80 protein-coding genes and 2 pseudogenes (2 of these 82 cut by a window edge) are annotated in these 115,343 nt (G+C 66.8%); 45 read left to right on the top strand and 37 right to left on the bottom strand.

The features are described from left to right. The 8 genes in view from DFR72_RS30840 to DFR72_RS30805 are tightly spaced (at most 34 nt apart) and all read right to left on the bottom strand, a layout consistent with a single transcriptional unit that may run on beyond the window. A protein-coding gene (locus tag DFR72_RS30840; RefSeq protein ID WP_090069564.1) for a type I polyketide synthase crosses the window boundary here: on the bottom strand, positions 1 to 2,542 show its beginning. The gene continues 2,834 nt to the left of window position 1, outside the view; the window shows 2,542 of its 5,376 coding nt (coding positions 1-2,542); it begins with the start codon at positions 2,540 to 2,542; the stop codon falls past the left edge of the window. Beyond that, positions 2,539 to 7,458 (bottom strand): non-ribosomal peptide synthetase, encoded by a 4,920-nt coding sequence (locus DFR72_RS30835; RefSeq protein WP_090069563.1) that lies wholly within the window; start codon positions 7,456 to 7,458, stop codon positions 2,539 to 2,541. The genes DFR72_RS30840 and DFR72_RS30835 overlap by 4 nt, the downstream gene beginning before the upstream one ends. 5 nt (positions 7,459 to 7,463) lie before the next feature. Then, positions 7,464 to 9,065, bottom strand: a complete 1,602-nt coding sequence (locus DFR72_RS30830; protein ID WP_177224615.1) for a condensation domain-containing protein — start codon at positions 9,063 to 9,065, stop codon at positions 7,464 to 7,466. After that, positions 9,058 to 10,113, bottom strand: a complete 1,056-nt coding sequence (locus DFR72_RS30825) for a 2-oxo acid dehydrogenase subunit E2 (RefSeq protein ID WP_090069558.1) — start codon at positions 10,111 to 10,113, stop codon at positions 9,058 to 9,060. Before DFR72_RS30825 ends, DFR72_RS30830 begins: the two co-directional genes overlap by 8 nt. A gap of 34 nt (positions 10,114 to 10,147) precedes the next feature. Further along, positions 10,148 to 11,062, bottom strand: coding sequence for a hypothetical protein (locus DFR72_RS30820; RefSeq protein WP_090069556.1), 915 nt, complete (start codon positions 11,060 to 11,062; stop codon positions 10,148 to 10,150). Then, positions 11,043 to 11,423 (bottom strand): hypothetical protein, encoded by a 381-nt coding sequence (locus DFR72_RS30815; protein WP_211335590.1) that lies wholly within the window; start codon positions 11,421 to 11,423, stop codon positions 11,043 to 11,045. Before DFR72_RS30815 ends, DFR72_RS30820 begins: the two co-directional genes overlap by 20 nt. After that, the gene (locus DFR72_RS30810; RefSeq protein ID WP_090069553.1) at positions 11,378 to 12,730 is read right to left on the bottom strand and encodes a hypothetical protein; all 1,353 of its coding nucleotides are present in this window, start codon (positions 12,728 to 12,730) and stop codon (positions 11,378 to 11,380) included. Before DFR72_RS30810 ends, DFR72_RS30815 begins: the two co-directional genes overlap by 46 nt. After that, a complete protein-coding gene (locus tag DFR72_RS30805) occupies positions 12,727 to 14,055 on the bottom strand; it encodes a hypothetical protein (protein ID WP_090069551.1) in 1,329 nt (442 codons plus the stop codon). The genes DFR72_RS30810 and DFR72_RS30805 overlap by 4 nt, the downstream gene beginning before the upstream one ends. Positions 14,056 to 14,327: 272 nt before the next feature. Here DFR72_RS30805 and DFR72_RS30800 point away from each other — a divergent pair, with 272 nt between their 5' ends. Then, a complete protein-coding gene (locus DFR72_RS30800; RefSeq protein WP_170176472.1) occupies positions 14,328 to 14,591 on the top strand; it encodes an acyl carrier protein in 264 nt (87 codons plus the stop codon). Positions 14,592 to 14,638: 47 nt separating this feature from the next. Here the strand turns inward: DFR72_RS30800 and DFR72_RS30795 are convergent, their stop codons facing one another. Genes DFR72_RS30795 through DFR72_RS30780 form a run of 4 tightly spaced genes read right to left on the bottom strand, consistent with a single transcriptional unit; the run spans position 14,639 to position 17,991 of the window. After that, positions 14,639 to 15,463: a hypothetical protein gene (locus DFR72_RS30795; protein WP_090069547.1), complete on the bottom strand. Its 825-nt coding sequence runs from the start codon at positions 15,461 to 15,463 to the stop codon at positions 14,639 to 14,641. Between the two features lie 28 nt (positions 15,464 to 15,491). Continuing rightward, positions 15,492 to 16,286, bottom strand: a complete 795-nt coding sequence (locus DFR72_RS30790; protein ID WP_090069545.1) for an ABC transporter permease — start codon at positions 16,284 to 16,286, stop codon at positions 15,492 to 15,494. Next, positions 16,279 to 17,046: an ABC transporter permease gene (locus DFR72_RS30785; RefSeq protein WP_090069543.1), complete on the bottom strand. Its 768-nt coding sequence runs from the start codon at positions 17,044 to 17,046 to the stop codon at positions 16,279 to 16,281. Before DFR72_RS30785 ends, DFR72_RS30790 begins: the two co-directional genes overlap by 8 nt. A 3-nt stretch (positions 17,047 to 17,049) precedes the next feature. Then, positions 17,050 to 17,991 carry an ABC transporter ATP-binding protein gene (locus tag DFR72_RS30780; RefSeq protein WP_090069542.1) on the bottom strand — a complete coding sequence of 314 codons (942 nt, stop codon included), beginning with the start codon at positions 17,989 to 17,991 and terminating at the stop codon, positions 17,050 to 17,052. A 233-nt stretch (positions 17,992 to 18,224) separates the two neighbouring features. On the opposite strand from DFR72_RS30780, the gene DFR72_RS30775 reads away from it, so the two are divergent. Together DFR72_RS30775 and DFR72_RS30770 are read left to right on the top strand one after the other, a co-directional pair. Continuing rightward, positions 18,225 to 18,662, top strand: coding sequence for a TIGR03618 family F420-dependent PPOX class oxidoreductase (locus tag DFR72_RS30775; protein ID WP_170176471.1), 438 nt, complete (start codon positions 18,225 to 18,227; stop codon positions 18,660 to 18,662). A 27-nt stretch (positions 18,663 to 18,689) separates the two neighbouring features. Then, the gene (locus DFR72_RS30770; RefSeq protein ID WP_090069539.1) at positions 18,690 to 19,592 is read left to right on the top strand and encodes an aminoglycoside phosphotransferase family protein; all 903 of its coding nucleotides are present in this window, start codon (positions 18,690 to 18,692) and stop codon (positions 19,590 to 19,592) included. Between the two features lie 46 nt (positions 19,593 to 19,638). Here DFR72_RS30770 and DFR72_RS30765 read toward each other — a convergent pair whose 3' ends face one another. Then, positions 19,639 to 20,244: a response regulator transcription factor gene (locus DFR72_RS30765; RefSeq protein WP_114773811.1), complete on the bottom strand. Its 606-nt coding sequence runs from the start codon at positions 20,242 to 20,244 to the stop codon at positions 19,639 to 19,641. 605 nt (positions 20,245 to 20,849) lie between these two features. On the opposite strand from DFR72_RS30765, the gene DFR72_RS30760 reads away from it, so the two are divergent. Genes DFR72_RS30760 through DFR72_RS30740 form a run of 5 tightly spaced genes read left to right on the top strand, consistent with a single transcriptional unit; the run spans position 20,850 to position 27,674 of the window. Beyond that, positions 20,850 to 21,836, top strand: coding sequence for an NAD-dependent epimerase/dehydratase family protein (locus tag DFR72_RS30760; protein ID WP_090069536.1), 987 nt, complete (start codon positions 20,850 to 20,852; stop codon positions 21,834 to 21,836). Continuing rightward, positions 21,836 to 22,858, top strand: coding sequence for a radical SAM protein (locus DFR72_RS30755; RefSeq protein ID WP_090069535.1), 1,023 nt, complete (start codon positions 21,836 to 21,838; stop codon positions 22,856 to 22,858). Before DFR72_RS30760 ends, DFR72_RS30755 begins: the two co-directional genes overlap by 1 nt. Continuing rightward, positions 22,858 to 24,228 (top strand): glycosyltransferase family 4 protein, encoded by a 1,371-nt coding sequence (locus DFR72_RS30750; RefSeq protein WP_090069533.1) that lies wholly within the window; start codon positions 22,858 to 22,860, stop codon positions 24,226 to 24,228. Before DFR72_RS30755 ends, DFR72_RS30750 begins: the two co-directional genes overlap by 1 nt. Further along, entirely contained in the window at positions 24,218 to 25,744 is a 1,527-nt protein-coding gene (locus DFR72_RS30745; RefSeq protein WP_090069531.1) for an alkaline phosphatase family protein, read from the top strand. The genes DFR72_RS30750 and DFR72_RS30745 overlap by 11 nt, the downstream gene beginning before the upstream one ends. A gap of 1 nt (position 25,745) precedes the next feature. Then, entirely contained in the window at positions 25,746 to 27,674 is a 1,929-nt protein-coding gene (locus tag DFR72_RS30740) for a S9 family peptidase (protein WP_090069530.1), read from the top strand. A 13-nt stretch (positions 27,675 to 27,687) separates the two neighbouring features. On the opposite strand, the gene DFR72_RS45790 is transcribed toward DFR72_RS30740, so the two are convergent. Together DFR72_RS45790 and DFR72_RS30730 are read right to left on the bottom strand one after the other, a co-directional pair. After that, complete coding sequence (locus DFR72_RS45790; RefSeq protein WP_170176469.1) at positions 27,688 to 28,176, bottom strand: NUDIX hydrolase; 489 nt, start codon at positions 28,174 to 28,176, stop codon at positions 27,688 to 27,690. 50 nt (positions 28,177 to 28,226) lie between these two features. After that, positions 28,227 to 29,240 carry a biotin synthase BioB gene (locus DFR72_RS30730; protein WP_090069528.1) on the bottom strand — a complete coding sequence of 338 codons (1,014 nt, stop codon included), beginning with the start codon at positions 29,238 to 29,240 and terminating at the stop codon, positions 28,227 to 28,229. 164 nt (positions 29,241 to 29,404) lie between these two features. Between DFR72_RS30730 and DFR72_RS30725 the strand changes: the two genes are divergently transcribed. Next, positions 29,405 to 31,012 (top strand): AMP-binding protein, encoded by a 1,608-nt coding sequence (locus DFR72_RS30725; RefSeq protein WP_090069527.1) that lies wholly within the window; start codon positions 29,405 to 29,407, stop codon positions 31,010 to 31,012. 317 nt (positions 31,013 to 31,329) lie between these two features. After that, the gene (locus DFR72_RS30720; protein ID WP_170176468.1) at positions 31,330 to 32,493 is read left to right on the top strand and encodes a serine hydrolase domain-containing protein; all 1,164 of its coding nucleotides are present in this window, start codon (positions 31,330 to 31,332) and stop codon (positions 32,491 to 32,493) included. Positions 32,494 to 32,574: 81 nt separating this feature from the next. On the opposite strand, the gene DFR72_RS30715 is transcribed toward DFR72_RS30720, so the two are convergent. Then, on the bottom strand, positions 32,575 to 33,045 hold the full coding sequence (locus DFR72_RS30715; RefSeq protein WP_143086875.1) for a hypothetical protein: 471 nt from the start codon (positions 33,043 to 33,045) through the stop codon (positions 32,575 to 32,577). Next, positions 33,042 to 34,526 carry an alkaline phosphatase gene (locus DFR72_RS30710; protein ID WP_211335589.1) on the bottom strand — a complete coding sequence of 495 codons (1,485 nt, stop codon included), beginning with the start codon at positions 34,524 to 34,526 and terminating at the stop codon, positions 33,042 to 33,044. Before DFR72_RS30710 ends, DFR72_RS30715 begins: the two co-directional genes overlap by 4 nt. A gap of 173 nt (positions 34,527 to 34,699) precedes the next feature. On the opposite strand from DFR72_RS30710, the gene DFR72_RS30705 reads away from it, so the two are divergent. The 6 genes from DFR72_RS30705 to DFR72_RS45785 all read left to right on the top strand — a co-directional run bounded on the left by DFR72_RS30705 (position 34,700) and on the right by DFR72_RS45785 (position 39,099). Then, positions 34,700 to 35,401 carry a PIG-L deacetylase family protein gene (locus tag DFR72_RS30705; RefSeq protein WP_090069521.1) on the top strand — a complete coding sequence of 234 codons (702 nt, stop codon included), beginning with the start codon at positions 34,700 to 34,702 and terminating at the stop codon, positions 35,399 to 35,401. Beyond that, positions 35,389 to 36,366: a UDP-glucose 4-epimerase GalE gene (galE, locus tag DFR72_RS30700; RefSeq protein WP_090069520.1), complete on the top strand. Its 978-nt coding sequence runs from the start codon at positions 35,389 to 35,391 to the stop codon at positions 36,364 to 36,366. Before DFR72_RS30705 ends, galE begins: the two co-directional genes overlap by 13 nt. Next, the gene (locus DFR72_RS30695; RefSeq protein WP_170176467.1) at positions 36,357 to 36,968 is read left to right on the top strand and encodes a histidine phosphatase family protein; all 612 of its coding nucleotides are present in this window, start codon (positions 36,357 to 36,359) and stop codon (positions 36,966 to 36,968) included. The genes galE and DFR72_RS30695 overlap by 10 nt, the downstream gene beginning before the upstream one ends. Before the next feature lie 340 nt (positions 36,969 to 37,308). Further along, the gene (locus DFR72_RS30690; protein WP_090069517.1) at positions 37,309 to 38,115 is read left to right on the top strand and encodes a class I SAM-dependent methyltransferase; all 807 of its coding nucleotides are present in this window, start codon (positions 37,309 to 37,311) and stop codon (positions 38,113 to 38,115) included. Positions 38,116 to 38,177: 62 nt separating this feature from the next. Next, positions 38,178 to 38,414 carry a hypothetical protein gene (locus DFR72_RS30685; protein ID WP_143086874.1) on the top strand — a complete coding sequence of 79 codons (237 nt, stop codon included), beginning with the start codon at positions 38,178 to 38,180 and terminating at the stop codon, positions 38,412 to 38,414. 532 nt (positions 38,415 to 38,946) lie between these two features. Beyond that, entirely contained in the window at positions 38,947 to 39,099 is a 153-nt protein-coding gene (locus tag DFR72_RS45785; RefSeq protein WP_170176465.1) for a hypothetical protein, read from the top strand. A gap of 188 nt (positions 39,100 to 39,287) precedes the next feature. Here the strand turns inward: DFR72_RS45785 and DFR72_RS30680 are convergent, their stop codons facing one another. The 3 genes from DFR72_RS30680 to DFR72_RS30670 are packed head-to-tail and all read right to left on the bottom strand — an operon-like array spanning position 39,288 to position 50,672. Beyond that, a complete protein-coding gene (locus DFR72_RS30680) occupies positions 39,288 to 39,707 on the bottom strand; it encodes a hypothetical protein (protein ID WP_143086873.1) in 420 nt (139 codons plus the stop codon). Beyond that, positions 39,694 to 45,837: a DUF6973 domain-containing protein gene (locus DFR72_RS30675; protein ID WP_114773809.1), complete on the bottom strand. Its 6,144-nt coding sequence runs from the start codon at positions 45,835 to 45,837 to the stop codon at positions 39,694 to 39,696. The genes DFR72_RS30680 and DFR72_RS30675 overlap by 14 nt, the downstream gene beginning before the upstream one ends. 35 nt (positions 45,838 to 45,872) lie before the next feature. Beyond that, on the bottom strand, positions 45,873 to 50,672 hold the full coding sequence (locus DFR72_RS30670; protein ID WP_170176464.1) for a LamG-like jellyroll fold domain-containing protein: 4,800 nt from the start codon (positions 50,670 to 50,672) through the stop codon (positions 45,873 to 45,875). A 499-nt stretch (positions 50,673 to 51,171) separates the two neighbouring features. On the opposite strand from DFR72_RS30670, the gene DFR72_RS30665 reads away from it, so the two are divergent. Next, on the top strand, positions 51,172 to 51,636 hold the full coding sequence (locus DFR72_RS30665) for a hypothetical protein (protein WP_090069508.1): 465 nt from the start codon (positions 51,172 to 51,174) through the stop codon (positions 51,634 to 51,636). A 126-nt stretch (positions 51,637 to 51,762) separates the two neighbouring features. Here DFR72_RS30665 and DFR72_RS30660 read toward each other — a convergent pair whose 3' ends face one another. Continuing rightward, positions 51,763 to 51,951 carry a hypothetical protein gene (locus tag DFR72_RS30660; protein ID WP_114773807.1) on the bottom strand — a complete coding sequence of 63 codons (189 nt, stop codon included), beginning with the start codon at positions 51,949 to 51,951 and terminating at the stop codon, positions 51,763 to 51,765. Positions 51,952 to 52,081: 130 nt separating this feature from the next. On the opposite strand from DFR72_RS30660, the pseudogene DFR72_RS47980 reads away from it, so the two are divergent. From DFR72_RS47980 to DFR72_RS30635, 4 genes and pseudogenes are all read left to right on the top strand, one after another. After that, positions 52,082 to 52,489: pseudogene (locus DFR72_RS47980) on the top strand (Arm DNA-binding domain-containing protein); the annotation flags it as partial. Between the two features lie 382 nt (positions 52,490 to 52,871). Beyond that, entirely contained in the window at positions 52,872 to 53,315 is a 444-nt protein-coding gene (locus DFR72_RS47185) for a tyrosine-type recombinase/integrase (RefSeq protein WP_245983653.1), read from the top strand. 337 nt (positions 53,316 to 53,652) lie between these two features. Then, positions 53,653 to 55,593 carry an N-6 DNA methylase gene (locus DFR72_RS30645; RefSeq protein WP_170176462.1) on the top strand — a complete coding sequence of 647 codons (1,941 nt, stop codon included), beginning with the start codon at positions 53,653 to 53,655 and terminating at the stop codon, positions 55,591 to 55,593. Positions 55,594 to 55,850: 257 nt separating this feature from the next. Beyond that, positions 55,851 to 57,095: a ScoMcrA-related endonuclease gene (locus DFR72_RS30635; RefSeq protein WP_211335587.1), complete on the top strand. Its 1,245-nt coding sequence runs from the start codon at positions 55,851 to 55,853 to the stop codon at positions 57,093 to 57,095. A 60-nt stretch (positions 57,096 to 57,155) separates the two neighbouring features. Here DFR72_RS30635 and DFR72_RS47180 read toward each other — a convergent pair. The 7 genes and pseudogenes from DFR72_RS47180 to DFR72_RS30600 form a co-directional block, all read right to left on the bottom strand. Beyond that, a pseudogene (locus DFR72_RS47180) lies at positions 57,156 to 58,442 on the bottom strand (DNA/RNA helicase domain-containing protein). 308 nt (positions 58,443 to 58,750) lie between these two features. Further along, entirely contained in the window at positions 58,751 to 59,035 is a 285-nt protein-coding gene (locus tag DFR72_RS30620; RefSeq protein WP_143086869.1) for a hypothetical protein, read from the bottom strand. 85 nt (positions 59,036 to 59,120) lie between these two features. Further along, a complete protein-coding gene (locus DFR72_RS45095; protein ID WP_147290344.1) occupies positions 59,121 to 60,326 on the bottom strand; it encodes a hypothetical protein in 1,206 nt (401 codons plus the stop codon). A 429-nt stretch (positions 60,327 to 60,755) separates the two neighbouring features. Continuing rightward, complete coding sequence (locus DFR72_RS30615; RefSeq protein ID WP_090069498.1) at positions 60,756 to 61,310, bottom strand: 2'-5' RNA ligase family protein; 555 nt, start codon at positions 61,308 to 61,310, stop codon at positions 60,756 to 60,758. 141 nt (positions 61,311 to 61,451) lie between these two features. Beyond that, on the bottom strand, positions 61,452 to 61,985 hold the full coding sequence (locus DFR72_RS30610) for an NUDIX hydrolase (RefSeq protein WP_090069497.1): 534 nt from the start codon (positions 61,983 to 61,985) through the stop codon (positions 61,452 to 61,454). 1,011 nt (positions 61,986 to 62,996) lie between these two features. Continuing rightward, entirely contained in the window at positions 62,997 to 64,229 is a 1,233-nt protein-coding gene (locus tag DFR72_RS30605; RefSeq protein ID WP_177224614.1) for a helix-turn-helix domain-containing protein, read from the bottom strand. A 209-nt stretch (positions 64,230 to 64,438) separates the two neighbouring features. After that, positions 64,439 to 64,780: a GntR family transcriptional regulator gene (locus DFR72_RS30600; protein ID WP_090069495.1), complete on the bottom strand. Its 342-nt coding sequence runs from the start codon at positions 64,778 to 64,780 to the stop codon at positions 64,439 to 64,441. Positions 64,781 to 64,956: 176 nt separating this feature from the next. Here DFR72_RS30600 and DFR72_RS30595 point away from each other — a divergent pair, with 176 nt between their 5' ends. The 6 genes from DFR72_RS30595 (at position 64,957) to DFR72_RS30565 (ending at position 70,060) form a co-directional block, all read left to right on the top strand. After that, a complete protein-coding gene (locus DFR72_RS30595; RefSeq protein ID WP_090069493.1) occupies positions 64,957 to 65,172 on the top strand; it encodes a helix-turn-helix domain-containing protein in 216 nt (71 codons plus the stop codon). A gap of 156 nt (positions 65,173 to 65,328) precedes the next feature. Next, on the top strand, positions 65,329 to 65,676 hold the full coding sequence (locus DFR72_RS30590; protein ID WP_090069491.1) for a hypothetical protein: 348 nt from the start codon (positions 65,329 to 65,331) through the stop codon (positions 65,674 to 65,676). A gap of 5 nt (positions 65,677 to 65,681) precedes the next feature. Continuing rightward, positions 65,682 to 66,152 carry a hypothetical protein gene (locus tag DFR72_RS30585; RefSeq protein ID WP_143086867.1) on the top strand — a complete coding sequence of 157 codons (471 nt, stop codon included), beginning with the start codon at positions 65,682 to 65,684 and terminating at the stop codon, positions 66,150 to 66,152. Continuing rightward, on the top strand, positions 66,152 to 67,096 hold the full coding sequence (locus tag DFR72_RS45090) for an ATP-dependent Clp protease adaptor ClpS (protein ID WP_143086866.1): 945 nt from the start codon (positions 66,152 to 66,154) through the stop codon (positions 67,094 to 67,096). Before DFR72_RS30585 ends, DFR72_RS45090 begins: the two co-directional genes overlap by 1 nt. Positions 67,097 to 67,300: 204 nt before the next feature. After that, complete coding sequence (locus DFR72_RS30570; protein ID WP_090069485.1) at positions 67,301 to 68,698, top strand: DUF3987 domain-containing protein; 1,398 nt, start codon at positions 67,301 to 67,303, stop codon at positions 68,696 to 68,698. 147 nt (positions 68,699 to 68,845) lie between these two features. After that, positions 68,846 to 70,060: a tyrosine-type recombinase/integrase gene (locus tag DFR72_RS30565; RefSeq protein WP_090069484.1), complete on the top strand. Its 1,215-nt coding sequence runs from the start codon at positions 68,846 to 68,848 to the stop codon at positions 70,058 to 70,060. A 54-nt stretch (positions 70,061 to 70,114) separates the two neighbouring features. On the opposite strand, the gene DFR72_RS47975 is transcribed toward DFR72_RS30565, so the two are convergent. Together DFR72_RS47975 and DFR72_RS30555 are read right to left on the bottom strand one after the other, a co-directional pair. After that, entirely contained in the window at positions 70,115 to 70,387 is a 273-nt protein-coding gene (locus tag DFR72_RS47975; RefSeq protein WP_369679978.1) for a plasmid mobilization protein, read from the bottom strand. Positions 70,388 to 70,510: 123 nt separating this feature from the next. Then, positions 70,511 to 70,822, bottom strand: coding sequence for a BrnT family toxin (locus tag DFR72_RS30555; RefSeq protein ID WP_090069480.1), 312 nt, complete (start codon positions 70,820 to 70,822; stop codon positions 70,511 to 70,513). A gap of 89 nt (positions 70,823 to 70,911) precedes the next feature. Here DFR72_RS30555 and DFR72_RS30550 point away from each other — a divergent pair, with 89 nt between their 5' ends. The 10 genes from DFR72_RS30550 (at position 70,912) to DFR72_RS30505 (ending at position 85,081) form a co-directional block, all read left to right on the top strand. Continuing rightward, positions 70,912 to 71,385 (top strand): DUF6941 family protein, encoded by a 474-nt coding sequence (locus DFR72_RS30550; protein ID WP_090069479.1) that lies wholly within the window; start codon positions 70,912 to 70,914, stop codon positions 71,383 to 71,385. A gap of 1,002 nt (positions 71,386 to 72,387) precedes the next feature. After that, complete coding sequence (locus DFR72_RS30545) at positions 72,388 to 74,376, top strand: GmrSD restriction endonuclease domain-containing protein (RefSeq protein ID WP_090069477.1); 1,989 nt, start codon at positions 72,388 to 72,390, stop codon at positions 74,374 to 74,376. 104 nt (positions 74,377 to 74,480) lie between these two features. After that, positions 74,481 to 78,695, top strand: a complete 4,215-nt coding sequence (gene pglW, locus DFR72_RS30540; RefSeq protein WP_090069475.1) for a BREX system serine/threonine kinase PglW — start codon at positions 74,481 to 74,483, stop codon at positions 78,693 to 78,695. A gap of 9 nt (positions 78,696 to 78,704) precedes the next feature. After that, positions 78,705 to 79,061: a Scr1 family TA system antitoxin-like transcriptional regulator gene (locus tag DFR72_RS30535; protein ID WP_342768689.1), complete on the top strand. Its 357-nt coding sequence runs from the start codon at positions 78,705 to 78,707 to the stop codon at positions 79,059 to 79,061. An 86-nt stretch (positions 79,062 to 79,147) separates the two neighbouring features. Continuing rightward, entirely contained in the window at positions 79,148 to 79,261 is a 114-nt protein-coding gene (locus DFR72_RS47970) for a DUF397 domain-containing protein (RefSeq protein WP_369679976.1), read from the top strand. An 11-nt stretch (positions 79,262 to 79,272) separates the two neighbouring features. Further along, on the top strand, positions 79,273 to 83,178 hold the full coding sequence (gene pglX, locus DFR72_RS30525; protein WP_114773804.1) for a BREX-2 system adenine-specific DNA-methyltransferase PglX: 3,906 nt from the start codon (positions 79,273 to 79,275) through the stop codon (positions 83,176 to 83,178). 97 nt (positions 83,179 to 83,275) lie between these two features. Beyond that, positions 83,276 to 83,659 carry a hypothetical protein gene (locus DFR72_RS30520; protein ID WP_090069472.1) on the top strand — a complete coding sequence of 128 codons (384 nt, stop codon included), beginning with the start codon at positions 83,276 to 83,278 and terminating at the stop codon, positions 83,657 to 83,659. Between the two features lie 15 nt (positions 83,660 to 83,674). Beyond that, positions 83,675 to 84,328 (top strand): WXG100 family type VII secretion target, encoded by a 654-nt coding sequence (locus tag DFR72_RS30515; protein WP_143086864.1) that lies wholly within the window; start codon positions 83,675 to 83,677, stop codon positions 84,326 to 84,328. Positions 84,329 to 84,336: 8 nt separating this feature from the next. Beyond that, positions 84,337 to 84,744, top strand: a complete 408-nt coding sequence (locus DFR72_RS30510) for a YbaB/EbfC family nucleoid-associated protein (protein WP_090069469.1) — start codon at positions 84,337 to 84,339, stop codon at positions 84,742 to 84,744. A gap of 1 nt (position 84,745) precedes the next feature. Beyond that, positions 84,746 to 85,081: a hypothetical protein gene (locus DFR72_RS30505; RefSeq protein WP_090069467.1), complete on the top strand. Its 336-nt coding sequence runs from the start codon at positions 84,746 to 84,748 to the stop codon at positions 85,079 to 85,081. A 279-nt stretch (positions 85,082 to 85,360) separates the two neighbouring features. On the opposite strand, the gene DFR72_RS46460 is transcribed toward DFR72_RS30505, so the two are convergent. Then, positions 85,361 to 85,609 carry a hypothetical protein gene (locus tag DFR72_RS46460; RefSeq protein WP_211335586.1) on the bottom strand — a complete coding sequence of 83 codons (249 nt, stop codon included), beginning with the start codon at positions 85,607 to 85,609 and terminating at the stop codon, positions 85,361 to 85,363. A gap of 170 nt (positions 85,610 to 85,779) precedes the next feature. On the opposite strand from DFR72_RS46460, the gene DFR72_RS30495 reads away from it, so the two are divergent. The 5 genes from DFR72_RS30495 (at position 85,780) to DFR72_RS30470 (ending at position 97,129) form a co-directional block, all read left to right on the top strand. Continuing rightward, complete coding sequence (locus DFR72_RS30495) at positions 85,780 to 89,451, top strand: BREX-2 system ATPase PglY family protein (RefSeq protein WP_090069466.1); 3,672 nt, start codon at positions 85,780 to 85,782, stop codon at positions 89,449 to 89,451. Next, positions 89,438 to 92,098, top strand: coding sequence for a BREX-2 system phosphatase PglZ (pglZ, locus tag DFR72_RS30490; protein WP_170176460.1), 2,661 nt, complete (start codon positions 89,438 to 89,440; stop codon positions 92,096 to 92,098). Before DFR72_RS30495 ends, pglZ begins: the two co-directional genes overlap by 14 nt. Beyond that, positions 92,098 to 93,417 carry a BREX system ATP-binding protein BrxD gene (gene brxD / locus DFR72_RS30485; RefSeq protein ID WP_090069463.1) on the top strand — a complete coding sequence of 440 codons (1,320 nt, stop codon included), beginning with the start codon at positions 92,098 to 92,100 and terminating at the stop codon, positions 93,415 to 93,417. The genes pglZ and brxD overlap by 1 nt, the downstream gene beginning before the upstream one ends. Then, positions 93,410 to 95,512, top strand: a complete 2,103-nt coding sequence (locus tag DFR72_RS30480) for a DEAD/DEAH box helicase (RefSeq protein ID WP_090069461.1) — start codon at positions 93,410 to 93,412, stop codon at positions 95,510 to 95,512. The genes brxD and DFR72_RS30480 overlap by 8 nt, the downstream gene beginning before the upstream one ends. 444 nt (positions 95,513 to 95,956) lie before the next feature. Further along, the gene (locus DFR72_RS30470; protein ID WP_211335585.1) at positions 95,957 to 97,129 is read left to right on the top strand and encodes an IS110 family RNA-guided transposase; all 1,173 of its coding nucleotides are present in this window, start codon (positions 95,957 to 95,959) and stop codon (positions 97,127 to 97,129) included. 435 nt (positions 97,130 to 97,564) lie between these two features. Here DFR72_RS30470 and DFR72_RS30465 read toward each other — a convergent pair whose 3' ends face one another. From DFR72_RS30465 to DFR72_RS30450, 4 genes are read right to left on the bottom strand one after another with little or no spacing between them, the layout of a single operon-like run. Further along, positions 97,565 to 100,402 carry a pPIWI_RE module domain-containing protein gene (locus tag DFR72_RS30465; RefSeq protein ID WP_090069458.1) on the bottom strand — a complete coding sequence of 946 codons (2,838 nt, stop codon included), beginning with the start codon at positions 100,400 to 100,402 and terminating at the stop codon, positions 97,565 to 97,567. Between the two features lie 27 nt (positions 100,403 to 100,429). Continuing rightward, the gene (locus tag DFR72_RS30460; protein WP_170176458.1) at positions 100,430 to 103,984 is read right to left on the bottom strand and encodes a pPIWI_RE_Z domain-containing protein; all 3,555 of its coding nucleotides are present in this window, start codon (positions 103,982 to 103,984) and stop codon (positions 100,430 to 100,432) included. Positions 103,985 to 104,006: 22 nt separating this feature from the next. Continuing rightward, complete coding sequence (locus DFR72_RS30455; protein ID WP_143086862.1) at positions 104,007 to 105,155, bottom strand: pPIWI_RE_Y domain-containing protein; 1,149 nt, start codon at positions 105,153 to 105,155, stop codon at positions 104,007 to 104,009. Beyond that, entirely contained in the window at positions 105,152 to 106,810 is a 1,659-nt protein-coding gene (locus DFR72_RS30450; protein ID WP_143086861.1) for a PD-(D/E)XK nuclease family protein, read from the bottom strand. The genes DFR72_RS30455 and DFR72_RS30450 overlap by 4 nt, the downstream gene beginning before the upstream one ends. Positions 106,811 to 106,981: 171 nt before the next feature. On the opposite strand from DFR72_RS30450, the gene DFR72_RS30445 reads away from it, so the two are divergent. Next, positions 106,982 to 108,184: a serine/threonine-protein kinase gene (locus DFR72_RS30445; RefSeq protein ID WP_170176457.1), complete on the top strand. Its 1,203-nt coding sequence runs from the start codon at positions 106,982 to 106,984 to the stop codon at positions 108,182 to 108,184. A gap of 23 nt (positions 108,185 to 108,207) precedes the next feature. Here the strand turns inward: DFR72_RS30445 and DFR72_RS30440 are convergent, their stop codons facing one another. Beyond that, the gene (locus DFR72_RS30440; RefSeq protein ID WP_090069450.1) at positions 108,208 to 110,178 is read right to left on the bottom strand and encodes an N-6 DNA methylase; all 1,971 of its coding nucleotides are present in this window, start codon (positions 110,176 to 110,178) and stop codon (positions 108,208 to 108,210) included. 115 nt (positions 110,179 to 110,293) lie between these two features. Next, the gene (locus DFR72_RS30435; protein ID WP_090069448.1) at positions 110,294 to 113,008 is read right to left on the bottom strand and encodes an AfsR/SARP family transcriptional regulator; all 2,715 of its coding nucleotides are present in this window, start codon (positions 113,006 to 113,008) and stop codon (positions 110,294 to 110,296) included. 152 nt (positions 113,009 to 113,160) lie between these two features. Here DFR72_RS30435 and DFR72_RS30430 point away from each other — a divergent pair, with 152 nt between their 5' ends. Both DFR72_RS30430 and DFR72_RS30425 read left to right on the top strand, forming a co-directional pair. Then, positions 113,161 to 114,258: a hypothetical protein gene (locus DFR72_RS30430; RefSeq protein WP_090069446.1), complete on the top strand. Its 1,098-nt coding sequence runs from the start codon at positions 113,161 to 113,163 to the stop codon at positions 114,256 to 114,258. A gap of 793 nt (positions 114,259 to 115,051) precedes the next feature. After that, positions 115,052 to 115,343 carry the 5' portion of a hypothetical protein gene (locus DFR72_RS30425; protein WP_090069444.1) on the top strand. 14 nt of this gene lie beyond the right edge of the window, so only the first 292 of its 306 coding nucleotides appear in the window; it begins with the start codon at positions 115,052 to 115,054; its stop codon lies off the right edge, out of view.

The raw sequence follows: 115,343 nt of genomic DNA, 5'->3' as shown, positions 1-115,343 counted from the left end.
AGTCGATCTCGTGCCCCTCGACCCAGAGCTGCCCGACCGCCGTCAGCACCGACTTCCACTCGCTCATGCCGGACCCGCGTCGGGGCAACGTCATCGCGACAGCGCTTTCGCCGTCGACCACCTGGGGGTGCTGCTTGGCCACGCTGGAAAGGACGCGCCCAGGGCCCACCTCCAGAAGGACCTGCGGGGCGTCGCCGAGCAGCGCCGACAACGCGTCGCCGAACAGCACGGACGCGGTGAGCTGGCCCGCCCAGAACTCCGGATCGGTCGCCTCGGCGTCGGTGAGCCGCGCACCGGTCGCCGCGGAGAACACCGCGATCTTCGGCGCACGCAGCTCGACACCGGAGAACGCCGCTTCGAACTCGGCGGCCGCCGGTGCCATCGACGGGCTGTGGAACGCGTGGGACGTGCGCACTCGCTGACCTGGCAGGCCGCGCTCGGCCAGCAGCTCGGCGAACCGCGCGATCTCGTCCTCCGCACCCGCCACAACGACCTGCCGCGGCGCGTTCACCGCGGAGACGGTCAGCGTGCCGGGCAGCAACGAGCGCACCTGGTCCTCCGGCGCGGAGACCGCGAGCATCGCACCGGCCGGCATGGCCGCCATCGCCCGTGCCCTCGCCGCCACGAGAAGCACCGCGTCGGGCAACGAGAACACCTCGGCCACCACGGCGGCCGTCAGCTCTCCGACGCTGTGACCGAGCAGGCGAACCGGTTCGACGCCCCAGGACCGCCACATCCGGCTGAGCGCGTACTCGACGGCGAAGAGCAGGGGTTGCGCGAGCGCCGTGTGCTGGAGTTCCTCGTCCGCCGCCGCCGAACGCCACCGCTCGCGTGCGGGAACACCTTGCTGCTCAAAGAGATCAAGGCACTCGTCGAACGCCGCGGCGAACACCGGCTCGGTCGCGTGGAGCTCCACCGCCATCGCCGCGTGCTGAGACCCCTGGCCGGGGAACAGGAAGGTCACCGGACGGCGGCCCCCGGCGGTACCCGACACCACCGCGGCCTGCCCGGTCAGCACGGCACCGGCTTCCCCGGCGTTCGCGACCACGACCGCCGACCTGACCGGATGTGCGGTGCGACCGTGACGCAGTGTCGCCACGGCGTCGGCGAGGAACACGTCGTCCCGCGCCGCGAGAGTCGTGGCGAGCTCGTCGCGCAGAGCGTCACGAGCCTGCTCGGACTTCGCGGACCACACGACGAGCCGAGGCCGTTCCACCGGTGTGGCGGACGGCCGCACCGGTGCCTCCTCGATGATCGCGTGGACGTTGGTGCCGCCGATGCCGAGCGAGTTGATCGCGGCGATGCGCGGCGATCCCTCGGTCCTCGGCCAGGCTCGCGTCGTGTCGTTGACGTGGAAGGGCGACTGCTCGAGACCGAGCTTCGGGTTGGGGTCGCTGAAGTTGATGCTCGCCGGGAGGGTCTCGTTCTCGAGAGCCAGCACGGTCTTGATCAACGACGCAGCACCGGCCGCGTGCCCCAGGTGGCCGATGTTGCCCTTCACCGAGCCCAGAGCGACGCTGCCGGTCTCGACGTCGGCGGCGAGCCTGCGGTAGGCGCTCGTCAGCGCGGCGACCTCGATCGGGTCACCGAGCGGCGTGCCGGTGGCGTGAGCCTCCACATAGGACACCTGGTCCGGCCGCACACCTGCCATGAGCATCGCTTCGACCACTGCGGCGGCCTGACCCGACACGCTCGGTGCGCTGAACCCGACCTTGTCCGATCCGTCGTTGTTGATCGCGGTTCCGCGGATCACCGCCCGGATGTGGTCGCCGTCGGCGATCGCGTCGCCCAGCCGCTTCAGCACGACCACACCGACACCGCTGCCGAAGATGGTCCCGTTGGCGTCGCGGTCGAACGGGCGGCAGTGCCCGTCGCGGCTCAGCGGGCTGCCCGGTGCCCACCAGTGTCCGTGGCCGACGGGGAACTCGACGTCGGCGCCTCCGGCGATCGCCATCGAGCACTCGCCGTTGCGCAGCGCCTGAATCGCCAGGTGAGCGGCGACCAGAGAGCTCGAGCAGGCGGTTTGCACCGTCATGCTCGGCCCTCGGAAGTCGAACTTGTACGACACGAGGGTGGCGATGTAGTCCGAGTTGTTCAGCACACCGAGCGAGATTCCCGAGGCGCTGCGGACCGCGCCACCCGCGGATCCGTGGAGCTCCGCGTACCGGTTGACACCGGCCGAGCCGAAGACGCCGACGTCGGCGATCCGGTGCGGGTCGTAGCCCGCGTTCTCGATGGCGGCGTGCGACGTTTCCAGGAACAGGCGGAGCTGCGGGTCGGCGAGTTTGGCCTCCTTCGGGGTGAACCCGAAGAAGCCGGGGTCGAACTGATCCACACCGGGGGCGAGCGCGACGGCCTTGACGTAGTCCGGGTCGGTCAGCGCGTCATGTGGCACCCCGATCGCGGCAAGCTCGTCGTCGGAGGGGAACGCGATGGTCTCCGTGCCGCGCTCGAGGTTCCGCCAGTACTGCCCGACGTTGCTCGCGCCGGGAAAGCGACCCGCCAGGCCGATGATCGCCACTGGCTCTGCGACGTCGTTCACTTCGTCCCCCAGACTTCTTGGTACAGCTCTTCACGAATTTGCCTGCGGCGCCTGGCCGCGTTCGACAGGTGCGGCACCGCCGGCCTCGCGACCGGCACGACCCGGCCGTCACCCTCGCCGTCGCTCAGGTAGGACGCCAGGGACCGGACGGTGGTGTGGGTGAACAGGGCGAGCACCGGCAGCTCCAGCTCCAGCTCGAGTGCCTGCCGGAGCCGGGCGTGCACCCGCAGCAGGGCGATGGAGTTGATCCCCGCCTCGAAGAAGTTCTCGTCAGGGCCGACTGCCCTGCCCGCGATGTCGTGCAGCACGTCGGTGATCACCGTCGCGGCCGGACGCAGAGCGGGGTCGGGCAGGCTCGCGAGCACGGGTTCGGCGACGATCGACTTGTGGTTGACCGTCGTGGCGATCTCCGCGACGACGTGCACGGCCGAGGGCACGGCCGCGGCCGCCAGCCTGCCGCGGAGGTAACCGCGCAGCTCCTCGGCCTGTACCGGGTCGTGCGCAACCGGCACCACCTGGAGGCTGAGCAGATCGTCTCGCAGTGCGACGACCGCCTGCCGGACGCCGGGGTGGCTCAACGCGACGTGCTCGATCTCGCCGAGCTCGACCCTCGTGCCGTTCACCAGAACCTGCCGGTCGGCACGCCCAGCGATGTGCACGAGCCCTGAAGGATCGAACCGGCCGAGGTCACCCGTGTGGAACAGGCGCACACCGGCGACACCAAGCGGGTCCGGGCCGAACCTCTCCTCCGGTCCGCTGCCCGCGAGATAGCCGCGAGCGAGGTGGCAACCGCGGACGACGATCTCACCGCGCTGGCCGACGCCGGCCGGCCGGCCGGAAGCGTCGAGCACGACGACATCTGTTCCCGGCACAGCGGAACCGATCGGCGCGGTGCCGGTCACCGCCGAGCCGACCACGTGAGCGGCGGCGATCTGCGGTGTCTCGGTGGTGCCGTAGGCGTTGATGAGCAGCGCGTCCGTGCAGGCGCGCAGCCGGCGCCCCAGATCCCCGTCGAGCGGCGCTCCACCGGAGACGACGAGGCGCACCGACGGCAGGAGCGCACCGGTGTGCGCCGCACCCGCCAGCAGCAGCTCCAGCAGGGCAGGGGTGGCGTGCAGGATCGTGATGCCGTTGTCGCGCACGAAGTCGAACACCTGCACGGGAGTCGCGAAGATCTCCAGCGGCGGTATGACGAGCACGCCGCCGCTCAGCAGCGGCACGAGCACATCGCGCAGGACCGGGTCGTGCCCGAGACCGCTCAGCAACGCGACGCGGTCACCCGGCCCAGGCCGGTACGTGTCGAGGTACCAGGTGAGACCGGCCGCCAGCGGACCGCTCTCGACGACGACGGCGGCAGGACGACCCGACGTGCCCGAGGTGAACAGCACGTGGCTCGCGCCAGGGAGGGCACGCGGTGCACCGGTCTCCGTCCGGTGTTCGGTTCCGCCCGCGAGATCGACCACCACGGCGGGGTTCAGGACCTCGTGGCACTCCTGTCGGCGTGCCTCCGGCAGCGTCGAGTCGACCAGCGCCGCGACGGCACCGGCCGACCAGGTGCCGAGCAACGCGACCGGGAGCCGGCCGTTGCGAGCACTCCTGAGCTCGACGACGGTGCCCGGCGACAACCCGGCGGCGAAGTCGGCGACCTGCCCGCGCAGCTCCTGATAGGTGATCACCTCACCGTCCGGCAGAACGACGGCCGGTGCCTCCGCGGTCGCCGCAGCGACCGCGTGGAAGCGCTCGGCCACGTCGAGCACGTGCAGCTCGCCGCCGAGGTCCGCGGTGCTCCGCCAGCCCGGCGCACGGGAGGTGCGCAGGCTCAGCTCCCCCACCGGAACATCCGGTCGTCCGAGGATCTGGTCCAGCACGAGGAGAAACTGGTCGGCGAGCTCTTCCCCGACATCACCGGGAACGCGATCGACGTTGTACACCAGATCGAGCACCAGGCCGTCGTCGCCGCGACGCAGGTACACGTTCAAGTCGAACAGCGCGGGAACCTCGGACGGCTCCACCGGCTCCACGACCAACTCAGGCAGCGACGGCAGTGGCGCCGCCTCACTGAGATCGTTCACCCAGACCTGGAACAGAGGTGACGAGTCCGGTGACGACGGCAGGCGCAACGCCTCCACCACCGCGTCGAAGGACGGCGTGTGATGCTCCATGGCGTCGATCCGCCTGCGCCGCACCTGCGACATCAGCTGGGCGAACGGGACCTCGGCCCGCACGTCCACCCGGATCGGCAACGTGTCGACCAGGAATCCGACGAGCTCCTGCTCCGCCATCGTGCGGCGACGGGACGCCGGCATGCCCAGGACGATCGTCTCCTGGGCCGTCCAGGCCGACAGCACGACCGAGACGCACGAGAGGATCGTCGTCGCGACCGTGTCGCCCTGTCGTTTCGCGAGCTCGCGGATCCGCGCGGTGCGGTTCGCGCCGAACCCGCGACGGTGCCGGCGACCGCGGAAGGCCGGGGTGTGCGGTGACGGAAGTCGAAAGGGCAGACCGAGCTCGGCCGGGCAGCCGTCGAGCGTCGCCTTCCAGTGCGCCAGATCCGCCTGCCACTGCTCATCTCCGACCCGTGCCACGGCGGCGGCGATGTGGTCCCGCAGATCCGGTGCCCGCTCCTGCCCGGACGGGTGCCCGGTGACCAGGGCGCGGTAGGCGTCGGCGACGTCTCGGAGCACCAGATCGACGGCCTGCTGGTCGGAGATCATGTGGTGCAGCGAAAGCACGAGCACCGCGTCCTGCGCCGACCGGAGCACGCCCGCCCGCATCATCGGTGCCTGGCCGGTGTCGATGACCACCTCGGCCACCTCGTCGGCGAACGCCGCCGCCGCATCGTCACCCACCCCCGCAGCCGCTTCCCGCACCAGCCACTCCAGCCGCGCGTCGTCGGCGTAGCGGAGCACCGGCTCAACGCCTGTGTCGTCGACACGGGCGCGCAAGGCGCTGTGCCGGCGCACCACGTCGTCGAGGGCGGCGGAAAGGGCGGCGAGGTCCAGCGCGCCTGTCATCCGCAGCGCGGTCACCACGTTGTACGCGGCCGACCCGGGATGCACCCGGCTCCAGACCCACATCCGGAGCTGCTCCGGGGCGAGCGGCGAACAGCCACCGTCCGCGCGTCCTTCCTGGACGGCCCGCGGGACAACCGGAGTCGTGGTGTCCACGAGCCGCCGCAGACCGGCCAGCGAAAGATCCTCGTCAAGCAACGCGGACAACGGCACCTCGACGCGGAGATGCTCGCGGCACCACGCGACCAGCCGGATCGCGGTCAACGAGTGCCCGCCGAGCCTCAGGAACCCGACGGTCTCAGGTTCGTCGCAGGCGGGTTCGGCCAGAGCCGACCACCACGCACCGGTGAGCTCATCGCCCGCGATGCGACCGGTGCGATCCTCGAAGAGGCCGGCCAGCGCCTTCCGGTCTGCCTTGCCGCTGCGGGTGAGCGGCACGCGGTCGACCCATCGCAGCACGGTCGGCAGGTACGCCCGCGGCAACCGTTCGCGGAGCTGGTCGCGGACTTCCTCGTCGCTCGGCCGGTTCTCCTCTGCGGGCACCAGGACGGCGACAAGCTCCGCGGGTCCTTCCCCAGGCCGCACCGTCAGCGCGACCGCGGAGCCGACCTGTGCGAGCGCGCCGAGCGCTTCCTCGACCTCTCCCAGCTCGATGCGGACGCCGCGGACCTTGACCTGGTCGTCCGCCCTGCCGACGAACTCCAGCACCTCGCCCGCGACGCGAACCAGGTCACCGGTCCGGTAGCAGCGGTCATCTCCGATCATCCGGAACGCCGCCGCGGTCAGCTCCGGCCGGCCGACGTACTCCAGCGCGACCGCGACGCCACCGATCCACAACTCGCCCGCGTCACCCGGCTCCACCTCGCGCTGCTCGGCGTCGAGGACGTACAACCGGACGTTGTCGATGGGAGCACCGATGGGCACCGGGTCGTCCGGCCGCAGCGACGACGGCACCTGCCAGCTCGTCACGTCGATCGCTGCCTCGGTCGGCCCGTAGAGGTTGTGCAGCTCCGCGCCGGAGAGCGAGTGGAAACGCGTGGCGAGGCCCGCTCCCAGTGCCTCCCCGCTGCAGAACACGGCCCGCAGGCTCACGCACTCCCCTGCTCGGGCCGTGTGCAGGAACTCCGCGAGCATCGACGGCACGAAGTGGCAGATCGTCACACCGTGGTCGATGACCAGTTCCGCCACCCTGGCGGGATCGCGGTGCTCGCCCTCTGCGGGGTAGACGCACCGGGCGCCGGACACCAGAGGGAGGAAGAACTCCCACCCGGCTACGTCGAACGTGCTGACGGTCTTCTGGAGGAAGACGTCCCGCGAGGTCACGTCGTACTCGCGACGCATCCACTGGATCCTGTTGCTCAGGGCCGCATTGCCCAGCAGCACGCCTTTGGGTGTGCCGGTGGAGCCGGACGTGAACAAGACGTACACGGGATCGTCCGGTGCGACCGGCGGTAGCGGACGCAGGTCCGCACTCGGAAGTGGCGGTGCGGCGGCAGCCCCGATCCACGGCAGGTCCGCGAACGGCTCAGGTCCGACAACGGCCACCGCCCGCGCCGCACGAACCATCCCGATGGCACGCGACGAGGGTTCGTCCAGCGCTATCGGCAGGTACCAGCAGCCGGCCTTGAGCACCCCGAGGATCGCGACGATGAGATCGACACCGCGCGGCATCCGCAGCACCACGGCGCCGCGGACACCACCGGTGAGCTCGAGCAGCCGCCTGGCGACGTTGTCGCTCGCGAGCTCCAGCTCCAGGTAGCTCAGCTGGTGATCACCGTCGGCACACGCGACGGTGTGGGGCGTCTGAAGCGTCCACGCACGAACGAGTCCGGGGATCCCGTACTCGCAGTCGATCTCCACGTCAGGGCCGGCGAGAGCGGCGGCCGGATGAGTCGTCTCGGCCATCGCGACTACCCGGTCGCCTTGGCGCGGGCGGCGATGATGTGCGAGGCCAGCCCGCGAGGCGTGGGCGCGGCGAACAAACGGCTCAGCTTCACCTTCACGCCGGCGATGCGACCCGCTTCGTTGATCAGTCGCGCCGCGAGCAGCGACCGGCCGCCTTCGGTGAAGAAGTGGGAGTCGGGGGTGAGATCCGATCGCTTGAGCAGACGCTCCCACAGCGCAACCAGCTGGGACAGCAGCAACTCGTCCATCTCGCCCTCCTGAGGGGAGACCTCGGTCGGCGGGGCCGTCACTTCCGCGGGGGCTGGAGCCCTGTCCGGCAACGGCAGCACGTCGTCCAGGCGTCGGTCCGGGCCGTCGGCCGCGGCCACCAGCAGCGCGCCGTACTCCGCGGCCAGCTTTTCCAGGTCGGCGCGGTCGTGCACCTCCCGGCTGAAGGTGATGCGGAGGCTGGCCCCGTTCGTCCCCGGCATGACGAGGAACTCGAAGTCGAACCGGCTGGCCCCGTTGTGCAGGCGGAACGTGCGCACCGGCCTCTCGTCGAGGCTCGCGTCCTCTGGCGTGGCGGCGGGCAGGTAGTTGAACATGTGCCGGAACGGCGTCGTGCGCCACTCGGCGGGATCACCCCTCAGGTGCTCGAGGAAGTCGTCCGCGGGCATCGCGCCGTTCCTCATCACCTCCACGAGCAGGTCGCGGGTTCGGCGGGCGAGCTCCGCGAAGCTCCACTCGCGGTTCACCCTCTGCCGCAGCGCGAAGGTGTTGGCGTGGTTGCCGATCGACGCGGCTCGGCGGACGCCGTGCACGTCGATGGGCACACCGACCACCAGGTCGTCCGCCGCGCCGTTGCGGAGCAGCAACAGGTAGAAGGCTGCGAGGTACACGGCGTTCTCGGTCGTCTTCGCCCGCTTGCTGAGTGAGCGGATCGCCGACACCGTGGTGTCCGGGAGGTCCAGCTGCAGCACATCGCCGTCCAGCGTCGGGCTCGCCGGCTCCGGTCGTCCGATGTGAAGCTTCATGCCCGCGGGACGTGCGCCGTCCAGCAGTTCCGACCAGAACGACCTGGCCTCGGCGGTGGGGGCGAGCTCACCGGGACCGGGCACCTCGTCGCTCCAACCGGGCGGGAGCGGGACGTCGTTCGAGAAGTGCGCGTACGCAGTGAGCAGGTCGTTGATCAGCACTCGGGACGAGCCCGCGTCGAAGACGAGGTGGTGTGCGACCGCGCAGAAGACGTCACCTTCCGCGGAGGGGAAGAGTCCCGCCCGGACGAGCGGGGAACCGTCGAGCGCGAAGGGACGCGCCGCGAACTCGGCGAGGGCATCGTCGAGCCCGTTGGCGGGAACGGCAACCGTCTCGATCTCGACGTCCACATCGGACAAGTACCGGCGCGGCACGTCGCCGTCCGTGCGGTAGACCGTCCGCAACGCCCGGTGCCGCGCGACAACGAGGTTCATCGCCTGCTGCATCGGCCACCACCTCACGTGTCCTTCCACGCGCACGCCGACCGGGATGTTGCTCACCCCGCTCACGGGCACCAACTGCTGCAGCAACCACAGCGACCGTTCCTTCTCGGTCACGTCCTGCACGGAGGCCGCACCTGTCGCGTCAAGCACCGCTGACCCCCAACTCCCGCCTGCACGCGCCCAGGAACTGGCTGACTTCGCGGCCACTCGTCACGCGGTGGTCGAACGTCGCCGTGATGGTGAACGGCTCACCGGGCAGCGACGGGTCGCCACCCACCCCGATCGCGAGCGCCTGCCGGTGGTTCAACAGCGGCTGGAACGACAGCACGCCGTCCATCGAGAGGTCGCTCACCGTGACGGTCGCGCCGGTGACGTCGGACAGTTCGAGGTCCGCGTCGACGTAACGGGCCATCAGATCCGCGACCCGCGCTTCGACGTCGTCGCCGTCCGCCTGGTCCGCGCCGTGCACGACGCCCACCTGAAGCCCGTCACCGAGATCGATCGCGACGCCGACGTTGATCGAGTCGTAGTGGCGGATCCCGTTGTCGTAGAAGGCGTTGAGGTCGGGGAAGTCGCACAGTGCGACCGCCACCGCGCGCACGAACAGAGCCAGTTGCCGCAACGACGGAAGATCCGCGTCCGCGCAGGAGGCGCGCAGCGCGGTTCCGTCGAACTGGACCGACAACGCCGCGTTGAGAACGTTGGCCGCCAGCAACCGCTCGACCTCCACCGTCTTGGCCCGGCTGAGCGGCACGATCCCATCGGTGCGCCCGGCGTGTGCCGAGGCGGACCGGTGCACTCGCTCCGCGTCGTCCAGCGTCACGAGGTCGAACCCGTCGAAGGCCAACAGGTCGATCCCGTGCTCGCGCACGAACGCCAGCGCAGATCTGGAGAAGCGGTCGGTCGAGGTGTCCTCGGCGCCGACGGCCTTCTCACTGCCGCGCAACGAGTCCGCCTCGGCTGCGGAGGAGCAGATCCGCGCCAGCACTCCGCCGACCGCGACGACCTGTCCCGCCGCGGCGACGCGCACCAGGTACCCGTCGCCGGGACTCGGAACCTCGACGGCGACCTTCGAGGTCTCCACCTCGACCAGGGGTGTACCGGCGGTGACCTCGGCGCCGTCGGCGGCCAGCCAGCTCACCACCTGCACGGCGTCGTCGTTCACGCCTTCCTGCTCGACGAGCACTTCAGTCGTCATCGTCTGAAACCTTCTGCCTTGTGTACAAGAGAATTCACGGAGCCGTCAGTGGTGACGCGAACACCAGGTAAGTGCCGACCGAGGCGAGCCCGAACGACGTGAGGCGGGCCGGCAGCAGGAAGCCGAAGCCCACGTGCATCGCCACGCCCATCGCCGCCGCGAACGGCCAGGTGGCAGGGAAGTAGAGCCCGGCAGGAACGAGGACCTCCAGGGAGATCGTGGCGAGCGCGGCAGGTCTCCAACGCGCGCTCAACCGGTCGTGGTCGCCGAGCGCGAAACCGCGGACGAACCAGCGGGGGAACCAGCTCTGCCGCTGGGGCAGCTCGTCCGAGACCAGGGTGAGGTGCTCCGCCACCCGGTGAAGCAGCCTGCCGCTGCGGAAGTCCGCCGAGCGGATCTTCCTCAGTGCGGTCGCCAGGTACATCTGCGTCACCAGGATCACGATCAGCAGTTGGACGAACGGATCCGTCACCGACGCCCGCTCCGCCTCGACGGCGACCGCGAAGCCTTCGCGCGCACCGTTCAGCACCGTCCGCCAGGTGAGGCAGTCGGCGGCACCGGGGCTGAGGGAGAGGAGCAGCGCACAGATCGCCAGCAGCGAGGTGTGGTTCTCCTCGTCGAACGTCAGCTCGAAGAACAACCACAGGGTGACCGCCGCCGCGGCGATCTGCGGCACCACACCGAGCAGCAGGCAGCCCGCCGCGACGAACTTCCCGACGTAGAGCACGCGGTACAGGCCAACGGACGGCGTCACCCTGGGATGTGCGCGCCGGTGCCGATAGCCCACAAATCCGTCCGCCCGCAGGAAAGTCCACGCGCCGTTGCGATGGTCAGCGGTGAACTTCGCCAGCACGGCGACGGCGAGCACCACGCGGAACGCGGACACGGCCATCGACGGGACAGCGCCGCTCAACCCGTTGGCCAGGTAGTCAGAGATCCAGCTCTCCATCGCTCACCTCCAGCCGGTGCACGCCGTCGGTGTCCACATAGGTCACGACACCTTCCGCATAGATCCCGTGGACGCCCCTCAGATAGCCGAGGAACTCGTCCACAGTGCCGATGTCGTGGTAGGAGTCGAACGTAACGAGGTGCCGCCAGTGGTCGATCGGTCCGCCGTCGTCGCCGTCGGAAAGCTGGAAACGCGAAAACGTGATCATCGTGAACATGGGCCACGACAGGAACCTCGGTCGCGCGCATACGGCCGCGTACCCGAGGTAACCGACGAATGCCAGCAGCACGAAGACTTTGAGGACGAACACCGCGGTCATGACACCGCCCCGGTCGCGGTTCTGCGCTCCTCGAACGAGCATCCGAGCAGCGCACCGCTGTCGTAGCTCACGATGCCGGACCGGCCGGAGAGTGCCCCGCGGGCCATGACGCCGGCGTAGCGCTCACCGATGACGTAGACGCCCCAGTTGACCGTGCGTTCGGCGGCGACGGGCGGCCAGCCCTCGACGAAGGGCTCGGCGGGCGCCTCCACGAGCCGCTGCACGACCGACTGCCGGCGAAGACCGTCCAGGACAGCGGCTCGCCACTGCCCGTCGGTCAGGTCGCGGCCCATCACGACATCCTGCCCGGACTGGGACATCCCGCCCTTGAGCACGAGCCTGGGCCGTTCGGCCGCGCAGTGCTCCAGCGCGTCGACCAGCTGTCCGTCCACAGTGGAGATCTGCTCGGTGAGCACGTGCGACCAGGGCGTGAACCGCGCGACCAGCTCGCGCTCCGCAGAGGTGAAGTCGCCGGCGTGCTCCCGGTGCCAGGGCAGTGCAAAAGCGCGCTTGCCTCCGGCCAGGTCGGCGGAGAAAGGCGCGAGCAGCACGACCTGGTCGTGTCGGCACGCGTCGAGGAGTGGCGTGACGAAGCGGTCCCCGGCCTCACCGCCGACGAGGTCGAGCAGGAAGAACCGCAGCACGACATCCACCCGCACGCCGGCCACGTGGACCTCTCCACCTGGGTAAGACAGCTCGTCGAGGCCACCGGCGACCGCGTGGTAGCCGTCCTCCTCCAGCAGCAGCGCCAAAAGCTCGAACACACCACGTGTGCGGGGCGATTCCCCTGGAGCGCACACGACCGCGATCCTCGCGTCCGCGCCCAGGCCGATGCGATCGAGCTCGGCCCTCAACACCTCGCGGAATGCCGAGCCGGGGTCGGTGAAGGTCAGATCGCGAGCGGCGACGAACTCCCCGACGTCGGGGATGGCTGTCATGGCCTGGCACAGCTCACCCGTGTCGACACCACCCACCGCGGCCATGTTCATCTCGATCGCGACGAACCCGTCGCCCGTGTGCAACAGGTCGGCGCGCCCGACCGGCCACCCGGTCGGATGCGCGGTGGCGAGCACCGCGTCGACCTGCGCGGGGGTAGCGCCGCACAACCGGGCGAACGACGCGAGGTCCCCACCGCACAACCGGTCGGGAAGCTCGTCGAGCAGGCGGTACAACGCGGGCAGGTCGCGGTCCAGTTCCTCGACCTGGTGCCGGTCCAAGTACACGGGCCGGGCGAGGTGTTCGACACCGAAGAGCGCACGCAGGCGCTGCGTGGCTCGCCACGAGGCTTCCGCGCGCTGCGGTCCGCCGTTCGCCTGGAACACCAGGTAGTCCTCGGTCAGCTGGTTCATCGCGACCCACCGGGGTCCAGGGGTCCGTGCAGACAGCAGCCGACCCTGGCGCCGGAGGGCATGCTGACCATGCCCTCGGCCGCACCGACCAGTCCCCGCACGGCGAAACCCGCGAGCTTGTCGTCCAGCACGAACGGTGACCACAGCACGGTCAGTCCCCCGTCCGGTCCGGCCTCGAGAGCAGGCCGCACCCGCTGCTGCAGCACATGCGCCTCTCCGCTCGCCACCGCCGCGTCCAGGGCCTGCCGCCAGTCGGCCGGCGAGACGGTGGAACCGATGACGACGCCCTGCCCGCCGTGCCTGCACGCGGGTTTCACCACGAGATCGGCCTGATGGCGTTCGGCATGGCCCAGCACGGCCGCGAGATCCAGGCCCTCCTCCGGCCGGGACCGCAGCATCCTGGTCCACGGCACCAGCCGCGCGACGAGCGCGGTCTCGTCCTCCGTCAGTTCCGCCCGGTCGGCGAGTGAACTCACCAGCGCGAGCGCCCCCTTGCTGCCGTAGATGTCGCCGTCGAACGGGGTGAACATCGCGACCGCGCCGTCGTCGTGCGCGCGGAGCAGCGGTTCGAGCGCAGCCAGGTTGCCGGCTTCGCCGACCTCCTCGATGTTGACGAATCTCCACACGACGTCGACCACCTTGGTGCCGTACCGGAGCTGCCCGTCGCAATAGGACAGATCGGCGGCATCGCAGACGAAAGCGTCGAAACCGCGGTCGGCGAGCAGCACGCAGTAGAACTCGGCGACCACGCGGTCCGCCTCGGACAGGCTCATGCCGCACACGGCGACGACCTTCGTCTCGAGGGCGTCGCGCTCGCGCAGGTGGGCCAGCAGCATGTCGGTGTAGTGGTCGAGCGGGTCCTCGAGGACGAGACCGTGGTCGTGCGCGAACCGCCCGACCACCGGGTCCTCCAGCATGACGGCGCCGATCTCGCCGCTCTCGAACAGGCCGACGGAGCTGGTCATGTTGACCTCGATCACCCGGAAACCGTCCTCTGTGAGGAACATGTCGGGTCGGGCGAACCGCGCAGGCAGGCCTCGGCTCGCCCGCAGCGCGACCTCGGTCTGAACCTCGTCGAGCCCGACGAGCCGGGCGAACTGCCTGAGGTCGCCACCTGCGACGCGTTCCGGTAGAGACCTCAGCAGGGTCAGCAGGGCGACCAGGTCCGCCTCCAGGGTTCGAACCCGGTCGGTGTCGAGGAAGACGGGACGAGGCAGGTAGCGCGCGTCGCGCACGAGCACCCCGAGGGTGTTCGCCACCCTCGAGGACAACGGCCCGGAGGCAGCGCGATCCGCCAGGTACCGCTCGGTCAGCTCAGCGCTCATCGGCGGTCACCGCCACCGGCGTCGCGATTTCGACGCACGGTCGAACCGCACGCGAGAATGCCCCCACCAAATCCCCCAGAAATTCCGGCGCCCATGACGCCCAGGCAAGAAACCCGTGCCGAATCTCTCCCGCACCGTAGCACGGCGACACCACACAAGGAAGGACGTACAACACTTCTCAGCTTGAGACGGCGCTAGCCGTGCAGTACCGTGAGAGCTATCCCGAAACCGCGCACCCTGGGGGCGATCTAATGGCAGGGCAGACTCAGAATGTGCCACCGAAGGCGGATCTCACGGAAACTACGGAGATCATTGTCGAAATATTTCGGGAACTCCTGAAGAGGGACGACGTCGATCACGACAGCAGCCTCGCTGACCTCGGTGCCACCTCGCTGACGGCCGTCCGGATCCGCTCCCGCATCCGGTCGCGCCTCGGCAAGTCGATCGAGCTGATGGACATCATGGAGAACCTGCGTCCACGAGAGCTGGCCGTCGTGACGGCGGGGGCACCCGAATGGCTCGGCAAGCGCCGCTGAGCATGAGCCTCCTGAGCCCGCGGCAACCACGGGCTCAGGACTCACGGTCAGCGACCCGACAGCACAACAGGGCGCCTGAGCTGCCTAAACAAGGCCGAACAGACGTCTGCCACACCGGCGGCGCCGAGCAGATGACCACCGCCGACATCGATGCGGACGCATCTCCGCGCGAACTCGGGCGCCACCTCGTACGCGGTGTCGTACACGACCACGGGCCGGGAGCCTCGCCCCACCAGCGGCACACCGCTCGCCGCCATCAGGTAGTCCAGGTACGAGGCGAAGCGCGACGAGAGCTCGTCGACCACGTCGTCCTCCAGCTCCAGCCGCTCGACCACGACGTCGAGACAGGAACGGTATCGAGCCAGCAGCGCCTCCCCCAGCGCGACAAGTTGCACCTCACCATCCGGGAACAATGCGTCCAGCCATCGGAGCTCGCCTTCGACCTCGAGTTCCGTCAGTCCTTCGTCCAGCGCGCGGACAGCGTCCACGAACTCCCCGCGAATGATTTCCGGACTCACCACGAGAGGGTTCAGAAGAATCAATTTCGGTTCCAGTGAAAATCTCTCAGCCAGCCGGTCGACAAGAGCCACGGCGAATGATGCGCCAGCGCAGTAACCCATCACTCCGACAACAGAGCCGGCACGCGCCGCCACCCCGTCCAGCCAAGTCGAGAGATACCGTTCAGGATCGACCGACAACTTTCCCGACCGCCCGGGGCCGACCACCTCGGTCTCGAGCACGGCCGCGTCCACCTCGAACTCACGGGCGAGATCGGCGAAGGACGCGTCGGGCCGTCCGAGCGTGAAGTCGACCGCCAGGACGATGTCGCCACCGTCGTGCGAAGCCAAGGTCTTCCAGCCGTCGATGTGCACGCATCCCCCAAGAGTTCCAAGACGACCGTCAGCTCGCGTACTCGATCGTTCCGTCGCGGCGACCGCGGGTGACCATCAGCTGGAACCCGATCGCGGCGAGCGCACACCACCCGGCGGCCACGACCAGTTCCAGCGCGAGCTGGCTCACGACGAAGCCCGAGGCGCCGTCCCGCACGTAGGAACGGATGGCCCTCAGGCCATGCGACATCGGAAGCAGGTCGATCAGCCCCTGCAACCAGGGCGGCCAGAATGCCGTGGACACGTTGACCCCGCAGAAGGTCGCCAGGGTCAGGTAGCTGACGTTCAACGCCAGGAAGCGCGCGGACGGGAAGCCCAGCACCACCGAGGCGATGCACGCGCCGTAGCAGTAGCACCCGATGCCGACCACCACGAGCATCAACGGGACGGCCAGGACGTTCGGCCAGGGCAGCCACACGCCGAAGATCGGGGGCAGCAGGAGGAACGCCACCGTGGACGCGGCGACCCCGGAACCCAGGTAGACGACACCGCGTCCCAAGTAGACGGTCAGATGCGTCGCCGGTGCAGCGACCATCAGCGGCAGCGTTCCCGACTGCCGCTCGCCGGTGGCCATCAGGATGATCGCCATCGCGTCCATGGCCAGGATCGAGACCGCGTTGCCGATCAGGAGGTAGTCGACCTGTTCCTGAGAGCCCAGCAGCCTGCCGATCACGGCGTAGAAGCACACCTGGATCAGCAGCCTCGAGACCCAGGTGAACGTCCACGTCTTCCAGGTGTAGAACGCGGTGAAGATCTTCCACGACGCGAGCGTGGAGTGCCGCAGAACCCGCAACTGGTCATGCATAGGTGACCGTCCCGATCTCGCGCGCCCGCCGCAGCGTGGCAGCGAGGAGTGCGCGCCCCGCGACCAGGGCCAGCGCGCCGAGCACGGCGATCGCCAGCAACCGCAAGGCTTCGCCGCTCACCGGCGCGTCCTTCATCGAGTCCCTCATCAGATCGGCGGACCACGACAGGAAGACCAGACGCGACAACGGTTCCACGAAGCCCGGCAGGTAGGAGACGGGCACCATCACGCCGGACAGGAGGTAGATCGGGAAGCTCAGGAAGTTCTGGAAGACGTCACCGTTGCGGCTCAGCAGCAACGCCGCGGCGATCAGCAGGCTGGTGCCCGCCATCGCGAACAGCGAAGCCACCATGGTGAGAGCGAACAACCAGGGATGATGCACCGAGGGAGCGACGTCGAAGAACAGCCACCCCAGCAACCACGTCTCCCCCAGCGGGATCACGCCGAGCGCCATGACCGCGGCGATGCGGCCGAGGAACACCGGATGCAGTTCTCGCGGCGCCGACATGCCGAGCTCCAGGGAGCCGATCCACCGCTCGCCGCTGATGACATCGCTCGCGAGGCTCATCGAGAAGGTCCACAACCCGATGAGAGCCGGCGCGATCATGGCCGCGGCGGCGAGGTCGGGGCGGGCGGCGTGGATGACGATGGACAGCAGCATCACCGTGGTGAACGGGATCGTGCACAGGGTCATGAGGCTGTCGGGCTGCCTGCGGACCAGCCACAGCTGCATCCGCACGCCCGTCAGGAACCCGCGCATCGGCTACACCCCCATCCCGCGCGAGCCGATCACGTCCAGGTAGACGTCCTCGAGCGTCGGCTGCACCACCCTGACCGACCGGATCCCGTTGCTCAGCAGGAAGTCCACCACCGAGCGAGCAGAGTCGTCGCCGTCGGTCTTGACACGCAGCAGACCGTCGCGCTGCACGACGTCGACGACACCGGGCAGACCACCCAGATCGAGATCGGTGTCGTCGGCTTCCACCCACCGGTGCAGCGCCGACATCTTCGCCAGGCCGCGTGGCGTCTCCGTCGCGACGACCTTGCCCTTGTCGACCAGCGTCACGCGGTCGCACACCGCCTCGGCCTCGGCCATGTCGTGCGTCGTGATGAGGATCGTGCGCCCTTCCGCCCGCAGCTCCGCGATCAGATCGCGGAAGTCGTGCGCCGAAACGGGATCCATGCCAGTGGTGGGCTCGTCGAAGAGGACCAGCCGGGGGTCTCCGATCAGGCCACGCGCCAGGTGTACCCGCTGCTTCATGCCGCGCGAGTACGTCTCGACGAGGTCGTCGGCCCTGTCGGCCAGCCCGAGCCGGTCCAGGAGCTCGTCGCAGCGACGCTGCGCCAGCTGATCGGGCAGCTTGTACATCGCCGCCCAGTAACGCAGGTTCTGGCGGGCGGTCAGCTTCCAGTACAGGCCCCGTTCACCGCCGAACACGATCCCGATGAGCTCGCGCACCCGCGGCGCCTCCGCGACCACGTCGTGGCCGAGCACCTCCGCGGTGCCCGCGGTCGGCAGCAGGATCGTCGAGAGGATCTTGCACAGAGTGGTCTTGCCCGCGCCGTTCGGTCCCAGCAGGCCGTGCACCTCACCCTGCTCGACCGCAAGGGAGAGCTGGTCCAGCGCGACGACCTCGGCACCCTTCGGCCGCCAACCCTTGCCATTGCGGTACGACCTCGTCAGGCCGGAGACCCGGACGCTCATCGCACTTCCTTTCCTGAGAGCGCCAAGTCGTTCCTCCCGGCAGCACGTTCGCGGTGGACTGTCCCTTGTGGAACAGCGCGGAGCCGGCGCGGCCGCGGGTTCGTGTCCCAGCGCGCGGACTCCTTGGGTCAACCTGGTCAACGGCGGGCCTCGCGGACAGTCGCCACTTTGGGGGACATGGTGGTGTCCGGACGTCGCGGCAGACTGTGGTCAACCGATCCCGGGAGGACGAGTTGGCACGTCAGTCCACGTGGACGCCCCCGTTGTCCCACCCGCCGGCCGTGCTGCCGCCCGAGGTTTCGGAGTGGCTGGACGCCAACGCGTGCGTGACCCTCGCGACGCTCGAACCCGACGGTCGGCCTCAGCTGTCCGTGCTCTGGGCCAAGCAGGAGAACAACACGATCATGATGGCGACCGTCGCCGGGCGCCGGAAGCACCGCAACCTCCTGCGCGACCCGCGGGCCACCGTGCTCATCACCCCACCTGGCAGTGGCGACCACTACGTCGAGGTGCGCGGGGTCGTTGATATCGTCCTCGACGGCGGACGAGAGCTGATAGACGAACTGCACGAGCGCCAGCGGGGCAAGCGGCCGTACCCGTGGGACGGCGAGGACGACGTGCGCCTGGTGCTGAAGCTCGTCCCGGACCGCGTGCTCGTGTTCCACGGATGAACTGACTGCTGACAACAGGGGAACGCGGTGATCGAGGTTCCGGCCAAGTTCGTGCAAGCCACGGCGCACCGAGAGGGCGAACCGGGTCTCCGGTGGATCGAGTCGCTGCCCGTCGTCGTCGGCGAGCTGCTCGACCGGTGGTCGTGTCACGTGACAGGACCCGCAACGCACGGTTTCGTGGCCGTCATCGTGCCGGTGCGGCGGGCCGACGGCTCCGACGCGGTGATCAAGGTCTCCTGGCCCCACCCCGGCAACGTCGCGGAACCCTTCGCGTTGGCAGCGTGGGCTGGGCGAGGCGCGGTGAGGCTGCTCGAACGCGACGACGAGCGGTTCGCGATGCTGCTCGAGCGGTTGGCACCGGAGTCGCTCGGTTCGGTGGACGACGTCATCCGCGGTGTCGCGGTGGCCGGTGAGCTCGCCCGTCAGCTGGCCGTGCCCGCGCCGCCGAGCGTCCCCGCGCTGGCCGAGGTGACGGCGCACTGGGAGGAGAACCTGGAGGCGGAGTCCGAGCTGCTCGGGCACCCGCATCCGCACCGCGTCCTGGACGCCGCGCTCGCCACGGCACGTGAGCTCGGCCGTGACCAGCCGCGCACCCTGGTGCACGGCGACCTGCACTTCGGCAACATCCTGCGAGGTGACCGCTCGCCGTGGCTCACCATCGACCCCAAGGGGTGGGCAGGCGACCTGTCCTACGACGTGCTGACGTTGCTGCGCGCCCGCTGGGCGGATGCCGTCGCCGAGCCGGACCTCCGGCGGGCGCTGCTGCGGCGTGTCGAGGTCTTCGCCGACGCGGCCGGCGTCGATTCGCAGCGCGTGCGCCGCTGGGCCCAGGCACGGGCCGTGGCCGAGGCACAGGTGAGCAGGAGGTACCGGGAGCCGGCGGAGATCACCGCGGTCTGCGACGAGATCGCGACGTTGCTGGCGGACTGACCTCGGCCGCCTCACCGCCGCCACGCGGGCGGTGAGGCGGCCGAGGTCAGCCGGAAACGCGTTCCAGGTGATCGCTCAGCACCGCGGCGCGGGTGAGCTCCGCCTTGTTGCCGAGGTCGAGCTTGGACCGGATCCGCTTCACGTAGGTGTCCACCGTGTGCCTGCTGATGCCCAGCCTGGTCGCGATCTGGCTGTGCGTGAGACCCCGCGCGATCTGCCGCAGCACCTGCCGTTCCCGCGGCGAGAGGCTGTCGTCCTGCGGACCGGCTGCGACGTCCTGCCGCTTCTGCCGTTCCTGCCAGTACTGCCCGCCGTTGGCGACCGTCCTCGCCGCGTCAACGATGTTCTCTGTGCTGGCCCTGCGATCGACGGCGCCGCGCACCCCGGCGTTCAGGTAGGCCGCGGCCAGCTCGTCGTCGATGTCCTGGGAGAGCAAGAGCACAGGCGCGATCCCGGCGGTGCTCGAGACCACCTCGGACAGGCTGGCCCGGCTCAGCGCCTGCGGATCGACGAGGAGCAGGTCAGCGCGCCACGGCACGCCTCCGTCCCAGTCGAGAGCGGTGCCGATGACGTTCAGACCGTTCTCGGTGAGCACAGTGGACAGACCCGCCAGATATACGGGTGAGCTTTCCACGACGTGAACCTTGATCATTTGTGACGTCCCCCCAGACCTCGTGCTACCGGTTTCAAGCGCAGTCGGGTTCGAGGAAGTCGCAAGGAAATTCGCACGCAGTGAGAGCGCGGGAGATGCTGCGGCGGGCATGCCGATTTTCGACCGGAGAATCCAGTGGATTCCGGACAATCATGGATAACGCAGACTCAAGGAGTCAAAACGCCAACGTGCCCCCCAGGACAACCACGACGTGCGCGTTCACTTGCTCCTCGAGACAGCCTCCCAATGCGCTTGTCCACAACAGACAGCAGTTCTAGCAAGCCGTCTGCGCTGTGGTCAAGGACGGTCACGGAGCGCGACAGTGTGACGAAGACGTCGGCTGGATGTGTGCAACTGAAACCGCGCACACATCTCAACACGCCCATCGGCGGGCGCGACGTGGACTGCAGGCAATTTTCGTGCGAGACGGCGTTCTACCGCATGTCCCCCAAAGCCGTGACGACCTGATCGAGCTGTCCCGCGTTTTCGTGACGCGACCGCGTCATTCGGTGATCAGTAGGTTCGGCGGCGACCGCACCCCTTCTCTGGGGACGTGCGGCGGACCTGCTCTGTCCGCTGTGGGCGGCTCGATTCCGGGGGGATGAGTGACTGGCTGCGGTACGACCGAACCACCGCCCGCGCATCATGACGGACGACGGATCCTCGTCACGGGAGGCGCGGGGTTCATCGGCGTCTGGCTGTGCCGCGAGCTCGAGCGACTCGGCTTCGACATAGTCGTCGTCGACGACCTCCGCACGACGCCTCTGCAGCGACACGTAGGAGAGCTGCGGTGCAAGTCGGTCCTCGACATGGACCTCGACGACCTCGACGGGATCTTCGCGGTATACCACCTCGCGTCGCGCAAGAACGTTGCGGAGTCGCACCACCAGCCGCTCGAGTACCTGGAGAACGTCGACGCTGCGGGCCACCTGCTCCGGCTGTGCGCACAGGTGAACATGCCGCGCGTGGTGATGGCCAGCAGCTGTGAGGTCTACGGGATCGCCCCCGCGCTGCCCACAGCGGAGACCGCCCCACTCGCACCGCGTTCGCCCTACGCGCGCACCAAGGTCGCGCTGGAGATGCTGGCGCATGCCCACCACCAGGTGAGGTCCGGCGGATCCGATGTCACGATCGCGCGCTTCTTCAACGTGTACGGGCCGGGTGAGCGACCGGACGCCGTCGTACCGGCGCTGTGCCTGGCCGCAGCGGACGCCGACCGGCTGGTGATCGAGGGGTCGGGCACTCAGCGCAGGGACTTCTCCTACGTCACCGACGTCGTCTCGAAGCTGGTGGCGTTGCTCGACACCACGGAGCTTCCTGTCGTGAACATCGGCTCCGGCGAGTCGGCGTCCGTGCTGGAACTGGTCGAGCTCGTCCGCGGGCTGAAGCCCGGTGTCGAAGTGGAGTGGCTGCAAGGACGCCCGCACGAGATCCCCGAGTTCCTCGCCGACACGGCAGTGGCCACCCGCCATCTCGGCGACCTCGGTCCGGCCGTGGGCCTGCGTGAGGGCGTCGCACGGACCTACGACTGGTGGGTGAAGCAGGTGCGCACTGGTGTGCGCGCCCCTGAACTGGTGGGAGATCCGCACTGATGTCCGGTTACAGCGCACCCGTGCGTGCCAGTGTCGACGTGACGTACGCATGCGACTTGCGGTGCATTCACTGCCGTACCAACACCGGGGAGATCCCCGCGCACATCCGGCGCAAGATGCTGAACATCGAGCAGCTGCAGCAGGTGCTGCTCGAGCTCGACCGGATGGGCACGTTCGAGATCACGCTGACCGGCGGCGAACCCACCATCCGCAAGGGTTTCTGGCGACTGCTGGACGTGGTGCCGAAACTCGAGTACGCGAAGGTCACGCTGATCACCAACGCGGCGAACGTGACCCGTGAGCAGATGGACCGGATCATCGACAGCGGCATCGACTCGATCAGGGTGAGCGTTGACGGCACCCGCGAGACCTTCGAGGCCGTGCGCCTGCTCGACATGTTCGACCAGGTGATGGAGAACTCCGCGTACCTGCGAGAGCGCGTGCGGAGCTTCAAGGTGCTCACGACGGTCATGAAGACCAACCAGCACAACGTCTTCGAGCTCGCGCACCACCTGAGGCGGAACGGGTTCCGCCGGCAGGACCTCATCCTCGTCCGCGCTCACGGACGCGGTGGCCGGAACCGCCTGCTGCTCACCGAAGCCGAGACGATGGACGTCCACCGCAAGGTCACCGAGTTCCGCCGCGAGGTACCGGCGAGCGACTTCGACCTCAACCTCAACGCGCCGTACCTGATCCCCGGCGAGGAGATGCCCGGGTACCAGGACGTCGTGATGTTCCCGTACATGGTCAAGGACAGCAGCGTCGCGATCTCCGCGACCGGCGACGTCACGATGAGCCGGCTCTACAGCGCGCATCCGCTGGGCAGCACCAAAGAGGCCTCGCTCGCCCAGATCTGGGCGGACGGGCAGCAGCAGCTCGTCAGCGAGCAGCAGGAGTTCACCGACGACAAGCTGCGCGAGATCTTCTGGGACTTCGCCGCGGCCGAGCGCGGCACCAGCGAACCGATCATGTTGACCTCTCTGCTCGACAGGCAGATCTTCGAAGGCTACGAGGTGAAGTAGTGCGGATCGTCGTCACGGTTTCCGATCAGGCGTGGGGCGGGAAGCACCGCTACATGTTCGACATCGCGGCTGGGCTCCAGCAGCTCGGGCACGAGGTCGTCGTGGTCGCCGAGTCAGGTGGCCGCATGGCATCCCGGTGCCGCGCCGCCGGGATGCCATGCCTCGAGTCGCCGCCGTTCGCGCAGCAGCCGGATGCTGCCGCCGAGGTGGTGCGGACTGCGTTGTCGTCCGCACCGGCCGGAGTGCTGATCGCGACCGGCCGGCACGACATGGCCGTGGTCCACACCGCGGCGCCCGTCGGCGAGAGTGCCTCGCCCGTGGTGGTCTTCCGTCACTCGGCGTTCGAGCTCGAGCAGGACGGGCCCGCCCGCGCTCTCCTCGACCGCGCGGACCTCGTGTTCGCCACGTCACGGGAGCAGCTGGAACGCCAGTTCCCCGCCGACCCCCGCGCCGAGGTGCTGATGAGCGGCGTGAGCCAGTACTGGCGCGAACGAACCGCCGCGGTGGACCGCGGTGCCGCGAGCGAGAGGCTCGGTGTCGCACCGGACGCGTTCGTGTTCGCGGTGCTGGCACGCCTTTCCTGGGAGAAAGGCGTCGACCGCGTGCTGAGGGCGTTCGCCGCGCTCGGACCGGATGCGGAGGACCCGGTTCTGGTGGTGGCGGGTGACGGTGAAGAGGCCGACGCGATCGCCCGCCTCGCGGGCGAGCTCGGGGTCGCTGACCGGGTCCGTCTGCTCGGCCACGTCGACGACGCGGGTGTCGCCGACGTGATCGTCGCCGCCGACGCCGTCGTGCTGGCGAGCACGGTTGCCGAGACAGGACCGTTGGTGCTGAAGGAAGCCATGGCCGCCGGACGCGCCGTCGTGGCGTCACGCATCGGTGGCATCGGCGAGTTCGTGACCGACGGCGAGAGCGGGCTGCTCGTCGGAGATGACGACGAACTCGTGTCCGCGATGCGCGCACTTACCCTGGACGCCAGTCTCGTGGCACGGCTCGGAAAGCGCGCGCAGGCGGTGATCGAGGAAGGTCATCTCCTCGAACGACGGGTGCGGCACCTCGGCGACCGGCTGAGCGTGCTCGCGATCCGCGCGCTGCCGCTGCACGACGTGCTCGGCGAGCTGTCGTTCGACGAGGTCCGGTGCCGTCCAGAGGCTGCCTCGGGTCTGGTCTTCGTGCCTCACACCTCGCAGCTCACCGAACTCGACAGCCGGACGTTCGACGTGGTCGCGGCTGCGGTGGGCGACGCGGACCCGCGCGCGGTCGCGACACTCGGCGACACCGACGCACGGGCGACCGCCGAACTGCTCTACGACATGGGCGCACTGTCCCACGCCGGCTTGCGGAAGGCCGTGAGCGGCAGTGGGTGGTGAGCGCAGGCCGCTGGTGGTGTTCTGCGTGGACGGCGGTGTACCGGCCACGATTCGCGAGCACGGCTTCTTCGCCTACCAGCGGCGCCTTCGAGGGGTACCGCGATCCGGTCCGGTACCCCTGCGCTCCGTCTTCCCGTCGTCCACTGCACCCGCTCACGCGTCGTTCCTCACCGGTGTCCATCCGGGCGAGCACGGCATCATCGGCAACAGGTTCTTCGGCACGGAGTCCGCGGAGGTGATCCGCGGGCTCGCGGCCAACCCCTACCTCTCCGTGCACCCGTACGAGTCCTCATCGATGACCGCACCGTCCCTCGTGGACTGGTTCGCCGAACGCGACGCCCGGCAGGCCGCAGTGCACTTCCCGCAGACCTTCTCCCGCGACGGCAACGGGATTCCGAGCCTCTACTGCCTGTACGCACCAGCTCGACAGGTCCAGGTGGAGGCAGCGGAAGAGCACGCGGTCCTCACCTACTTCGGACACGACGTCCACATCCGCGTGACTCGGCCGGCGAGCGAACAGGCGCACGTCGAGATCATCGGACCGGGCTCGTCGGGGCGGGCTGTCGTCGGACGTGGCGCACCAGCCAGGGTGGACGTCACGTTGCCGATCGGCGAGCTGTCCGTGCCCGTCTCGCTCGGTGACGTGGCGGGGAACGAGGTTCGCCTGCTGGTAGGCACAGCGGTGCTGGTGATCAAGTCAGGTGGCATCGCGCTCCCGTCGGCGCCGGGCGCCGGTCCGAGCTCGCTGGAGCTCTCCTACCCCGCCAGCACCGGCCACGACTTCCACGAGTCCCCGCGAGCGGAGTGGGTGCGCGACACAGTGCTCCACGCCGTGGACGCGCACCGGCCTCATGTCCTGTTCGCCCGCTTCAACCAGGCCGACCACGCCCAGGAGTTCCTGCACTGGCACGCGGTGCGAGCCGGTAGCGCCGAATCCGCGGCCGCACGGACGCAGATCCTCGACACCTACTCGTTGATCGACAACTGCATCGGCGAGATCATCGGCCACATCGGGGCCGACGCCGACTACGTGTTCTTCTCGGACCACGGCATCGACTACGTCGAAACGCATCTGGCCCCGAACGCGGTCCTCGCCGACCTCGGTCTGGCGGACCGGTTCGTGTTCCAGGGCGACAGCAACGTCGCGTACCTGTACGGCGAACGACCACCGAGCCCCGCGGAGCTGACCGCGGTCGTCCGTGCGGTGTGTGCGGTGGACGACACGATCCAGCCGATGGACCAGGACGCCCTACGCGCACACCTGCTGTGGACCGGCAGTCCGCGAACCGGCCACTTCGCCATCTCGTGCGGCGCCCATCGCGAGTTCGTGTACTCACCGGGAAGCGGGGCGACCGAGCGGGTGCGCTCCGCTTCCCACGGCTACTTCCCCAGCCACCCCGCCATGAGCGGTTTCTTCAACGTCATCGGACCTGGTGCCGACGACGTGGTGGTTCCGACTGGACTCGTGGACACCGCCGCGGTCGTGCGGCGGCTGTGGAGCGCACAGGAGGCTTGACATGGCGAGAGCGTTCGAGCTGTCCGACGCGTTCGGGTTCGTCCTGCCAGGTGACGTGGCACTGCATCCGGACGGCTCGGCGGTCGCGTTCACCCTGCGCACCGCCGACCGCGAGAAGGACGCGTGGGTGCAACGGGTGCACGTCGTGGGAACCAGCGAACACGACGGAGAACCCGTGCTCGTCGGCGACGGACCTGGTGGCTCACCGAAGTGGTCGCCGTGCGGGACCTGGCTCGCCCACAGCGTGAAAGGATCCGCCCCACTGCGGCTGTGGTCGCCCATCGACGGGCGCACGCGCTCACTGCTCGAGGGTTTCCGCGGTGTCGGCAACCTGACGTGGTCGCCTGACGGAGGCCGGATCGCCTTCGTGGCACCAGATCCCGGCGGGCTGGCTCCGGACGCGCTCGCGCCCAGGGTGGTGCGTGAGATGGTCTACAAAGTGGACGGTGCAGGGCTGGTTCCGCCGGCGCGGCGACACCTGTTCATCGTCGAGGTGGCGACCGCAGAGACGCGCAGACTCACCGACATCGCCTCCGACGTGCAGGCTCTCTCCTGGTCACCGGACGGCAGCCGGATCGCCTTCGCGGCGGCTCTCCACGCGGGCCGGGAGTTCGACCGCGTGACGAACGCGTTCGAGCTCGACGTCGCGTCCGCGGAGCTGCGCCAGCTCACCGACTGGAACGGCACGGTCACCTGGACCGCCTGGGACGAGGCGGGAACGAGTCTCTTCCTCGCGGGACAGCACCTGCCAGGCCCCAACCGCAATGCCACCCTCTTCCGCCTGTTCCCGGGCTCGGGGAAGCCTCTGGACCTGCTCCCCGGCTTCGACCGCAGGGTCGTGGTGCCCTCCGGCAACGGCCCTGGCGCAGTGGTGTTCCTCGCTGACGGCAGACTGATGTTCTGCGCACGGGACCGCGGCCGCACGTTGCCCTACACCGTGGATCCGGACGGCGGTGTGCCGGAACCGGTGCTCGACGGCGAGTCGACGGTCGTGACCGGGCTCAGCTGCACACGGGACGGATCCGCCGTCGCCCTGTCGATCAGCGACGGCGACAGCGCTGGCGACCTGTGGCTGTTCGACCCGGCGAACGGCACCATGGAACGCCTCACGCGGTTCGAACAGCCGCGCGGCACCGTTTCCCACGCGCGCGATGTCACGTTCACCGGCCCCGGCGGCGAGCTGCACGGCTACCTGATGGTCGGTGCCAACAACAGCCACGGGTGCCCGCCACCGCTGCTCGTCGACATCCACGGCGGACCGGACAACGCATGGCGGCCCAACCTGTCGCCGTTCTACCTCTACCGTCAGGTGCTGTGCGCTCGTGGGTGGAACGTGCTGCTGCTCAACCCGCGGGGCAGTGACGGGTACGGCGAGGAGTACATGCGCAGTGCGATGCTCCGGCTTGGCCACAGCGAGGAGGAGGACTTCCTCGCCGCGATCGACCAGCTGGTCGATCGCGGTCTGGCCAACCCGCGAAGGCTCGCCGTGATGGGCGTCAGCCACGGTGGGTTCATGGCGAACTGGCTGACCGCGCGCACCACCAGGTTCGCGGCGGCGGTGTCGACCGGCTGCATCGCGAACTGGGTGAGCCTCTACGGAACCTCGTCCACCGCGGCCGGCTTCGTGATCGACCAGATGGGCGGCACGCCGCAGGAAGTGCCGCAGCGGTATTCGGCGAGCACTCCGCTGACGTACGCGCGATCGGTGACCGCGCCCACGCTGCTGGTGCACGGCGAGGACGACATGCTCAACCCCGTCGGGCAGTCCGAGGAGTGGTACACGACGCTGCGGCGGCAGGGGTGCGAGGTCGAGTTCGTCCGGTACCCGACGGCGAGCCACCTGTTCATGTACGTCGGCCACCTGACCCACCAGCTGGACTACACGCGCCGCGCCGTCGAATGGCTCGTCCGCCACGTGGAAGGCCGCTGACGCCTGCCGTCCGTCAGTTGAGCGACGGCAGGCCGTCCAGCACGGCCGTGCCCTCGTGCACGTGCAGCGGCGCCGTGTGGCACAGCGGCATCGCGTCCTCCAGCCGTGGCAGGAACAACGGGTGCAGCCGCTCTCTGGCATCGCGTACCGAGACCCACTCGACCTCCGACGCCTCGTCAGTCGCCACGGGCTCGCCACCGACGGACACGGCGACGAACACCATGGCGACGATCTCGCGGCTCGGGTGTTGGTAGACACCGACGAGGCGGCTCAGCCGGACGTCGACACCGGTCTCCTCACGCACCTCGCGCACGGCCGTGTCGGTGATCGCCTCACCCTTGTCCGCGAGACCGCCCGGAAGCTCCCAGCGCTGTGGACTGCGCCTGCGCACGAGCAGGACGCGGCCGAGCGGGTCGAACACCACGCAGGTCGCGCCAAGCACGTACCCGCGGGAAACCACGCCCGGTTGGGAGTCCTGCGGCAGCCTCGCAGGCGACGCCATGCCATCACGTCCTTTCGGAGTCGTACCCGGATTGTCCCGAGGCCGTCGGGTCAGCTCAGCGCCGGGCAGGCCAACGCCGGCAACGCGCCCTTGCCCGCGAACACGGACCTCGACGGCTGCAGACCTGCCTCCGCGACCAGGCCGTCGGCGTACCCGCTGCGCACGACGAAGCGGTTCTTGCCGTAGATGAGGTAGCGGTCGCTGTGGTCCGCTGCCGTGAAGTTCACGGTCAGGACGTTGGCGCCCGCAGCGAAGCCCCGGTACTGGCCACCGGACTGGGACGCGGCGAGAGCGCTCACCGACGGGATCAGCCAGGACGGCTGCAGCAACCTGCTCGCCGCCAGTGCGTTCAACGTGATCTCGACGTCGCCGGGAGGGCAGTCCGCGAGCGGGGTGGCCGGCGCGGGGATGAACGGGGACACGCTGCACATGTGCGCCCCGATCTCCTGTGCCAGCAGCAGGTCGCGCGCAATGCTGCCCAGCGTCTGCCCCGGCAGGCCGACAATTGCACCTGTGCCTACCTTGAAACCGATGTCCACCAGATCCCGGAGGCATTCGAGACGCGACTCGAGTGTCTCGTGACGCATTTTTTCGTTCAGTTCAACGTCACTGGTCTCGTGCTTGAGGATGTAGCTGGTCGCACCCTGTTCGAACAGGTACGCGAACTCGTCACGACGTTTGTTGCCGAGGTTCAGCAAGATTTCCACGTCACCGTCGAAGAGCTCCCGGATCTTCGGGATCGCCTCGCCGACGAGCCGGGTCGTCTGCGGCACCTCACCACCTTGGAAGAAGACGACGTTGATGCCGCTGTCCCTGATCGTGGTCGCGGCCGCGACCATGTCTTCGCTGCTCAGGCGGAATGAGTGGTTCTCCCGCGTGTTGTCGCGGCGCATCGGGCAGAACTCGCAGTTGACCCGGCAGACGTTGGTGATCTCGGTGACACCACGAACCACCACCCTGGTCCCGAAGACCTTTTCGCGCGCCTCGCGAGCCCGCGCGAACAGCTCTTCCTGCTCCGCTCCGCGCACGTTGAGAAGATCGACGATGTCACGTTCGTCAAGCATTTTCGAGTAGCTCCCTGGTTGTCCTTGTCCACTGGCGCCCGATTGATGCCGGACCGATCACGAACCGACCGGTTCCACCTGTTTCGAACGTGTAGTAGCGTGGCGAGTAGTTTGCTGAGATCAATTCTGGGGGGGATCACGTGCCTTCTTCTGTGCACGCTGAAATGCAGACGACGCAGCAGATCGTGGCGGCGTCGCTCGTGGATCTCGTGAAGGCCCGGGCCGACGAGCGCCCGGACGAGGTCGCTGTCGTGGACCTCGGCACCGCCGCCGAACTGACGTGGCGGGAGCTGGTCGAACGCGCCGACCGGATGGCGGCGTACCTGCACGAGCTCGGCGTCGCACCCGGCGAGGTGGTTGTGATGCAGCTGCCCAACCGCGCCGAGTTCGTCGTCACCGCGCTCGCCGTGCTGCGCATCGGTGCGGTGGTCGCCCCGGTGATGCCGATCTTCCGCGAGCGCGAGCTCGGGTTCGTGCTGCGCCGGGCGAGGGCGCGCGTCCTGGTCGTGCAGCACGCGTTCCGCAACCGGCAGCACGTCGCCGAGGTCGACGGGATGATCGTGAACGGCCTGGCGGACGGGCTCGAGCACGTTGTCGTCGTCGACGGCGAGACCGGTGCGGCACAAGGCGTTCGCTGGCACCGGTTCGAGGACGTGCTGACTGGCGACGGGTCCCTGCACGGCGTGGCGCCCACCGCGGCGGACGGCATCGCGCAGCTGCTCTTCACGTCGGGTACCACCGGGGAGCCCAAAGCCGTGTTGCACCGGATGGGCTCGCTCAGCCGCGCCGCCGTGGTGATGGCCCGACGGCTGGGGCTGACCGGCGCCGACCGGGTTCACATCGCGTCGCCGATGGCCCACCACAGCGGATTCCTCTACGGGATGTGGGTCGCACTCGTGCTCGGCGCCGTGCAGGTGTTGCAACCCGTCTGGCACGCCGGTCGTGCCCTCGAGGCGTTCGCCACGCAGGGCGGCACGTTCATGCAGGCGGCGACGCCGTTCTTGCTCGACCTGGTCGACGCGGTCGAAGGCGGGGCGCGGAAGCCGGAGTCGTTGCGCACCTTCGTGGTGACCGGCGCCGCGGTGCCGCGGGCACTCGCGGAACGCGCTCGAGTCGTGCTGGGCACCGCGGTCTGCGGAGCGTGGGGAAGCACAGAGACGTGCATGGGCACGCTGTCGTCGCCGTTGGACGAACCCGAGAAGGTCTGGGGCACCGACGGCCGACCGCTCGAAGGCGTCGCGATCCGGGTGACCGACGACGACGGACGAGCGCTGGCCGCAGGGCAGGAAGGGCATCTGGAAGTGGTGAGCGCGTGCGGCTTCGACCACTACCTCGACCGTCCTGACTGGACCGCGGAGGCCCACACCGACGACGGCTGGTACCGCACCGGCGACCTCGCGGTGATCGACGAGGCCGGCTACCTGCGGATCGTCGGCAGGGTTCGCGACGTCATCAACCGCGGCGGCGAGAAGGTTCCCGTGGGCGAAGTGGAGCAGCTCATGTACCGGCATCCCGCGGTGGCGGAGGTCGCGATCGTCGCGATGCCGGACCCGCGGCTCGGTGAGCGCGCCTGCGCCTACGTCACGTTGCGTCCGGGCAGCGAGCTCGATCTCGCGGGTCTGCACTCCTATTTGGACGGCGCGCGGCTGGCCAAGCAGTACTGGCCGGAACGGCTCGAGGTAGTCGGCGAACTGCCGCGAAACCCGGCGGGCAAGATCCAGAAGTTCGTGCTGCGGGAGCACGCCCGCGCCATCGTGACGTCGTCGTCCTGAGTTGCTGGTCACCTGTCTCACCTTCGCCTCAGGCGGTCATGCGTCATGGTGCGTCGGGAACTCGCCAGAGGCATGTCCCGGAAAACCAGGACGCCGTGGCCGGACGGGTACCCGTGGGACAGGCCGAAATCGCAGGTCCGACGCGGACTCGGGCGTGCGACCCCGCGGCGGCTCGAAGCGGGCGCGTCCCCCGAACTCGGGACAGGTGCCGGGGCCGCGAGCGCCGCTACGGTCGCCGCACGATCACCGGATGAACCGGAGAGGCGCTTTCTCCCCCGCGGTTGTGCTGATCACCCAGGGAGATGATTAGGAGAACCATGGATTCCACGTCGTCGCATCCCTTGCGCCCGCAGGACGTGGCCGCATTGGACGCGTTGCCCGCGACCGCGGCGTTCCTGGCGGACGACTACGAGAAGGGTTTCCACAAAGGCATCCAGCTCTACCTGTCGGTGGACGGCGAACCGGTTGCCGACCTCGCCTACGGGGCGGTCGGAGAGCAACCGCTTACCACCAACAGCCTGCTGCACTGGGTGTGCGCGTCGAAACCGGTGACGACCGTCGCGATCGGTCTGCTCGCGGAGCAGGGTCTCGTGGACTTCGCCGACCGCGTCACCGACTACGTGCCCGAGTACGGCAAGGGCGGCAAGGAGGAGGCGCGGCTGGAGCACCTGCTGACCCACTCCATGCCGCACCAGGACCGCAGGACTCAGTACAACCTCGGGCTCGGCTGGGAGGAGAACCTCGAGCTGGCGTGCGCGACCGAGGTCGACGCGCCTCCCGGGGCCCACCGCGCCTACGCGACCTGGATCAACGCGCAGGTGCTCGCCGAGGTCGTGGCACGGGTCTCGGGAACGACGTTCGACGACTTCGTCACGCGCAACGTGCTGCACCCGCTGGGCATGCGGGACACCTGGTTCGGCATGACCCGCGAGGATTACGAGAAGGTCGGCGACAGCATCCTCCCGATGACCTTCGCCGACGCGAACATGCGCCACGGGTACGGCGAGCACTCGAAGAACGCCTACGACGGGCTGATCAACGTCTACCCGCAGGTGCGCATGGCGAGCCTGCCCAGCTCAGGCGCCAAGGGGCCGATGCGCGACCTCGCCAAGCTGTACGAGACGCTGGCGGGCACGCGAACGGCGGAAGGATCGGCCGTGGACTGGACGTCCGTGGCGGCCCGGCTCACCGAGCACCACGAGGTCGACGAGCCGATCGCACCGGACGGCGCCTGGTACGGGGACTGGGCGATCAACGACATGGACTGGTCACACGGTTTCCTGCGTGATCGCGGCATGTTCTGCCAGGAGGCGTCGCCGCTGGTCTTCGGCCACCCCGGCGAGAAGGTGATCATGGCTCTCGGCGATCCGGGGCACGGGCTCGCGATGGCGTTCTCGTTCAACAGCATCGTCGATCCCGCGTTCGGCAACCCCAGGATGAACCTGTTGTGCAGGGCGCTCTACCAAGACGCGCTGGGGTGAGTCCGCAGATCCCGCAGAGCGTGGAGGAATGGCCCGCGACAGTCGTCGCGGGCCATTCCTCAATGGACGGTCAGCCCCACGTCACTCGTTAACGAGCACGGGCACGGAGAGCACGGCGGAGCTCACCTGAACCTGTGGTTCGAGCTGCACTCGGAACTCCACCTGTTCGTCGGCACCGTGCTCTTCATGTGCTTCGTGGGACTCGCTGTACTGGAAGGACCCGGTGCCCAGAACGGCGCCGCGCTCGTCGTAGAAGGTGCACCGCAGTTCCACCAGCAGCAGGTCGCTGACGTCCGTGGTGACCCGCAGGCGGCCCGTGACCGCGGCTGATCCCCGGGACAGGGTCAGCTCGCTGATCTCGACCCGATCGGTGAACGGCCCGTTCTCGACGATCACCTGTCCCGGCACCGGCCGCGACACCCCCGCGCCCGCCGCGGCAGGTGCGGTGGGCGCGGGGAATGTCGGTGGTGCGGGCGGGGCGGGTGACGCTTGCACGCAACCCGCCAGGAGCCCGCAGAGCAGGAGCAGAGCCGCCGGCCGGGTGGCCCTCACCTCGATCCCAGCAGGGCGCGGCGCATCTTCTTGTACAGGTCCGTGTTGTCCTGACTCTTCGCGTACTGCTGACCGCCGGGGCCGAACGCGTAGATCGGCACGTCGGCTCCGGTGTGGCCGCCGGAGAGGTATGCGAGCCAGAGGCTCGCGCGCTCGCTGCCATCGGTGACGTCGGCGGGATCGTCGGGCGTGCGGAAGGTCGCGGGGCCGAAGTTGGCCGCGTTCGCCGAACCGGGGGCGTTGACGATTCCGGTCGAGCGGTTCGGGTCCTTGCGGTGGGCCGAGGGCTCGCGAACGGGAACCCCGTTGTTCGCCGGGTTGCTCGAGTCGGTGTTGCCGGGAGGCGCGGCGGCTTCCGCGTTGGTGAACGACCGGTGCTCGATGATGTTGAACCCGGCGCACTCGTGGTCCGACGTGACGATCACCAGCGTTTTGCGGTCGCGTTTGGCGAAGTCCACCGCCGCCGCGACGGCGTCGTCGAACGCCTTCACCTCGGCGAGCGTCTGGTTGGCGTCGTTGGCGTGCGAGCGCTTGTCGATCTGCGCCCCCTCGACCTGCAGGAAGAAACCCTTGGTGTTCCTGCGCCCGGACAACAGGCTCAGCGACTTGCGGGTCATCTCGGCGAGCGTCGGCTCCTGCCGCTGAGGCGGGCTGGTGGCCTCCAGGGTCAGGTTGCCGCGGTTGAACAGTCCGATCACCTTGCCGCCCTTGACGGCGTCGAGGTCCGCTTTCGTGGCGGCGCGCTGGCTCGCCGCGGTCTGCTCGGCCAGTACGGGGTCGCCGAAGCTGCCCAGCACCTCGTAACCACCGTCGCGCAAGGCTTTCTCGTCCTCCGGCTCGAACCTCGCGAGCCCACCGCCCAGGATGACGTCCGCCGTGTGCCTGCGCGCCACCTGCTCGGCGATCGGCGTGACGACCGTCTTGTCCTCCGGGAGCGGGGAGTAGCTGCCGTCGGGCCGCCGCACGACGCAGCTCGCCTCCGTGAAGTCCGGCCCCTGGCACATCCGCAGCCAGGTGTGCGAGTACATCGCCGCCGGCGTCGCGTCGGTGACCTCCGCGGTCGTCACGTTGCCGGTCGCGAACCCGGCCGACTTCGCCTGTTCCATCAGCGTCGGCACCGCATAACCCTCGGCGTCCACCCCGACACCCGCGTTGTAGGTCTTGACCCCGGAAGACCACGCGGTGGCCGCGCTGGAGGAGTCGGTCACCAGCACCGGCTGGTCGCTCACCGGTTCGACGGCGTAGGTCGACACCGAACCCAGGTACGGCAACTGCTCCATGTTCAACCGGCCTCGCGCACCGTAGTAACGCTGCCTGCCCGCGGTGACGTGGGCCCTGCTCATGCCGTCGCCCAGCAGGAAGATGATGTTGCGCGGCTCCTGGTCACCGTGTTCGGCGGCATCGGCGTCGAACACGAGACTGGCCACGAGGGTGGTCGCCGCGACGACGATCACCGTCTTGCGCATGCGGAACCAATGCACAGGTGTACTCCTCGAATCAGTGGTCGGCGACGACCGTCCCGGCGGGGCGCACGCCAATGCCGAAAAATAGCCTGGGGCAACGTTTTCCGGACGTCCCAGCTTCAGGGGACAGGCCGCCTGTCCCGGGAATTCGGGACAGGGAAACGGCCGTCCGATGTGGATACGGTCGCGGCATGAGGGTGCTCGTGATCGCCGCACACCCGGACGACGAGGTGCTCGGAGCAGGGGCGACTATCGCCGCGCTCACGGCCAGAGGCGTCGAGGTGACCGTCCTGATAGTGGCTGAAGGCGTCTCGTTGCGCCACGACGGAGTCACGCTCGCGGAGGCGAGAGCGTTGTGCCACAAGGCTTCCAGCGTGCTCGGCGTGACCGACGTCCGTTTCGGCGGCCTCGCCGTCGACGGCCTGCTCCCCGGCGACGGGCCGCAACGGGTGGTGGTCGGACTCGTCGAGCAGACGATCAGGGACGTGGCGCCGCAGGTGGTCTACAGCCACCATCCCGGCGACGTCCACGTCGACCACCGGATGATCGCGCAGGCCGTCACGTACGCGACCCGCCTCATGGCCATGCGCTCGGTCGTCCAGGTGCTGCACTTCGAGGTGCCGTCCTCGACAGAGCAGCAGACCGGGCTCATCGCACCGTTCGAACCTGATGTCTTCCACGACATCACGCCCTACGTCGACCTGAAGTGCGAGGCGCTCGAAACCTACCGGTACGAGGTGTACGACGCCCCGCATCCCCGCTCGCCGCACGGCGTGCGGGCCCTTGCCGCGTACCGGGGCACCCAGGTCGGCGTGTTCGCGGCGGAAGCTTTCGTGCTCGGCAGGCAATTCACCGACTTCAGCGGACGAGGTGCTGTTTCGTGCGTGTCCTAGTCACCGGCGGCGCCGGGTACATCGGTTCGTTCACTGTCCGCGACCTGGTGGCGCACGGCCACGAACCGCACGTCGTCGACAACCTCTCGACCGGCAGGCGGGAGGCGGTTCCCGGAGTTCCTTTGCACGTGGTGGACGTCAGGCACACCGAACGCCTGCGCGAGGTGTTCGCGGAGGCGGCTGCGGACGCGGTGATCCACTTCGCCGGGCTGAAGTCCGCCGTGGAGTCGCAGCAGGAGATCGCGAAGTACTATGACGTGAACGTGGCGGGTACCGCGTCCCTGTTGGCCGTGGCGGCCGAGCACGGCGTCGAGCGCGTCGTCTTCTCGTCGTCGTGCGCCGTGTACGGGCACGCGCAGGTCTGTCCTGTCGACGAACGCGCCTCGCCGCGTCCGGCGAGTCCATACGGCGAGACCAAGCTCGCCTGCGAGAACATGCTCGGCTGGTACGGCAACCTGCGCGGCATTCGGTTCGCCAGCCTGCGCTACTTCAACGCCGCCGGCGCCGCGGTCGACGGCTCGCTCGGCGAGTTCGTGCATAACGGCACCACCCAGCTGCTGCCGAGGACGATCCTCGCCGCACTGGGCCGCGGTCCCGAGCTGAAGGTGTACGGCAAGGACTTCGGCACGCGAGATGGCACCGCGGTCCGCGACTACATCCACGTCGCCGACCTGGCGCGAGCCCACGTGCAGGTGCTGGAAGGGCTGACCAGGGCAGAGTTCAACGGCAGCTACAACCTGGGCACCGGACGAGGCACTACCGTGCTCGAGCTTGTGCAGGCGGTCGAGCGTGTGAGTGGCAGGACCGTGCCGGCCGAGTTCGTCGAGTCCCGCTCGGTGGAACCCGCGCAGAGCTGGGCGGACACGGCCCACGTGGAACGGACCTTCGGCTGGACCGCGCAGCACGACCTCACCGAGATCGTGCGCACGGCGTGGGAGTGGCACCAGGACCAGCCGTGGACCTGATCCTGGTCCGCCACGGCAACGACGACCGCACGATCCCGGCGCGACCTCTCTCCTCGACCGGCAAGGCACAGGCGGACGCGGCCGGACGCTGGCTGGCCGGGCACCGCCCCACCGAACTGTGGTCGGCGACGCCGTCCCGAGCACGCGAGACGGCGGAGCACATCGCCCAGCACGTGGCGCTCCCGGTGCGCTTCGACGTCCGGCTGGACGAGATCGTCAGCGCGGCCGCCGACCTGCCCCCGCCGCGGGAGCGTTCCCCGTGGCAGCACCACGCCGACGCCGAGAGCTGGACGGCGTTCCGGTGCCGCGTCGCCGCATCGCTGAATGACCTCTGCGCTCAGCGCGGCCCGGCCGTCGTCGTCACTCACAGCGGAGTCTTCGACGCGGTGCACGAAATCGTGTGCGGAGGAGACCGCCGCGTCGAGCTGGACATCGCCCACACCGGCATGACGTGGTGGAAGTACCGCCAAGGCGCGGTGGCGGGCACATGGCTGTTGCGGGCGCACAACATCACTCCGCACCTGGCAACGTCGTTCAGCGCGCCGGGTGCGACCGCCCACTGGCAATCGAACCACGCAGAACCGAGCGCTGGCTCTCTGTGAACCTCTCGTCGACGACAACGCCAGGAGAATCCGGCTCCCACTGCATGTACCCAGGGCAGTACCTGAAGAACGAGCACCCTGCGATCATTGTCACCACATCACCGCTTCGTTCCGTGCGTGACCGCCTCCGTGAAGATGACGGCATCTACAGCATTCACCGAGATCTGCTGAACACACACTGACGTTGGAGTTACGCCCGACCCTCGTGGAGGCTTGACGCCCATCCGGGAAACCTGCGCATGCTCGCGCTACCACACTTCAATGGAAACAACCCCGATACCTTCGCTAGTGCCGTACCGGTGGGGATTTCGGGATCAATTCGCGAGAAGGAAGATTTCATATGACATGCGCTGATACACCACTGGATGCCACGGAAGCCGGGTTGGGCGCGCCTCATGCGCCGCGGGACTTCTTCGACATCAAGGGATGGATCCAAGACGGTGACATTGTCCTTTTCGACTGGTTCCTACGCCGACAGCGCCAGCAGGGTGAACCTGGGGACCTCTTGGAGCTTGGGGCCTTTCTAGGGCAAAGCGCCATCTTGATGGGTTCGTACCTGGCTGACGGTCAGGTCTTCACCGTCTGCGACCTCTTCGAGTCTGCCGCAGCCGACCCGGACAACGCGCGCGAGATGCGAGAGTGTTATCCCACTCTTACACGGGATGCTTTTGAGGTGAACTACCTGTCGTTCCACGACAACTTGCCCCGCATCGTCCAGGCATCGAGCTCAGTGCTCCAGAAGGTGGTGCGAGCTGACAGCTGCCGGTTCGTCCACATCGATGCCTCACACCTGTACAACCAAGTGCGGCGCGACATCCACACTGCACGTGACGTTCTCGGCAACAACGGAGTCGTCGTGTTGGACGACTATCGCTCCGAACACACCCCGGGCGTCGCCTGCGCCACGTGGCAGGCGGTGCTGGAAACCGGACTGAAACCGATCTGCGTCAGCGGGTACAAGTTCTACGGGACCTGGGGTGACGCGGCCGCAGCGCAAGAGAAGTTGGCTGTCGCGCTCGAGCGGCGAGGCGACTTCCGGCTCCAGGTCGAAGATGTGGCGGGACATAAGTTGCTCATGGCGTTCGCCGAGGAGGTGGTACGGCCCGCACTGCCTGTATCCCGCCACCGCGCCGCGCCGCAATCCTGAAGAACACGCGCCCGTGCCGGGTGACCGCCAGACACCGGCAGCGCTCCCAAGTGAAGGCAGTGGTGAAGATCGCAAGGTTCTCGAAATTGTCGGCACACCTCGACCAGATGGGAGTGCTGTGTCGAATTCAGATGACGAACTGGCGTTGGGCGTGGTCGAGCATGGTTCCCAGGAGGCAGATTCGCGACCAACCCGCCTCGTTCTACGAACGCACGGAGGAGATCGTTCAGACCACCAAGGGTCAAGCTCTCGTCATGGTCTACAACGCGGAGCGCGCCCAGAACATGGCCGGCGGATGAGCTCTGGTCCACAAACGATCACCGAAGTGGATCACGGAAAGATCAATCCACTGACAGACGAAAGCCCGTCTGATCAGGCAATCACCATGATCAGACGGGCTTCGTTCGACCGTCGGGACGACAGGATTTGAACCCGCGACCCCTTGACCCCCAGATACGGGTTCACGAGCTGCTGACCTGCATAAACAGGTACGTTGAACGAAGTTCGGCACACTTGACGATTAATCAAGTACGTTCACCGCCGTCGGCCGTAGACCCGAAGAGCGACTCCTCGGCTACTTCGACATCACCTTGAGCTACAACGACCTTGATCAGCCGGACCTGGTGAGCTCGACGTTCACCGCCGCGGTGGCGATCAGCCAAGCCACCATCCCGACGGTCAGCACACGAGCGAGCCGCGAAGACCTCGCTGGCGTACGACGGGCGATCGCAGCCGTCCTGCTCACCACAACGTCAAAGCTGACAACGATTTGCGCGGCCCTCGTCCTGCTCCGGACACTGGCGGCCCCGCTGTTTCACCTCCGCCCCGGCGGTGACCGGAGCCGTCACGGCCCTGCTGACGCTGACGGCGATGGCGATCCTCAGCGACGGCCTGCAAGCGGTCCTGGGCTTCGGCCTGACCACGCTGAAGCGTTCGACGCCGAGCTTCGTGGTGTTCGCGACCTGCTACGGCACTTGGCGCTGACAGCCGTCCCACTGGCCGAACGCACGGGGCCTGACAGGCCTTTGGACGGCACTGGCGATCGCCAATCTGCTCGTCGCGGCCGGCCAGCCCCGCCTTCCGCGGGGAGAGCGCACGTCTGCGCTCCACCCGGAAGAGAGACCAGCGGGCCTGCCTCGAAAGGCAGACCCGCTGAGCAGTGGCACGTCAACTCACTTCGCGCGAAGATCCCGCACCTTCGAGTCTTGCAGCCAGCACGCGAACTTATAGTCGACGACGGCCTCACGGGTGTAGATCCCCGGGCAGAAGGCCCCGTTGTTCATCAGTTCGGCCCGCACCCGCTTGCCGCCCTCGTAGTACAGGAACACGCCGCTCTTGCTGCCCCAGGGCACGTCGAACTTCTCCCCGGTGACCTCCTCGACGTAGCCGGAGTCGGCACCGTCGAGGTCGACGACGTACAGCTCGTCCCAGTTCCACGAGGTGAACTCACTGAACGGACGGGGCTTCTCCGCCTTCTCGCCGACGAACGTGCGCACCGCCGAGTCGAGATCGGCGTTCGTGTCGACGGCGATGCCACCGCCACATCCCGCCAGTAGCAACAAGGTTACGGCCAGCAGACTAACGATCCGCACACGGACCTCCTCCCGACAGGCTGCACGGCAGCTGCGAGGGTGCGACACCGCGTCTCACGGGAGCAGGTTCACCCTTCTCGTCGTACTTGTAACCGTTCGGCACCTCGTTGCTGCGCCGTAGTTTGTAGTCGGGCCCGATGACGAGTGCCTTCCCCGAGTCGACGAGGTCCTTGACGTACTTGATGTCGGACTCGAACTTGCCGTCGTCCTTGAAGTTCACCGCGGCCAGTCTGCCCAGCTCGTTGTTGTAGAGGTCCATCGGTTCCTGGATGTCCGAGTTCGAGGCACCACGTTCGTGCGCCGTGGTGAATTCGGCGGCGAACTCCACGCCGTACTTGCGGGCCATCAACATGTTCCAGTAGGTGTGCCGGAACGCGTCCATTTTACCGCCTGCGAGGTTCTCCCCAGGGTAGAGCCTCTCCGACACGTTCTGCGCGACCTGCTGGTAGGCGAACATCGTCGCAAGGAGGTTGTAGAACTGCGGGGTGTCGTACGGACCGCAGCCCTTGAAGGAGCGAATGGAGATCCGCTCGTCGCACGCACGCACGATCAGCGCGTCCCACTCGGCCTCGGTCAGCGAGGCCCCCTTGAATGCGGGGAACTTGTAAACCCCACGCGGATCCGCCTCGACCTGGTACTCCTCGAAGATCCTCTGCAGATCCCACTCGTCCGTCGGCGCCTGGGGCTGCGACGGCGCGGGATCGCTCCCTGACTCAGGGTAGCCGTGCTCTGCGGGCCAGCCCTTGCCGTCGTTGCAGCCATCGCACCACAACCCGGTCGGGTCGCTGAACGTGACGGGGCTGTTGTTGGAGTACGCGTACCCGTTCCACTGCTGCGGGTCCGCGACGTCCATCACCGGGTCCACTGAGATGAACCTGCCGAGCGCCGGGTCGTACTCGCGGGCACCGACGTGGGTCAGGCCCGTGTTGTCGAGCGTGCCACCGACGAAGCCCTTGTCCAGCCTGGCGGGCCAGGTTCCGGTACCGCCGCGGACCTCACCGAACGGCAGCGTGCGCCGCGTGGTCACGTTCTGGTTCAGCGCGTTGACCGTGATCTGCGTGGTGCCGTGCTGGTCCGACGACATCCACGTCAGGCCCGTCGACGTGCGCATCGCGATGGTCTGACCGCCGTGGGTGTAGTAGCGAGTGCACTGTTTGACACCGGACGTCGTCACACGCAGTTCCTGGCTGGGCAGGTAGAGCGTGCGCCCACCGGGATCCCGCCTGACCAACCGGTTCCCGTCGGCGTCGTACACGTACGACGACTGACCTGACTCGTCGGCCGTGGTCGCGACACGTCCTTCGCGGTCCCAGGTCATCATCTGCGTACCGCCCGCCGGCGACGGACGGGTGAGCGTGTTGCCGAGCTCGTCGTAGGTGTACGCCGCCGTGCGGCTACCAGCGTTGTCGGTGGTCACGGTGGAAGCGAGGCTATGCGCGCCAGGAGTCGGGACGTAGTCGGACGTGCGGTCACCGGCGCTGGTGCCGTGCTCGACCATCTTCTCGCGGTCGCCCGCCAGGTTGTAGGTGAAGGACTGCCAGTACTTCGACGGGCCGCCGAGGCCGGGGACGGACCGTTCGTCGCCGCACTTGCCCGAACCTGGGGTCCAGGCCTCGGTGAGGCGACGGAGGTGATCGATCGTGAAGCACTGCGTGTCACCGCTGACCGAGTCCGCGACGCGAGTGACGTTGCCAGCGTCGTCGTAGCTGTACGACACCTTGGCGATGTCGGTGGGGCCCGCCTGCCTCGACGTGTGGATCTCCTTGAGGCGCCGGGTGTGCTCCTCGTAGCCGCGGACCACGGTGAGGGTGCGGCCGCTGCCCAGCATCGTCGTGCTCGCGAGCTCGCCGAACGAGGTGTAGGCGGTGCCGGACACCAGTTCGGTCTTCTGCGACACCCCGTAGGCCGTCTTCTGCGTGTTGATCTGGTTCAGCGCGTCGTAGGCGTACTCGAGCGTCTCCTTCTTGAGATCACCGGTCGCCGGTAGGTGCGCCACGTTCAGCGAACCGTCGAAGTAGTAGTTGTACTCGTAGCTGTAGGTACCGCCCAGGCCGATTTCCTGGTTCGGGACCGTGAAGTCGGTCGCCAGCGGCTTGTAGTCGAACGTGAGTCTGGTGTGCTCCGTGACGTAGTCGCCGAGCTCACCGTGCCGCACCGACTTCACCAAAGCGCCCTTGGCGATGGTCCCGTCGGAGACCGTGTCGTAGAACCACTCCGATCGAGCTGCTCCGGTCGCCGAGTCGTCTCGCACGCTCGTCTTGCGGCCCAACGCGTCGTAGGTGTAGGCGAGGGTTCGGTTCAGCCCGTCCTTTGTGGATGTCAGCTGGCCGGCGTCGTCGTAGGACGACTCCGTCACGCCCCTGTCCGGGTCGGTCGCGCGGACCTGCCGGCCCCGCAGGTCGTAGGCGTACTGCCACTTCTTGCCGGACGGGTGGCTGACCTCGGTCAGCAGGCCGTTGAGGTCGTAGGTGTACTTGGTGGCGTCGAATCCCGTCGCGCTGCCGGCGACGGCTCCCTTGTGGTACTGCCGCAGTTCGGACTTGCGCCCCAGCACGTCGACCAGCGTGGACGTCACGACGCCCCCGGCGGGCGGGGTCACGTCTGTGCGGTCGCCCGCGTAGTAGGTGGACGTGCGAAACAGCTCGGTACCGCCGGGACTGGCGACCGGCACGTTCGACCGGAGCGCCGTGATGATCTCGCGGCCTGCGCCGTCGTACGTCTTCGTCGCCGCCGACGGGAGGGCGTCGGTCGCCACGAACAGGTCGGTACCGGGAGGCGTGCTCACGCGATAGGCGTTGTTCGTCCGCTTCTCCCGGCCCGCCGAGTCGTAGTGGGTGTCCGTGACGATGGTGGTGGAAGTCCCTCCAGCAGCGTCCGGTGCCTGCGTCTGACGCGGCCGGAGCAGCCCGTCGAACAACTGGTGTGTCGTGACGTACTGCCGGTCCGAGTTCAACGTGCTGGTCGAGACGGCGACGGTCCCGTCCACCCGGTCCCGGTATGCGAACTTCTTGGCCGCCAGGCCTGCCCGGCTGAAGCCGATGGGCCACACTTCGGTCGTGCGACCGAGTCCGTCGTAGCCGTACTCGACTCTCCGCCCGTTCGGGTCCTCGACTGACAGTGGTGAGCCCCAGGCCGGCTGGGAGACGGTCTTCGTCGTCCAGCCCAACGCGTTGGTGGCGAGGAGCTCCGTGACCGGACCTCCAACGGCCGGGGTGAACGCGACGGTCGAGGTGCCCTTGGGATCGGTCGTCTTCGTGATGCGGCCGTAGACGTCCCGCTCGGTCACCTGGTCGGTCACGTAGGCCGGGACACCGCCGACGTACGACTTGAGGCTTTCGATCTTGCTCGGTACGCCCAGCGTCGGAGCGGCGCCGTGGCCCTGGCCGTCGTAGTAGGTCTTGACGTCGCCAGCGATGTCCGCGTCCTTAAGACTCCACTGTGCCTTGGCATGGGCGCAATTGACCACGTAGTCGCGCTTGCGCGACACAGTGCCGATCACCCACGCGGACGTGTTGCGCGCGTAGTCGGTCAGCGTGCACTTCTCGTCGCCGACGACCTTGTCGTCACCGCGGGCCTCGGTCTGCGTCACCATGCCGTAGGTCTGGTCGAAGTCGGTCACCGAACTGGTGGTGCGGTGACCGCGGCCCCCGTCCAGCGCCATGCGGGTGTGCTTACCGGACACACCGACGAAGCGGGAGTGGACGGTGACGTCGTTGATCGTCCGCGACGCGGTCGGGTTCGACTGCCACGGCACGTTGACCGTCGCCGACACCTCGGCCTCGCCGTTGTGAACGATCTCCTCGCGCACCGTGCCCGCGAACGCGTCCTCGTCGGGCGTCGCGGGAACGTCACCGACGGCGATCGCCGGCATCGACGCCGGACGAGTGCCGGACGGCAGCTTGTCGCCGTTCATACCGCGGAAGTAGCGCCGCTCGGTCAGCGTCTGCTCACCCGGATCACCCTTGCGCGCCTTCACCGCGCCATAGCCACGCCAGACCGACCAGGTCATGTTCTCAGCCTTGGTGAGACCGTCGTCGTCCACGTGGCGCCAGGCAGGGGCGCCGACGTACTCGTAGTCGGTGACCACCCGTACCGAGCCGCCGGTGAGATCCGACTCCTGCACGCTCTTCACGACGTACGTGTGGAAGAAGTCCCAGAACGGGTCCTTGTTCCCGTCCGGCTTCCAGCGCACTGGATAGCACCGCAGATCGTTGTCCTGCAGGGCGTTCACATTCGGCACCCGCGTGCCAGCCACGCAGTCCGCATCGGCGTAGGTGACGTCGATGCGGCCCCCGGTGTCGGTGAAGACCGTCTTGAGCCGCCACCACTTCATCGCCGCGAGCTGGTCCGAATGCGTGTCGACGCGGTTGCTGAGCTGGATGCCCTGGAACCGCACGTCCGGCACCGGCGTCTCGCCACCGACGAGGCCAACGTGCGAGATCTTATCCAGCCACAACCCGGCCCGCGTGCCGTCACCGGGGTCCGGGAACGAGTGACCCAGCGTCCACTTCTCCACTGGGCTGCCACCGGTCTTCGTGGTCACCGACACCAGGCGCTTGGTCGTCCAGAACGTGGGCGACCCGACGAGGCACGGGGTCGTGGTGCATTCCATGTCCCACGGCGTGTCCGGCCAGTGCGCCGCATCCTTGGTGCCGCAGTCGGCCAGGCAACGGTCGGCCGGTTCGAAGAGGACCTGCATCGGTGCGGCATAGGCGTTGTCGGAACGCGTGCCGTAGTCGATCTGCCTGAGAACCGACGCACGGTCGTACTCCGACAGTTCAGTCGTACTGTTGCTGCGGGCGTACTTGTTGGTCTCCTTGTCATAGCTGTACGTCATCGTGTTGTCATACAGGTCCACGACGTACTCGAGGTTCCACCGGTAGGGCTGCGAGCAGAACGAGTCCTTGAACAGCGTCGCCGAACACGGTTCGGTCGCGTGGTTTCCCGCGACCGGGACGTTCAGTACCGACTGCGCGCTACGCCCGAACCAGTACTGTGTGCCGTCCGCGGTCGTCACCACCCAGTGCTCACCGTTGCGGGCACCATTGTTCGCGTTGACACGGAACTCCACCCGCGTGCCATCGTCGTTGCGCAGCCGCCAGCGGTTCGACGTCGCGCTCTCCTTGATCAGCTCCCCCGAATGGCCCTGCATCGACAACGTCGCGTTCTCGTTGCGCCAGCAGAGATCGCCGGTCTCCTCGGTGTTGCGCGCGCCGTCCTTCAAGTCGTCGGCACAGCTGACGTACCTGCGTTCGACGAAGTTCGCGCCGGACTCGAAGCCCTCGCCGATCCACGACGGCTGGTTGTTCGACGCGACCATCCGCCCGTCCACGCTCGCCGACGAGTACGCGAACGCCACCGCCGGCGTGGGACCACCGAGCGACGGTGGCATCCGCAGCGGGTAGTTCCACGTGAACGCACCCGTGTTCGACCCGGCCGACCACGTCGACGACGCCGACAGGCTGGTCGCCTTGTAGGTGCCGGAGCCGCTCGACGTGCCCGCGGCGAGCGCCAGGAAGGCGCCGCCGGACGGCGAGGCCTCGACCGCGGTCACGGTGCCCTTCGCCACGTCGTTGCGTGACGCCACGGGCTTGGCCGCGCACTCCGGCTTCTCCGGCGTCCGCAACGCGCACTCAGGCAACTCGACCAACCGCAACCGCGAAGCCCAGTCACCACCGTGAGCCCAGCGGAACGACGAGTAGTTCACCTCGACCTTCGCGGGCCCGCCGGAGACCTTGAACAGGACGCCGTCCACACCGGCCGCCTTCGTCCTGTCCCGGTCGAAGGTCTCGATCCTGATCTTCGGCTTTGCCTTCGCGACGCCCTCGGCGGCGGCGACCGACACGGGGCCGTCCGCCGCGCGCGCCGACCTGTTCACCACCACGGCGGCGAGGTCGACCTCGCCGACCGACGCCTTCGGCCACGTCGGCGCGGCTCCGGCGAAGTCCTTGCCCGTGCGCACATCTTCGGTCGTGCGCACGCCGGCCTTGTCACCAGCGATCACTCGCTGTTGGGCCGGGGTCGGTGGCCGGTACGGAGCGGCCTGCGCAGGCAGGGCCGCGAACATCGTGGACATGAGCGACGCGGTGAGAGCGACGGCCAGTCCACGCTTGGATCGGGCTGTGGGCATGACACAACTCCAGAAGTGAGGTGGAAGACCGCGGACTAGCTGAAGAAGACGCTAGCCGGATCGACCCAACCCGAGCCGATCAGCTTGCGCTCCGCGTAAGGGAAGGAGGTCAAGCCGTGGTAGTTCGTGAACGACCAGACCGAACCGTCCGACCAGACCCCGATGATCTCCGCCTTGCCGTCGCCAGTGATGTCGGCGAAGTGCGTCAGCTGAGGTGCCCAGCCCGAACCGATCTCCTGCGGTGTGTCGTAGGTGCCGAAGCCGAGGCCGCCGAGGTTGCGGTAGGCCCACACGCTCTGGCGTTCGTCGGGGTTCACCGTGATGAACTCGGCTTTCCCGTCACCGTCGATGTCGGCGAACCGGACCGTTTCCGGCGCGGCACCCGTGACCTTCACGATCACCGGGGTGGTCGAGAACGCCGTGGACTGGCCACGGTCGTTCATGCCGTACAGGTTGCGGTACACGCGAACCCGTCCGTCGTCGTCGATCGAGATGCGGTCGTCCCTGCCGTCGCCGTCGATGTCCGCGAACCTGATCCGCTTCGTCTCGCCAGGCGCCGAACCGATGAAGATCTGGTCGGCGTACGGGAAACCGTTCATTCCGTTGACGTTCTTGAACGCCTTGATGCGGCCGTCCGGCTCGACACCGATGATCTCGGACTTGCCGTCACCGTCGATGTCGGCGAACCAGGTGCGGTCCTTCGGCCAGCCGGAGCCGACCAGCTGCCCGTTGTGCGGGTACGCACCGTCAACGTTGAGGTGCGCGTGGACGCGCCCGTCGTTCGACACCGAGATGATCTCGTCGTTGCGATCGCCCGAGATCGACGCACCCTTGAGCGTCGTCGACACCGGCGTCTCGGGCGCGATGACTCCCTGCCATACCTTCAGTTCGTCGATGCTGCCGTTGAAGTACTCGCCCGCGCTGCTGCGGCCGACCGACAACACACCCGTCGAGTTCCAGCCGGCGACACCGGTCACGGTGCTCTTCAGCGCCACAGGGGTGCCGTCGACACCGGTGCTGAGCTTGAGCGTGCGCGCGTTGGCGTCGTAGTTGACCACGAGGCGCGTCCACGTGCCCGCGGTCGCGGAAGCCTTGGCCCGCCACCACGTCGACGGGCTCACCGACGCGTTCGGCATCTCGGCACTCCACTGTGAACCGTCGTACCTCAACAGGAACGGATCCACAGTGGACGGACCATGCTGGACGACGACCGTGCGAGCGGTACCGATGCCGCTGAGCTTGGCCCACACGTCGACTGTGAACGACTGGTCGGTGTTGAGCACCTGCTCGTTTGTGCTGGCGAAACCACCGCCACCGTTGAGCTCCAGGCTGTGGCGGCCGCCGTAGCCGTCACCCCACTTGGCGCCCGCGGCGAGGTTGAGCTTCAGCGCCCTGCGGAACGGCGTGTAGTCGCCAGCGATCGATCCCGTGCCCTCGTCGAACATCCAGCGCCCGACCTCGTAGGCGTTGGCCATCAGCTCGATCTCCTGTGGGGTGATCGTGCGGTTCCATGCGCGCATCTCCGCCAGGTCGCCCAGCCACGGCTCGGCGGCCACTCCGTTGCGCAGCGCCTTGCCGATCCACACCTGACCGGCGGCGTTGAACGCCCCGCCGACCGCGATCTGCCGCTGCAACGCACCGTCGACGTACAGCCGGACCTCGCGGGCGGAGTCGTCGTAGGTGCCGGTCAGGTGCGTCCACACGCCCTGGACCGCCGGAGCGTCGGAGATAGCTGTCTTCTGCACTGCGTTCACGGCGTCGTTCTCCGCCAACGAGAAGGTCCACTTGTGCGACACCAAGTCGTAGCCGAGCCGGAACGCCGAGCTCGTGGCGCCCTGCTGGCTCACGACAGTGCGGTTCGCCGTGTCGTTGCCCAGGCGAACCCACGCGGAGACGGAGAAGCCCCTGCTCGTGTCGAGCACCTTGCCGGTCGTCGCGCCGGCCGCGGTCGATCCGGTGAACCCGACGGACGTCTGCCCGCCGACCGCGCGGCCGCCACGAGCGGGGTCGAGCCCGGTCAGCGCCAGGACGTGACCGTTGTCAGTGGTGTCGAGGGCCGGGTCATCACCGGCGAACCACTCGGCGTCGTGGGGCTTGGGGCCCGCCACGGTGAACTGGAAGGTGCTGCGGGTGGCGAGACCCGCCTTGTCGACGGCGTAGACGAACAGCGTCTTCGGACCTCCCGATGGAGGTGTCCAGCGCGCCGACTTGTCCGCGACGATCTCCTCTACGGGCGGATCGGTGAAGCCCCAGCGGTACTTCACGACGTCCGCCGACGTGCTGGAGAACGTGAAGGTGTCCGCGACACCGAGCGAACCACAGCCCTCGGGCGCGCAACCCGTCGTCTTGTAAACAGACGAGCTGAACGTCGGAGCATCGGGCGCGACGGTGTCGACCGAGAACTCACACCAGCCCGATGCCGGGCCCCACAACGAATGGTCCCCGGCTGTCACTCGGTAGGCGTAGTCGCCGGTGGTGATGCCGCGGGCCGCGATGGTCCACGGTTCACCGCCGTTGGTGGTGCCGATGACACCGGGGTAGAGGTACCAGTTGTCCGACCAGCGGACCTTGGCGACGATGTCGGGTGCGCCGTCGGAGTTGAAGTCGGCGATCGTCCTGGCCGTGGCGCCCTGCCAGCCGGCGCCGATCTGCCAGCGCACGTAACTGCCTGACTGAGGCGTCCGCGCACCAATGCCCTTGTACAGCCAAAGAACGTCGCCCCACTCGGCGATGACGTCGGGTGCGCCGTCACCGGTGCGGTCGATGACACCGTAGTAGGTGAAGTTGTCCCAGCCGGCGCCCAGCGACACCCGATCCGCGGTGGGTTGCGCGCGGTTGCCGTCGCCTGGGTACAGCCAGAGGACGTTCGCTGAATCCCTGGTGATCACGTCCTGCTTGCTGTCGCGGTCGTAATCGGCGACGCCCGCGAAGGTGAAGCCGCCCCAGCCGCCGCCGATCGGCACGGGCGGGATGGCCGACGGGCCGCGCTTGCCCTCACCGGGATACAGCAGGAGCCTGCCGGTGGCGTCCTCCCGCGCGACAATGTCGGTCTTGCCGTCCTTGTCCCAGTCGGCGAGGCCCGCGATCGTGTAGCCGCTCCATCCGGTGCCGATCAGCACGCGGTCACCGGACCGCCAGCCGGCAGGCGTTTCCGCAGTCGGCATCATGTAGAGATAGCCGTCGAGGTCGCGGTAGATCAGGTCCGGCTTGCCATCGTTGTCCCAGTCACCGGTGCCGACCAGTGTGTCCGTCCCCTCGACCACACCCGTGGTCACAGTGCTGTCCGACTTGGGAATCGTCTGCTCGGCGGTCGTGCCGTTCCCCCACGGCGTATTTTCAAGGCTCGTGATCGGGCCGTGCGTGCCGTTCGGGCGGATGCGCCGCCACTCAAAGCGGGCTTTCATCGTGTCCGAGCCGTCTGGATCACTCACCCGGCCGCGAATCGTCGGCGTCGCGGTCGGCACGGCAGGGCGGCCGGCGCCGGTCGCGCACGCCTTGCCGTCCACGGTTACCGGGTCCGGCGTGTGCGGGATGGAGTTGTAGTCGATGGCCAGCACTGCGGACCCTGGGTTGAAGCGCTTCCAGGACTTGACGGTGCCCTCGTTGACGTGCAGCACGACGTTGACCCAGTCCCAGTTCTGGCTCGCGCCATGGGCCACCGCGCCAGTGAGAGGGAACTCGACGTCTCCTGGCCCAGCGCAGCCGTGCTCCGCGCCGTGCTTGCGGTTGGCGGGCTTCGTCGAGGCCCACGGATCACCCCACAACCAGCCCGGCTGGTTGTTCCAGGTGGTGGTGCCGTCGAACCAGTTCGTCACGCGCACCGTCGCGTCGGAATTGGGGCTGCAGGTGAACGACCACTTCTGCTCGATGCGGAATGACGCGCCAGTGATGCTCTTGCCCTTGACCGCGCTGAGATCCATGCGGAAGTACGAGCGGACGTTGTAGGTAGGGCTCAGGCACGTGCCGGTCTGCGAGACCGAGTCACAGGTGAGGCCAGTACCTGCGGCACCGATGACGCCGGAGTTGTACAGGTAGTCGGAGCCCTGCCTGTTGCGCCCCTGCCAGAACGCATCGCCCGGTTCCTTGCTGGACACCAGCGTCCACTCGTTGCCCCGCACATGGCCGGTCCACGAAGGGTCGATCATCACCGGGTACCGGGTAGCCGTGTGCTTGAGCATCGCGGCGTCCGGAACAACAGAGATCTCACCATTCGCCACACTGACCGGCATCGCCGCCGTCCGGCGCGGCTCGTCGAACACCGCCTTCGCCGAGACCCCAGGTACTCCCTGGCCGCTCGAGTCCCACATCATCGGCGTCGGCGACGCGAACATGACGCGACCCGACGCGTCCTTCGCCTCCAGCCCACCACCAGCCGCATGCGTGGTGACACCGCTCGCCGCGAACCCGAACGTGACCCTGGCCAGGTTCTCGTTGTCCGCGGCCTCCCTGTTCTTCACCACCAAGGTCTCCGAAAACCCCTTCGGCGAAGCAGTGAGCTTCAAGTCCACGCCTGGCAGCACTTCGGCATAGGTCGCCGACGAACCAGACAGCGCCGGCTCCGGCAACGGCCCGAGCGGCCACGTGATCGACAACTCACGATCACCATCACGCAACCGCGCCGCAGGTCCCGTTCCCCCAGCCGAGAACTCCACAGGCAACACGGCCGCCACAGGTCTCACCGCCGTGCCCGTCAGACGCAGCTCGGTGTCGACCCGCGCCCACGAACCGTCGTCCTTGCGCGCCCACCGCGGCTCCACCGACTGCTCAGTCGTGTATCCACCACCGGGCTTCGCGAACGTCTGCTCCGACTCCGACCGCGACGCGAGAATCTCCACACGGCGACCACAACGCGACGCCATCTCCACCGCCGCCGGCTCCGTCGGCTGTACGTCCACGCACTCCGGCTCAGCCGCACCAACCCGCGCGGGCACCGCCAACACCGCAACCACAACCGCGAACGACAAGAACACGCGCAGGACAAAGCCCTGCGCCACCCCGACGCGTGTCAAGTAAAGCCCCCCGCTACCCGCGCATGTCCCCCGACAACACGCGAACCCCACCCAGCCGAACGGCAGTCTGCCTGCTCAGATAGCAAATGACAATGAGGTCGAACGGGTGAGAGCGAGTACAGGGCGCTACCTGAGGAAGAAGAGCATGACAGCGAACGTCCCCTCCAGTCTCAAGGGGTCCTGATGCCACACCCGTGTGGCACCAGGCGGGCCTACAGCACGTGGCAGCCCCCACCCGCACTGACACAGCGCGCGACCATGTCACGCCGCGCCGCACAATGAGGCCCCAGAAGTGAGGGAACAATTGAAAATCAGATTCCCAGGCGTGCTGGCTGTACTCGCGCTCGTGACCGCGTGCGGCACCGGCGTGCCCGCCGGCCTGCCCGACAAGGTCGAATCGGGCTGCCCCGGCCTGCTGAAGCCCGAACCACTAGCGGTCATCACCAAGGGCTTCGAGGTCTCGCAGGTGAACTCCGAGGAGGCTGACAGCTGCCAGGTCTTCGTCTCGACCGGGAAAAAGGTACTCAGCCCCGGGCTCGTCGCCTATGCAAGCCAAGAGGAGTCCGAGCGACTCACCCCAATGCTCTGCACCAGCGGATTGCTGGACTCCGCGACCAAGTCGTGCGAAGTCAGCCGGTCAAAAGACCAGGAACTGTCGGTGCACGCCGTCGCAGGGCGGTGGAATGTGCGGGTGTCGGTGTACGACGTTCCCGTGAACGACGGAATCAAAGAAGCTGTGCAGCAGATCGTTGAAGATCTAAGAAACTCCGACAAGACCAGAAACACCTAAACGAACGATCTTGCGTTGGAGACTACGATCAAGACTGGGACGGACTCTGCGCGCCTGCGCCACCTTCTGAAAACCGGCCACGAGACCCGCAGCTCTGGCCGAAACCCCGTCCCGCCAATCCGCGACTCAAAGCCCGACCAGGCCGCAACATCGGCGGCCGGGGTCGAGGCTCTGGAAGTACGTGATGCCGACGCCCATGATCAGCGAGATCACGGTGGCGTGCAGCAACTGCGCGGCCATCACCTGCCAGACGCGGAGTTCCCGTGCCCACCCGACGCTGTCGCGTCTGCTGGGTTGTACGAAGGCATTGTTCACGCTTGTCGATGGGAAATAGGCACGCTGCTGCTGGGCACTACAGGCGCGCCACACCTGTCATGGTCACAAGTGACATCAGCCTGACCAGCAACGACGCAACCTGTGGTCGCACAGTGGTCGCATCCGGCCCATGCTCCGGTCTTGCGCTGCTCACCAGGAGCAGATGAGCAGGGAACCGGAGGAACTCGTCATGAAGAATCCGAACCGTGGCCGCGTCTATCGCCGTTGCGCTTGCCGCGACGCTGACGGCCGCCAGTTTGGCGCTCGCTGCCCGAAGCTGGCCAACCGCAAGCACGGAAGCTGGACCTACGCTGTTGATCTACCGACGCTCGACGGTAAGCGTCGAACACGACGTCGCAGCAGTTTCACGACCAAAACAGACGCTCAAGTCGCACTGAGCAAGGTGCTTGAGTACGAGCGCACTGGCATCGTCATCGAAGACCGGCAGACAGTCGCCGACTACCTCTTGGGTTGGTTGCGCGGCAAGGCGTCGACACTTAAGCCGACCACCATGGCGAACTACCACGCGTACGTCCACAAAGACCTGATTCCGCACATCGGCTTGATCAGACTCGAAGATCTCTCCCACCAGCACGTCGTTCTCTATGTCCGCAACCAACTGGAAGCCGGCCGCGGACACACCACACTGCGCCGCTGCCTCGCGACACTGTCCAGCGCGCTGGGCGACGCCGTACGGCAGCACCGCCTGCCGTACAACGCGGCCAAGTATGTGTCTGTCACCCGTCCCACGAAGTACGAGCCGGTGTGCTGGTCGCCCGCAGAGGCTGCGAAATTCCTCAAATATTGCGCTGACCACAACGAACCGTTGACCAACCTCTTCGAATTGATCAGCGGCACCGGCATGCGCAAGGGGCGAGGCGCTCGCCCTGCACTGGGCCGACGTCCACCTCGACGAGCACGTGCTCTTCGTCCGCCAGACGTTGTCCAACGTCAACAACTCCACGCCAGTCTTCACGACTCCCAAGACCAAGAGCAGCCTCGCTTGGGTCGGGCTCTCCGACAGGGTGGCCGCCGCGCTTCAGAATCAAGCCGGGCGCCAACCCAACCGCGCGCTGGTGTTCACCCGACGCGGAGGACAACCACTACGTCCGGAGTACGTCCTGCACCGACTCCACAAGCTCACCGAGCAGGCAGGACTGCCCAGAATCCGCGTCCACGACCTGCGTCACTTCGCCGCGACCACCATGCTCAGCTCGCAAGTTCCACTGGCCATGGCGTCCAAGACGCTGCGCCATTCGACCTTGTCGACGACAACGGAGATCTACGGCCACCTGCTCCGGCACGTTGCACTCGACGCAGTGAAGGCGATCGAGACGGCGTTGAAAGAAGCTGAGGTGGCGTAGCGCGACCACTTTGCGACCACAATCGGGCAAAAACGACACCAGCGGGTCTACCTCGAAAGGTAAACCCGCTGGTCATTGGCCGTCGGGACGACAGGATTTGAACCTGCGACCCCTTGACACCCAGGACGTCCGGGTAGCTGCCTACCTGGGAAAACAGCGTGTCTGCAGTCCACTAACTTGTCCACGACTTCAGGTTTCGCTGCCATCGCTGAGTTTCTGGTCCACACGCGGTCCACATGCTCAATCTCACTTGATGACCTGACAAGTAGCGCGGAGCGGGACCGCTTGTCGGTGGTCTCTGGCAACCTGATCACCTTCGATGTCGAAGGAGGGAACCATGCCGAAGGAGATCCGCCCGGAAGAGGCGGTCGACGGCGAACGGGAGCGGAATGCCGAGGCCGACCGACTCGCCCCTCGGGAGGAGCGCGCGCGGCCGAACCTGGTGGGCGATCGATCCACCAACGAGTCCTCGGTCGGGTTCATTGACGATCACCTGCTGCCTGGGCTCCGCGCGTTGGGGGCACGAAGCGCCGCCGCGAACGGGCTCGAGCGTCTCTTCGAAGAACTCAGGGACCGGTTGCGCGCCGGTGCCCGGATCGATGAGGCGCTGAAGGGGCTCGACAGAGCGCCCTTCTCATCAGACGAGGACGTGCACAAGGCAGCGGCCCTCTACGAGTCGTTGCTCGAAGGGTTCTGGAGCAGGGGAAACGGTTTCGGCGAGTACTACACCCCCCGGTCACTGATCCACCTCGTCACGCGACTGGTCGCCCCTACACCCGGCGAAAGCGTGCTGAACCCCGCCGCAGGAACCGGGGGGTTCCTGACGGAGGTCCTGGACCACTTCCACCGCGGCGAACCCAGGTCGATGCGGCCGCCGGGATCTGTCGTCGGTGTCGAAGAGAGGCAGGTGCCCTACCTGCTCTCGACGCTGAATCTCGCCCTGCACGGTGCCAACGCGTCGCGAATCCACCTTGGGGATTCCCTCTCCGTGACGCGCCACGACCCCGTGGCCGGCGGGCGGTTCGACGTGGTGCTGGCCAACCCACCGTTCGGGGGGACGGTTGAAACGGCGCAGGCGTTCCCCGAGCGCATTCAAACGAGGGACCGGTTCTGGCTTTTCGTCGTCCAGGTTCTGGACCTGCTCAAGCCGGGTGGGCGCTGCGGCCTCATCGTGCCCAACGCGTTCTTATTCGCCGACGGCGTTGGCGCACGCATCAAGGAAAGGCTTCTTAAGGAGTGTGAACTGCACACCGTGGTACGACTGCCCGGTGGTCTGTTTGCGCCCAACACGGCGATTCCGGTGAACCTGGTGTTCTTCAAGAAGCGCGCAGACGACAAACCCGCGTCCATGGTGGTCGATGACGACGACTGGGCGACCCAGGAGACGTGGTTCTACGAAGTTCCTCCTCGGGGGAGGAAGGCTCCCGACAAGGCCACTCCAATGGGTGTCGAAGGGTTCGACGAGGTGATCTCGTGGTCGAGTGGTCCGGACCTTCCGAAGCGGGTGGAGAACGATCGCGCGTGGTCCGTCCCGATCGCCCGACTGCGAGCCGACGGGTTCAACCTCGACCTCCGACGCGCCGACCTCAGGAAACGCGCAGGGCGGTCGTCGGCGCGCGACTCGCTGGAGCACCTCGTGGGGATTCAGGACAGCATTTCCGCGGTGTTCACCGCGCTGCAGGCCGACCTCGGTTCCGATGCCCCTGCCAAGCACTACCCGGAACGGCCGATGAGCGACTTCCTCACGCCCGTGCGCGAGGTCGTCGAAGTCGCACCAGGGTCCGAGTACCGAATGGCGGGCCTGCGCTCATCAGGGCGAGGGCTGATCGATCGCGGCATGCGCCCAGGAAGCGAGATCTCGTACAAGAAACTGGCCAGGTTGTCGTCCGGCCAGGTCGTCTTCGCCCGCCTCAGCGCCTGGGAAGGAGGACTGGCCATCGTGCCCGATTCCTTCGCTGGCGCGTTCGTGTCGGACGAGTACCGCACCTTCGCGATCGATCGCGAGGTCTGCGACACGGGGTACCTGGAGAACCTGCTGCTCTGGCAGGAACTCTGGGGGCATTTCACCCCTCGCGGGTCGACAGGCCGCATGCGCGTCGCGGAATCCGATTTCCTGGCCATCCTGGTCCCGATGCCCGAGCTTGCTGAGCAGCGTCGCGTCGCGGCCGTGCTCGGCAAGGGGGTCGCCGAGCTGGACCGCCTGGCGCGGCGTCGGGACGAACTCGAGAAGTCGTTCCGCTCCGCGCTGCTGGGTACCGCGTTCGGGGGTGAACTGTAGGAAAGGAAGCTCACCGCAGTCGCATGAGATCGTGTTAAGCATGAGCAGTGAGGAAGATCAGCATCGCCTTCGGTTGCGGGGCTCAGGTTGCCCGACTGGCGACCGCCAATAAGGTCAGGCAGCCCAACCTCGTAGTTTCGAGCATCATTTCGAGACACCACATGCTCTGGTCAACGTGGCCAGCGACGAGCCCGGTGTGGTCCGCTACGTAGACGATGTCGTCAGTTCTGTCGGTACGCAGCCCTATCCTGCCGATCATGAGCTACACCGACGTGACGAAGGCTGACGTGCTCGCAGCCATGGCCGAGTGCGACAACAGGGGCAGGTCTGCGTTTCTAGCCGACTACGGCTTCCATCCAGCCCGCGGCTACGAGCTTGTGCATAACGGGCACCGATACGACTCGAAGGCGATCTTCGGAGTAGCGCACAAGTTCACAGCAGGGAGACCGCTTACCGCCGGCGAGTTCAGCGGCGGACTACACGCGGTCGTGCCTCACCTGCGCGGTCTGGGTTTCACCGTTGAAGCACCCCCGAGGCCTGCCACGTTCTTGATGGTCCACGTGCCGCAGGGCAAGCCCGCGCAGCGCAACCTCGAACACGGCTTGGAAACACGCACCTGGGGATTCCCGCAAGTCCACGAGGACTTCGCAGGCTCCAGCTTCGACTTCGTGATCCTGGCGACCGGTGCGGCCCCTCGAGTGCAGGCCCAGGACTGGTTCCACAGCACCGCCACTCTCTACATCTGCCAGGCCGTCGGAGGCTTCTACGAGGCTGCCGCACCGCATTGGCCGGACGAAGTCGAGGAAAAACGGGTCAAGTACCCCCTCAGGTTCGGCATCGAACCCTTGGCGGTCCTGGAAGACACTCCCCTGGGCTCAACCGGTCCGTTGCCTGCCCACGCCAGCGACAAGATCCGGCTCTCGGGCACGGACCGAGGGCTGGGCAAGCTGACGAGTTTCGATCCGACCTCACTGTTCGTCGTAGCAGGGCTGCACGACGCTGTCACGTTGCCAACCGATCCCGCCGCACCAGTTCAAGTACGCGTCCGGGACGTTCCCGGCGTGGACGAGGTGCCCTCGCGGGGTACGCGGCGACGTGGGCGCCAGTCTGGGCCAGGGCGTGTCGCAGATCCGGCGAAGCGGATGGCTATCGAGCAGCACGCCATGAAACTGGCCCAGGAGCACTACTTGGCCGAGGGCTGGGAGGTCGAGGTCCTGGGAAAGCCATATGACCTTCGTTGCCGGCGTGGCGAGCAGGAGCGACGCGTGGAGGTCAAGGGAACCACGGGGGCGGGAAGTTCGGTCGAACTCACCATCAACGAGGTCGACCACGCTCGAGGTTACGTCTCGATGGACCTGTTCGTCGTGAGCGACATTGTCGTCGAGCGCGTCGGGGACGGATACCAGACAAGCGCGGGTCGCATCCGACTGCTCTCCGATTGGACACCGGCAGAAGAACACCTCCGTGCGGTCCGTTTCGAGTATCAAGTCCCCGCCCGGTAGCGGGCCTGTCCGTGCATCGACCCGCGACCACCGAGAGCGGTATCGGCAACCGGTCTGCGATCAGGATTCGACGGTGGGCTGGAGCAGGGTCGTCAGGAACGCCTGGGTTTCCTCGTCGACCGAGTACAGCCAACAGCCGCGGGTGGCTCGGGTGGCGAGCACCCAGTAGATGTTCGCCGCCAAGCGCGGATAGAGACGGGAATCGATGTCCTTCATGGAACGATCTTCGTTCGTCTTCGGGTCGACCACCCAGCGGTCACCGCGGCGGACCAAGTCGGGGCCGAAGATGACGGCCCCGTAGTCGTACTCCAGGCCCTGTGCTGTGTAGATGCAGCCGATCTGACGGTGTCCACCCTGATCCGTTGCCCAGAACTGGCTTTTCGGGACCAGGCCGTCGCCGTTCCGCAGTTCCTTCATGGCGTTCCACGGCCTGCGCCACGTGCGTTCGACCCCCTCCGGATCAGTCCAGGGGATCGACACGTCATCGACCAGCGAGCCGCTGCCATCCGGGTCGGTCGTCCACGACCAACAGAAGCCCGCTGTGATGCGGGCGGTACGGCCTTCGCGGGTGTGCTGCTCGACCCACTCGCCCAGCGCCTCGGGCGAGGACGCGACGCCCAGGTCATACTCCGACGGCGTCTACCGCGTGGCGGTCGCGTGACCGAAGAGCAGCTGCTCAAGCCACGTCAGGTAGCGCTGGGAGCCGCCGCAGCGGAACTGGCTGACCAAGTCGATGTGGGTCGACACGGCGCCGAGGCGATCCGCTTCCTGCTGCAGCTCTGTCACCGTGTATCCCTCGTTGGGCCGGATGATCTGCCGCTCGTCCAGGAACACCACGCATACCCTCGTGCGCTTGAGCATGCGCTCGACGTGGCGTGCGTTGCGCCGCAGTCTCTGGGCTTCGTCGACCAAGGGCACCACCGCGTTGCCCGCGTGCCGCGCGAACCCGTCGACATGGATGAACAAACCCTCCGCGTCGGGGAGCGTGGCCGCCCGTTTGAGCTGCTTGTGCAACGTTCCCGACGGAGTGAGGTAGCAACCGTAGACCCCGCCGCCGACGGTGCGCTTGATGTCGGCGACCAAACGCGCCGCGATCACCGTCTTCCCGGTACCAGGGCCGCCGGACACGATGATCAGGTGCTTGCGACGTTCGTTTTGAGCCTTGAGCACCACCTCCAGAACGTGCAGATGAGCCTGCTGTTGGCCACCGACCAGCCGGAAAGCAGGGTTACCTGCCAACGTGTCGTTCAGACGTGCCAGTAAACCGCCTGAGGGCTGGTGACGAGCGGTGAGAAACCGCGACACCTGCGACGCCTCGGGTGGTCGCAGGTTGTCGGCCGCGAACATCCTGGACAACGCGGCCGGCTCAGCGTCCGCGACGTCGTCACGCCCGAACAGGACAACGTCCTTGCTGCCAGCGCTGTTCGCCACCGCGTCCCGTAAGCGATTCACCAGCTCACGCCCAGCACCGTGGAGATAAGCCACGCCACAGGTCACCAACCGAAGGTCCGGCTCGTTGATCCAGCTACCGAAGTAGGACACGTATCCCGCCGCCTGTCGGCACGGATGCGTGTACTGGGATCCGAGCACCCAGACCAACACGGACGATGTCGAGTCGAGCGTCGTCCATTGCTTCAACTCCACGACGACCGCGGTCAGCCCGCCGTCCGCGCGAGCCCCAACAGCAAGGCGTCCACCCGCTGTCCACTACCCGGCAACTCGTACTCCAAGAACAGACGCAGCTCACCCAAGCCAGCCTGCATGAGCGCCCTCAGCAGCTCGGGCCAGCTCTTCTCCCAGCTTGACCGCTCCGCAGCGCCTGGTGGCTTCCCATAGAGCCTGCTGAAAGACTTGCTGCACGCATCGACGAACGCCGTCGGTGCTGCTTCCAGGACGGCGGTGGTCTCTCGGACGGTTCCCCCATAGACGAACATCCCCAAGAGGTATCAGACACCACCGACACAACACGCGAGCACGACCTACCTCACCACGACCCACGGCCAGTGTCCCAACCAGCACTAGTGTCTATGCACTATCCCGTGGCCGCTTCAAAAGGTCCGAAAGTGCCAGCATCGCACCGCGCGAAACACTGCTATCGGAGTCGCGACTTATATCTTCCAGCAAAGACTCAGCACCTCGGCGAAATGCGGCTGTCGAAAGCGCACGCTTGGTAGCGCGACTTCGAGTAGTACGATAGAGCATCGTCAACGAGTTGATGTCGTCAGGATCTCTGCCGAGCCCAAGCGCCCAGGCAAGACATAAACGAATGTTCTCCTCAAGAGAAGGCCTCTGAAGCAGGCGATTGAAGTATGGATACATTTCATCAGATCGAATCTTTGTTAAACACCGAACAATCGAGCGAGACGTTCCATACTCATCGCTGGGGATACTGAGAAGCACTTCCCCTGCAGCTTGCACTGCAGGCGGCGAGAGATTCCATGCAGCTAGAAGTGTAGCCAGAGCCATCCTCTCTTCACGATTTGAGGAGAAAATTGCTTTCTGCAGAATCTTACTCAATCCTGGAACACGAAGAGGGATCTCTCTAGCATCCCGCGAAGCATTAAGCGAACGCGCGAAGCGCCTAAGAATATCGCCTATCACGTCCTCCGGACGAAAGGACGAAGGACGTAGTACCAGCTGCCTGAGGTCCTGACGAGACGCATCAAGGTAAGCCCGTTGTTTTCCCGCAATAACAAATCCCGGTATCCGCACGAAATCTGCAGCAGCTTCTCGCGCATAGAACAGCTCTTCTGGATCGCCCAGGATCTTCACGGCGTGCTCAAAAAGATACCTTACCGAGCTAGCATCTGCGCAAGCGAGTTGCTTGGAGTTCCGCACTCTGCGACTCACCGATTCGAGAATTGACTGTGCCGCCCAGTTGTCTTGAACGTGCTCCCTAAGTGCTACCAAGCCCTCCCAAGACTTTTGGCCGTGCATGTGACCTAACGCTTCCACGGCAGTGAAATACCGAACCGAATCCGCAGTTACGTTCTCTACAATCAGAGGCGCGAGTTCATCACCAATATTGATGAGGGCCTCACGCATAAGGCGTTGATCCTTCTCGTATGTGCTGGCCAAGTCTCGCAGAACACCTTCAAAAAGCGCCAAGCGCAAGCGTGCAGAATTTGCAAACAAGTCAGGGCGACTGCGATATAGAAAGGAAAGGCCCAGCCACTCAACGGCCTCAATGGGCTCCTCACGGCCAAGGCGATAGATGAGCTCAAGGTCCACTACATCTGCCTCACGAACTTTGAGGCGTTTACCGCGAGGAACCTGGCCATCCCCCCCTAATCACGTAGACATAGACGCTCAAGAGCAGGTTCCGCTCAAGCCCGAGAGCGTTCTCGTACGCGATACACCGCTCTACGCTAAAGTCTAGATCTCCATTCTCAAGGCGGTTGAGCGTAGCTGGCTTTAAGCTCTCATCCAAGAAACGACTTAGGGAAAGTGCAAACTTTTCCGTCTCTCGGACTTCAGGATCGTCGTGGAAAGCCCGGATAGCGCGCACTAGCCACGCGAACCGCTGCCGACCGGTGACAGGGTTCTCCATGGGTAGCAACTTGCGACCAAGCTTGGCCATTGCCGGCCTCCACCAACCACTCGCACATACCAAATTCGGATACCGTGAGAGTACACGTCGGCCGGCGCATCTGACAGCAACTATTCGAGTGGTATCTTCGCCGCCGTCGTCCATGTGTAAGTCTGATCATCTCGCCCAAGGATCACGAGCCGTATACTATTGAAGGTGACCTGGTGAAACAATTCCTCAGAACCTCGCAATGAGGACTTCACACCTTCCGTTGATCCAACGCCATGGCTATAGGCCAAAGTAACATGCGGCTCGAGCGGTGCTCCGAAGCCTGACTCCTTTTCACTGAGGACCTCGGCTATTCCATCCCGCAGAATCGCCTGCAAACGCTGCATCTCGACCGTGTGAGAAGTTAGAAGAACCACTCCTTCTTGCGCCACCACTGCAGGCCCCAGTGTCATGCACAGGGGTCCGACAGAGCACAGCTTCTGCCGGATAACTCCTGTCAACTTTTCGATAGCAAGCGGTTCGACTTCATCGACGAATCCAACGCCTTGAACAGTTATGTGCATCCAACGTGGCCTGACGATGTCAAGTTCAGGAGCATTAGCTAGTGCCCGGTATGAATACTGGACATTCTCAGATGATCTCAAATCATCTTCGAAGGTCAGAAAGAACGTATACATTCGTCGGCCAGTCCTCCATCCAGGACGCCACCACCAGTGATTGGCAAACTGGTCCGATTCTCGCAAAGACGGGCTTCCCACTCGCAGCTCCTAGTTACCGTATTTTGCCAGCCGCATGCATCAACAATGCACGTGACCAAATTATACACAGTAGCTTCTCGCAAGAAGCAGGCCAATCACCGTTTTGGCATCAAAGAGGGCTCCCTCCTCAATTAGTCTATCCACATCTCCGAACGAGATGGGGCGAACCTTCGTCGGAATCTCCGAGTCTAGATGCGTACGAGTTTCAAGCCTGACATTAGTCGAGACGAATAGGTAGGCTTTCCAATCAGAGAAATCTGGAACGGCATGACAGACCATCATCAAGGACGCGTTCTCGGCGACGTAACCTGCCTCCTCCCTAAGCTCTCGAACAGCTGCCTCCTCCGGTGACTCTCCCTGGTTAATCCGGCCACCAGGAATCTCAAGCACAGTTCGTTCTAGCGCAGGGCGGTACTGCTCTACACAGATCACCTGGTCACCGTCTATGGGTACGATGCACGCTCCACCGGGGTGCCGAACAACGTCTCGCACATATCGGTTTCCGCTAGGTTGATGAGTTGAATCGATTCGATCAACCTGAAAGGTCGGTGTCACATGCTGACGCGCCGAGTTCGTGATGTAGTGCTCAATCATTACGCTTCCTTCGCCTTTTCGATTTTTCACGCGCACATACCGCCGCGTACTCCAATCTATTTAACAAACTGCACAAAAAGCGGCTGGCAGATACGCTTACAACGGCGGCCAGAACCATCAAGAACAAGTTATAATCGAGTTTCGCTGCCAGGAATAACGCTGCATGCACAAGGCAGTGAGGCATCAAGCTGCCATGTGACCCAGATGCTCCTACGCAAATTCGGACGGCATTCGCCCTACGCTTACGAGGTTTTTTACCCACGCCCTCACTCCCTCCGCCATGACACACAAGAAGGAGAATCCGCTTGAGCTGTCGATTTAGCCAAGATGTTGAATGACGGCCTCCGTCGGATACATTATTTGCCCCGTAGCAGTTGAGCTGTACCGCGCTTGACATCGGCCACTTAACCGATGGCGTTCTATACAGCGTGCCTCCAGACACCTGATGGCGCCAAGTTCCTGCATCGCTCGTTGGTGCTCATGCAGGAACTGCTCCGCTACTCGGTTATACGCGTGGTCGCAGTGACCAGCTAGCCACGCTCTATAGCGCCAATTCGGTCGGTGACGACGTTGAGCTCCTCGCAAAGACTGACGAGTTCCACAAATGCAGACGCGACGGATCCCGCTACCCAAGATCGACAATGGCAGGCGGCTGATGAGTAGGGCGATGGCACACCACTTGCCCAGCCCAGGGATGCTCCAACATCCGGGGGGATCACAGCCCAGCAGCATGAGAGGCCCCGTGTCGGCTGCGCATAGTCAAGGCAGCCGGACGCGACCGGCGCTCCATCCATGCGGCGCCACAGGGCGACTCAGAGCCCGCCCAGATTCACGCTCGCGCGCTACGCCCACGTAGCCGGGCAGTCGGCCCCGGTCGCGTCACCGGCCGCCCAGCCGACGGCGACCCGGTCGCGGCCGATCAGCGAAAACACCTGTAGCTCAAGGCGCCTGGCCAAAGTCGCGGCTACTCCGCTCCGCCCATGTTGCAGCAAGACGAAGTCAGCTCGGTCGTCACGTCGGTCGCCGGATATCCCGCAGCTGCGCGAGGTACTCCTCCGCGGCTTCCTCACCCGTGAACTGGTGCGCCAGCACGTCGGCGAGATCTTGCGAGACCATCGCCAACGAGGGCAACGACTTCCGGTCGCCAGAGAGAGCGCGGCGACCGTGATCGAGGGCCTCCTCAAGGTCCCCTTCGCGTGCCGCTGCAACACCGAGCGTGATGCGCGCTTCAGCGATGCGCATCGGCGCTCGCGCCCGACCGGTGTAGTCGGTCGCGCCTCGGATCACTTCATCAGCCAGAGCCCTTGCCAGCCGGTCGTTTCCGGTGTGGCGATAGCAATCCATTGCATAGAAGTCGAACTTGAGCGGATCTACTACGAAGTGGTTGTCGGTGTTCTCGGGGTAAGGCATGCCGTCCAGGAGCACACGGCCGCGTTCAAGCGTCGCGGTCATCTCGTCCTCGCGCCCCATGCGTGCAAGAGCCTTCGCCTGCTGGGCAACGAGCTGGACGGCCACACTGTGGTTGCCCGCAGCGGCGACGCCGGCGTCGGCAGCGGCAAGCACGCTTCGATAGTCGTTTGACGTCAGGGCAAACCAGGCTCGCATTTCGTGAGCCCATCCGAGGATGCCGGGACTGCCAACGTCTTTGCCGAGACTGAGCGCCACCTGGCGGGTGGCTTCGGCAGCACGCCGGTCCCCCAGGTCGTACTCCAGGCAGCCGACTAGCAGAGCCAGCCAACCCGCGAGTTCCAAGGTGTCGCGGCGCTGCCTGAAGCTCCGTCGCTGCTCTTGCATTTCCACAATGCGGCGTAGCCACTGCCGCCCCTCAACGATCAACTCCGAAGCGGGCTGGCTCGCGTACTCCGAACACAGCTTGTCGACCGTGATGCGCAAGCCGTCCATCGTAGCTTCGTTGAGGTCCGACACCTGCAACCGGCTGACGATCTCCAGCGTGTCCATGCCCGTGACGGTGAGCAGGTCCGTGGCCGCCGGCTGACCCTCTGGAGGGAAGATCGCGGCGGTTACCGTGCCGAGGGCGCCCGCGATGAGCGGGGCGTAGCCGTCCTTGCGTGGCTTGTTGTCGCCGCGCTCCCAAGCTTTCCAGCGCCGCTCAAGATGTTCAGAAGCGGGCAACTGTCGATCGGCGTGGCGACGCATGGCCTCAGCCGCGGCTACCTGGGACATGCCGCGCGCCTCGCGGAGTGCGCGAATGCGCCTTGCCCACTCTGGCAGCTGCTCACCCATGCCCGCTCCCCTGCGATCGAGTGCCGTCTCCTCCGAGTGTGGCACCTGCGGGAGGGGACACGACCAGTGTCACGTGGTGATACGGCCGCATCACCACGTTACGGAAGTGACCCCGATCATGACACTGTGAAGTCGTTTGGTTTCGATGGAACGTAGTCAACGTGAACACAGCAACTACAGCCCACACCAGCACGCAGGAGCAGAGCGCGCTAGCTCTCCTCCAGCCTGCGCTCGACAGCCTCAACGCGCGCGGTCAGTGCCTCAACGGCGCGCTGAAGGTTCGCGATCACGGCTTCGTCGGCAGCCTCAGGAAGTGGCTTGGTACGCACAAACGCACCCTGCCCCTGCCTCGTCACGATCAGGCCTTCGCTTTGCAGCATCGAAAACGCGTGCTTGACGGTGCCGACAGCCACGCCGACTTCACCGGCGATCTTGCCGTGACTCGGCAGCTTGTCACCAGGAGCAAAGTCCCCTGCCGCGATGGCGCGGCGAAAGTGGTCGGCAATCTGCTGGAACGGCGCACGCGAGTCGTTCGGGTCGAGTTTCAGCACGTCAGCAAGGCTACAACCTAGCCAACGATGATGACCATGCCGTGCCTAGTTGACCATGTTGGCTACGTTGGCTAAGTTTTCTCTTGTCGCGGTCGTCTCAGGCCGCAGAACACGGAAGACCCGACCGGTGCGGGAACACCAGCCGGGGCGCACATCGGACACGTTGGAGCGCGACGATGCAGGTTGAGGCTACCCGGCTGTACCGGGTCAAGGCAGTGTCAGACATGTTGGACGTCTCTCAGGCGACGATCTACCGAGCAGTGGAATCGGGCAAGCTCCGCGCGGTTCGGATGGGTGAGGGTGCAGGCGCGGTGCGCGTCTCCGGCCAGGCCATCAGCGAGTACGTGGAGGCGTGCACCATCCGCCCCGTGATCACGGCGGAGGTGGCCTGAGATGCCGACCGCTTCGATCACTCGTGAGGACTGCCACGCGTTGCGTGAGGGCCTTGACGCTCTAGGGGCGTCGATCGACCGACTGATGGTGCTCCGACGCCGTGAGCTTGCCGAGCGCCGTCGGCAGCGCACGGCGGCACGAGAGCTGGTGACCGCATGAGCACCGCGGTCGTCCAGACGACGAACGCACGGACGGCGTGCCGGCGCGCGCAGTTCGTCTCCCCGCCGCTCGCGTTCCGGTTCGCCGACACCAACCCGCGCATCGGTCGTTCCCTTGCCCAGTCGCGGTTTCACGAGCTGCCGCAGCACGTGGCGAGTGTGGTCGCGGATCGATTGCGCCTGACGCCGCAGGTGTGGGACGCGCTGGCCGAGGACGACGAGGTGCACGGCTTCGTTGGCGCGAAGGCGGTGTTCGAGGTGTGGCAGACCCGCGAGGGCTGGCGATCCCGGCAGTTCACGCGACCAGGTACCGAGGTGCTCGACTCCGAGGACGACGGGGTGTGATTCTGATGGCTGCCAACGCTTCTGGGTTCGTGCCGCAGGTCGAGCTGTCCGCCTACGAGCGGGACCGGCCCGTGCTGGACGAGTACCTGACCGAGGTGCAGCGGGTGCGGTTCTACGCCGCCGGCCACCGATGGCCGCTCGTGCTCGGTGACGGCGAGATCGCCGCAGCGCTACACGTCGCGAACGGTGAGCTGCCCGAGGACGTGGACGAGCTGGCGGAGCTGGCGTTCCACGGCGTCCTCACCGAGGGCCTGGACTACGCTAGGGCGCTCGACCTGGCCACCAAGGCGCTGTTCCAGCGGCTCGCTCTCGGCACCGCCACGAACGAGGACCGGGTCCTGTTCCCGGAGTGGTGGAACAGCGCGGACCGCTACCAGGCCTGTGCGCAGGCCGCCGCGACGCTGTGTGTGCACGCCCTGCGGTCGCCTCGCACGCTCCCGGCCATCAGCGGTACGGCGCCGTGGGAGGTGGCGTGATGACCGCGCTGAAGCAGGCTCGGGGTGCGGGTGGCTGGTCACGGACCACGATGGTGCGCAAGCTGCGTGCCGTGGCCGCGCGGGAGGGCGAGAACCTGCCGGGCGATGCCAGCATGATCCGGATGGTGGCGCGCTGGGAGAACGACGACACACTGCCCAGCGAGTTCTACCAGCGTCTGCTGTGCGCGCTGTACGGGCGCTCGCAGGTGGAGCTGGGTTTCCGGCCCGCTGTCGAGGTGGACCGGGACACGCTGGTGGCGGTGCTCTACGTCGCGCCGTTCGACGCGGCGACCCGGCCGGTGGAACAGCTGCGCGCCTACGCCCAGCGTGGTGAGCGACCCGCATTGCGAGGTCGCCACGCTCGCAGACGGCATCCGACAGGCCCGGCAATGCCCGGCTATGTGGTTGGACGTCGACCGGTTGCGTGCCTGCGAGTCCATGGCAGACACGGTGCTGGCCACCGGACTACAGCAGCCGGTTCCGCTGTGGCTCTCGGCAGCGCAGGTCGCGGCCGGACGTGTCGCCTCCACCCTGCCGCAGGAGGTGGCGTGATGCGCGCACACCTGGGCAAGGAGGGTGTCGAGCTCTCGGCACGGTTCCGGGTTAGCGGGCGCGGCCCGACGGTGATCGCCGCGCGGTTCAACATCCCGTTGCGGTTCGAGGACCTGGTCTCGATCCTTTACGCCGCGCCGCTGACCGGTGAGCAGCTGGCCGACGCCGACCGCATCCGCGAGACCGTGCTGGACGTGCTGCTCAACCACGGGGCGAACAAGGTCGCCGACGACAAAGCCCGGCTGGAACGGGCGATCGAGACGCGCGCGGCCGACGTCGACCAACCCAGGCTGATCACCTGCAAACGGCGGGTCACCGAGCTGTTCCTCACCGCGGACAACGGGTTGCGGAACTCGCGTGACCGGTCGTCGATCCTGCGCCGCACAGGCTGACGCGCCGCTCACACATCGTGATCACGCGCAGGCCCGACGTCAATTGACGTCAGACGCGCGGATCCTCGCGCACTCGCGTCCTACGCGTGCGTGTGTGTGCGTACGTGCGTCGCGCGCGCCAGACGTTGCCTGACAACGGTTCTGACGAACTTCTGTCCCCTCGGGACGATCACCCTCGGTCATCTTTTGGAGAGGTCTACGCGCATGGCACCGGACCCCGCACTGGGCGGGACGCCAGCTTCCGAGCCGCCCGCCGGCCGATGGCTGCGTCCCGTCCGGGACACCGGCACCGAAGCGGCACCCGGTCTGGACGAGCTGGAACAGCTGGCCGCCCACGCCCGCGAACGGGTCGCCCAGGTGCGGCTGTGGCTGCCGCAGATAGAGGAGGCGGTATTCGACTGCTACCTCGGCAACCTGGCCGCCCAACTCGACCCGCACACCGAGGCCGACCAAGTCGGCGTGCTCGCCACGCTGCTCGGTGCCGCCGGAGCGCACCTCGGTCCCGGCCCGCACCTGCAACTCGGGTACGAGCGGCACCCGCTGCTGATCTGGCCGATGCTCATCGGGCAGACCGGCGTGGGCAAGAAAGGCACCGCCTACAACGCAGCGAAAGCCCTGCTGTCGTTCACCGACAACGACTTCGTGGCCCAGAACATCCACTCCGGACTGTCCAGCGGTGAAGGCCTGGCGTCGGTGTTCGCCGCCGAAGCCGAGACCGGCAAGACAGGCCGCAAGCCGCGGTTGCTGCCCGACGGGGACTGCCGACTGCTGGCCTACGAACCCGAGTGGGGAACCGTCATGGCCCGCATGCGCCGCGAGGGCAACACACTGTCCGCGACGCTGCGCGCGGCCTGGGAAGGCGGCAACCTGTCCACCCTCAACGTGGACGCCCGCGTGGCCCGCCAGTCCCACATCAGCATCAGCGCCCACATCACCCCGAAGGAGTTCCGCGAGAAAGTCTCCGCAGCCGACATGGCAGGTGGCACCTACAACAGGTTCCTACCCATCGCCGTCGCACAGTCCAAACTGCTCGACACCCCGACCCCGGCCGAACCGACGCTGATGCTCCAGCTGGGAGCCTCGCTGTTCGAGCGGCTCCGCCAGGCGGGCGACGTCGGCGCGGTGGGCTTCACAGACGCCGGAGCACTGGCCTGGCGACGGCTCTATATCGAGTTCGCCAGCCGCGACGGCGACACCGAAACCCCGGTCGAGGAGTTCATCTCCCGCGCCGCACCACACTGCCTGCGCATCGCCGCCATCTACGCCCTACTCGACCGCGCAGACAGCATCGCCCCCGCTCACCTGGCCGCCGCGTCCGCCCTGGTCCGCTACTCGATCGCCTCTGCGGCAGCAGTCCTGAGTCCCAACGACACCGTGGTGCGCCTGGCCGCCTGGATCGCCGAAGCCGGGGCAGAGGGACGCACACGCAAGGACGTCACCGTGGAGTTCTTCGGCGGCAACGCAAGGCGGGTGGGCGTCGACCCCACGCGTCTGCTTGACCAGTTGATCCAGAGCGGCCGGTTCGAACGCATTTCCCGGCCACCAGCCAGCGGACGCGGACGACCAACCGAGGTCTACCGCGCTCAAACACGACGAACTTGACGAACTTACGAACTAAGTCGGCTGACCTGCGGGAACGCTCTCGACTTAGTTCGTCAGTGACGAACTAAGTCAAACACAAAACCGCAGGTCAGGGCATTTAGTTCGTAAGTTCGTCAAGTTCGTCAGCCCAACCTTGAAGGGATCACCATGGCCGCCAAACGACCACCAATCGGCGTCAAGTTGTCAGTCGACATCGAGCACCTGCCCGACCGCCCGACGCCGTACCGCGCCCGCGTGCGGTGGATTGATCCGGTGACCGGCAAGCGTCCGTCGCGTTCTCACTCGTGTGAGACCGAGGACGAGGCCGTGGCGTGGATCGAGGGTATGGAGCGCGCTGCCGCTGGTGGCGTCGACCCGAACGCCGCGATGATGACGCTGGCGGAGTACGGCACGCCGGACGTTCTGACGCTCGCGTTGCGCGGCCTGGAGGACAAGACACTGCCGCCTTACATGTGCGGCTGGAAGCTGCGCATCCTGCCGTCGCTGGGACACCTGCCCGTGCGGATGATCACGGCAGGCGCAGTGGACCGCGCCGTGATGGATCCGGAGTCGGGTTGGATCGCGGAGGAGTGCAGCAAGTCCGTCGTCAAGAACACGCTAGCCATGCTCGTTCGGATCATGGAACAGGCGCTTCGCGACGGCATCATCGATCGCAACCCAGCACGGATCAAAGGCTGGCAGAAGCAGTACGCCCGTGTAGAGGATGAACTGGACGACCCACGCTCGCTCGCGCTGCCGGACTGGCCCACCCTTCTACGCCTCGCCGACGCGCTGGCCGCTCGTTCGGCCGGCGAATACGACGGCTGGCGTGACGTCGTGTTGTTCGCCGCGTGCACCGCCGCGCGCATCGGGGAGATCTCAGGCTGCCGTGTACGGGACATCAACCGCGACGACTGGACATGGACGGTCAGGCGTCAAACGACGACCGCACCGGGCGGCTTGGTCGACAAGGGCACCAAAGGCAAACGCGCCCGGATCGTGCCGTTGATTGACGAGATTCGCGAGATGGTGGAGCGTCGCATCGCGAACACGGACGGCACGAAGGACGCGCGGCTGTTAGTTGGTCCGCGTGGTGGGCGAGTCAGCACTGCGGTGCTGCGCGATGCGACGCACTGGGACGAGGTCGTGACCAAGCTCGGGTTCGACCACCTGAAGCGCCACAGCCTGCGGCACACCGGCCTGACGTGGATGGCCGACGCCGGCGTGCCGATTCATCATCTTCAGAAGATCGCCGGGCACGGCTCGATCACGACCACACAGCGGTATCTGCACCCGCATAACCAAGCGGTCAGCGACGCAGGCGTCTTGCTGTCTGCCCACTTGCGGAGGCCCGCTGCCATCCCAAAGCTCCGTGTCGTGTAGCGCTGTGCGCCGCCCGCATCAGGTCCGATGTTGGCAGTGAAGACTGGAAGACGCCTACCCACAACCGGTGAGTTCGTGGGTATCGCCGAGCAGCGTGGGGTCTACGTTGCCTGGCCCGCTCAAGATCGTCACAGCAGGTTTGACCAGCGCGACTTGCCACGACACCCAGGGACTGTGTGTCGTAGTCGGAGTGGCCGGCGTGTGTTCTGGCGAGTGAGCCTGGACGAGCGCAGCTTCACGCAGGAACGCGGAAACGCTCAGGCCTCGCTCCTCCGCGGCGGTTCGGACTAGCGCGGCCTCTTCTGGACTAAGTCGCACAGAGATCATCGAAGCAAGACGACGCCGTGCCTTTGGCGGCTCGGGATCCCCCCACTCATCAGGGTCATCCTTGTGAGCTTCGTAGCGTGCGGCGCGCTCTCGTTCACTCTCCATGGTGACGCTCCCCTCGGGTCACAGATACCGCGATCGTTCACCAGCGGTTGAGTCCCAGCCGGTGAATACGCGGATGATCCGGCGCTCTTCGTCGTACTGAAGCACCAGCGTAAGCACTCGACCGCTGTCCGCTCGGCCGATCAGCTTCCAGTCGCCGCTCCGGTTCTTCTTGTTGGGTACGAACACCCCTCCGTTGTCGAAGACCTGCTCCGCTTCCCAAGCTGAGATCGCGGGCCTGTCTGGTCGGCTCTCGGCTAGATGGGCTGTGTTGCCGCGCTCGTCCGCGTCGTCGTCCCAATCGAAGGCCTCAGCGTCTTCTGGGTGCGCCACGCCTTAGCTCCTAGGTTTGACATGTATGACCATACGTGCTGCCATGGTCATACACAACGCTGTTGATGGTCTTACACCCAGGAGGGCGTATGGATGCGACCGCGATCATCTGTGACTACGCCCAGGTGAACGGCGGCAAGCTGTACATCGTTGGCGCGGCGATCAACCTCGTCGGCACGCCATCGGCGGCGCCGCCTCATCCCATCAGCTTGTCTGTGGGGGTGCTGGTCACGATCCCCTGGAACGCTCATAACCAAGTGCATCGGTTAAAAATCTCGCTTGTTAGCGAAGACGCGGTGAAGATTCCGATTGCACACGGTCTGCCTGGTCAAGTGGTTCCCGAGGAAGACGAGGGCAGCGTCACGGCGCAGTTCAACGCTGGACGCGGACCGCTGATGCAGGCTGGCGAAGCAACGACCTTGCCGCTTGCAGTGCCGCTGAACGTTGCAGTGCCATCACTCGGCGGCTACAGCGTGATCGTCGAGCTTGACGGGTCCGAGATGACACGAGCCAAGTTCCGAGTGCTGCACTCTGCCCAGATCAGCAGTGCTGTAAATACATGATCGCGGCTACCTCCGAACTACGCGGATGATCTCGCACTGGATAGGCGCCAACCGTCTTCCCCGTCGCCCCGTCCCTGCTGCTGCCAGCGAAAGCAGTTGATGTCAAAAGTGGCTGCGGCTACCGGGTCGGTCGCACCTCTGCACCAGCGACAGGCTATGTCGCGGAGCCTGACCCCTGATCCTTACCGAGAAGGCTCAAACTCAGCGGCGCGAGGGGACTCCGGCAGGGTCCGCATTGATCAAGAACAGAATTCTGAACACAGCACAGCCATCGACAGCCAAGCCTCATTGCCACCATCGGTCCACAAGTGGTCCACAGCCTGACCTGGGTGTGGACCACGTTCCGAATCACCACAAAACGAGAGAAAGCCTCCTGACCTGGCATAATGCCATGATCAGGAGGCTTTCCATGACCGTCGGGACGACAGGATTTGAACCTGCGACCCCTTGACCCCCAGTCGTGGAACGACTGAGCGTCGTGCTCCGGCCTGTTCTTCCAGGTCGTCTCCAAGTGTAACTGGCCGAGTAAAGGAGTCGCTGATCTAAGGCTCGAACGGATCGGCCTGACGCCGTCAGGCAGGCTCGCGGCTGTCGGCGCCCCGAGCACGTCCCAGGCCACTAGTCCTCTCAGCGCCGATCCATCGCGCGAGCGCCGACGGCGAAGTGCCGCCGTTCGACGAGCGCTGGGGAACGCGTGACCCTCTCCCAGAACAAGATCAGCACGATTCGTGTTCAGTACACCAAGGAAAACTTGGAGTCCGACACGTCTCGCCAGAGAGTGCTGCGTACGTTGGTTCTGCGTGTGCCGATGACGCTCACGTCACCCAGATGGCTTACTGCGCATCTCCTCGTTCAGATCGCGGCACCAGCTGTGATCACGCGGATACGTTAAATCAACCAACGCGGTAGACCGATCGAGGGGTACGACCCGCTAACGCCTGCGCACGACCCCGCGATTATGAGTCGATCGACGCACTCATCGACGGTGGGAGTTCCGGCAGCATGCCCGTTGACAAGACCGAGCGCGAGATCGGCGCATTGGTAGGCCAGATCGAACGCGGCGAGATCAAGCTGCCGGAGATCCAGCGCGGCTACGTGTGGAAGCCGACCCAGGTGGCGAAACTCGTTGAGTCGCTGTACCGCGGCTACCCGTCAGGTTCGCTGCTGTTCTGGCAGACCAACGATGCTCCGCAGACCCGAGCGGTGGCGATCGGCAACCCGGTTGCCCAGCCGGCCGTGATACCGCTGTACCTGCTGGACGGACAGCAGCGCGTGACGTCTCTGCACCGTGTTCTTACGGATCACCCGCAGGCCGCCATCGTGTTCAACATCGAGAACGAGAAGTTCCAGAACCAGAGCGCTGCCACCGCCAAGGATCCACGCTGGATCAAGGTTTTCGACGTCCTCAAGCCCGGGGTCGACCAATGGGAGCTCGTCGGGAGACTTCACCAGCTCAATCCCGACCTCGGTCCCAATGACATCAGCAAGCGTCTGCAGCGCCTGGCGACCATCCCGAGTCACAAGTTCCACATGGAGGTGTTGCGCGACTTCCCGTACGACGAGGTCACGCAGATCTTCGTGCGGGTGAACAGCGGTGGGCGTCCACTCAGGACATCAGACTTGGCCCTCGCGACGCTGTCGGCCCGCTGGCCCGGCGTGCTGACGAAGCTCGAGGACGAAGCGCTCTATTGGACGCAACGCGGATACGGCGACGTCGACGTCACCTTCCTGACCAGGGCGCTCACCGGGGCAGTGCTCGGCCGCGGCTTGTCCGCTTGGTCGCATGCCAGGTTGGTCGCCGCCACCGACGACCAACTGGAAAGCGGCTGGGCAACCGTGCAGCGCGGCCTGCGGCATCTCGTTCCCTTGCTACAGAACAACCTCGGCGCGTCACACAGCAAGCTGCTGCCTTCGATGATCGTGTTGCTCCCGTTGATCGTGCTGCTCGGTGAGCGCGACGACGAGCAACTCGACACGGCAAGCGCCAACGGCATCCTCTACTGGTTCCTGCTCGCGACCATCCGCAACCGCTACAGCGGCTCCACCGACACTCGCCTCGGCCAGGACATACCCGCGGCTCGCACGGAAGCTCCGGTGAAGCAGCTGCTCGGCAACCTCGGCGTGGTCGACGCCGGAATGACCGTGACACCTCAGGACCTCGTCGGCCGGACAGTGGGAAGTCCGTTCTTCTTCCTCAGCTTCCTCGTGGCGAAGGAGGCAGGAGCGAAGGACTGGTGGGACAGCATCGCCATCTCCGCCGCCGCGGAAGGAAGCCAAAGGCTGGAGTACCACCACGTTCACCCACAGGCGACGCTCAAGAACCACACCGCGAAGTACAGCAAGGCGGAGATCAACGACCTCGCGAACCTGGCGTTCATCTCGGGCAAGGCCAATCGCAAGATCAGCCACAGGTCTCCCGCTGACTACTTCCCGACCCTCGGTGACCAGGAGCTCGCCACCCACCTCATTCCGCTCGACAGCTCGTTGCGGGATGCCGACGCGTACAGGTCGTTCCTGGCCACGCGACGCGGGTTGCTCGCCAATGCGATGACCAGCCTGCTCGACCAGTTCAAACCCGCATGGCTGACGTCTGCGGCAGAGTCCGTCGATCCGATCTCCGGCTCCGTGCTCGAGTTCGCGCGGTACGACAACCCTTCTGGTGACGGCGTACTGGTCGCGACGGCACACGGAGCAGGTGCGGACTGGTCGGGCAGGATTTCGGCTGTGGACCTGGACGACGTGCTTGCCGCGGCAGCGGCGGGTGTCAACGGAGACCTGGTCGTTGGCGGTGAAAGCGTGCCCGTCCTGGTTGATGACGACTTGATCGAGATTCCGATCGGCCCGTTCCTCGTCACCGGAACCGCCTCGGAGTGGGGGAAGGTGCTCGGCCGTGAGAAGGATGACGCACAGCCGATGGCGAACTTCGCCGAGCCGAAGCCGTCGTCGTGGGAGGGCGAGCGCGTTCCATTCCCGGTGACCAGTGTCGACTGACGAGGGCCTGACGCGTCACAACGAACAGCGTTGATCGCAGAGGGTGATCATCTGGTCAGCGATGAGGTCGGGCATGATGGATCGTCGAGCTGGAGGGGCACGGGGTGGAAGAGCAGTCGAGCAGGTGGCACGAGATCACGCAGTCAGCGTTCAAACACGAGCGCGCGGCATTGCGGCACGTGCGGGAGCTCCTGCCCGACCGGCATCCCTACGCAGCCTGGGCCAACTTCACCTTCACGCCCAAGGAAGGCGGTCAGCCAGAGGTCGATCTCCTCGTCGCCACGCCGAGCGGCCTGCACCTCATCGAGATCAAGAGCCTCAGAGGCAGGCTGTCCAACCACTTCGCCACCTGGGTACAGCACCGGCCGAACGGCAGCACGTGGACGTTCGACAACCCGCTGGGTGACGCCGATCTGAAGGCCAAGAAGCTCAAGTCCCTGCTCGTGCAGGCAGCCAGGCAGGACCGGATCACCGTTCCGTACGTGTCGGCCGCCATCTTCCTGTCGGAACCGAGCCTGGTGTGCCAGCTCGCCGAAGGACAGAAGTACAACGTGTTCGGCCCCGAGGACGGCACGTCGCTACCCAAGATCGGCTCTGACCTGCTGCTCGGCGCCGTGAGCCGCACACCACCGAGCGCGGAGTTCTTCCGCGCTCTTCCCCGCCTGTTGCAACGGGTAGGGATTCACCGAACCAGGCGCAGCGTCACCGTCGGCCAGTGGCAGATCGAGCCTCGCCCCTATGCGAGCGGCCCGACATGGCAGGACCACGACGCGACGCGCGAGGACATGCCGGGCGAGTACCGCAGGGTCCGCATCTATCTCTACGAACGCGAAGCGGATCCAGACAAACAGCGATCGATCCGTGCGGCCGCGGAACGTGAGTTCCGTGCTTGCCAAGGCATCCATCACCCAGGCCTGCTCCGGCCGGTGGACTTCGTCGACCACGAGGCCGGGCCCGCGTTGCTCATCGAGCAGGCGCAGGACGCGCAACGGCTCGACCACTTCGTCGCGCAGCGGCACGGCGAACTGGACCTGCCGACCCGGCTCGACCTGATCCGCCAGCTCGCCGAAGCGGTGAACTATGCCCACGAACGCAGGCTGGTGCACCGGGCGCTGTCGCCACGCGCCGTGATCGTGCAGCCGACTGGCGACGACTGGACCAAGCCCCGTCTGCAGGTCGGTGAGTGGCAGGCCGCCGCCCGTGGCTTGTCCGGTCCGTCGACCATGCACCAGCTGCGGCCGAGCACCGGCGCGGCCGCCCACGTCGAAGAGGCTTCAGCCGCGTATCTGGCGCCGGATTTCACCGAGGAGCCGGACGGCACCGTGGCGATCGACGTCTTCGGCGTCGGCGCGATCGCGTACCTGCTCCTCACCGGACAACCGCCCGCATCGACCCGGCCGGAACTGCTGGAGCAGCTCAGCAAGCAGGGCGGCCTGCACCCACGTGCCGTGGACGACGGCATCCCCGACGAGCTCGACACGGTGATCGCGCTCGCGACGGCGCCCGTGGTCGGCTCTCGGTTCACCGATGTCGCCGAGTTCATCGACGAGCTCGACAAGGCACAACAGTCCGATGAGCCCGCCAGCGAACGCAACGATCCTTGGAATGCCTCCAAGGGTGAGGCGCTGGCCGAAACCGACTACGTCGTCGAGCGTGTTCTCGGCACCGGCGCCACCGCGCGAGCGTTCCTGGTGATGCACGACGGGATCGACACCGTGGTCAAGGTGTCGCGATCCGCGGAAGCCGAGGACCGCCTCGTCGACGAGGCGGCGGCGCTCGAACACCTCCGGCACGACCACATCGTCGTTCTGCGCCGGAGCCTGTTTCCGCTGGGCACCAGGCACGCCATCGAGATCGACTACGCGGGCGACCGCTCACTCGCCCACGTGCTGCGCAACGAAGGCGCGCTCCTGCCGGACAAGCTGCAACTACTCGGTGACCAGTTGCTGGATGCGTTGGCATACCTCGAAAAGAAGGGTGTCATCCACCGCGACATCAAGCCGGACAACCTCGGTGTGCGCAACCATCCGAGGTTCGGCCGCGCTTTGGTGCTGTTCGACTTCTCTCTGGCGGGGGCGCCCGTCACGGACGTCAATGCCGGCACGCGCGGCTATATTGACCCGTTCCTCGGAACCGACCGGCGTCCCGTCTATGACGCACATGCCGAGCGCTACGCCGCAGCGGTCACGCTGCACGAGATGGCGAGCCTGGAGCTGCCTGCGTGGGGCGACGACGGCACCAATCCGCGCTTCGTCACCGAGCCTGTGACGCTGTCGAGTGAACTCTTCGAAGCTCCGTTGCGGGAGCCGTTGCGGACGTTCTTCGGCCGGGCGTTGCACCGCGACGCAGAGCAGCGGTTCGGGTCGGCGCTGGAGATGCGCGAGGCCTGGCAACGGGTATTCACCGCGCTCGACGAGACCGGCCCCGCCGCGGTGTCGTCGTCCGGTTCGGACAACCCGGTCGAGCTGCGTCAGGAAGCCGCTGACCGCGCCACACTCGACACGGCGCTCGACGCAGCGGGTCTCACCCTGCGCGCCGTCGCTGTCGCCCATCGCCTGGGCGCGAACACTGTCGGGGATCTGCTCGACCTCCGGCTCAACGAGGTGCGCAAGGCTCGTGGCTTGAGCCGCAAGACGCGCGACGAGCTGATCGATCGCATCACCCAGTGGCGAGCGCGACTGCTTGCCGATCCGAGCGCCATCAAGACCGCCCGGCTGCCCGCGGACGTCGACGGGTCGCGGTTGCCACTCGACGCGATCGTGGCCGGCCTGGTCCCTACGACCAAGCGGCGCAACGACAGTCAGGCCACGATCAGCCGGCTCCTGCTCGGATTGCCCGACGAGGGTGGTGCGCTGCCGGAGCTGCGCTGGCCGACCAATGTGCAGGTCGCCAAGTCGACGAACCTCACGCAGGGCCGGATCGCCCAAGTTCTGTCCGGGCGGCGTAAGGCGTGGTCGGGTACTGACGTGCTCGGCGTCGTGCGGGGCGAGATCGTCGAAGCGCTAACCGCATTGCGTCGGGTGGCCGCGGCCGAGGAACTCGCCGACCACCTCCTTGCCCAGCACGGCTGTTCGGACGCCACCGACCAGGCGCACCGCAAGGCGTACGCGTACGCGGTACTCCGTGCTGCTGTGGAAACCGACTCGGTGCTCGATGAGCCGCGTTTCACGCTCCGGAGGCACCACGACCGCGTGCTGATGGCGCTGCAGGTCGGGTCGAAGGACCCGGTCGACACACCGTCCGACGAGGCCCTGCTCGACCTCGCGGTGCAGCTGATCAAAAAAGCTGAGGAGCTGGCCACCCAGGACCCGCTGCCGACCCCTACCGCCGTGGTCCGCGTGCTGGCGGCGTGCGCGGAGCGTTCCGGCGAGATCTTCGACGAGAAGCGGCTGATCAAACTCGCCACCGTGGCGTCGGGGTCCGTGCTCGCAAACGTCCGCCTGGAGCTGTACCCGAAGGACCTCCCGCTCGTACGTGCGCTGCGCCTCTCCCAGGCCGGGGCCGGACTACCGGACACCGGTCTCGACGCGAGCGGACTCCAGCAACGCGTCGACAACCGTTTTCCCGGTCTGAAGCGGTTGCCCACCGGCAAAGCGCTGGTGACTTTGCTGACCGAGGCCGGCTTCTCAGTGGTCTGGGATGGCGAGCACTATCGGCCGCCGCTGCCCGCGATCACCGCGGTCACACCGGATCCGTCCACCTCCACGGGCACGATGAGCCCACCGTTGGTGGAAGGCACCGCCGCGAGCGATGTCGACGCGCGACTGGTTGAAGCCGCGCGTCACGGTGGCGTCCGCATCATCACCGTCCGACGCAAACGCTGGGAGCGTGCCCGCACGGCCGTGGAGATCGCGCTCGGAATGCCGGTGATCGACGTGTCGGTCGCGTTCGTCGCCGCGGTCCGACAGGTGGCTCGCCAGCTCAACATCCCGAGCTTCGACCGAGTGCTGCTGGCTGATGCCGCCGAACCGGGCAGCAACGACCAGCTCAACCTGCACCGCGTGGTCGCGCAGGCGTGCGAGCTGCTGGAGGCAGAGTGGTCGCGGCATCCGGTGCTGCCGCTGGACGCGCTCACGCCGCTGGGCCGATATCCCGCGGGGCAGGCGCTGCTGGAGCGCTTGGCTTCGCGGGCCCGCTACGGACCGGGAACCGAGGGCCTATCCGGCCCGGACGCCCTGGTATTGATCTCCCCGGCCGGAGACGAGACGAAGGTTCCGCGCATCGGCGACCACGTGATCCGAGTGAACACGCCCGAGGAGTGGGTGATCGCCCGTTCCCCGTGGCCTTCCGGGGTGCAGCCTCGGTCACAGGCGGGTTGATTCGGTTCCATTCTATGTGCGCACGGTGAGTACGCGCTGCGTGTGCCAATGGGCGGGCGCGTTGGGATGGCCCAGCAGGTGCACCATCTAACTCAGTTCGCCGAGCGACCCAACGTCACGATCAACGTCATTCCTGCTGAGGTTGTCGCCCACCCAGGCCTCACCGGCGCATTCGTGATCATGTCGTTCGACGATGCTCCGACGGTGGCCCACATCGAGGCCCGAACCGCACGCATTTTCACCGACGAACCGCGCGCCGTGGCGTTCCTGCAACAGACAGCAGGCAAACTGCTGGCGCTGTCGTTGAACCCTGTCGAGTCGATACGGTTGATGACATCGATCGTTGAGGACCTGAGCCGAGCGTGAGGCGCCCTAGGCATGACAGCGCCTACCAGCGCGACGTGGCGTAAGAGCAGCTACAGCGCTGGTGAGTCGACTGCATCGAGATTTCGGTGCGTCCAGCCAGGGTCGGCCTACGCGACTCAAAGAGTCCTGAGTCGGGCCATCTTGAAGTGAGCCGTGCCGTCTTCGCGAGGTTCGTGCGAACGCTTGCGGTGGGTGACTAATCTGACTCTTCGTGACGTCGCCCGCACCTGATCACTCCGCCCTGCTCGCCAACCTCCAGAAGCAGGTCATCGCCCTGGAGGATGACCTACGCGAGCAGGTGGACCTGCTACCCGATGTCAAGGCGAAGCTGGCGGACGATCACGCGAGGGCCACGAAGGCCAGGCGGACCGCGGCCACGTTCAACACCTTCCTCGGCGACGAGATCACCCAGGCCGCCGTCGCATGGGTCCTCGGCACAGTGTTCGTCCGCTGGTGCGAGGACAACCGCCTGATCGACCCGATGCTCTCCGGCCCAGGAGACCGCCTGGCCGAAGCCGAGGACGCGCACAACGCCTACTTCCGCGAGCAACCGCACGCGACCGACGCCGACTGGATCGAGCAGAGCTTCGACTCACTGCGCCGCAGCGACGCCGGCGCGATGCTGTTCGACAAGCAGCACAACCCGGCCTACCGCATTCCGGTGTCCCACGACGGCGCGAAGGCGCTGATCGCGTTCTGGCGCACCCGCCGTCCTGACGGCTCCCTGGTTCATGTCTTCCACGACGACTCCTGGGACACCCGTTTCCTTGGTGACCTCTATCAGGACATGTCCCAGGCGGCGAAAGACAAGTACGCCCTCCTCCAAACCCCGGACTTCGTCGAGGAGTTCATCCTCGACTACACGCTCAAGCCTGCTCTGGAGGAGTTCGGCCTCGAAGGCTTCCGCCTGATCGACCCGACGTGCGGATCAGGCCACTTCCTGCTGGGTGCGTTCCGCAGGCTGGTTGACACCTGGCGTGACGAGGCGCCTGGCTTGAGCGACACCGAGATCGCCCGCAAGGCGCTGGATTCAGTACACGGCGTCGACCTGAACCCATTCGCTGTAGCTATCGCCCGCTTCCGTCTCGTTCTCGCCGCTTGGGGCATGGCTGGTGTACGTACGATCAAGCAGGCCTCCGGCCAACGGTGGACGGTTACCGTCGCGACCGGTGACTCACTGCTCGCAGGCAAGCGTGGCAGCTTCGACGGAATGGATGAGGAGATCGGACTCCAGCTCGCGGCTGAGGACGTGCACGATTTTCCAAGTCTCCTTAACGAGGATTCGTATCACGTTGTCGTTGGAAATCCGCCATATATCACAGTGAGCGATTCGGCGCTTAATAACGAGTACCGACGCAACTACTCGGCCTGCCACCGCCAGTTCCAGCTCACCGTGCCCTTCGCCCAGCGCTTCTTCGAACTCGCTCGCCGAGCCAGTGCCGACAGTCAAGGCGCTGGCTTCGTCGGCCAGATCACATCGAACGGTTTCATGAAGCGCGAGTTCGGAACAAAGCTCGTGCAGGAATTCTTTCCAACCATTCAGCTAACCCACGTGATCGACACATCGGGGCCATTTATCCCTGGCCATGGCACACCAACACTCATCCTGGTGGGCCGCAACCGATCCCCCAACCGCGACCAGTTCGTCCGTGCGGTACTCGGCATCCAGGGCGAGCCCGCGCAGCCCAAAAATCCCGCCGAAGGTCTGGTCTGGACCGCCATCCGCAAGCAGATTGAAGAGGTTGGCAGCGAGTCCGAATGGATCAGCGTGACCGACTTCGACCGTAATCGGCTAGCCAAACACCCTTGGTCACTTAGCGGCGGCGGCGCAAACGAACTGATCGAGAAGATCGAGGCAGCATCAGCAAGGCAGCTACGTCAACTAGGGGCGAGCATCGGAACCGGCGCGGTCACGCGAGAAGACGGCGTTTTCCTGGTCGGCAACGGCACGGTCCGCCGAAAAGGCATACCACCACAGCACGCCATACCACTCATCGAGGGTGATGTCGTTCGCGATTGGCGCTTGACGGAGCTCGAGGCCGCAATTTGGCCGTACAACAGCCACAACCTGGAGTCGGCGGAACATTCAACCATCATTCAGTGGCTATGGCCATTCCGCCTACAATTGAGCTCACGAGTAGCATTTGGCAAGACCCAGATCGAACATGGGCGAAAGTGGTTCGAGTACTCAATGTTTTTCACGAACCGCTATCGAACACCTCTCTCCATTCCATTTGCTTTTGTCGCAACACACAACCACTTTGTCCTCGACCGGGGCGACAAGACCTTCAAGCAGTCCGCCCCGATAATTAAACTCCCAGCGGAAGCGAGCGAGGACGACCACATCGCGCTACTTGGCGTTCTCAACTCCTCAGCTGCATGTTTCTGGCTAAAGCAGGTGAGCCACAACAAAGGAAGCCAGTCCGGCTCCGGAGGCTTCATGCACGACACGTGGGAGGTCTTCTATGAGTTCACCAGCACTAAGCTAGAAAACTTCCCGCTGCCAGCCGAAAAACCACTCCACCGCACTCGGAAGCTGGACCAACTCGCCCAGCGGCTGACATCACTTTCTCCCGCTGCAATCGCAAGCTTCCGCGCCCCAACTAGGGAAGTTCTAAACGAAGCGAAGGAACAGTACGACGCAATTCATTCACAAATGGTGGCAACCCAGGAGGAACTCGACTGGGAGACATATTCCTACTACCAGCTTCTTTCCGACGCGGAAGAGGCAAACGTCGTCACCGAACCAACGGCGGATCTACCTGCGATCCTGCCTGGCGAGCGAGCGTTCGAGATCGCACTGGCACGTCAGGTAGCAGATGGCAAGACTGAAACCCATTGGTTCAGTCGCCACGAAACCGAAATTGTGACCGAGATACCGGCACATTGGCCCGAGAGCTACAAGCAGGTCGTGGAAGCCCGAATCGCGCTCATCGAGGGCCGCCGAGACATTGCCCTCCTGGAGCGGCCCGATCACAAACGCCGGTGGTGGGCGACGAAGGACAACCGCCCGCGACGATGGAAAGAACTGCAGGAAGAGGCTCTCACCGACTGGCTGCAGGACCGCTTGGAAGCACGCCACCTGTGGTTTGCCGAAGACGCCAACGGCGTAGAGCAGCCGACCATGCGCTCAGTCTCCGAACTGGCCGACCTGATCCGCGCGGACGATGACTTCACCGAGGTAGCCCGCCTCTGGGCAACGGACGCACTGGGCAACCAGGATGCCGACCTGGCGGAGATCGTCGCCGCGCTGGTAGACGAGGAGCACGTCCCGTTCCTCCCTGTCTACCGCTACAAGCCCGCTGGCCTGCGCAAGCGCGCCGACTGGGAAGACGTGTGGAACCTGCAGCGCCAGGAAGACGCAATCGCCGCAGAACTCAACAAGGACGTCACGGACCCGGCGGTACGCAAGGCAGTCGCTAACAAGCTCGGCGACATCCCCGTACCACCGAAGTACGGCTCCGGCGACTTCCTGCGCACCTCGTACTGGCGCCACCGCGGCAAGCTCGATGTGCCGAAGGAGCGGTTCATCTCCTACCCCACCGCGACCCGCGACGGCGACGGCAGCCTGCTGCTCGGGTGGGCAGGCTGGGACCACCGTGAGCAGGCACACGCGCTCGCCGTGCTGATCACCGCCCGCCACGGAGAGGACGGGTGGGATGGCGAACGACTGCTGCCGCTGCTCGCCGGTCTCGACGAGGTGCTGCCGTGGGTGGAGCAGTGGCACGGCGAGATCGACCCGGCGTTCGGTGCGTCGCCCTTCACGATCTACGACGGCTTCCTCGAAGGTCAGTTGGGCGATCTGCACATTCCCCGTGAGGATCTGCGGACCTGGCAGCCGAAGGGCCGGGTCGACGTCGCGCCACTCCCCCGCAAGGCGGGCCGAGCCAAACAGGCAGCGCCTCGGGCGAAGGTCGACATCGTGTTCACCGCCGAGCAGATCCAGGTCGTGATCGACTTCGCCGTCCACGGGCCCATGACGACGGCCCAGGCCGCCGAGGTCACGGGGCTGCCCACGCCAGCCACCAGGGCGCTGCTCAAGCACCTCGTCGAGCGCGGCAACCTCGTTCAGACCGGGCAGAAGCGCGGAACCAGGTTCGAACTCGCCGCGGGGTGACCGGCATTGGGGCGATCGAGCCCCAACGCTCTTTCTCCGAAGCGCGGGCCGACCGGCGCACCTCCTGTTACAGTCCGAGATTGGATGATCACAGGGGGTGGCGTACGGCGTGAGTCAGCCTGGGAAGGGATACGCGCTCGATCCGGCTGAGTTCGGTCAGCTGAAGGTCACGCTCAAGGGCGCTAGCGATGCGTTGGGGCTGCGCGACTTCAAAGCGAAGGCGAGTCTCGAAGGGACGATGACCGTGCAGTCGGTCAGCCCTTACGAGAATGTGGAAGAGACCGTCGGTGGGGCGATCATGGCCCTGACGAAGTTCGTCGATGAGGACTACGCGGCGACGAGGCAGACGATGCACGACTTCATCAACCGCGTGCACGCCACGATCGAGACCGCGATCGACGTCGTCCACAAAACGCAGCAGGAATACCTCGAGGCCGAGCGGCTCGTCGGAGACAGCCTGCGCAACACGTATCCGAAATGACGCGGGGAGAGTGATATGAGCTTTCTACAGCAGGTGATCACGGACTCGCTGCTCTCGGATGCCAGAGAGATCGACGGGTTCGCCAAGAAGCACGGCGCTGGACTGCCTTCCATCGAGTCCACGCTGAGGATCATCAAGGACATCGACCCGGATGCCTTTCGCCGGATCGGCAGGGACGTCTGGGGCACCGGGCAGTCCGACGGCGCGGACGAGTTGGGCCGGGCGATCGACGGATGCGTCCGAGGCCTGGAGACAGCGTCCAACCAGGCGTCGGCGTGGACAGGTGAGGCGAACAACGCCTACACCGAGCGCATCGGCAAGATGAAGCAGGCGTTGAGCGACATGCGCAAGCCCGCGCACGATGTCGGCCAAGCGCTGGTCGACGTCGCAGACGGCTTCGAGTTCAAGGTCTCCGACCTGTGGAACAACATCTGGAGCGCGATCGGCTTCGTGTTGGGTGTCATCGGCGTGGTCGCGGGCATCATCGTCGGTATCACCGGCATCGGCGCGGTCGTCGGGTTGATTCTCGGCATTCTCGGCGTCCTGGTGGGCATGGCCGCGTGGTGGCACTCACAGAAGTTCAAGGCGGACGAGCAGATCGCCAAGTGCACCGAGGCGTCGGCGGCCGCGCTCAAGTCGATCGAGTCGCTCGGCAAGCTGCAGCCCTAGGAGAGGTCATGGATCCGCAAGAAATGGTGGCGCATGCACAGGAGCGGTTCGCCAAGATCCGGCGTGACCCCGAGAAGGCCTTGTTCAGCGAGTACAAGGGCGTGTCACCCACTGGAGCGGTCACGGTGTGGGTGGACATGATGGGCAAGCTCGTGCGTGTGCACCTGGCGCCGAACACGATGTACGAGGGCGGCGAACCATGGCTCACCACCGAGATCATGGCCGCGCACGAGGCTGCCAAGCGCGCCGCCGAGACGCTCGACTTCAGCATGGCTGATCTGGTGCAGGAACTCGACAATGCCCTCCAGCTCAAGCAACGCGTCACCGCCACGCCTGAGCCAGCGGCCGAGCGCACTACGACTCGTCGCCCCGATGACGATGACGAGTCGTTCGAGAACCGGAGCCACCTGCGCTGATATGGCGAAAACTCGCTCATCCAGCCGTGCGGTCGCGATCGCCGCTGCGTTCGCGCTCGCCGCGTTCTTCGGGCTGGCCCTCACTGGCCTCGCTCAGATCATCTCGCTCCACGGGTGGTGCGAAAGCGACGCAGTCAGGCAGATGCGCGCCAGCACCGACTTCACGGCGAAACTTCAGCTCGACGGCACGCCCGCTGTGTTGTGCCGCAACGGTTCCGCGACGCTAGAGTTGCCAATCAGCCCAGCCGTCGCCACGATCGTGTTCGCTGTGGTCGGCATGGCGATCAGCATGTTCATCGTCATCCGCACAGCACGAGATGCACGCACGGCCGCCTGACGGATCAGCGCTGCGGACCTCACCAAGGCAGGATCGGTGGCAGGTCGCTCAGAGTATTCTTCGGTCGCTTCGGCACCGGCGAGGACCCGTCGTCATCGGCCCAGCGACGGCCGTATTGGTCGGGCATCGCGCCCCAAACCCTCGAAGGCAACGGCCGGCTCGGCAGGATCCCGAGCTCGTCGAGCGGGTCGATGCTTTCGGCGCCGACGGTGCAGAGAGGCGCCCAGTCGTCGCCGAAGTCGAAGACGTACGCGAACTGGTCGCCTGGCTTCAGACGGCTCAGCTTGGTTGTCCGGCTGTCCGCCGTGCCGTCCGGCTCGACAGCCTGCTGACAGGCGTGCCGTCAGCCAGCGTGAACATGTGCAGGTGGGACAGGTCCCAGCGGGCGAAGGCGGCGTCGATGGCCTGTGCCAGCTGCAGGAACATGTGCGAGCGGGCAGCGGCGAAGACACGTGCCGGTCTCGGCCAATGGTCTTCCCCACGACCGTGAACGAGTTCCACCTGAATCGACAGCCAGGTGCGTGCCACGACCACGTTCTCTCTCACGACCTACGAACAGCGACGCCACTATCGCAGCGGTGGATGAAACACCGGGCGCCACGTCCCCGACAAACGGCCGAGGCAGTCCTGATCGAATCCGCTCAGCCCACTACGGTGGGTTTTGACAGACCGCGAACCAGGGGGTTCACAGCGTGACCATGGCCGGCCCGAGCACAGCGCCGCTGCTCAGGGAACTGATCGACATCCCACTCAGCGTCCACCGGGGTGACTTCGTCCTCAAGCTCACCGAGGGCGTCGACTCCAAGCGTGACGAGGCTTTGCGCAGCTACGTGGTCACGCCCCAGCTTCGTGTCGCCTTCGGCGAAGCGCTGGACCTGATCAACTCGGCCTCGGAGGAGCACAGCTCGAAGGCCGCCTACCTGCACGGCTCGTTCGGTTCGGGTAAGAGCCACTTCATGGCCGTGCTGCACGCCATGCTCGACGGTCACCAGGCGACGCTGGACCGTCGCGACTTCGGTGATGTGGCAGCTCGGCATAGCTGGCTCGGCACCAGGCGCTTCCTGCTGATCCCCTATCACCTCACCGGGTCGGAGAGCCTCGAGGCGGCCATCCTCGGCGGCTACGTGCACCACGTCCGGCAGCACCACCCTGACAAGACGATTCCGCAGGTCTACCGCGCGCAGGGACTCCTCGACGACGCGCGGGGACTACGCGAGAAGCTCGGCGACGAACAGTTCCTCGCCGGCCTGTCGAAGCAGGCCGACGCGACATGGGGTGACCTCGGTCAGGCGATGACGGTCGAGAAGCTCGACCAGGGCTTCGACGCGCCGATCGACAGCGACGCGTCCAACGAGCTCATCGCGAAGGTCATCGAGTCGTACTTCCCGAGCTACGTCGACTCGGTCCGTGGTGCGGCGAACGCTTTCATCCCGCTGGATCAGGGGCTGTCCGCGATCAGCAAGCATGCCAAGGGGCTCGGTTACGACGGCATCGTTCTGTTCCTGGACGAACTCGTGCTCTGGCTCGCGGGAAAGATCGGCGACCAGGCGTTCATCAGCCGCGAGACGGAGAAGGTCGCGAAGCTGGTCGAGGCGGGCGACGCCAATCGTCCCGCGCCGATCATCAGTTTCATCGCTCGCCAGCGCGACCTCCGTGAACTGGGCATCGGTGCGGAACGCACAGGCGCGGAGCTGCAGTCGTTCCACGACCGGCTGAACCACTGGGACGGCCGCATTGAGCGCATCACCCTCGAAGACCGAAACCTGCCGTTGATCGCGCAAGAACGCGTCCTCAAACCGATGCCAGGTAAGGCGGAGGTGCTGAACCAAGCGTTCCAGCGCACCAATGCGCTGCCAGGCTGGGTCCGGGACGTTCTGCTCGGCACGGGCGATGGCGATGGATTCGCACGGACGTATCCGTTCAGTCCCGCGTTCATGGACACCCTGGTGCACGTATCTTCCGCGCTCCAGCGTGAACGCACGGCCCTGTTGCTGATGCGGCAGATTCTGGTGAACCGGCGCGACGAGTTCAAATTGGGTCAGCTAGTCCCGCTGGGTGATCTCTTCGACGCGGTGGCGGACGGGGCGGACCAGCCGTTCACCGAGAAGCTCAAGCACGAATTCGATGAGGCCCGCACTCTCTACCAGCGGACTCTGCGGCCCATGTTGCTGCGTGACCGGGACCTGCGCGAGGACCAGGTCGCCGGCCACTCCGAGGCGCAACCAGGCCTGCTGCAGGCGTTCCGCAGCGACGACAGGTTGATCAAGACGTTGTTGCTTGCGGCGCTCGCGCCGGACGTCGAGGCGTTGCGTGACCTGACCGCACGCAGGCTCGCCGCGCTCAACCACGGCACCATCACCACACCCATTCCCGGCCAGGAGGTCGGCGAGGTGGTGCGCAGGCTGCGCAGCTGGGCCAGCCGGGTGGCCGAGCTGCAGGTCGGCGAGGGTAACGACCCGACTGTCCGGTTGAACCTCGTCGGCGTCAACGTCAACGCGATCCTCGAACGCGTGACCACATTGGACAATCCGGCGTCACGACGCAAGCTGGTGCGGGAGCTGCTGTTCGACGAGCTCGGGGTCAAGGACACCGGCACGATGCCGGTCGAGCACCCGGTTGCCTGGCGAGGCAGCCGGCGCATGCTGGAACTGGTGTACGGCAACGTGCGCGACCAGCAGGACCTGCGTGACGACGTCTTCGAACCGTCGCAGGAGGACCGCTGGCGGCTGTTGCTCGACTTCCCGTTCGACACGGAGACGCATTCCGCGGCCGATGACCGGACACGGGTGCTCAAGCTGCGGGAGCGTCTGGGGAACCGGTCCGCGGTCGCCTGGCTGCCGGGATTCTTCACTGCGGACGTGCTCGACAAACTGAGCCGGCTGATCCGCGTCGACTACCTGCTGCAGGACCGCAACCATCTGGAGAAGAACACCCTCAACATCGGCGCCGAGGACCGGCAGCGAGCCCGCGATCTGCTGCGCAACCTCCAAGGATCGTTGCGCAGTGAGCTGCGGGAAGCGTTGAAGAACGCATACGGCCTGGTCGCACGACCGAAGGAAGAGATCGTCCAAGACTGGCACGATCACCTCGCCAGTCTGGATGCCACGGTCAACCCGAGGCTCGACGCGGGCAGGCCGTTCGCTGACGCGCTGCGGTCGCTGGTGGACCAGCTGTATGCGGCGACCTACCCGGATCACCCTGACTTCGACCCGCAGCGAAAGGGTGACGTGGTCCGCGATGCCGACCTGCGCACCACGCTGCGGCACGTCCGTGCGGCCGCGGAAGACCCCGAAGGCCGGACCGAGGTGGACAAGCCCGACCGTGAGGCGTTGCGCCGCATCGCGCACCCTCTCCGGCTCGGTGAGGAGCACAACGGCCCGTTCGTGCTGAGCAGGCATTGGCCGAACGAGCTGGACCGCAAGGCTGCCCAGGCCGACCTCGCGGACGCGGCTCTGCTGGTGCGAACGGTTCGTGCCTGGCTGCGTGATCTCGGCATGGAACGCCGCGTAGAGAACCTGATCATCGCGACGTTCGCGGAACTCACCCACCGCGCTTGGATGCGCGCCGAACGCCGGATCGACCCGCCCGACACGCCGGACACCGTCACTGACGACATGGTGCTCTACCGGCAGGAGCTGCCTTCGGTTGACGACTGGGACATCGCCTGCAAACGAGCCGCCGCATTGACGGGCAAGGATTTGCGGACAAGCGTGATCTCACCCCGTGCCGTCGCGCGGTTCGCCCGAGCGCTGACCGGCAAGGTCGAAGAGCTCCGGCTGCCCGCGGTGGAACTGGTGGAGGTGCTCGACCAGTACTCCTCCCGCCTCGGGCTTGATCACGACAAGCCGAACGGACGCCACCCGGTCGCGGTCGCCGCGAGCAACCTGCTGATCGAATTGCACACGGTGAACGACCCCACAGCTCTGGTGGCCACCCTTGCGAAGGCCGATCTTGGTGGCGTGGAGCCCGTCGTCCTCAGCAAGTCTCTCGAAACCGCTCGTGAGGTGACGAGTGCGTTGCGAGGCGCCGACTGGGCGATCTTCGACTGGCTCGACAACCCCGCCGCCGAGCCGATCAGGGAAGCCCTGCAGGAGAGCGCGAACTCGAACGAACACGTATCGAGCATGCGCAAGGCACTGGACACGGCGAAGCGGCGCCTCATCGAGCAGGTCCGACCGGCGCCGACGCCGACACCGCCCGCACCTCCAGCCACTGGTACGTCACCCACGTCGCGGTCGCGCAGCGCGGGTCAGGCCAAGGGCCGCCTGAACGACGTGCTCTCGGAGCTGCGGGCATTCGGTGAGAAGAATCCGGATGCGACCATCGAGGTCCAGTTCCGCGTTGTGGAGGCGTCCGATGACCGCGGCTGAGCTCGGCTCGGCTATCGAGAACGCGGTCACCAGCCGGGTCGGGGATGTGATCAGGACCATCGACAGCGAGCCGAGCCGCAGCGCGGTCGGCCGCCGCGTGGTGATCGGCATCCGCACCCGTGGCGAGCCGGTGTGGACCGGACCGGCCGACGACGTCCTGCACAGCCATCCAGTTCGCTTCGTAGCCTGCCCGTCGGTTCTCTCTGTTCTCGACGCGCTGGCGGAGGCACCGCCACCTTCCGACACCTACACCGTTCTTGTCGTGCTGACCGACCGCGATGCGGGTGAGCTGGGCGACGACGTAATGGCGCGGATGCACCGGGAGCGGCTCTATGACGTCAGCAAGTACACCTTGCTCCAGGACCTGTTGCGGGCAAGGCAACTCGACCCGCAACTGCGCGGCGGCGACAACGCGTGGCTCGTCGACGCGCTGGTCGACCTCGCGCGTTCCGGTCAGCTGCCCAGCATGGTCGGCCTCACCTTCGGACGTGATGTCGCGCTGGGTCATGTCGTGCGGAACCGGTTCGCCGTCGAGCCGTCGACGCTCGACCTTGGCGGCTTGATCACCGCTTTGGACGACGTGGCAACCCGGACACGGTGGCGAGACCTGGGCGACGACGAGCGGTTTGGTATCGCCGAGCACCTCGTCGAGCGTCTCGGTGGCGCGGCAGAGGTGGTGCTGCGGCTCGCGACAAAGCGCGAGGACCTCATCGCGGAGCTCCTGGTCGCGGATGTACTGGCCCGCAGTCCGGAGGACGACCCGAAGGCTGCACACGCGTTCGGTGCTTTTGTTCATTCCCGCTTCGGTTTCGAGGAGCCTGGCAGGAACGATCTCGCGGCGGCGGGAGCGCAGGCCGTGGAGCTAGTCACCCACGCCGTCACAGATCACCTGTGGCAGCAGATCAGGTACGCGGACACACTGCTGGCTCAGCTCAACGGTGTCGCCCAAGCCCATCAGAGCCGTGTTCTGCCAAGCGGGTTCACGGCACGGCTGGAGCTCGCCGCGGAGAGCCTCGACGAGTCCGCCCTGTCCGTTGTGGACGATCATCACCTGGCAGCCGGCGAGGTAGCTCACGTCCGGCGGCTACGAGCCGCTGTGCGACTGCGTCGCTGGCTGTCGACGCCATCCCCGGAATCGCTCAACCCCGCTGCAGCGTTGCGCGCACACGCCCGAGAACTCTCCTGGGTGGACGCTGAGCTCGGACAGGTGCGCCGGGGATCGTCCAATTCCGTGGTGGCACAGGCACTCGGCGCGATCTCGAAGAAGGCAGGGGCACGCCGTGCCACGCTCGATCAGCAGTTTGTGCGAGGACTTCCCGAAGTCGCACAAACCGTCCCGGACGACGTTTGTGCGGTCGAGGACTTCCTGCCCAAGATCGTCGCGCCGCTCGTGCGCAACCACAAGGTTCTGCTGATCGTGATCGATGGCATGTCCGGTTCCGCGGCTACCGAGATCGTGAACTCGATCGCGGACAACCGGCGGCTCGGCTGGACCGAGGTCGTGCGGTCGGCAGACGGAGGCCGTGAAGCGGTCCTGGCCGCGTTTCCGACCGAGACCGCCTACAGCAGAACATCTCTGCTGACAGCCTCGTTGGTGAGTGGGACGCAGGACGACGAGCAACGGGCGTTCCCGAAACACACGTTCTGGCCACCTCGGACCCGCGCCGTTCTGGTGCACAAGGCGGGGCTCGGCGGCTCCGACGGGCGTGACCTCGGAGCGGAGATCGACGCGGAGTTCGTTCCGCGCAAGGAACCTCAGGTCATGGCCGTCGTACTTAACACGGTGGACGACGCCTTGAGCCGAGGCAGGCAGGCTGATGAGCCGGCGTGGCAGTACGAGCACGTCGCCGGTCTTCCTCAGCTTCTCGGCCGGGCCGCCGAAAACGGCTGGGTCGTGGTCATGACCAGCGATCACGGCCATGTGCTCGAGCACGGATCGAACCACCGGCCTGACAGCACAGGCGGTGCGCGGTGGCGTCTGCCCGGCGGAGACATCGGCTCGGACGAAGTCCTGTTGTCGGGACGCCGAGTGCTGGTCCCCGGTGGATCAGCGGTGCTCGCAACGAGCGAGACCGTTCGTTACGGCCCGCGGACTCACGGCTATCACGGTGGTGCAGCCCTCGCGGAGGTTGCCATCCCACTCGTCGTCCTGCTCCCACCCGGTATGGATGAGCTGGACGGCTGGGCCGTCAACTCGCTCGGCGCACCGGATTGGTGGACAGGACGGACAGCCGCACCAGTAAAGCGTCCCGTTGTGGCCAAGCCGAGCAAACGTGGCACACGGAAACCCTCTGTCGATCAGCCGGACCTGTTCGCGGCCGACGGGCCGCTGCTCTCGCGTGGCGCGCAGCTCGTCGCCTCGGAGACGTTCGTCAACACACACAAGGGACAGCCTGCGAATCGGGTGCTCAAACCTGAGGTGTTCGCCAGCGTCGTGGACGCGGTACTGGTCGCAGGCGGTCGGCTACCTGTCGCGGACGTGCTGCAGGCCGCGGGAACTCCTGGCCGCAACCCCAGGGGTCTGGTGGCCGCGCTGGGACGCGTACTGAACATCGACCAGTTCCCGGTCGTCGACCTGATCGACAACGGGCGCACGGTTCTGATCAACGAGAAGTTGCTCAACGAGCAGTTCCCGAAGGAGGGCTGATGGGAGTGATCAGCCCAGCGCGCCGGCGTGCAGTGCTGGCGGCTCTGCGCCGTGGCACGGTTCCGGAGACCGGGCTCGACCTGTTCGCGGTCGGCCTCGAACGAATCGCCCCTACGTTCGACGAAGAGCTGTCATCCTGTTCGTCCGGCGGCGCGGAGTTCAAGGCTGTCCGCGGGGAATACGGCGCAGGCAAGACTTTCCTCGCAAGGTGGCTCGCCGAGCGCGCCAAGGCTGCTGGCATGGCGGTGAGCGAGGTACAGATCTCGGAGACCGAGACGCCCCTGCACCGCTTGGAAACGGTGTATCGACGGCTCTGCGAGAACCTGACGACAGCAGTGAGTCCACCTAGTGCTTTCCGCGCGGTGCTCGACAGCTGGATGTTCGCGCTGGAGGAGGACGTTCTCGCCGAAGGTGAAGTGGACGGCGCCGACGCTGGACAGCTTGGCGCCGCGGTGGACGCGTTGCTCGAACTTCGCCTCGGAGAGATCGCCCGTACGACACCTGGCTACTCGGCCGGGCTGCGCGGCTACCGCAAGGCGGTGGCAGACGGTGACCAGGAAACAGCCGATGGTCTGGCCGCATGGCTGGCGGGCCAGCCGCACGTAGCAGCGGGAGCCAAGCGTGCCGCCGGCGTGAAAGGCGACATCGACCACTTCCAAGCGTTGGGGTTCCTGCAAGGCCTGCTGACCGTGCTCAGGGACGCCGGGCATCCGGGGCTTCTCCTGGTGCTCGACGAGGTGGAGACCCTTCAGCGGGTACGCAGCGACGCCAGGGCCAAAGCGCTCAACGCGCTGCGGCAGCTCATCGACGAGGTGGACAAAGGCAGATTCCCAGGCCTGTACCTACTTGTCACCGGCACGCCCGCGTTCTTCGATGGACGCCAGGGCGTTCAGCTGCTTCCTCCACTCGCGGGACGGCTGCACACCGATTTCACGGCGGACACCCGGTTCGACAATCCTCGCGCGCCCCAGATCCGGCTGACCGGGTTCACTATCGACCGGCTCGTCGAACTCGGTGGCCGGGTGCGGGACCTGTACGCATCAGGCTCTCCCGCAGCGGATCGAGTGAGAACCCTGGTCGACGACCAGTACCTCAAGACCTTCGCGGCCGCCGTGGCCGGCGGGCTGGGAGGCAAGGTCGGTGTCGCGCCGCGGCTCTTCCTGCGCAAGCTCGTCCTGAATGTGCTGGACACCGTTGAGCAGTACCAGGATTTCAACCCGCTCAAGGACTACGCGTTGACCATCGACCGCGGCGAGCTCACAAACGCTGAACGTGAGGCGGCCGCGGTCAGCCCGGATGACATCGATCTCGATGTCTGACATCGGGCTGGCCGCACTCCATCCCGCTGTGCAGCATCACGTGGTGAACACCTTGCAGTGGCCCGGTCTGCGACCACTGCAAGGCGCAGCCGTCGAGCCGGTGCTCGACGGGGTCGACTGTCTGCTGCTGGCTCCGACCGCCGGTGGAAAAACAGAGGCGGCAGCCTTTCCTGTTCTGTCCAGGATGGCCGCGGATGGCTGGACCGGAATCTCGGTGTTGTACGTGTGCCCCTTGCGCGCACTGCTCAACAACCTAGCGCCGCGACTGAACTCCTACGCGGCATGGCTGGGCAGAAGCGCGGACGTGTGGCACGGCGACGTGGGACAAGCCCAGCGCCGCCGGATCCTTCGGGAACGACCCGACATTCTGCTCACCACACCGGAATCACTCGAAGCCATGCTCGTATCGGCCAACATCGACACGAGGCACACGTTCCAAGACATCCGCACGGTGGTGGTGGACGAGGTGCACGCCTTCGCCGGGGACGACCGCGGGTGGCACCTGCTGGCCGTGCTGGAACGGCTGTCACAGGTCGCTGGGCGAGAGCTGCAGCGCATCGGTCTCTCCGCGACTGTAGGTAACCCCGACGAGCTCCTGGCATGGCTGCAGGGCAGCAACAGCGGTCGGCCTCGCCGGGTCGTGGCTCCTCAGGCAACCGGCGCGGTGACCACCGACATCAGCCTCGATCATGTGGGCACCATCGACAACGCGGCGAAAGTCATCACAGCGCTGCATCGCGGCGAGAAACGACTGGTCTTCGTCGACAGCCGCCGCCGAGCTGAGGAACTCGGCGCCGCGTTGCGTGCGAACGACGTAACCACGTTCCTCTCGCACTCGTCGCTTTCGGCTGCCGAACGAAAACGTTCCGAGGAGGCCTTCAGCGAGGCACGGGACTGCGTGATCGTCGCCACCTCAACGCTCGAGCTCGGCATCGACGTCGGCGACCTCGACCGAGTCATCCAGATCGACGCCCCTCAGACCGTTGCGTCCTTCCTACAGCGGATCGGTCGGACCGGCCGAAGAGCCGGCAGCAACCGCAACTGCCTGTTCCTGTGTCTGAAACAAGAAGCCGTCCTGCACGCGGCCGGCCTGCTCACCAGATGGGCTCAAGGGTGGGTCGAACCGATCACGGCACCTGCGGCGCCCAGGCACATCGTCGCTCAGCAGATTCTCGCGCTGGCGTTGCAACAGAAGACCGTCGGAGTGAGAACGTGGCGGGAGAGCTGGGGCGGCCTTCCGTTGTTCGGGCCAGACTCGACGGAGATCATGGAGCACCTGCTAACCAACGGGTTCCTGGACCGCGACGGCGACCTCGCCTTCATCGGCCCAGAGGCCGAACGGAGATTCGGCCGCAGGTACTTCTCCGATCTCACCGCGGTGTTCACCGCGGCGCCCGAGTTTCTGGTTCTGTTCGGCAAGGAGGAGATCGGCCAAATCGGTGACGACGCACTTCTGGTCGAGGTGGAAGGGCCACGGGTACTCCTACTGGCTGGCCGCGCCTGGAAGGTCAACCACGTCGACTGGAAGCGCAGGCGCTGCTTCGTCGAGCCGAGCGACCTGCCTGGCCGAGCGCGTTGGGGCGGAGGCGGCCGTGGTCTCTCCTTCGCAATCACGCGCGGTATGAGGACGGTGCTGCTCGGGACGTCCCCCGATGGTGTCGCGCTGACCCGTCGAGCAGTGACGGCGCTCAGTGAACTGCGTGAACTGCACAGCAGTCATGTCGTTGCCGACGGAACAGTCATCTCACGGTCCCCTAACGGTGACCTGCACTGGTGGACGTGGGCGGGATCAGCCGCCAACCAGACACTGCATGCGTCAGTTCCAGGTCTCGTCGATCGGCGACAGCGTGTCGGAGACAACGCGGTCCGCCTTTTCTCCGACATGAGCTTCAGCGACGTCAAGAACGCGCTTACAGGCCCGCTGCGAGAAGAGCTGCCGGAGGTAAACGAGAGTGCTGTTGAGGGGCTGAAGTTCGCATCCGCGCTCCCTGACGACCTCGCGCGTGCCACAGTGGCTGAGCGGCTCGCCGACTTTTCGAGCATGCGCGCGGTTCTCCAGGAACCACGTACCTTCATCCAAGACGACGCTCACTGAACCGTTGAATCGTTGACAGCGCGTTGCCTGTCGTAGTCACTCAGAGGGTGACTCCAGGCGATGCCGATCACGACCGTGGTTCGCGACAGGCACCGGCGTGGCCGTCCGGTGAACCCCGTCAGGAGGACTGGGCCACCTCCGCCACCTCGCTTGTGACGCGATCACACGACACCAAACGCGACGCACTCGTCAAACTGCTGGTGGGGCTCGTCAAGGATCCACGCTGGCCGAAGATCGTCATCTTCGCCAGCTCGCGCGTGACGACTACAGGCCTCGGCCGGTGGCCCGGACCGTCCAGCACACCCATATCAAGAGGGTGGCATATCGATCAACAACGAGCTGCGGCCGATGCATCTGCGGTCACGGCGCCAGCGAACTCTCTCGACCGAACCGCCTTGACCAGCCTAGTCGACCTAGACGGTATGACGTGACCGCTTGAGGTGAGTGGTTGCGGGCCTGGCCTCGCTCACAAAATTCGTGGGTTGCCGGGCAGGGGCTGCCTGCTCGGCCTTTCCGACAGTTGTGGGAGGCCCCGGTGTTATCGAGCGTACGAGTGTTGGCCTGGATGTGCACGCACGATCGGTCGCGGCGGCAGCGATCGACGGGGTAAGCGGCGTGTTGGTCCAGGCGAGGCTGAGCCCATCGCATGATCACATTCGATCGTGGCTGGCCGAGTTGTCGGGGCCGGTCGCGGTGGCCTACGTAGCCGGCCCGACGGGGTTCGGGTTGTATCGGGCGCTGACGCAGGCGGGTGTTCGGTGTGTGGTGGCGGCGCCGTCGAAGTTGCAGCGACAGTCGGGTGATCGGGTCAAGACCGACGCCAAGGACGCCGTCCATCGGGCGCGGTTGCTGCGGTTGGACGAGGTCGCGCCGGTATCGGTGCCCAGTGTGGCTCAGGAAGCCGCGCGGGATCTGGTGCGGGCTCGTGAGGACTGCCGTGGCGATCTGATGCGGGTTCGGCATCGGCTGTCGAAACTGTTGCTGCGCCACGGCATTGTCTACCCAGATGGGCAAGCCTGGACCGGCGTGCACGACGCCTGGCTACGCCGTCAGCGGTTCACCAGCCCGGCGGTGCGGATGGCGTTCGAATCCGACTACGACGCGGTGCTCACGGTCAAAGCCCGTCGAGACCGGCTCGACGCGGCGATCGCGGCCATGGCCGCCGACAGCGAGTTCACCCCGCTCGTGCGGCGGCTGGGCTGCCTGCGAGGTGTCTCGACGCTGACCGGGTTCGCCCTGGCGGTCGAGATCGGCGACAGGCACCGGTTCACCGGCAAGACCATCGGCTCGTTCGTAGGCCTAGTGCCCAGCGAGTATTCCTCGGGGGCGTCGCGGACGCAGGGCCCGATCACCAAGACCGGCAACACCCACGTGCGGCGGCTCCTGGTCGAAGCCGCCTGGCACCACCGCGCCCGCTATGTGACCGGCAAGACCCTGCGTGACCGATGGGAACTCGCACCGCCGGCCGCCCGAGCCCGCGGCGACGCTGGTAACCGGCGGCTGCACGACCGCTGGATCAACTTCAACCTGCGCCGCAAACGCCCGGTGATCGCCAACGTCGCCGTCGCCCGCGAACTGGCCGGCTGGTGCTGGTCCCTGGCCGTCATGCAGCAGTAACAGCCCTCGCGACCTGGCTTCGTCGATCATCACGTCTGGGTAGCAGCGCGTGGAGCGACCCGCGATACAGCTATGAGTAACACAGTCCACAACAGATTCCATAATGGACAGTGCGACGCTCGACTCTAGACACGCGGCCCGCTCCTGCCGAACATCCCGTCCTGCGGTATCCAACCCGCGCATATCAGTCTGACCGCGCGTCGCCAACGACACGCTCACCCAGGCCCGATCAACGAAGCCACGAGGCGCCCGCCCCGAGCAATCAGGACGGGCGCCTCACCCTGCCTCTTGACAAACCAGCACTACATATCAGCTGTGCACCGGATCCGAAACAGCCGCGACCTTGTCGGCGAGTCCGGGCAGCTCTCTCAAAAACCTCTGCCCGTCAACCGAGTCACGTGTCCACGCGCATTGTCCAGCGACGGAGACCGCTCTTTATCGTTCAGCCTGGTCGTCCTCGTGCTCCGCGGCGGTGGGCAGTACGTACTCCTGAGCGAGTTTGGCGAGGTGCAACGGCAATGGCAACCGCAGCGCGTCGGTGTAGTCGGGCGCCTGTCGTTGCTGGTGCACCGCGAACGCAAGCGCCTCGGGATCATCGCCTTGGTCAGGATGGCATCCCTGCACAACTATCTCGACCAGGGTGGGGTTCCAGGCGGGAACACCAGTGTCCACTGTGGGCATTCCTTTGCGCGGTCCGGCCCGCAGGGGACGCGGGGCGAGCTTGTCCGCTTCCACCGCCGAGGCTTTGAAGGTGCCCGCCTTCTCGGTGGTGCTGTAGAACACGCGATCCGCGCCGGCCGGAACCCAGAACCCGGCGGGAAGACCGTTGACCCCCTTCGGGCTTCCGGTTCCCCACCACTGCGGTGTCTCGCCCCCCTCACCGGTGCGCACCCTGACCACGCGGAGCGAGTCGTTGAGGCTCGCGGGCGGAGCGTGACCGGTTCGCACGAGATCGCGGATCATCACACCGTCCTGAAGCCACGGCCACTGCCCGCGGACGTTCTGCGAATGGCAGAGCAACACGGTGGGGCAGCGCCTCACCTCTGTGGAGTACAGGAGCTTCTGCAGGAATCGCGAGGTCTCCTGGCGCTGCTCCTGCTCGCTCCTGCGGCGCACGCTCCAGCTCGGCTTGCCGGTGCTCGTCTCCTCGAAATCGTCCGCCGCGACCTCAGCGAGCCGGGTGAGTCGCAGCATCAGCTGGGAGTAGGGCACCCATGCCCCCACTCCGTCGTGCGCTTCGTCGTCCCACCCCAGCAACGACACCCCGCCGGTCCGCGCTCGGTCCGGCCTCACGAGAACCGCGACGGCGAGCCTGCGCGACAGGCCCGTCCGGCTGTCCCTGCGGCGGGTAACCATCCACAGGCCCAGGTACTGCAAGTCTGCGGGCACCTTGTCGCCGAGGGTGTGTCGCGGCACCACTCGCACACCCAGCTGGCGCAGGCCGTCCTCCCAGGCCGACCGTGCCCGGTGGCCGATGTTCTTGGCCGAGTTGTAGCCCCTCACGGTCTTGGGCACCACGACGAACTGCGTGACGACGCCCGCGTCGGCACAACCGAGCCGGACGGCGAACTTCGGATCTTCGCGCGCCGCCGGGAAGTCCTCACGACGATCGATCTCGACGAGGGCGAGACTCGGTGGGGCGGCAGTGCTCGCCCCGTCCCCCGCGAGGAACTTGGCGACGGCCGCGCGCCGGGTCCGCAGGCCCACTGCGAGCGCTGCGGCCTTCGGTCCCGGCATCGCCGACACACCGAGCGACTCGGCAAGACCACCGACGAGTTTGAGGCACCGCAGGCGAATCACGAGCTCATCGGTGTGCCAGCTGAGGATCACCGGGTGCCCAGGGCCCCCTGTCTCGTACGCATCCGCCGGCAGTTCCCCCGCACCACCGTCACCGGGCAGACCCAGCAGCCCGATGAGCGCAGCCGTGGCCGCGTCCCTCATCTCCGCGGTCTGCCACAACAACCTGAGTTCGAGCGAGCTCTTTTCTTCTCCGATTCCCACCGGCGGCTGGCTCGCCCTGGCGAGCGCCGTTCTGCGGGCCGTGGCGTCCAAGTCGGCCGCGAGATCTCCTTGCTCGGTGCGCGCAGCGGCTACCGTGTTCGGTGCCAACCGACTGCGGGTCAGATCGGGCACCCGTTCCAGCTCCGGGGCGAACGCCTGCTCGAGCCACTCGACGAGCTGCGAGCGCTGGTGGGACATCAGCCCGGAGCCCACGCCGTGCTCGCCTGTCCGGGCGCTGTGGACGACAAGAGCGCGCGTGGTGTTCGAGGTCCCGAGCCAGCTGGTGGGTTTGGTCAGCAACTGGTCCACGTCGGGGAACGGGCGGCTCAGCGACAGCCGCCGGAGCATGCCTGCCGCGTCACCGTGACGCCACTGGTGCCGGCGCTCCGCGCGATCCCAGGTCAGTCTCGCCACCGTGTAGCGATCGCTGCTCGGCGCGCCCGGCAACCAGGGCACCACCGGGCGCAGGTACACCGAGGTGTCGCTGTCCGAGGGCAGCCAGACGCGGCCGGTCTTCGCGCTGGGACGGGTGAGCCATCGCCGCAGCCCTGTGTGGACGTGCACCCGGAAGCACGGTGAGAACGGCACGGTGTGGATCGTGATGCCGATCTTCACCGAGAACCACCACTCCTTGCCCCGTTCGACGAACGGGAGGGGTTGCGACATCAGCTCGGCGCCACGGCCACGCGGCCCCCGCGCCACCGCGTGGAAGTGCAGCACGCCCGCGCCCGTGTCGTACGGCCCGAGAGCCTGGACCCGACGGGCGAAGTGATCGCTGACGAGCTGGAACTGCCGCTCGTCCGGCCGGGACGTCCCTCCTGGCGAACTTTCGGTGTCGAGCAGGGAGATCGCGACGTCCCGCCACCGCGAAGGCCGGGCGTCCAGCCCGGCCAGCACCTCTCGGACTCTCGGCCGGTGTTCGTTCTCTGGCCTCAGATCCGACAACCACACTCCGAACAGCCGGTGCAGCACGTCGTCCGGCAGCGGGTCAGGCGACTCGGAGGGCACGTACAGCCAGTGGTCCTTCTCCGGATCGAGCTCCGCCGGACGGCTCATCACCACGACGTCAGCCGCCAGTCCCTGCAGGAGGTCGTCGAACCTCCTGGTCGGAACCCTGCGGAACGGCTCACGTCCTTTGTGGACTCCCGCGTTGCACAGGTCGAGGACGCCGCCGAGGAACTCCTCGGGGAAGGGCAACGCGCGAAAGGACGCGCTCAAGGGCCGCACCGGCACATAGGCCGCCTGCCTGATGGTCGAGTACTCAAAGCCCATGGACGAGCCTCAGCAGAAGGGGGCGGCTCATCGAAGTTCCTTCATTCCGCACAGCGCGTCGTACAAGGGCTGGTAGAGCATGCGCACCAGGACGGCGTCGGCAGGATCGGCGAACTCCGTGCGGTCCGCGCTGGAATCGAAGTACGGCGCGAGGATCTCGCGCAGGTTGACCAGGAGACTGGACCTCGCCGTGTCCGCCCGCCTCGACCGAGCCGGCACGGGTGCCATCGCGGCCGCAGCACGCGGCGCGAACTTGGCGTCGACGAAGACGACCCTGGCGGGGACGCCTCCGCGGACGAGTCTGCCGATGACCTGCCAGATGGTGACGAGCTGGTCCCAGGCGAACGATCGCCGCTCGGCCGTTGTCAGCGCCGAGTAGCTGTACCTCCGGGCGAGCAACCTTCCCCATTCCGCGCGCGCTTCACGCCGGAACACCCGGCCGGCGTGGTCGAGGTCGCTCGCGCCCGTCACCAGGTCGTCGAAAGCCGAGCGGGTGCGGGAATCCGGTGCCCGCCGACCCCTGACGAGTCTGGTGACCCAGTCGTTGATCGCGAAGATGGACAGCGACAGGTCGTCCGGACGGGGATGCGGCCGCGCCAGGAACAGCACAGTGCCGAACGCCGCCTGGCGCTTGTTGTTGAGGATGTTGTGCCCGCGCTCCACCGCCATCAAGGGCGCGACGAGCACCTCCGCTTCGTCGTCATCGGCTAGCGACTCGACGTCACCGCGACGGAGTGTGCCGACGAGCGGCGCGGGTTCGGACACAGCGCCGCTGAGCGCGTGCTCCAGCTCGGCGTCGTCAGCGATCAGCAACCGGACACGGCCTGCCCACCGGCTCATGTCGTTGAGCTGCTCCGCGGCGGCGCGTGCTTCCCGGTAGCTGCCGACCAGCAGCAACGCCCTCCGCCGGTCTGGATCCCTGACCCTGCCGAGCTCGGACTCGAGGGGCGCCTGCTCCCCGCTGGGCTTGCGCCGCGCCAGCTTGTCGATCATCTCGCGCAGCACCGCCGGCCGGGTGGAAGGGTCCTGCCCGGACAAGCTGATCGGCTTGTGGTGGCGGTCGTAGAGAAAACAGGTGGAGAACACCGTCTTCCTCACCGCGTCGAGCGCCTCTTCGGCAGGCTTCAGCACAGCGCCGACAGGTGCGAGCACGTGGGCGCGGGTCGACGTGCCTGCCCAGCTGGTCCCCGACATGAGCAGGACGTGCGGCCCGGACCTCGACAGGGCGCGGTCACCTCCGATGTCCGGCAACGACAACAACAACTCCCTGCCCACCCCGGCACAGCGGAAGAACCGGAGCGTGCCGGTCACTCTGCCCTGGGGATCCGCAGCGGACGCCCGCTCGTCGGGCAAGTACTGGAATCCGAGGACGTTGCCCATCGGGGACTCCGGCACGAGAGGGGCGTAGTCCAGCGGCGGGCGGCGCACGAGCTCGTTGTTCACAGGGTCGAGCCGGAGACTCGCCTCGACCTGGGGCCACAGGTAGGTGAGCCGGTCCAGGCGCTGCTCCAGCGCCGCGACCAGCAGGGAGAACTCAAGTCTCTTGGCCGCCCGGTCAGACCAGTCCGCGTCACGCGCGACCGGCGACCCTTCCAGGAGCAGTTCGAGAACGGTGTGCACGCGTCGTCGCGTCCCTCGCTGGTTGTACGTGTTCAGCAAGTCGTGAATCGCCGCGACGAGTTTCTCCGCGTCATCACCGTACGGTCCGTGATCACCCAGCGGATCATCCGCGAAGCGGTCGAGGAGCGCCCTGACCTCGGCTCGCCGTTCGTCCCAGGGAGCGCACTCCGGCATCCGCACGTCCGGATCGTCCAGGTCACCGGGGTCATCGTATTCGTACACCTCTTCCTCACAGGCAACTGTGTCCTGAGTGGACGTTTCCGGTGCCGGGTACCACTCGGCCAGCAGCTTTCCCTGCAGCGACAACGAGCTGAAGTTGTCGATGTCCACCCAGTGGCGCAGGTCCGCGTCAGAGATCAGCATCTGATAGATGCGGTTGGTGGCGCCGCTGACGACGGTCAGTGCCGCCTCCCACCTGACGACGTCGGGTTCCGAGAGCTGGAGCCGGCCTTCTCGCGCAAGTTCGTGGATCTTGTGGGTGTGCAGCTGGTCGAGCCACGACTCGGGCCCCTTGGAGACGAGCGTCGCCGAGGGCGCGAACATCGTGTCGAGGTTCATCATGACCCGATCGGCCTCGTCCACGATCACGATGTCGCTGCGCAGGCAGGCGAGCTCGAGTTGACGCAGGCTCTCGGGGTTGAGCTGCTTGGGCACCGGGCTCTGGACCAGGCTCGCGGGATTTGCGATCCAGATCGGCGCGTCCACCGCGGTGCGGGAGGGCTGGTGTCGGGGACACCGGTTCCACAGTGGACAGCAACGGACAGGGCCGAGGTCCTCGTCCTGATCCTCTTCCTGGGGGCTCAGGCGGCGGTGGCGTCGGGAGTACGGCAGCTCAGCGCCGGACGTCGCGAGCGAGGGCGCCGGTTTCTCGCCGTACAAGGCGTTGCACGGCGCGTCGATGAACCGCAGCGGCAGGGCCGGGCGGCTGTCGCGCAACCCGTCCAGCGGGCAGGCGGTGCCCAGCTCGTCGAACGCGGGCTCGTCGTGGTGGTCGAAGAGCGACGGCGCGCCTCTCGCCGCGAGCCGGCGGTGCAGACGCTGCGCGTGCTGCTCACGGGTGGTGTTGCCGAGGATCGGAGCCGCCGTGTGTTCTCCGAGCAGGTCGCGGAACAAGGTGGTGAGCCGAAGCTGCTCGGCCACGTCACCGACGACGAGCGTGATGTGCATTCCCTGCCGCACAGCCCAGACCGCTACCAACGTCATCAAGGTGCTCTTGCCGGCGCCGACCATGCCGACCAGGTGCAGCAGGCGATCGAGCCGGAGCACGTCGTGAGCGCGGAAGTCGTCACCGCCCGGGGTTCTCCGGTCCAGCCGGAGCGCGGCCAGCCGCTTCACCCAGCTGCCGCTGCCGAGGCCGAGCTCCTCTTCCTTCTCGTCCATCCACCGGGCGACGGTGGCGAGCTCGCAGAGCGGGATGTCCACAGGGCTGCCGTTCGTCGTGGTAGGGGTGGCCAGATCGTGCCCCACGGGAACGTCGTCCGAGCAAAGCTCGCCGGGGACGTGGACCGACGTGAGGCGCCGCCGGTCGAAGAGCCGGTAGGTGCCGGGCTTGGCCCACACGGGTTTCACCGTCGAGAATCCGGGCAACGACGTCAGCGCGTCGTCGTACACGTCGAAACGGTGAGGAAGAACGGTAGGTTCGATCCTCTTCGCGTGCCCGGAGTCGACATCGATCCTGTAGGCACGGAACCGTTGCGGCACAGTGGCGTACGTGTGCAACGCCATCGTCCAGAAGCGACGTCGGCGAAGCGGCCACAGCCGATGCCTGGCGCAGTTCAGCATCCACTCGGAGTCCGGTCCCTCTGCCAGTCCGCGAGCCCGCGCGAAGGGGTAACCGCTGAACAGCGTCCACGCTCCTGTCACGGGAACAGAAGCATCGAGGCGTTCCAGTAGGCGCAGTCCGAGCTCGACCTGGCACAGCAGCAACCGGTTGCCCAGGTCCGCGGGCAGTGCGTCGATCATCTCACCGCACCACGAGTTCTGGCTACGCAACGTTTTCCCCGCCCTGCCGCCGTGCGCGCCTGTTCACCCTGCGCGTCAACGCCTTGACGAGGTCGTCGTCGGTGAGCAGCCTCAACCCCCCGGCGTTCTCGGAGCTGTAGCGCTCGAACGTGGCGACGTACCCAGGGCACTGCTCCACACGGTAATTCGGCACCACCCAGAAGTCCTCGCCACGCGAGGACCGCGCGCGCTCCCTCTCGGCCAGCCTGCCCAGCAGAGCCGGATTGGCGTGATCCTTGACCTCGATCGTCCAGACGTGTCCGTCCGGCAGGACGACCATCACGTCGCAGGCCTCGCGGACCGGCCACAGCTCGGTTTCGATACCCAGCGCGCGCAACCGCGCCTCGAGTTCCAGCACCACTCGGCCGGGGCCGGTGACGAACTGCCGCAGCGCTCGGTCGAGGTGGTGCACGACTCCTGCTTGTTCAGCCACCAGAGGCTTACCCGGCAACGGCGCCCCCAGCCGGCGGCAGGCGTCGTTCTCGCACCACCAGCCCCCGTCCGGCATCGGCGTGAGCAACATCGCGCAACGGCGGCACGGCGTGTACGCCCCGTGGCACAGGTAGGTGTCCGACGTCTGGCGGAAGACGGAGCCGACGAGGTCTCGCACCGGGTCGAGGAACTGGTCGGTGGCGATCCTGAACAGTCCAGCCTGGTCGATGACCGGCTGTTCCACCAGCAGGCGCCGGAACGCGGGGTAGGACTCGGGGAGAGCGGCCTGCGCGCTGAGCTCCGCCGCGGTCTGGATCAGCCCGTACACCTCCTCGCGCACGGAGCTGTCCGGCCCCTCCATCGCCCATTCGTAGCAGAACGTGGTCGGGTGCGACGACTCGTCGTCGATCAGGTACTGGCCGGGTGCCACCGCGTCCGGCGGAAGCTCGATCGGCCAGTCCTCCACAGGGCGTTCGCGGCACCACGACAGGAAGTCCGGAAGACTGCGGGGTGGTCGTGCCCCGCGCACGAGACAGCACAACGTGATCTCGTTAAGAGCACGTTGTGCCTCTGGCGGATAGGGCAGCCTGAAGGCGTGGAGATCATCGAGCTCGGCGAGGTCGAGCACCCCTCGGACAACACCGCGCAACAGGGGAACGCCGGCGTGGCTGTCCCAGTCCCGCACGTCCTCTCCTCTCATCTGCCACCACTTTCGCCGAAGAAGTCGCGGCCGGGGCCGCACCAGGTACGCGCGTCGCAGCCGCCGCAGGCGTCACCGGGCACCGCCGCGTAGGTGTCGTCGACCAGCCAGCGTCCGACGAGTTCCCCGATCACCTCCCGGGACTCGGCCACGACCGCGTCCTGACAGGGATCGATCTCCTCGAGGGCGCAGCTGTCGTCGTGGAGGAGCTCCAGTTCCACTCTGGAGCCCCGTGCCTGGCCGAAGACCCCCGCGTCGAAGAACAGGACGGCCAGCGCCAGCTGGGGGTACTGGCGCAGGAGTGATCTGCCCTCCCACAACCGGCTCTTCGCGGTCTTGGTCTCCCGCCACACCCACCGTCCCGACCGGGTGTGCAGGAGGTCGGGAGTCGCGATGAACACGAGTTCGAGCCCGGGATCGTAGACGGCGACCTGACGTTGCACTTCGGCCCGCTCCTCGCCGGACGAGTCGAGCGGGCACACGGCGGCGTGCTGAGCCAGCATCCGTGCCCCCGCCGCGGCCGCCTCCCCCTCGACGCGGAACGGTCCCGCCGACCACCGCTCAGGGTTCCCGGGCCGGTCGTCGACCCGGCACCGGCGCCTCGGCTCGGCACTGTGACGTTCGTTCAGCCACGCGTCCACAGCTCGGCCGCGCAGGACGTGGACGTTCTCGGCCACATCCGCCGATCTCAAGTTCAGTTGCCTGGTCAGGTGGTACTGGCTCGCGCAAGTGTTGTGCGCGCGCAGGTCGCTCACGGACACGGTGCGCCGGGGCGTTCTTCCCCGTTCGACGTCAGGCAGCAACGAGGCGCGACGCACGGCCTCGCACTCCGGCAGGAGCTTGCACGACACGCAGTCGGCGCCGGGCACGCGCCGGGTGCCCGCGATCGCCCGCGCCAGAACCGGTCCGGCGTCGGACCGGTACCGCTCGCGCGCTTCGCCGGAGCCCCACTCCAGCAGCTGCGCGAAGGTGCCGGTCCCGCAGCCCGCGGCCACCACCCGCACGGTGCCGGGGCGCGCGTAGGCCGTGTCCGGCAAGCCGCGCACCGGGAAGTGCCGCTTCCCGTAGGCGTTCGCACACGGATCCCCGAAGGCCGCCGTGTACGCGGCCGCAGCGAGCTCGGCGGCGGGCCTCGTCTCGTTCGGCCCGCCGGCGCCGAGCAGCCAGATCTCCCGGTACGTGCCGTCGGCCGACGCGTAGCGCCGCCCCCAGCAGGTCTGCTCGTGGTACGTCCCGTTCGACTCCCAGCGCGCCACCCAGACCTGCGTGACGGGCAGAGTCGGACACCCGGCACGGGCGAGCTGATCTTCTTCGCGTGCCTCCAGGTACCGGCCGAGCGCCGTCTCCGTCCACGAGATCAGCCCATCGTGTGATGGTTTCCGCACCAGCCCGGCGAGTCTCCCCCGTGACCGCCACAGCTCCTCGACAACCCGCTCCTGACTCCATCCTCGGTGCTCGACGAGATCAAGGGCGGCCATCAACGGCTCGAACAGGAAGTCCTGAACCTTGCCCCGCACCGCACCCGCACCACCGGGCACACCGGGCCTGGACTTCGCCGCGACGGCGGCCGGGCAGCTCCACTTCCCGGTCCTGGTCGCGGGGAGTCCTACCCGGACGAACGCGGGGTCGTCCAACGGCGAACCCCAACGAGCCATCTGATTCACCTCCTCGGATGCGCAAAGTGACAGTTCGTCGCGCATGCTAGCGCCTGTGTACGAAGTCAACGCACGCATATATGCAATGATGTGTGTCAACTACAGCATGGCAGCCGCAATGAATCGGCCTGCTGGGGCATTCGACCCCGAACGTCGTCGAAAGGTCATGTGGTGAAAGAGGGCGAGCTGGTGGCGAACCGCTACCTGCTGACGACAAAGCTCGGCAACGGCGGACAGGCAGACGCTTTCCGGGCCTGGGACGAGGTCGAGCAGCGCGACGTGGTGATCAAGACGCCTCGGCTGGACGACCGCGACCCGGAGGACGGGGAAGTGCTGAGGCTTCGGTTCGCACGCGAGGCGAAGATCCTCTGCGAACTGCGCCACCCAAACATCCCGTTGGGGTACGCGACCGGTGTGCACAACGGCCAGCCCTACCTGGTCATGCAGCTCATCAACGGCAAGACTCTGGACCAGTTCACCAAGGACTACAACCCGATCCCCATCGTGGCCGCGGCCGCGATCGGAGTGGAGATCGGCGAAGCGCTGGACGCCGCGCACGCGGCCGGGGTCGTGCACCGCGACCTGAAGCCGAACAACGTCCTCCTGTCCCACAGCGGAGTGGCGCACCTGATCGACTTCGGTATCGCCAAATCCCTCCGCCCCGACGCCACCAAGTTCACCGCCAAGGGCGTGTCCATCGGCACCACCGGATACATGCCTCCGGAGCAGATGTGGGGCAGCACGATCACCGAACGGACAGACCTCTATACCCTTGGCTGCGTGCTGTACCTGCTGATCGCGGGACAGCCGCCGTTCACCGAGGGCGACCACGGCCGGGGTGTCCCCGAGCAGCACCTGAATGACCCGCCCCCGCCGTTCGAGGTGCACGGGAGAGAGGTTCCAGCCGAACTCGAACGCCTCGTGATGCAGCTGCTGAAGAAGTCCCCGGAGGACCGTCCCTCCAGCGCACGGGAGGTGATCGAGCGGCTTCAGCCGTTCCTGCCCCGTCCCGGCGACTCTGCACCGGTGCCCGCACTCATTCCCGACCCGACCCTCAAGTACCGCCTCCCGGAGGAGGTACGGCCCGCAGAGGCTCCGGCGGCACCCCGGCCGCAGTCCCGCAGGTCACCGAACAGCCGCCGTGCCCGTGCGCCGCAGTCCTTCGTCAGCCGCTCCGAGGCCGACGAGAGGGAACGCCTCGCCAGGAAGAAGGCCGCCAACGGAGATCCGACCGGCGCTCTCCGCGACATCGAACGCCTTGTGGCACAGGCAGATGACGCCTTCGGGGCGCTCGACTCGCTGGTCGTGCGGCTCAGGCTCGCTCAGGCGGACATCGCACGGCTCGCCGCCGACGAGGGGCGGCGGGAGACCTAGTCGCACATCGTCCGGCGCGCCGGTCAGGAGCGGTCGATCTCGTGAAGGGTCCCAGTGAACAGGGCTTCGCCGAGGCCCTTCACGAGTTCCTCGCCCTTCTTCCTCGCGTCGCGGAGAAGCTGCTCGAACGCCTCGACGTTCTTCGCGAGCTCGCCGGACCGCCGCTGCTCGGCGAGCGTGAGGTTCAACAGCCGCAACTTCCGCACGTCGACCCGCGACGCGGCGGACGAGTGCGACCCCGCCTGGCGTACGTTCGAGGGGGCCCGCAGACAGCCGGCGACGAACCAGGGGTCGACCATCGACAGGTCAGGGCGGAGCGCGAAGTGCTGGGGCCCGAGCACGAACGTGGTGTCGGCGACCACTCGCACCGCCGGCCGACGCGACAGGGCCGCGACCACGACGTCGTTCTCCTCGGCCAGGACGATCTCGCCCGCCTCGTGCGCCGCCCGTACGACGTCCTCGGCGAGCCACGTCGTCGGCTCGCTACCCGCCAGCAAATCGGCGACGAGCAGCACCTGGACCGCGCCCGGCTCCGGGCTTCTGCTCCTCGGCAGGCTGTCGGGAAGCGCCTGGCCGGACACGATGGTCAGGGCACCCGCGCGCTGGAGGTCGCCCACGGTCGTCGTCGCCCGTTCAGCTCCCGCCGGTTCAGCGATCTCCAGGTCCGAGAACTCGTTCCACATCTCGGTCAGGGAGGCGAGCACGTGCCCGAACGAGCTCCACTCCGGCTCAGTCACGACCGACTCTGAACGCGTCGGCACGTGTCTGCCCGGAGTCAGGTCCACTTCGGAGTCGAGCAGGTCGACCACTGGGACCGCCCTACCGTTCCTGCCGGACAACCCGTTCAGCACGTGCCTGCGCACCAAGGACCAGTCCACAGAGGACCTCGTCGCACCGATCCGGGAAGCGTCGACGAAAGCGACCTCGTCCTCGCCGCGGTGATCCGCGGCCGGCGTGCGCAACACCCAGAGGTGCAAGGACAAGCTGTACGGCGACGCCGCTCCGACGGGAAGCGCGATCACCGCCCGCAGTGCTCCGGTCCGAACAAGACTGGAGCGGATCCCGCGCCCTGCCCGTCGTGAGGCCACCGCCGGCGGCAGCAGGAGGACACCGGTTCCGCCCGGCGCCATCCGCGCGAGCACGTGCTCCACCCAGGCGAGCTCCGGCTCGGTGCGGGGCGGAAGGCCGTGCACCCAGCGGGGATCGGTCGCGAGTTCTTCGTGTCCCCAGGCCCTGTCGTTGAACGGAGGACTGCACACCACCACGTCAGCCCGTGCGTCCGCATGGGCGTCAGCCCGCAGTGCGTCACCGGGTCGCACGACCGCGTTCCGCGATCCCCGCCGCATGAGGGCCGTTCTCGCCGCCGCCAGGGCTTTGAGGACCGGATCCCTTTCCTGGCCGAGAACCTTCAGCTCCTCGGTTTCCCAGCGTTCTGTCGCGGCGGCGAGCAGTTCGCCGTTCCCGCACGCCGGGTCGAGCACGGTGACCGGTGCCGCGCCCCGCTCGATCTCGGCCATCTCCACAATGAGCCGCGCGAGCGGGGGCGGCGTGGAGCTGAGCTGCCGGGCATTCGCCTGCTGCCATCGCCGGAGAAAGAACTCGAAGGTGGGCGCACCGTCCGCGACGATCAAGGACAGCAGTTCGGACGCGAGTTGTTCTTGCGCCGCACTCAGATCCGGGGTCTCCAGCTCGACACCGGCCGCACGCATGCCCGCCGCGGCGACGACCAACCCGGCACCCTCGCGCTCCCCCAGTGCTTCGAGCCGGGGCCACAACAGCTCGCGATGATCCGTGTCGGCCAGTTTGCCGTTCTCGCGCAACCACTTCTCGACCGCGGCGAGCTCGAAGAGCGGACTGCTGTCCGATCCCCGCACGGGAACGGGAAAGCTGTGACGGCGTCGACGCCAGTTCCCGACCGCGGCCCTGCTCACCCCCGCGATGCGGGCGATCTCGGCCAAGGTCACGGTGACCGGCGTACCGCCTCCGTCGACCACTGCCGCACCTCCTGTAGACACAACCGATGTTAGTCAATGTGTTGACGCTGTACACAGCGGACGTGACCGAAAGCGCAGGGGCGTCAGCGCGGACATCCACACAGGACAGGACCGCTCAGCTCCCGGACATCACCGAGACCAGCCGGGTCAGCGCCGCCTCGTCCCCTGCTCTGCGATGGGGCAGGGCGAGGAGAAGCGCTCTCGCTCGTTCCGCGGCGACCCGCGCATCGCCGTCCTTGCCCAGCCAGCGGTACGCCTCCGCCACCGGCACGAGCACGCGGGCCTCGTTTGCCGGGGAGTCCGCGCGGTAGAGCAACGCCGCGGCCTCACCGTGCTCCACCATGTCGGCCCACGCGCCCGCCTCCCGGTGCACGCGCAGGACGTTGCGGTGGATCGACGCCTTGCCGTAGTCGTCCCGCACCAGCGCGATCGCCGCGAGAGCTTCGGCTCCCCGTGCCGCCGCACGCTCCAGCCTTCCCGCCGCGAGGTCGGCGCTGACCATCGCGTTGAGGACGTGGGCGATACCGCGGAAGTCCTCCAGCTCTTCGTAGATCGGCAGGGCGGCGGCGCAATGAGCCAGCACGTCGTCCCACTGCCGCTGGTCCTCGTGGACGACGGCGAAGAGCTGGTGCGCGTGCGCTACCTCGAGTCGCGCGCCGGCTTCTTCGGCCAGGCGGACGGACTGGCGCAGGTGGTGCTTCGCGAGCTCGCGCTTCCCGAGCTTGCGAAGCACCAGTCCCATCAGCCGGTGGTTCACGGCCTGAAAGCGTGCCTCCTCGTGCCCCAGGTACGACTTGTCGACCTCCAACGCGGCGCCGAGAAGCTGCTCCGAGACGCCCCAGAGGCCGGACCGCGTGTGGAACGCGCACAGCGCGGCCGGCAGCAGCCAGCGGAAGGACTGCCACGCGGCGAACTCCGGCGCCTCCAGCACGGTCTTGAACGCCTCGTGCTCGGCGAGCAGCCAGGCCGTCGCCTCCTCGCGCGTCGCGGGGCACGGCAACGGCACGTCGCTCTCCGGTTCGCCGGCGGGCAGCACGCGCCCTGAGCCGAGCACCTGGTCGCAGCGCACGGCAGACCACAGAAGGTACTTCAGCAGCGCCTCACGCACCCCGGCCGCGAACTCGGGCTCGGACGTCTCGACCTCGTCGAGCGCGTACTCGCGGATCATGTCGTGCACCGCGAACCTGTTGCCCCGCGCCGGGTGAACGATGTGAGCGCCGAGCAGTTCGTCGAGCGCCTCCGCCACGTCACACACCGGAAGTCCCGCCAGGTGCGCGATGACCTCCGTGCTCACCGCGCCGCCGGGGTGCAGGGCGATGACGTGCGACACCTTCGCCGCGTCGCGGTTCAACACGCGGTACGACCAGGCAAACGCCTCCCGGAGGCTCGGCTGGCTCGCTGTCCTGATCTTGAGGATCGCGCCGGCCTCGCACAGTTCGCCGAGGATCGTGCGCAGGCTGTGCGTCGCGCGCAACGACGTCCTCGCCGCGACGATCCTGAGAGCCAGCGGTAGCGCTCCGCACCTGGTCACGAGTTGTTCCGCCGCGGACGGTTCGGCACGGACGCGGTCCTCACCGATCAGGTCGGCCAGCAGGCGCAGGCCGACGTGCGCAGACAGCGGCGTCAGTGTGACCTCGCAGGCTCCGGGGATGTGCAGCGCCGACCTGCTGGTGATGATCGTCCTGGCGGCCGGGCCTACCGCGATCAGGTCCTTCACCTGCTCGTAGCTCGCGGCGTTGTCCAGCACCACCAGAACGGAACGCTCGCGGAGGAGTGAGCGGTACGCGGAGATCAGGTCTCCGATCGCCCAGCCCACCGGATCGAGGCCGAACGCGCGCACGAACGTGGCCAGGACCTCTTCCGGCAGCAGCGGCGTGCGGCCGGAGAAGCCCGCGAGGTCGACGTGAAGGCTCCCGTCGGCGAACCGGCCGGCTGTCCGCGTCGCCCAGCCCACCGCCAGCGCGGTCTTCCCCGCGCCGGCCGGCCCGGTGATCGTCACCACCTGGGTTGGCTGGACGTCGTCGCGCAGCAGAACGTTCAGTCGTTCCAGTTCGTCATCGCGTCCGCGCAGCGCCGTGGCGAACGGCGGCAACTGGTACGGCGCGGAGTAGGGCTTGGCGGTCACGGGCTTCCCCGCGCGCTGGTAGTCGCGAGCCGCCGCCCTGACTCCGCCCCGCACCACAAGGCCTTCGCGCTGCGCGTCGGCGGCGTAGCGGTGGAAGGCCGCGTCGATCTCACAGCCACGTCCCGCCGCCGCCAACGCCCGGAAGAGCGCCTCGCACACGGCCTCGTCGACCGGCCACAGCTCGCGTGCCCGCTCGGCGGACGCCACGGCCGAGTGCGGTTCGCCGCACCGGATCTCCGCGTCCACCAGCTTCAGATGTGCGGTCCGCCTGCTCTCGTCGAGCCGGTCGGCGTGTGAGGCCAGCGGTTCGCAGTCGGGAAAGAGGCGTCCCGGACGCCAGAGGCCGAGTGCTTCACGCAGCGCCGGCAGCTTGTCCTCGCCCTCAAGGAACCTGGTGGAAGCGAGCAACGACTCGTACCTGACCACGTCGATCCGCTCGAGCTCGATCCTGAGCCGGAGACCTCCGCCCCGAGGGGGGATGACCTCCGGTCCCAGCACCTTGCGCAGCTCGTGCGCGTGGCCCCGGATCGTGCTGCTCGTGGCACCGAACGCGTCGCAGAGCCGTGGATAGCCGACGCACAACCCCTCGGACAGGGCCACGAACGCCAGCACCTCCACCGGACGCCGTTGCAGGTCGACCGGCAGACCGCCGACGAGCACCCGCGGAGGACCGAGGAACTGCATCTGGGCGCCACCTGCGTTCATCGAAACCTAGTGAATCACTGATCCCGCACCGCACCGGCGCAACGCGCCGTTGTTGGTTCCGGCCGCCATCCGGCCAACATCGAGCCAACAACGGGCCAACACGGGCAGGCGACGCTTTCCACGTCGAAACCGAGTCGAAAGTGGAGCCACGAATGACGACAGAGACGTGGGCGGTACCGCACGGCACCGGCGGAGGCGTCGGGCACACCCGTGACATCACCCGTGTGGTGCTGGCCGTCGCGCACGGCGTCGGCTCGGGCAAGCGCCTGTCCGACGCCATTGCCGCGATCGAGACCATTCCGGGAGTCCAGGTCGTGTTCACGACCCCTCCCGGCCCTAGCAACGGCGTGGAGGAGTTTCTCGAGCGCACAGGGGCGCTGACGACGCCCTGGCAGCAAGCGGTCAAGGACAGGTTCGACCTCGTCGTCTCCACCTCGGCGACGAGCGTGGACCAGCTCAGCGGACCGTTGTTGCTGCTCGCGTCGCTCGGCGTGGACGGGCGGCCGGTCGACCACCACGGCCGCGATGCGATCACCGCCGTGCGCCGGCTGCTGGACCGCCCTGCCGGAGCACGGCGATCTCCATTCGTGATCGGTGTGCCGCGACATAGCGATCTCGACCTGTTGCGCCGGACGTCTCCGGACGTGGGGCGGCACGCGACGACCGTGGGCGATCCGACCTTCGACCTCCTCATGAGGCTGACGGGCATGCGGGCCGCGCTCCGCGCACAGCTCGAACTGACTGCGGACGACCGCGTGGGTCTCCTGCTCTCGTCCAGGGGGCCGCGATCACTGCTCGGCTGGTCGCCGCGAGCAGTGGAGTCGATCAGCCGAGTCGGGCTCCGGCGAGGCGACCGTGTGTTCTGCTCGTTGCACCCGGACGTGTGGACCGGCCACGGCGTCCGGCAAGTCCGGACGTGGACGGCCAGCGCAGCGCGGGACGGTCTCGAGCTCGTCCCGCCGCAACAGGACTGGCGTCCCCTCGCTGCGGTGTCCGACTACGTGATCGGTGACCACGGCGTCGCCACCTCCTACGCCGTGGCACTCGGCAAGCCCGTGCTGCTCGCGCGCGTGCCGGTTCCCAGGGGCACCGGCACGGATCTCGCGGTCCCGCCGGTGCTCACCGCGTTCCGGCATCTGGGTCTCGTGCCCGCCACCGGAACGTCGGCCGAGGCGATCACCTCCGCGCCGCTGAGGTCCTCAGTGCTGCTCAGGAGGCTGGCTGCGCGTCTGCTCGGGCTGCCGGTCTGATCCCCGTATTCGGCGACTGCTCCAGGAAGGAGGGAACTCGTGACGCGCACTACCTCGTACGTGCTCCTGCTCGGCGACGAAGCCGGCGGAGGCGAAGATGAAGGGAGCACCGGCGACCGATAGCGACCGATGGTTTTCGTCACAATGGATCTGCAGTCGGCGCCTTTCCCGGCGCCGGCATCGGGTCCATTGTGGCCGGACGCTCGGCGGTCAGCGACACGACTGTTCCGACAGGTCGGCCGGCGCGTACGCCGTCCGCGCATATCACGCCATCTCACGACGTACGTCAACGGGCGTTCCGGAACCTTCAACCCTGCACGCGCCGAACTCCCGGCGCCACCACGAACCGTCGGTGAAGGATGCCGTCGAGACTTCGACGACCCAACTACTCGGAGCATGGCACCAGTAAAGGTGTCCAAGAGCTCCCACCGCTAACACAAAGGCTTGACGTTGGCCCTGGGTGATACCGCACTCAGGTGAACTATAAGGCTCAAATTGAGGAGTAAAGGGGTCGATGAGCGGCGTGCTCGACCCGGCAAAACTCGGCAAGATCACAAAAAGAGGGCTTCCGCAGTGTCTGACCTGCAAAAGCCCTCTTGGCCGTCGGGACGACAGGATTTGAACCTGCGACCCCTTGACCCCCAGGGGACAACGGGTGTCCGCAGCCATCCTGACAGTCCATTTCGGCTGGTCGAGTCTGATGAAAGTCCAGGGCAGGGCCTCCAGTCCCGCCTCGTCCCACCGGTCTGTGAGACGCGTGTGAGACGGGGCCTGACCACCAGAGGCCTTGTCCATGAGCAACACCATCCCTTCAACCGTTGTCCTGACACCGCTTCACCACGAGCCGCGACGCATCCGGCCGCCGTTCAACGTGGAGAGCCAGCAGCCTGACGATCACCGCCCTGGCGAGACCAACGATGATTGGCGTGCCCGCAACCGCGCTGACCAAGTCGCCGCGCTTCTTGAAGCACTGGACGGCATCGAGCTAGGCGCACACGACCACCGGATCGTCGAGTGGCTGGCGGGCTGGGACACGTCCGTGATCGGCACGGTCGCCAGCCTCTTCTACCGTGCCCGCGCCGTGG

It is taken from the genome of Lentzea flaviverrucosa (genome assembly GCF_003350445.1).
GTDB classification, from domain to species: domain Bacteria; phylum Actinomycetota; class Actinomycetes; order Mycobacteriales; family Pseudonocardiaceae; genus Lentzea; species Lentzea californiensis.
Note: the sequence above shows the minus strand (reverse complement) of the source record. Positions and strands in the feature narration are given on the sequence as shown.

Excerpts from the sequence above, each read along its gene's own strand:
- DFR72_RS30585 (WP_143086867.1), top strand. The coding sequence starts at position 65,682 with ATGGCTGCCAACGCTTCTGGGTTCGTGCCGCAGGTCGAGCTGTCCGCC.
- DFR72_RS30545 (WP_090069477.1), top strand. The coding sequence starts at position 72,388 with ATGCCCGTTGACAAGACCGAGCGCGAGATCGGCGCATTGGTAGGCCAG.
- DFR72_RS30720 (WP_170176468.1), top strand. The coding sequence starts at position 31,330 with ATGGATTCCACGTCGTCGCATCCCTTGCGCCCGCAGGACGTGGCCGCA.
- DFR72_RS30460 (WP_170176458.1), bottom strand. The coding sequence starts at position 103,984 with ATGATCGACGCACTGCCCGCGGACCTGGGCAACCGGTTGCTGCTGTGC.
- DFR72_RS30570 (WP_090069485.1), top strand. The coding sequence starts at position 67,301 with ATGGCACCGGACCCCGCACTGGGCGGGACGCCAGCTTCCGAGCCGCCC.
- brxD (WP_090069463.1), top strand. The coding sequence starts at position 92,098 with ATGGGAGTGATCAGCCCAGCGCGCCGGCGTGCAGTGCTGGCGGCTCTG.
- DFR72_RS30430 (WP_090069446.1), top strand. The coding sequence starts at position 113,161 with ATGACGACAGAGACGTGGGCGGTACCGCACGGCACCGGCGGAGGCGTC.
- DFR72_RS45090 (WP_143086866.1), top strand. The coding sequence starts at position 66,152 with ATGACCGCGCTGAAGCAGGCTCGGGGTGCGGGTGGCTGGTCACGGACC.
- DFR72_RS30450 (WP_143086861.1), bottom strand. The coding sequence starts at position 106,810 with ATGGCTCGTTGGGGTTCGCCGTTGGACGACCCCGCGTTCGTCCGGGTA.
- DFR72_RS30690 (WP_090069517.1), top strand. The coding sequence starts at position 37,309 with ATGACATGCGCTGATACACCACTGGATGCCACGGAAGCCGGGTTGGGC.
- DFR72_RS47975 (WP_369679978.1), bottom strand. The coding sequence starts at position 70,387 with ATGATCTCTGTGCGACTTAGTCCAGAAGAGGCCGCGCTAGTCCGAACC.
- DFR72_RS30815 (WP_211335590.1), bottom strand. The coding sequence starts at position 11,423 with ATGCTCGTTCGAGGAGCGCAGAACCGCGACCGGGGCGGTGTCATGACC.
- DFR72_RS30505 (WP_090069467.1), top strand. The coding sequence starts at position 84,746 with ATGGCGAAAACTCGCTCATCCAGCCGTGCGGTCGCGATCGCCGCTGCG.
- DFR72_RS30435 (WP_090069448.1), bottom strand. The coding sequence starts at position 113,008 with ATGAACGCAGGTGGCGCCCAGATGCAGTTCCTCGGTCCTCCGCGGGTG.
- DFR72_RS30705 (WP_090069521.1), top strand. The coding sequence starts at position 34,700 with ATGAGGGTGCTCGTGATCGCCGCACACCCGGACGACGAGGTGCTCGGA.
- DFR72_RS30780 (WP_090069542.1), bottom strand. The coding sequence starts at position 17,991 with ATGAGCGTCCGGGTCTCCGGCCTGACGAGGTCGTACCGCAATGGCAAG.
- DFR72_RS30615 (WP_090069498.1), bottom strand. The coding sequence starts at position 61,310 with ATGTATACGTTCTTTCTGACCTTCGAAGATGATTTGAGATCATCTGAG.
- DFR72_RS30595 (WP_090069493.1), top strand. The coding sequence starts at position 64,957 with ATGCAGGTTGAGGCTACCCGGCTGTACCGGGTCAAGGCAGTGTCAGAC.
- DFR72_RS30740 (WP_090069530.1), top strand. The coding sequence starts at position 25,746 with ATGGCGAGAGCGTTCGAGCTGTCCGACGCGTTCGGGTTCGTCCTGCCA.
- DFR72_RS30785 (WP_090069543.1), bottom strand. The coding sequence starts at position 17,046 with ATGCGCGGGTTCCTGACGGGCGTGCGGATGCAGCTGTGGCTGGTCCGC.
- DFR72_RS30480 (WP_090069461.1), top strand. The coding sequence starts at position 93,410 with ATGTCTGACATCGGGCTGGCCGCACTCCATCCCGCTGTGCAGCATCAC.
- pglZ (WP_170176460.1), top strand. The coding sequence starts at position 89,438 with ATGACCGCGGCTGAGCTCGGCTCGGCTATCGAGAACGCGGTCACCAGC.
- DFR72_RS30510 (WP_090069469.1), top strand. The coding sequence starts at position 84,337 with ATGGATCCGCAAGAAATGGTGGCGCATGCACAGGAGCGGTTCGCCAAG.
- DFR72_RS30755 (WP_090069535.1), top strand. The coding sequence starts at position 21,836 with ATGTCCGGTTACAGCGCACCCGTGCGTGCCAGTGTCGACGTGACGTAC.
- DFR72_RS30465 (WP_090069458.1), bottom strand. The coding sequence starts at position 100,402 with ATGGGCTTTGAGTACTCGACCATCAGGCAGGCGGCCTATGTGCCGGTG.
- DFR72_RS30635 (WP_211335587.1), top strand. The coding sequence starts at position 55,851 with ATGAGCTACACCGACGTGACGAAGGCTGACGTGCTCGCAGCCATGGCC.
- DFR72_RS30730 (WP_090069528.1), bottom strand. The coding sequence starts at position 29,240 with ATGCTTGACGAACGTGACATCGTCGATCTTCTCAACGTGCGCGGAGCG.
- DFR72_RS30790 (WP_090069545.1), bottom strand. The coding sequence starts at position 16,286 with ATGCATGACCAGTTGCGGGTTCTGCGGCACTCCACGCTCGCGTCGTGG.
- DFR72_RS30645 (WP_170176462.1), top strand. The coding sequence starts at position 53,653 with ATGCCGAAGGAGATCCGCCCGGAAGAGGCGGTCGACGGCGAACGGGAG.
- DFR72_RS30805 (WP_090069551.1), bottom strand. The coding sequence starts at position 14,055 with ATGAGCGCTGAGCTGACCGAGCGGTACCTGGCGGATCGCGCTGCCTCC.
- DFR72_RS30610 (WP_090069497.1), bottom strand. The coding sequence starts at position 61,985 with ATGATTGAGCACTACATCACGAACTCGGCGCGTCAGCATGTGACACCG.
- DFR72_RS45790 (WP_170176469.1), bottom strand. The coding sequence starts at position 28,176 with ATGGCGTCGCCTGCGAGGCTGCCGCAGGACTCCCAACCGGGCGTGGTT.
- DFR72_RS30455 (WP_143086862.1), bottom strand. The coding sequence starts at position 105,155 with ATGAGAGGAGAGGACGTGCGGGACTGGGACAGCCACGCCGGCGTTCCC.
- DFR72_RS30835 (WP_090069563.1), bottom strand. The coding sequence starts at position 7,458 with ATGGCCGAGACGACTCATCCGGCCGCCGCTCTCGCCGGCCCTGACGTG.
- DFR72_RS30725 (WP_090069527.1), top strand. The coding sequence starts at position 29,405 with ATGCAGACGACGCAGCAGATCGTGGCGGCGTCGCTCGTGGATCTCGTG.
- DFR72_RS30565 (WP_090069484.1), top strand. The coding sequence starts at position 68,846 with ATGGCCGCCAAACGACCACCAATCGGCGTCAAGTTGTCAGTCGACATC.
- DFR72_RS30515 (WP_143086864.1), top strand. The coding sequence starts at position 83,675 with ATGAGCTTTCTACAGCAGGTGATCACGGACTCGCTGCTCTCGGATGCC.
- DFR72_RS30495 (WP_090069466.1), top strand. The coding sequence starts at position 85,780 with ATGGCCGGCCCGAGCACAGCGCCGCTGCTCAGGGAACTGATCGACATC.
- DFR72_RS30810 (WP_090069553.1), bottom strand. The coding sequence starts at position 12,730 with ATGAACCAGCTGACCGAGGACTACCTGGTGTTCCAGGCGAACGGCGGA.
- DFR72_RS30825 (WP_090069558.1), bottom strand. The coding sequence starts at position 10,113 with ATGACGACTGAAGTGCTCGTCGAGCAGGAAGGCGTGAACGACGACGCC.
- DFR72_RS30590 (WP_090069491.1), top strand. The coding sequence starts at position 65,329 with ATGAGCACCGCGGTCGTCCAGACGACGAACGCACGGACGGCGTGCCGG.
- DFR72_RS30765 (WP_114773811.1), bottom strand. The coding sequence starts at position 20,244 with ATGATCAAGGTTCACGTCGTGGAAAGCTCACCCGTATATCTGGCGGGT.
- DFR72_RS30605 (WP_177224614.1), bottom strand. The coding sequence starts at position 64,229 with ATGGGTGAGCAGCTGCCAGAGTGGGCAAGGCGCATTCGCGCACTCCGC.
- DFR72_RS30550 (WP_090069479.1), top strand. The coding sequence starts at position 70,912 with ATGGATGCGACCGCGATCATCTGTGACTACGCCCAGGTGAACGGCGGC.
- DFR72_RS30675 (WP_114773809.1), bottom strand. The coding sequence starts at position 45,837 with ATGCCCACAGCCCGATCCAAGCGTGGACTGGCCGTCGCTCTCACCGCG.
- DFR72_RS30820 (WP_090069556.1), bottom strand. The coding sequence starts at position 11,062 with ATGGAGAGCTGGATCTCTGACTACCTGGCCAACGGGTTGAGCGGCGCT.